The organism is Aliivibrio sp. A6, assembly GCF_028765505.1.
Classification (GTDB): domain Bacteria; phylum Pseudomonadota; class Gammaproteobacteria; order Enterobacterales; family Vibrionaceae; genus Aliivibrio; species Aliivibrio finisterrensis_A.
In genome coordinates this window covers 115,344-230,686 of sequence record NZ_JARACR010000003.1, presented here as the reverse complement: position 1 = coordinate 230,686, position 115,343 = coordinate 115,344, and the positions used below count along the sequence as shown (strand labels likewise).

The window sequence follows — 115,343 nt, the reverse complement described above, 5'->3', positions numbered from 1 at the left end:
GATCAATCATAACGGTCAGGCCTGCAATAAAAGAAGCAGTAAGATCTTTTAAAGCGAAACCAACTGAAACCGCAATTGTACCGCCTATTAATGCCAGTACTCTTTCATCAACACGAAAACTGAGCATGAATACCGCCATACCAGTCGACATATAAATAAAGAATTGAAAGAAGGATTGTAATTTTTGCATCAACATACGGCGTTGAGCAAATTGACTACTGATCCCATCAACAATCGATTGAGTAAAGCGCAATAATAGCCAAGCGACAAATACAATAACGAATGAAAAAGCGACACCGCTCCAGCGAATTAAACTGGCAAACTGGTGTAAGTTATCGATAGATTGAGCTTCTTCAGCAAAGGTTGCGCTACCAAAGGTGAGCGTAATGAAAAATATAAATAATCTAAGCATATTATTTCACCAATAAGTGTTGACGATGTAAAACGTTTGTAATGTGGCGGAACCAATGATCAGAAATACGAGCCTTATCATCACTCCATTCAATATAGCCGCGGCTTTGAAAGTATCTAAGTGTACTGATGACTTCAGCCATACTTAATCGACTGCATTCACACAGATCTTCTGGAGAAGCAATTTCAAGCTGAACAATAGAGCGAAGAACGGCAAGCATCGGCTTAGGCATAGCTTCTAAGTCGTCTGAGTGCGGGGCTCTGAATAATCGAACTAAAACGGCATCAGTATCCTTATCCCTATGTAACGATAAACGGAAAAAGCGCAATGCGACAGTTGGGTTACCATCAGAGTAATCCCACAAAATACGATAAAATCCGTTTTTAGCTCGTTCTTCTTCTGTTAAATTTTCTTCATCCCATTGTCTTGGTAGCACTAAGCCATCAAAAGAAATTGAAGGTGTTTTTTCATTCGTTTCTGCTGTTTGTGTGGTGGTAATACGAGATTCGAGCAACTGACCAATTTGTTTTTCATCCCATTTAGGCATAAAGGTAACAAGATCAAATAATAGACGTTCGCCACGAGCGCGATCAATGAAACGCCAACTTGATTTTTCGATAGCTAATACAACGCGATGGCTTTTTCGAGCACGACGAAGTAGGTTGGTTAATTTCATTAAATCGGCTAAACCATTTACTTTCGGTTTGACTAGGCGCTGCGTATTATCAAAAGCCAATAGATAGCAAGTATCACTGTTACGTAAATGCTGAAGAATATCTCTTTCTGTTGATCCTTCAGATAACCCTAACTGTTTTGCGAATTCTGGTAATAAAGCAGAGTATCCATCATATGGGCAATTTAAGTAGAGAGGGTGTGCATTTTTTACTTTATTAAGTAAGCGTTTTAGTAAGGTAGTTGTACCTACACCTCGTTCGCCAGAAAGCACACATACTGCTGGACTATCAGTTAATAGGTAACGTGACAGGGCTGTCATTTCTTCTTTAGCATAATCTTCAATTAATACGGAATCTTCAGAGCCTGGAGATATGTAATCAAAAGCAGCGGTACCCTTAATTCGAACAAGATTAGACTGTTCACGAGACACTTCGGTTTGTTTAGCCACTTCTATTCTAAATAAATACGCTAAAGCATGGCTAAATGCAGCGTATTGAGATAACACACTAATAACGCTGTGTTGAATCGCTCGCCATGAAAGCCAAGCCGCAGCACATGCTGTAGCAATAATTGAGATTAAAAATGTTTCTTGGTTACGAGCTGCCCACTGTATTGATACAGGTAATGGATCAATATGATTAATTCTATTAAAAACAATCGTCCGCCATTGCTTTAGAGTATAAACCGTTAAAAGAACAAAGAATAAATAGACTAAAGAATTAATCCAAGCATAAATAGTACCTTGTCCCAGTGTTCTTGACGATATTTGTAAAATGACACCAGCAACAATAATCCCCCAAACGTAATGACGAATAGACGCTAGACGTAAGGTAATGATTTCTTTTTTATTATGCTTACTATTACGATAAATAAATTCAAGGATAAAACTTACCGCTATTGAGCCACCCAATACCCACCATGTAAATATTTCCAAAAATATTAGGTGCTGTAAGCTTGGTAGTGTTGAAATAATACGTAGCGTAACCGTAATGAGAAGTAACCAAGCTATCGCTTTATGTGCTCGAGTTAGGTACCAAATGCCTCGGATGAGTAAATTGGGTTTATTGGTTCCTTCAAGTTTTGATTTTTTGAAGTCTTTAATTAGACGATCACTATTTCTAAGCCACCAACTAAAGATAAAAAAGACACAAAGCACTTTAAAAATAACGCTAATGATAGGCACTGGAGATATTCTCAAATCACGCAATAAATTTTTAAAACTGCGGATTTGGTAATGAATGTAATATTCGATATTTAATTGAGTAATGGTTAATTCAGAATAAAATTGAGTTACTCCGTATGGGCCAAACCCAGTTAATTGATCTCTTGTAATTTGGTCTGTTAATTTTAGTAATTGTTGTTTGCTTAAATTTAATGAATTTAACGATTGATGATTTTGTTCAACCGTTAACCAATGTGCCTCATCCGTATTTTGTCTATAGTTTTTTAGTGCTGTTTTAAGTTCCTCAGCGTGTTTTTTTTGCTGAGAAATCGTTGTTGATAGTAGCCGCTTTACTTGCGCGTAATCATTACTAGAAAAAAAATGTTGTTCTGGTAGAGCTCTAATATCATTTTCAATTGTTTGAACTTGAGAGCTAATTTTTATTGGTTGCTCATCAGAAAGCCCCCAGCTTGCAAAGCTAAGGTGTGAGAAGATAAAAAGAGACACAAACAAATAGTAATGAGACGTTTTTTTCATATAAGCCATAATAATGAATGATTTGTTTATAACCTTAGCTAACTTTTGCTAAAAGAACAGTAACAAAGCTAGGAATTCTAAATAAAAAATACTCAAACTGTGTTGTTTTGTATGTTTGTGTGCGTTTTCATAAGAAATAGCAAGATAAAGCTAGATTTCTAAAAGGTATTCATTCTAATTGAGTGCGAAAATCATTAGAATAGGTTTATAAAAACGTGTTCCATTTTTCGATGATATTGATATGTATTGGTTCTTATTTTTTTGCAGTGTATTTTGCTTAATTGTCATGATATGGCATTTTCACTCTGTTGATAAAAAAAGGTTAACAAGAGCTCGACGTAAACAGCATGACTTGCATGTATCTACGCCAGCTACTTTTGATGATGAAGCAGATAGACAGGATAAAATAAATAGAGCGAATAGCGGGAATATTACAGCACAGTTGGCACTAGGGGCTGATTTAGAGCTTGTTGATCAAAACGGGGCGATAAAGTGGTACCTCAAAGCGGCTGAGAAAAATAGCCAACAAGCTTTTTATGCGTTAGTTCGACTTTATGATGTTAATTATGATGATCCTGAAGCCTGTGAAAAGTCTAAATATTGGGCTGCACGACTCGGTGACTCTAAAGGAAAACAAAGCTCTACTTTTATTTTAGGTAAACTTTATTTAGAAGGGGTCGGGTGCGAGAAAGATATAGAGTTAGGGTTAAAAACGATTACGACCTTAGCATTAAATGATCATCTTAAAGCTCAATTATTTCTTGCTCAATGGTATCAGAAGCAACAAGAAGGACACCCGGAAGGCTTCTACTGGATGTTACGAGCAGCTTATCAAGATGATCCTAAAGCAATGGTTACCGTTAGCTCTTGTTATTATCATGGAATAGGAATAAAGAAAGATATCTATAAAGCGATTTATTGGACAGAACGTGGTGGAGAGCTTAAAAGCCCTGAGTCACAATACCGTTCTGCTCAATATAACCAAAAATTGTCTTCTTCTCATAATGCAGTTGCTTACATCTGGGCTTATCTTTCTGTTGCGAATGGACATGAAGAAGCTCATAGTTTAAAGAATGATTTAGAGGCAAGCTTACCTCTGGAAAACTTATTAACGATTCAAAATGTAGCTCGTAAGCTGCATGTGTTAATGGATGAGAAACCAGTAAAGAAACACTCGGTAATTCGTTTACTTAACAAGTTTTATGTTAGAGAAAATTACTTACCGACAGAAGACATTAGTGATGAATGTGCAATGTATACTAGTTAGTGTGTTTTTGGTGTATGAGCGAACTCTAGAACAATAGATACAAAAATGCCAGCCTGTGAGGGCTGGCATTTTTTATGTTTATCGAATACTTATCGATTAATCATCACGCATAATACCAAGAATGCTTAGTAGGCTGATGAAGATATTGTAGATAGAAACATACAGCGTAATCGTTGCTGAAATGTAGCTTGTTTCACCGCCACGGATGATTGATTGTGTTGTTAATAGAATTGCACCTGTAGAGAACAGAATGAACATGCCACTCATTGCAAGGTGTAATAAAGGCATTTGTAGGAAGATATTTGCTACCATGCCAATTAGAAGAACAACAAAACCAGCCATTAACACGCCATTAAGGAATGATAAATCACGCTTAGTTGTTAATGCGTAAGCCGATGCAGCCATGAAAGAAAGGGCTGTGCCACCAAGTGCTGTTAAGATCACATCACCCATACCTGCACCAATGTACATGTTAAGGATTGGACCGATCGTGTAGCCTAGGAAGCCTGTAAATAAGAAAGTAAATACAAGACCCATGCTGTTGTTACGGTTCTTTTCTGTTAAGAACAATAGACCGTAGAAACCAACAAGCATAATGATAATACCTGGGCGAGGTAAGTTCAGTGCCATTGATACACCAGCAACAAGTGCTGACCATAACAGTGTCATTGATAGTAAAAAGTAAGTATTACGTAATACTTTATTTGTTTGTAGAGCCGACTCTTGAGTATGAGTTTGGCCGAACATTTGATTATTCATCGTATTCCCCTTGGAATGGACAGACATAAATATATAGACAGTTATGGCGCTTATAGTTCAAAAAATCAAGTTTGTTCGCGTTTTTGAACTGAATTAATTGAGCTGGAAACCATTTTACATCAGTGTATTAACTTAGCTTGCGTACTTTGTAAGCATCTGTAACAAGTGATAAATTAACCTAGATAGTGGTTATAAGTACTTTCGTGGTCTTATGTTGTTGAAGTTAACAAGTTTGTGAATACATACCTTCTTTTATGAAAGCAAGGTATAGTGCTCTCAGAGAATAAAAATTAAGGATAAGAGCAGTAATGAGATATTTTCCCATTTTTATGGATATTCAAAAGCGACCAGTATTAGTCATTGGTGGTGGGGAAGTGGCGTGTCGAAAGATAGATATGCTATTGCAAGCAGATGCAGATATTACCGTGGTGGCCCCTTCAATTAAATCTTACCTAATGAATTACGTTGAAGAAGATAAGATTCATTATATAAAAGGTTTTTATCATAGCGATTTACTTGCTAAACAATCATATGTTCAAGTGTGGGCAACGACAGACAACTCAGAGTTGAATCATCAAGTTTATCGTGATGCACATGACGCTCGTATTTTAGTCAATGTTGTCGATGATACACCGCATTGCGATTTCATTACGCCATCAATGGTAAATCGAGGACGTGTTCAAGTTGCAATATCTAGTGGTGGTTCGTCACCAGTCTTAATAAGAATGATACGTGAGCAAATGGAAACGCAGCTGTCCTCTAAGATTGCCATGTTAGCTGATTTTGGTGCTGATAAGAGAAATGTGATTAAGCAACACTTTATGACGGTTGACGAGCGCCGTAAGTTTTGGGAAACATTTTTACGATCTCCTGAAGTCGAAAAGTTAACAACACGAAATGAATTAGAGCAGTTATTTTCACAGTACTTATCATCGAATATCGAAACAAAGGCTGAACGAAATTGGATCGAATATCATCAAGAGACAGAAATGTTAACGTTAAAATCGTTACGTTTAATGCAGCAAGCAGAATGGGTGATTTGTTTTAATGATTGCCCTTCAGAGTTTGTGGAATTATGTCGTCGTGATGCAGAGCGTCTTTATGTCGATACAGAGCAAGAGATTGCAGAGTACTTACATCAAGCGGAAGTGGAAAATATACGAGTTACGATCTTATTAAAAAAGGGACATTTACTGCGAAATGCAACGTTACAAGCTTACTTATCAAGTGACATTTATGTGCCAACGCTTTAAGGAGGGCTAAATGCAATACTTGATGATAAAAGACGCCATAGAAGAGCAAATAGAAAGTGGAATGCTAAAATCTGGACATAAGTTGCCATCAGAGAGAGTGCTTGCAGAATCTTTCTCAACCACACGTATAACTCTGCGTGAGGCGCTCAATCATTTAGCTCTATCAGGTAAAGTATATAAAGAAGAGCGTCGTGGTTGGTTCGTTTCTACAGATACATTGAGCTTTAATCCTGTAACCGACACTGATTTTGCTAAGGTATGCCAAAAACAAAAATGGCATTACGCTGTAAGCAGTATAAGCGCACAAAGGGTATTAGCACCGAAAGAGATTGCAGAAACGTTACAGTTGCCGCCATTTTCATACGTAATAATGCAGACTAAATTGTGGACCATTGAAGGAAGAAAGGCCGCAGTTCAATATCAGTATGCACCTGAAAAACAGTTTTCAAACATAGCAATGATAGACGAAGATGCGAATCTTACTGAGTATTTAAAAGTGCATTATTTGTGCGAAAGTCAAAAGAATAGAGTGAAAGTCGAAGTGGCACCAGCGACTGAATTAGAGTCAAGTACGTTAAATATCAGTAGTGGTAGTATGCTAATGTCTATTACTCAAACAGCAATAAATAACCAAAATATCAGCTATTTATTGCAAGTACTTCGAATTTCCCATGATCTAGTCACAATTGAAATAGAGTAATAGTTTATTCATTAAAAAGGTGATATTTGTTTGATTTGATTAATAAGCTCTCCCTCGGTCAGAGGTTCAGAGTTTAGATCAAATTCAGCAGAGGCTCCGCCTTTTAACATATAAACCCTAGTTCCGCAGTGGTCATAGTGGTACCACTTTCCATCAATACATACATCGGTATAGCATTTAGGGTTTCTTAATAAAGTCATAATATCGCTCCCTGATACATTTATTTAACAAAGTTAAAGTATCGTGCAATCAAGGGCAGTTGTTTGATTTAAATCAAAGTGCTTTGATTTTATACTCAATATGTGACTAAAGTATTATCTTAAAAGCTTTGGAGCCTGGGTTCCAGCAACAGGGCGGTTAACTGAAATTGTTCTTCCTTTTTTAAGGCCTTTCTCATAATCAGCAGTAATATTCGCCATCGCTTCTTTTAGTTGTTGCTTAAACGTTTCACGGTCAATATTTTTAAATTCTTTATCGATGTAATCATTGATCTTGTTTGCTGATTCGTCATCGGGTGCAATTACGGGTAATTTTTCAAGAGCGCCTTCAATCCAACCAGCTAAAAATGAATTCACTCGTTTAGTGACTTCGAGTTGTCCTTTGCCAGAGCCTGCAAAACTATTTTTAAACTGGCCGGTTTGCTCATTCATTTCACGGTAAACAATATCGAAGGCAAAAGCCGCGAAAATAGCACGATCAGCAGAACCAATAAATTCGACTTTTTTTAGCCCTTTATGGTTTAGCAATACCGCTTCAACACCAAATCGGGTATTGATACCACGAATGATTTTTAAAATATTGCTGCCAACGTTACTCGGAAGTAGATGAGTACTTTGTGTTTTCCCCATCTTAATAAATTCAATGTCATCTTTTTCAAGGCCATACTTAAGCATAAGGCGATGCGCCATCTTAATGGCTTGAGCTGCTTCATTCACATTAGCTGAATTACCAAGTTCAAGACATTTAGCGATCTTTTTTAGAGCCTTTTGCTTTGTAGACGACATGATCTTACCTTTCTTTTTTCGGGGCGGTTATTTTACCTGTCTCTACGTGGATTTGGAAGATAATGATTACGAGTATACCAATTGAGGTTTGAGGTGGGTAATGATGGGGTAATTAAAGGATAGTAAGAAGTGTTCCCCACCTTCTTTAAAGACTAAAGAAGGTGGGTGTATTTATTTATCTGTACATTACTTTATAGCTTTTGATTTTATCATTTTTATGTTTATCAAATAAATATGTATAGTAATACTTTCTTAGGTAATGTTTCCCTGAATCACCTTTATAAGATAAGATCTTATAATTAGGTGAGATAGTCATAGATGATGTTATATATTGGAAATATGATGGCAGTGTAATTCCTGCTTCAACAACATTTTTTGGTACACAGAAGTTTCTTCCTAAAAAGTAAGCGTGTTCCCAAAAGCAAACTGCAGTATCATCTTTTTCTAAGAGAATTGATGAATACCTGTCATTATGATGCTTTCCAACATAGTTAGTATTCCTGTTATACGTTTTAGCCCATGTTTTATGTGTAAATGGTGTAAAATCAGATGATAAAGTAACTCGATAGCCATTACTAATAAGTAGTGATGAAACTATATTGTCAAATTCAAGTGGGAGGTTAATTACTTTATTTAAATCTTTCTCTTTAAAGCATAGCTTTTCTCCTTTCATGTTAACATGTTCAAATAAACACAGCAGATCTTTATTTGAATCGTTTATATCATCGATAATGTAAGTGTCAGAGCACTCACTTATGTAGGTCGGTTCTGAATGAATGAAGCCACCTATAGCACAAGCTTTTATTTCTGTTGTATTTTTAGATAAAGGGACACCAATTAAAACGGATGATATGGTATCGTAAGATATTGAATTGCTAAGAACTCTACCATCTTGGTCTAAATGTTCTTGGTATATAAAAGAACTGAATCCTTCTTCTATATTAAATAATGCAAATGATATTGGTTTGTCACCGGTAACAATATCTTCTGGATTATTAAAGTTAACAATCAATTCTGATTTGTTTTCTGTAGATGTATTGGTAATATGACTTCTTGTTATGTATTCAAAGTTTGAACAATAAATATCATTTAAACTTTTAGCACAAAACTTTACTTTATCTGTATTATGGTTGTCTTCAAATAAATAGGCTTTTTTTGATAAGACTTCATTATTTTCTGAGATCCAATAAATATCTAGGTATTCTCCATTTTCATTGAAATTAGTTGCTAGATTATCGTTAATGTAACCAAATAGTATTCTACTTTCATTTGAGTTAATACTGTCACTTACGATTTTTACGTTAAGTGTCTTTTGAGAAGTATCTGCAAAGGATTTAAATGAAAAAAAGGTTATTAATATTATTGTTGTGAATATTTTTAAAGCTGGCATATGAATCTCTTTTTTAATTTAGCAGGACACATAGTGCCCCGCTAACATATTTAAATGATAAAGTTATGGTTGTACAGGTGATGCGGCTTCTATTTTACAAATATAAAATCCTTGGTAAAATGCATTAGAGGTGATGTATTCATCTTCACTCCCTGAAATAGCTATAGTCGTTCCCCAGCCATAAGGAATATCAAATAAACCATCACTGCGATCTTCGTTCGTCCAATAGTTAGTTGTGCCAGGCCAGTCTTTTGTAAATGTGGCATCATCTTTACCAAATGCTAATAGTTCGGCATTGGTAAGATGTTTTGCCTTAGGTGAAACTGCAGCACAATATTTTTCGAGCAAGTTATCACCACTGGCTGGTGATACTCTAGGGGCTAAAGCAAATTTAGTTGTACCAACAGTTTCTAAAGCATAGCTATCATCTGATGGGAATAAAGCTTTAAATTGTGCTTCTGTTGGAGGAAGGATGAACTTACCGGAGTTTGTATCTTTATCTTTTACTACTCGAGAGTCACAGTTTGTAGAGTTCATCGTTGGTGTTTGACCCTTTGTCGATAGGGCAAAAGAACAGTAACTTATATAATTAATATTAGTAAGATTTAAACCAGTAATTACTTCAGTATAAGTCGCATCTTCTAATTTATTTGATGGACCAGTGTAAGATGATAACTCTATTGGACTAGTAAGAGCTACGCCAGTTTCGTTTTTAAGGAAAATATACATATTCTTAATGAATGGTATAACTGATGCATCAGCTTGAGCTGAACCAATATACTTAGTCTCTGTATTTAATGTTAATGAAGTATCTTCATCAAATATAACTTCATCGGAGACAATTTTATCATTAAGAGACCAATAATCCACTATAGATAATGGTGTTACACTTGAACGAGTTGAGCGAGCTGCAGGGCGAGTTATTGGTGTTTTATTTTTGTGTATATTTAAACTGTTTGAACATTCCATTGACTCGTTATTAACTAGGCATAAACGAATATCTTTATTAATATCAGTTTTGCTTGGTATGTATAATAAACCATTAGCAAGAATATTCTCACCTTCATCTAGCCAAATGTAATTATTTATCTCTCCCTCCTCATTATAGATGAAAGTGGGTTTTCCATTATATTTAGAAAAGATTGGGACTAGTGTTGGTGCTGTAATCATGCTCCCATCGAATGAGTGAATTTCTATGTTTGATGCAAAGCTTAACGTTGGTATTGATGCTAATAACCCACACGAAATTAATGTAACTTTTCTTTTTATAGAATATAATTTATCCATTTCTGACGCTCCTTAATAGTTATACTAAAAATATACTCATAGGCATTTAGTGCTATACGAGTATTATTTTTATAACATGATAAATAACCGGTTTAAATTGCAAGTTTTACTTAATTTTACATTACAATCAAAAGTATGAGGTTAAGCTCAAACTTTATTACCTTTATAGGTAATTTCGTAGTAATTAATTTATAACGTTGCTAGTGTCGTTTGGATAATAAATATGAAGTTTTAATAATAATTTTTAAATAGTTGGTGCTTTAATGAATAATAGTTCTCTTTTAAGTAAGAAGTTAAGTAGGAAAGAGTTAGGTCGGTGCATAAGAAATATCCGACATGAGCGAAAATATACACAAGCAGATTTAGCCGATTTAGTCGGAACTTCGTGTAGTCACATTAATAAAATTGAATCAGGAAGTTTAGATTTAAGGTTATCGACATTAGTTTCGATATGTAATGCATTGAATATAGAGGTATCAGATGTTATCCCTAAGTTTTAAATGCATTTATTATGTTATATTTGCAGTGTATTTACTTTCAATTAGTAATGCACATTCAATGAATATTAATAATTTATATTTTGGTGCTAGTTTAGGTTATTCTTTATTAAATAAAAGCTGCAGTAATAATTATTTAAAGTGTGATAATGATGATGTTGGTTTTAGTGTTTTTTCTAGTTACAAACTGAACTCTTATTATTATGTCGATGGTTCATTTAATAATTACGGAAATTATAGTGCCTCATATACCGGTTATGATATAGGAGTTGTTTTAAGTAGTTATGAACTTTCATTAAGAGATGACTATATTTTAAGTTTTGATGATTCTGGGTTTTATCTAAAGTATGGGATTGGTCGTTTTGAAATAGATTCTAGTTCAACACTTAAAAATAAAAATCATAGTGAATATTCACCATTAATAGCATTTGGATATAATTATGATTTGACTTCAAAAGTAAGGTTACAAGGTGAATATAAATATTCACATTCAATTAACAATAGTGATCTGCATTTTTTCTCGTTAGGTTTTTCATTTAATTTTAATGATGTTGAGAGTAATAAAGTAGCCGTGCATGTTAATGAACTTGAAGATATTAATAAAGGTTATAATGATGAGTTAAATGTTGAAAGTGAACGGTATGTTTTAAAAATAAAAATAGTTATTGATAAGTATGGGATTGGATCTTTTGAAATACCCGATGAAGATGTTTCATATTTTGATGATATTATTAATAACAAGGGCATTATAAAGAATATTATCATAAATGGGCATTCTAGTAGTACAGGAACAGATTTATATAATTATAAATTATCCTATAAACGGGCTCATTATGTCGTAAACTATTTAAGTAATAAAGGTATTGATATAAATAAAATAAAAATAGTACCTTGGGGAGATAAACATCCTTCTGCTGATAACAGTGTTGAAGAAGGCCGAGCTTTAAATAGAAGAGTTGAAATAATATATGAACAAAATAAATAAGATGTTAAATGCGATTGTTATTGTATTTTTGTTTCAGGCTTTGCTAGGTTGTAAGTATAATGATGATGGTATTCTAAAGAATGATAAAGGTATTGTATCGGGCAGGAGTAACGATTTAATTAGTATTTCTATTTCCGCTGAGGAAAGCCAGTTTTATAAGAACGGAACCTATACTATACCAATAGATTACCCTGTAAAATTTAAAGCAATAGCTTCTTATATCGATGGTAGTACAGAAGATATATCTTCAACTGTTAGTTGGGAATACTCAGGGTCTAATACTATTTCTTCAAGCTTATTAATGTCAGGGATTGTTCAAGGAAATCAAGCAGGGGAAACTGTAGAGTTAAAGGCCGCTATGAGAGAGGTTGATAGCGACATAGCCTCTATTCAAATAGAACTTCCAACTATAGTCAAACTTGAGGTATCGCATTATGATTTAACAACATTAAAATCTATGTCTATTTTGGACTATAGACAATTATTTGCTATAGCATATTATAATAATAAAGAAAAAAAAGTTATTGAAAATGACATTACGTGGTCGGTAAGCAACAATAATGTCAGTATATCAGATACTGGCTTAATGCATGGAGTATCTCCAGGTGTAACTGATATTACCGTAGAGAATTTTGATGGTATTGTTAGTCAGCCTTTAACTTTTGACATTTTTGATCCAACAACTTTATTTGTTAAGACATATTGTGCGACGGAATTTATTACTATTAATCACAATGGAATAAATAAGACATTCATGTGTCCTCAGTATGATGCATTTCATGGTGATTATTTTTATGAATTCGGTTCTAAAGGTTCTTATTTATCTATTACAAGTCTATATGGGTATGATGATGCTGTTAATTACTGCAATGCATTTAATGATGGTTACCGTTTACCAACCCTTGAAGAGTTGCAAGCGCTATTAGGGACCGTTTCAATTGATTATTCTAGTATTAATAAAAAATATGGTTTTTATTTCTATTATGGCTGGTCTGTCAGTTTACCATATTGGACTTCATCTCGGCCGGGACCATCGAGTAATAATTATTTTCTTTATATGAGGGATACTAGGTCATATTCTGTAGCGGCTAATGCTGATGACCTTGTGTATGTTACTTGTGTTAAATAATTAAACACTTAAGAGTGCTAATGGCCGAGTAATAGGTAATTATTCGGTCATTAGCTAGAATATTGATTTATTATTAAATCAAATACCTAATTCATCAAATAATGAATCATCAAAATCTTGAGAACTATCCTTTTTACTCTCTGATTTTTGATTACTTCCTGATTTATGCTGCTCAAAAAGATCATCAGCATTAAATTCTTCTTCTTCTTCAAACTCTTCAAGTTGAATAAATTCAGTTTTATCCATTGCTAGCTCAAGATAGAAGATATGATTATTTTCTGTAGTAAAAGTAACGCGACGGGCTTGAGGGCGATCTAAATTAGTATCAACTGATAAGATCACTTGCTTGTTTAGTGAAAGCATCTTTGGTTGGTTTTGTGAGATCGTCGTTTGCAATGTTTTGCGGATCTGGCCTGTAAAGTCACCAACGATTTGGTTCATTAATTCACCAAGAACATCTCCAACTTCATCTGAAGTGTGCAAAATAGCAAGTTCTTCATCTGGCATGCCCATATTACGCATATACTTTGTATACAATTCTAGTGCGGCATCTTTAGTAAAGTTTGTTATTACTAACCCAGAGAAGCCCCCATCAAAGAGAACAAAACACCCAAAGTCTGGCTTTAAACTCGTTTTAGTGATTTTTTGAACCATTGCTGAATAGTTCACTGAACTTTGAGTTGCTTTACTCAGTACGCCTGACATTGAGCGACAAAGTGTTAATAAAATATCATCAGTAGTGATTGTTTTGCTTTTTCTTATTGCAGGTTTCATAACGTTCTCTATAAAAGTGTTACGGCGATATGAATTACACAAGCAATAAATATGCCACAGAATCAAACCAGAACGGAGTAGTGTTACTGGTTTGCGCGGTGTATCTGCCTACTTATTTTTAAATGAGAAACAAGACTGATAGGCAAAAAGACAAATATTTAGCCGATATAGCATAGGTTAGATGTTTTATCCATTCGAGATGTTGTAAAGTGTGTATAGAATAACATAATGACGCTGAGGATCAGCGATTAAAGGAGCATGGAGCAATGTTACCAGTATTACCATTCCAATCTACTATTGACCCCAAAGTAGTTGGTTATTTAGAAGCATTAAAGAAAACCGATTTTAGTGGTGATATCGAAACAACCTATTCGAGTCGTTTAGCCGTATCAACCGACAACAGTGTTTATCAACAATTGCCACAGGCGGTATTGTTGCCAAGAACCACTAAAGACGTTGAGTACCTAACCAAATTAGCAAACCAAGAACAGTATAAAAGCATCACATTTTCTCCTCGTGGCGGTGGAACAGGCACAAATGGACAGTCATTAACAAAAGGCATTGTGGTCGATTTATCACGCCATATGAATAACGTTCTTGAGATCAATATTGAACAAGGCTGGGCGAAAGTTCAAACCGGTTTAATTAAAGATCAATTAAATGATGTACTTCGACCTCATGGTTTTTTCTTTTCACCTGATTTATCAACCAGTAACCGTGCAACCATTGGTGGGATGATTAATACCGATGCATCGGGGCAAGGTTCACTTAAATATGGAAAAACCTCCGATCACGTATTAGGAATTACAGCCGTTCTTGTTAATGGATCGTATTTAAATACAGAGCTCACTTATGATGAACAGCCAGAACCTATACAGTCTGTTTTAGATGTTACTGCTGGAGTTTGTCGCCAAAATCGTCAAAAAATAGAAGATAAGTTCCCTCCATTGAATCGTTTTTTAACGGGATACGATTTAAAAAACGCATTAAATACAGAAACCGATCAATTCGATATAACGCGAGTGTTATGTGGGGCAGAAGGGTCATTAGCCTTTTTAACCGAAGCGAAAGTCAATATCACGCCTATTCCAAAAGCCAGAACCTTAATCAATGTAAAATATGATACGTTTGATGCAGCATTACGAAATGCCCCATTTATGGTTGAAGCTAATGCGCTTTCTGTAGAAACCATCGATTCAAGAGTACTGAATTTTGCAAAGCAAGACATTGTTTGGCATAGCGTTAGTGATTTAATTGCTGATGTTCCAAACAAAGAAATGCTTGGCTTAAATATGGTGGAGTTTGCAGGAACAGAGCCAGAAGTGGTTGAACGACAAGTTTCGGAGCTTATTGAAAAGTTAGAACAACTTATTGAATCAGAAGCTGCCGGTATTATTGGTTATCAAATAACGCAAGATGTAGCTAGCATTGGTCGTATTTATACGATGCGAAAAAAAGCCGTGGGATTATTAGGTGCAACGAAAGGGGCAGCAAAGCCTGTTGCTTTTGCTGAAGATACCTGTGTGCCACCAGAGAACTTGGCTGATTTTATTCAAGAGTTTAGAGAGTTATTAGATTCACATCAGCTCAACTACGGTATGTTTGGCCACGTTGATGCTGGGGTACTGCATGTTCGTCCTGCGTTAGATATGTGCGATCCAAAACAAGAAGCATTAATGCATACCATTTCAGATCAAGTGGTTGCTTTAGTGTCAAAATACGGTGGTTTAATGTGGGGGGAGCACGGTAAAGGCTTCCGTTCAGAGTATGGACCTGAGTTTTTTGGTGAAGAGCTATTTCTAGAGTTACGTCGCGTGAAAAGTGTTTTTGACCCTCACAATAAAATGAATCCGGGAAAAATCTGTACGCCGTTAGACAGTAATGATGAATTAGTTAAAGTAAGTGATACAAAGCGTGGATATTATGACCGCCAAATTCCAATTGAAGTAAGAGATAGCTTTAATCAAGCGATGGAATGTAATGGTAATGGTTTGTGCTTTAATTATGAAACAAGCTCACCAATGTGCCCATCAATGAAAGTAACAGCAGATCGTCGTCACTCTCCAAAAGGGCGAGCAGGGCTTGTTCGTGAATGGTTGCGTCAATTATCAGAACAAGGAATTGATCCTGTTGAATTAGAGCGAGAACTTCTAACAAAGCGTCCCTCGATTAAGCAAATTATAGATCGTATTCGAAATCGTATAAATAAAGATAAAGAATACGATTATTCGCATGAAGTGCATGACGCAATGATGGGCTGTTTAGCTTGTAAAGCCTGCGCAAGCCAATGTCCAATTAAAGTGGATGTACCAAGTTTTCGTTCGCGTTTTTTAAATATCTATCACAGCCGTTATCAGCGACCAATGAAAGATTACATGGTGGCGAATATTGAAACTATGTTGCCGCTCATGGCTAAAGTACCCAAAGTGATTAATGGCATATTAAAACAATCTGCAACGAAAACGTTAACGAAAAAAATAGTAGGCTATGTTGATATGCCTTTACTGTCTGTTCCCACGTTAGCTGAACACTGTCAGAAGAAAGATATTTCTCCATTTAACCTAGAAAAACTGAAAGGTATTTCTGAAAAGGAACGTAAGAAGCATGTACTGATTGTTCAAGATCCGTTCACTAGTTATTATGACGCTGGTGTCGTGAGTGATTTTGTTGAACTCATTCAACGCCTAGGATTAAAGCCCGTATTGTTGCCATTTAAACCCAATGGCAAAGCACAGCATGTAAAAGGTTTTTTAAAACAGTTTACAACCACAGCTCAAACAACAAGTGAGTTTTTAAATCAAGTTTCTGAATTAAAAATATCAATGGTTGGCGTAGATCCTGCATTAGTTCTTTGCTATCGGGATGAATACAATGAAATTTTGGCGGATAACCGTGGTGATTTTACAGTTTTGACAGTGCATGAGTGGTTGTATCCTAAACTATCTTCTTTTGATAAAGCGACGGTGTTTGATACAAGGCCTTGGCAATTATTTGCCCATTGTACTGAAAAAACTAAAATGCCAAATGCTGAAAAGGAATGGGGAGAGATATTTACTCATTTTGGATTAACATTAAATACGGTCCCGGTAGGTTGTTGTGGTATGGCTGGTACTTATGGACATGAAGCGGATAAATTAGAGAGCTCAAAAGCAATTTATGATTTAAGTTGGAAAGGTAACTTAGCTAATTTAGATAAAGAGCGCTGTCTGATCACTGGGTACTCATGCCGAAGTCAAGTAAAGCGCTTTGAAGGAGAGCAATTGCAGCATCCTTTACAAGCGATATTGACGAATATTTAAATAGCTTAATTCTGCGTTATTTTGTGATAAAGTAGCGCAGAATTTCCGTGAGTTAGTTCACGTTATTTTGCATATATGTTGATTTATATGTAATTTAGTGTTTCTTTATATTTACGGGTTGGTATGTTGTTGGTGTTACTTTTGTTAGAGTTATATGATAAATGAGCAGTGCTGAGTTAATTAGACGCATTCCACAAATGAATGTGTTGGTTTTTACTGAAAAAAGAGAGCGTAGTACTCAGATCCGTCAGTTTTTTCAGAAAGCAGGCTTTAAGAGTGCTGATTCTTTTAATGTCAGTATGAGAGCTTCAGAATTACCTGTTTATGACTATTATTTTATTGAATACCATTATGCTGATCATGAAGTAATTTGTGAGATAGTTAACCACGCTCGTGAAAAAGCTAAGTTTGGTAAACGTCCTATTTTTATTATCGACATTGATAATGATGACTCACTAGTTGATGATATTAATGCAAGAGAGCTTTTTCCTGATTTTGTTGTTAATAGTCCAATTAATTTTGGTTATATAGATGATTTAATTAAAAAATCCTTTAATTTAACCTTGCTTATAGAAAAGTTGGTGGGCGAAGTCAAAGGATCTCAATCCGCTTTTATTCAGCGCGCACAGACTTATCCAGGAACATATAAAAATCGAATGTTACTCAATATGACTTTAGAAGAGTTGTATAAAGCGAAAGATTTTTTAACTTTTAAAAAAGTGTATCAGCGTCACGACAAAAGTGAAATAATGCCTCAGAATTTAATGGCGTATTGTCATGTGGTAGAAAAACCAAAAGCAATCCCTGTTCTTGAGCTTTTACTTCGTTCGAAAAAGTACTTATTCAAAGCAAACTTAATGCTTGCTGATATTTATACTGAAGCAAAACAGCTATCTAAAGTCCAAGCTTCTTTAGCAAAAGCTTTTGAATATAATCCAAAAAATGACAATGCTTTCTATTCTTATTTAAAATTTATCATTGAAAATAATGAACCCGCATTAGTACATAATATGGTAATGAAACGTTTTTATCATATAGGTATTAATCCTACGACATTAAATCGTATGATCATGGATATTGCAGACATTGTTTACAAGTCAAATATGACCTTAAATAAAGATCAGTATCGTCGTTATTTTGGGCAACTTATCATTACGCTAAAAAAACGTATAGCGATGGATAAGCGTGATGAACTACAGGGTTATATTAATATTTTTATTGCTCGTCAATTGTACAAACAAGGCAAGCGTTATAAAGCCAAAGCAATAGCGACGACTTGTTATCACCGCTTTTTATCTGAGCGAAAAGTAGCATCAGATGAGTTTCGTGTTGCTGCTTTTGGTGTATTAGCAATGTCAGGCGAAGTAAAGCTGTGTGTTGGTCTATATAAAATATTTGATCAAGCGAACCTAAAAAAGAATGCGCCTCAGTTGTTACAGCAAGGTATGACGCATTTTCAAAAATTAAACAAAGTTTACCAATGGCTAAGAGGACAAACGTCTTCAGATGGTAATAAAGCACAGTTGATTAAAATTGGTCAAACGTACCCTTATTCATCAGACTTAAACTACATGCTGCTTACTCTAACGCTAAAAGGTAAAAATTTGATGAAAGATCCTGAAAACATTAAACAATGTTTGACGGTGATTCATAGAATGGAAAGAACAAATAACACAGCAGGGTATGAAAACGTAATGTCATCCGTTGAACAAAATAAGAAAATCTTAATTGATGTTTTGTTGGGTGGTTCATAGATTTAGGTAAGTTTTTGCTCAATAGGTTTCATCCATCACAGAGATAGGAAAGAGTGATTTAGCTTTTTTCTAAAAATAGTCCACACTTAAGTTATCAAAACTGATTGATAGCACGTTAGGGGGCTATGATGGAAAATAAAAAAGTAAAACAATACATGAGCGCACGACCTCTTTATTTGACAGCGGATATGTCATTATCAGCGGCTTTGGATCAATTTATTACTTCGCAGCATATTGGCGGCCCTGTTGTAAATGAACAACGTGAAGTGATTGGCTTCATTTCAGAGCAGGATTTGATTAAGTCGCTAATTGGTGTAAGTTACCATTGCCAAGACACGCACGTTGTTGCAGATGTAATGAAAACAGAAGTACTTACGGTTACACCTGAAGATACGATTATTGATTTGGCGCAGACCATGACTGCAAATAAACCTAAAATTTACCCAGTGGTAGAGGAAGGTAAGTTAGTTGGGATAATCACTCGTCGAAATGTACTTCAGGCATTGAGTGAGTCAATTGGACATTGTTTCAAACATCCAGTGTAGATATTATCTCTATAATATTTTGATATAATTAAAAATTAAGACACTTCGGTGTCTTTTTTTATATGTGAGCAAACTTATCCTTGACCTTGGAGTTAACTCTAAGGTCTATAGTTAGTGTAGATAAACAAATTACCTAACAGAAAGGATTTCCTCATGTGTACTACTCATAAAACCACTCATAGCCAAGATCATAAGCATAACCCATCAAGCTCATGCTGTGCTGCACCAAAACTCACTTCGATAAAAGCAGAAAGCGCGGTAGTTGATTGCTGTAGCAGCGTTGATAAAGCAACAGATACGGACTCATGTTGTGGAAGTGATCCTGGAGAGTCGGACCCCCTAGTTGTCACCGCTAAAACATCGAATAACGGTTCGTTATCTCGCAGCTGGCTTATTGCTGATATGGATTGTCCAAGCTGTGCTGCTAAATTGAAAAAGGCCATTCTTGCCATCCCAGAAGTTATTGATGCAAAGGTAATCTTTGCGACAGAGAAACTGACCGTAAGAACAAATAGTGAAGCTGTATTTGCTCAGGTTATTAGCGTTGCTAAGACTACGGGATTTCCCTTGTCCGATATGGGTTCGAAAAGTACATCTGAGATCGAATCTCAGCCATTTTGGAAAAAAAATTTACTGCTATTAATCTTGGTTGCCTTTTTAGTTATTGCAACGGGTATTAATTTAGTCAATAAAGAGCTAGGAACTATCGCATTCACTGTTGCTGGCTTGTTTGGTTTAATTCCTATTGGCCGTAAAGCCATTCGTTTAGCAAAAAATGGTTCCCCATTCTCAATTGAAACGTTAATGACAGTAGCAGCTATTGGTGCTGTGTATTTAGGTGAAACGGTTGAAGCAGCAATGGTTATCTTATTGTTTATGTTAGGTGAACAATTAGAAGGCTACGCATCGGCGAAAGCAAGAAGTGGCGTGAAAGCATTAATGGATTTAGTGCCAGATACTGCATTGCGAATCAATAACGATGGTACAAAAGAAGAAGTAGCAGCATCAGAATTAAACGTAGGAGATAAAGTTCAAGTTTCTCCAGGCGATCGTTTAGCCGCAGATGCGATTTTACTTTCTGAATTCGCTTCTTTTGATGAAAGTGCTTTAACAGGTGAATCTGTACCTGTTGATAAGAAGGCAAACGATCCATTGATGGCAGGTTCTATTGTTAATGATCGTGTCATTGAAATTCAGATAACATCAGCTCAAGGTGAGAATGCAATTGATCGTATTCTTCATCTAATAGAAGAAGCAGAATCACGCAAAGCCCCATTAGAGCGTTTCCTGGATAAGTTCAGCCGTTGGTACACGCCAGCAATGATGTTGATGTCATTATTGGTCATCATTATTCCACCACTGATGTTTGGTCAATCATGGGATACCTGGATTTATCGAGGTTTAGCAATGCTATTGATTGCTTGTCCTTGTGCGCTAGTGATTTCTACGCCAGCAGCGATTACTTCTGGTTTAGCTACAGCGGCAAAACGTGGTGCATTAATTAAAGGGGGCGCTGCATTAGAAGAGCTTGGTCATATTCAAAACATCGCATTTGATAAGACGGGGACGCTAACCCAAGGTAAGCCAGTATTAACTGATATTCGTGTTTTAGTTGAAGCTGAAACTGAAGAAAGTATTTTATTTCAATCAGCAGCGGTTGAAATGGGCTCATCTCATCCATTAGCAAGAGCCGTAGTAATAAAAGCGCAAGAACAAGGGTTAACTGTTATTGAAGCCGATGAGCGTGAGACCGTTGTTGGGAAAGGCATTAAAGGAACTGTTAATGATCAATATATTGAACTGTATGCCCCGCAGCAGTTTGATGGTGAGGTTACTCCTGAAATCGAAAGTCAAATATCGTTCTTAGAGCAACAGGGTAAAACGGTTGTACTTGTGCTGATTAATAAGCAGATCTCTGGATTATTAGCGTGGCGTGATGAACTTCGTCCTGATGCTAAAATGGCTGTAGAAAAGTTAGTTAAATTAGGTATAAAACCAATCATGCTTACTGGTGATAACGAACGTGCAGCAAAAGCGATTGCTGAAGAGTTGAATATTGACTATAAAGCGGGTTTATTGCCATCAGACAAAGTGAAATACGTTGAGTTGTTAACTGCACAGGCAAAAACAGCAATGGTCGGTGATGGTATTAATGATGCACCAGCAATGAAGACTGCTTCTATTGGTATTGCAATGGGTGGAGGAACAGATGTTGCCCTTGAAACCGCAGATGCAGCATTAACTCATAACCGATTAGAAGAACTAGGGCCAATGGTTGCACTATCAAAAGCAACACTGAGTAACATTCATCAGAACATTACTCTAGCGCTTGGTTTGAAAGCCGTATTCTTAGTGACTAGTTTATTTGGTATTACTGGTTTATGGGTTGCTGTACTAGCTGACAGTGGTGCAACAGCCTTAGTTACCTTAAATGCACTTCGTTTATTACGCTTTAAAGAAAAGTAAATCTTCTTGCTGAAAAATAAAGAGAGATACCTCTAATAAAAGCGCTCATAGATTGAGCGCCTTTCATTTTTATGTGATGCCAATCGGTTTTCCTTGCAAGAGTGTATATTATCAACATTCCTTTCGGGATCTTAATCACACTAATGCAAGAGGTGTTTGGGTAAAGTAACTTCATCGAATCAATTATAACTAATTAAATTAACGCGACCCTACAATCGCAAGGAGCTAACCATGACAGCAGCAGTATTCCATTTAGGCGTAACACAGGCAGATCTTCAAGGTGCAGAAATGGCGATCATTCCTGGTGACCCAGCGCGTGTTCAAAAAATTGCAGAGCAAATGGAAAACCCTAAATTTCTAGCAAGCCACCGTGAATATACAGTGTACCTAGCTGAGCTAGATGGCAAGAAAATTGTAGTATGTTCAACGGGTATTGGTGGCCCATCGACTTCAATTGCTGTTGAAGAGCTAGCGCAATTGGGTGTTCGTACTTTCCTACGTGTAGGTACAACAGGCGCAATTCAACCTCATGTAAATGTAGGTGATATGATTGTGACTACAGGTTCTGTTCGTTTAGATGGCGCTAGTCTTCACTTTGCTCCAATGGAATTTCCTGCAGTTGCTGACTTTGATGTTGCAACGGCAATGCGTAAAGCGGTTGTTGATCAAGGTGCAGCGGTTCACACAGGTGTGACAGCATCAAGTGATACTTTCTACCCAGGTCAAGAACGTTACGATACGTTCTCTGGTCGTGTTGTTAAGCGTTTCCAGGGTTCTATGCAAGAGTGGCAAGACATGGGCGTACTGAACTTTGAAATGGAATCAGCAACATTATTAACAATGTGTGCAAGCTCTGGTTTACGTGCTGGTTGTGTTGCGGGTGTAATTATTAACCGTACACAAAAAGAGATCCCAGATCACGCAACACTAAAAGAAACTGAAGCACGTTCAATTAAAGTTGTGATTGAAGCTGCTCGTAATCTTCTATAATAGAAGAACATAAAAAGCTACTAAGATGCCGTTGGTTCAAATGAATCAGCGGCATTTTTGTATCGAGAGTACACGTAGAAAATAAAAAAGACCAAATCATCGGTCTTTTTATAGTTAAATTAGTTTAGCTCAATAATCAATGACCACCAGCGGCTAAGAACCAATTGAGAAGATGCTTTTTAAGATCTCCTAACTCATCTGGACCAATAATCGCTAAGCCTAAATCTTGCGCTCGCATAATGTCGTTATTACGTAGAGGGCGGAAGCTCACCAACATAGCTCGTGCTTGTAAGCCACCTAGAAGGTCACGTAACGACTCTAATTTATAGAGAGTGTCATCGCCATCATCACGCATGCCTTTGGTCTTACATTCAATAATATGCAGCTTATTGTTCACGATACTAACCACATCTAGCTCGTTACGAACGTCTTTATCACCAATTTCACGGTGAACTTGAACATTCAAAGAGTGATCTTGAAGTGTTGGTAAATATTGCTGAATATCGACCACAGTATTATGAACTAATATCTCTAACCATTCACCGTTAGCTAAACGTCGAGCTTCTTCGCAATCAAACGTTAAGGTGCCGTTTTCATAGGTAGCTAAACCCGTTTCAACAAGATCAGTCAGTAGCATATTAAGTTCTTTATAACTCTGCTGCTTCTCTGTCACCTCAACATCAAGGCGTTGTTCTTTACGACAAGTCGTTGCTAAGTAGTTCAATGTAGCAAGACCAGGGCCTAATTCTAGTGCATTACTTGCCCAACGCTGACAAAGCTCACGCAGACGTTTATCAATGCTCTCTGGAAGTTCAGATTCAGAAAACTCACAGCGTGCGCCAAAGATAGCAAGGTAATCACTTAAACGGATATTATCAGCTACGTGTTTTTGTTTGCGACCATCAGGGTAAAGCCAGCATAATTTATCGCTGAATGGTTCGACAACAAAAATTGGCCAATGATAAGAGCGGAACACTTCATAGGCAGAAAGAAGACGATGTCGAAGGCCACAGCTTGCATTTAATTTAATGTCGCTAAAATGATGTTTCATTTCGGCGGCTAATGCTTGCAAAGATTCTTTAATTAAATGAGTGTCTACAATATTTGGGATTTCATAAAAATCAGAAGTAATTCCCTTATATTGAAGTATGGTTTCTAAGCGATGAAACATATCTTTCTGTGTCTCGTCGCCAATAAAAATCATATGCTCGCCTTTTACGGAGAGATCAAGGAGAGGGGTTACAAGACGGACGGGGTCTTGATCTAATATGCCAACATGCGTGATCATGAAATAATCCTTGTAATGGTGATTACACATAATGAAGCAGAAGGCATGCGTAACCGAATAATTATAATTTTAAGTACATACTAGTTTATAGAATTAGTATGGTTTTTCTATTCAATACTATTGTAATGAGGGGCTTAATGATAAAAATCAACCCATTGTTAAATATTCTTATTTGGGCTTAATAAAAAAAGACGATAGAATAGAGCCACATGCCTTAAATACAGAATGAACTATGAGCTATTTACCTTTAGATGAATACAATCGCAAATGGATTTTTACTCATCAATCAATGCCAGTTGATGATGAATTATTGTCATTAATTAAGCCATTCACTCAAGCAAAATCTGCTCAAGTTTGGAATGATTTTATTAGTGCGAACAGTCCAACGGCAGATCATTTTGGTTCGAAAGAATGGCCAATGAAACAAAGCTCATGGAGCAATGAGATTGATTGGCAGCATCGCTGGGATAGTGATAATGAAGCATTGCCAGATGAAGTATTAGAGTTTATTGATTGGGCTGACGATGTAACGGTTTATTTTTGTTATGAGAAATACAATCTGATTGAAACCTCTTGGGGCACATTTAAGAAAACATGGAAAAACTTTTTATTTTACGATGACTTACCAATACTTATCGGAAAGAAGAAAGCACAAGCATTGTGGTTTAATTCGAAAGGTAAAGTGAAGTTAGGCTCAAGAAGTTAATTACGATTAGCGATAAAATTAAAAAAGGCTCAGAGTCATTAACTTTGAGCCTTTTTGTTTAATATCGCTGATAGTTTAAGAAGGAGTTCTTGTAATCACGTACTCTGGCGCGTGTATTTCAAGATAATGTGAAAAACTATCTAGCTCTGCTTTTAAATCTTCAGTGCTTGCTCTATTTAAATGGATGATAAAACGTTGAAACTCATTGATATCCAATATCTGTTTATTATACATAATCCATTCAATAACTAGCTCTTGAGGGGCAGGAATTATTTCACTAAACCTCTTGGCTGCATTGCGTAATTCTCGAGTACCGAAGCGAAACCAACCAACAAAATAAAGTAACACCATACTCGCTAAAATAACGATATGGAACATTAAGGTTACCTAAAAATTGTGATGAATTCAGTATACTCAATCCATCACTTTTTTGAAGACAATTTTAGTTAGTTTGCGAAGCTTTGACAAAAAAGAAGCAAAAAGCGTCATTTGTTTTATTTCTGTCATGCCAACAGTTTAATTAATTAAACGTAACCCAGCTGGTAGAGCGTCACCGAAAAGTCGTTTAGAGTCCGCTTCGCTTAATGCTTGCTGACTAGAGACGAGATCTATCCAACTTTGTGGAGAGCGACTCTTCTTCAGTTTATCAATAATACTTTCACGTAGTTCATCTGAGACATCTAAGGTTCTATCACCAGTCAATCGTGCCATCATAACTGCGGCAAAACCTGCCATTGGTTGTATTTTCCAATCTTGAGCTAATAGTGTTGGTAACCATTGAGCCACTTGGGTTGCTGGTATTAAATTATGCTGACTACCATAGAATGGAGAGCGAGAACAAATACGTCCTAACGCCCACCAATGGACTTGCGGTTGGTTGTCATTTTTTGCATGGCCTAATACCCAAGAGGCAATCAGTGTCTTATCTTCAACATCCAGATGCTCAAGTGCAGCAGCTAGACGAACCATAGCTTCATAACTTTTGTTACTGGCCTCTTCTAATGTTTTTGGATTACGCAAAGAGCCCGGGTGTAGGTATTTTGCCATATCAGCCAAAATGGTTTCTTGCTGCTCTTGGCTTAAACCACCAGAGATACGACGCCAGAATGTCCACCAGTCGTTCCAAGATTGTTTCGACTCGAATTGAATGCCTTGTTGATAGGTTTCCCATGCTTGAGATATCTTCCATTCATCGGCAGGGTAGCCAAAACCAGGACGCAGAGCAAAACCTGTCATTTTTAACCAGTTTTGTTCATGTTTATCAGAACGGCGGCGACGTTTTTTACTGTCAAGTAATGCGGTTGCTAGTTCCCGTGAGGTAATTAAATCCCATGATTCACGTTTACCTATCAGCTTCTCTATGTTTTTAGAAAAGGCTTTAATGGCATTTGGGTTTTGTTTGCTGCCGCCATAAGCCTCTTTAATACTTGCTATAGCATTCGGTAGACGAGGAGGAAGGCTAATTTGATCCGCAAGGTTAGCACTTTTATTGGAGGCTTGATTACGTACTTCAAATTCGACTAACCAACGCTGTGAATCGTCCTCAACAGAAACACATTCAATCTTAATGGTGCCGACTTCTGTGAATTGACAGGCTAGGGTTACTTCAACGCGATCTTTTTGGTTTGCGTGTAGATCATCTTTTGATTTACTTGATTCAAGTGTTACGACATAAGGCGGTAAGCTAACAAAACTTGGATCGGCTAACTCAGTGATCATACCTGAGGTAGCAAGCTGATCTTTTGTTGTTGAAAGCAAATTAAAACGAACAGGTTCGCCCAATGTTAGTGAGAAACGGCGGCTTGTCATGCGAATTTCTTCACCTTCGTCGCTGCCTTTTGCCAATAAACATAAACCTTGTGGCTGTTTATTTTTCTCTTCTAACTGTAAATAGAATGAACGCGCAGAGCCACCACCGATTTTTAATTGTGCACCATGACGTGCTTTACCATAAGCAACGGCACCATAAGCAACGGCCAAGTCAGGGTGGGGGTTAGATAATTGAGTGACAGTGTCACCTTTCCAGTTGTTCATCAATTCAAGTGAACGTTCAGCAAGGAGAGGGCTATTAAATACGCCACCGTTTAATAATAGGCCAACAGGAATAGCACGATCTTGATGAGCAGCTAAATCATTATCATCCCAACCGAGTGCTTTTGCTGACACTTCTTTATGATTATCCAAGAACTGAGCTAAGTGCTTACTGATAGCAGGATCAGAAGCGTAAGGTAAGCCAAATTCAACAACAGCGGTTTGACGTTGATTTGGACGGTCATTAAAGTCAGTCAGTGGTAAGAATCCATCAAGCGCAATTTGATGAACTTCTTCTTTGGTTAACTCAACTTTACGACTGCCACCTAATAATTTAGAGCCAGACCCTAATAGAGTGATATGGCCAGATTCTGGTGCATTAGCTGACAGTAAACGTTCTTTGGTTTTACGCGTTTGTTGAATAAGTTTAGTTAACGCGGCTGCCGTCATTTTCTTACCGCTGTCTAAGCGTTGCTCAGCTAAATGCGCTAAGGCTAAATCAATGTTGTCACCACCTAACATTAGGTGATCACCCACGCCAATACGATCAAGTGCCAATTCGTCTTTATTAAAACGCGCTTGGATTAAACTTAAATCGGTAGTGCCGCCGCCTACATCGCACACCACCATTAACGGAATGTTCTTTAGAATGTCTTTTGCAGTGTCTTGATGATGGTGATACCAGTCATAACAAACGGCTTGTGGTTCTTCCAATAGAATGATCTTATCAAGACCTGCCAGTTTTGCGGCTTGTATAGTAAATGAACGAGCACTCTCATCAAACGAAGCAGGAACAGTAACAACCACTTCTTGAAGTTCCATTGGCGCATCAGGGTGGTGGTAATTCCAAGATTGACGAACGTGGTTTAAATAACTCGCACTGGCAACAATAGGAGAGACTTTCTCAACATCTTCTGCGCCTGCCCAAGGCAGAATATCTGAGGTACGATCGACTTTAGTGTGGGATAACCAACTCTTAGCACTGACTACTTGGCGACCTTCTACTTTTGACCCTAATTCACGGGCCCATTCACCAATGATTGCGTTTTTTATTTCACCATCAATCGCTTTTACATTCCAAGGCAGTGTTAGGTCATTTTCAGTGATTTGGCTTTGTGAAGCATGGTAACGAAATGATGGAAGTAGGGGTTTACGAGCAACTTCACCTGGTCCAATTAATTGGTCGATATTGAAGATTTCAATTGGGCTAGTTTCAATACCAAGAGAAATATCAGTATAAGCCACAACAGTGTGAGTAGTACCAAGATCAATACCAATTAAATAACGATTAGAAGAACTCATAGAAACTCCATTGAAGCTGCAATAAAAGAGAAAGCGGCAGCGATAAAATATAGGGGCATATAGTAAAAGAGTTCAGCCTCCATAACGGTGACTGAACTCTTAAGATGCGCAACTAGCGAAGAATAATATCCAGATTACGCTTCACGAACATCAAACTCAACGTGCCATTTCTCACCGCTATCAGCAGCAATGGCTTCAAGATAAAGAGTACCAAGTTCTGTCACTTTAGACGCTAAACGAACAGGAACAACCTCACCTGCTGTGCGGCCTTCAGTAACTGGAAGCGTGACTTGAATAGCTGGAAGTTCTTCTAGCTCTTCTGGCATCCAGAAATCTAAATGAGTACCGGCTTGATCATCGCGACGAGTCGTTGAACCGTAGAATTTAAACTGTACTGGCTGACCAATTACCAAACCAAATTGTTGGCTAGGAACATCAGCATGAGAGCCTTCTTCCATGCCAAATGGAGCAACACACAGCGCTTCCATTGGTGGTTCCATTCCTGGAATCGCAGGCATAGAGCTTTCGATACCAACATAGTAGCTTGATGCGATACCACCACGGATACGAACACCGTTACCGGTACGAACAGAGCCGTAGTAAGAAGCACCAGCCGCAACAGCTAAATCAAGGTCAAGACCTTCAAGCAGTTTTGCGTCTTCCGCTTCGCCATCGATTAACCACTGATTAATAATGCTAAGTAGACGCTCTGCAAGTAGGTTTGATTTTAGAACACCACCATTTAAAAGAATGGCCGTTGGTTTAATAAAATCGGATTCGTTTTGCTGACCAAATACTTCATCAGTTGCTGCTTGTTGACGAGTTAGGAAGCTAGCAAGGTGACGAGTTACCGCTGCATCTTGTGCATAAGGAAGACCCATTTGAGTTAATGCACCACGTGCAGATTGAACTGGGTGCTCAGTCACAGGAACAACAGGGAAGAAGCCTTCAACCAAAGTTTGTTGTACTTCTTCTTGAGTTAATTCCGTTTGCAGCGTGCCGCCTAACAATTTAGACCCACGGCTAGGAACCACAATTGGAACTGCACGTAACTCTGAATCATTAAGAAGGGCTTCTTTAGCATCACGACAAGCGTGAGTCATTACTTGAATTTGCCAAGGTTGCAGTTGTTTACCTTCTTGCGCTAGCTTCATTTTTAAACGATAAGCTAGGGCTAAATCCATGTTGTCGCCACCAAGAAGAATATGATCACCTACCGCAACACGGTTTAGGCTTAAATTACCTTCTTCTTCAGTAACAGCAACTAATGATAAATCCGTTGTACCGCCACCGATATCAACCACTAAAATAACATCGCCAACCGATACTTGGTCACGCCATGAATCATCGTTATTTTTGATCCAGCTGTATACTGCCGCCTGTGGTTCTTCTAATAACGTAAGATTACGAAAGCCAAGATTATTTGCAGCTTCTGCTGTTAAATCACGCGCAGCAGGGTCAAATGATGCAGGAACGGTAATCGTAATGTCTTGTTCATTTAGAGGATGTTCAGGGTTTTGAAAATCCCATGCGTTTTGTAAATGCTCTAAATAACGCTTAGTCACTTCAAGAGGTGACGCTTTGATCACTTCTTCTGGACTATTTAGCGGTAAGAATGCTTCACGACGGTTTACGCCACCATGACACAACCAACTTTTTGCACTTGCAATTAAGCGAATTGGCGTTTTGCTGCCAAGGTTACGAGCAATGCTACCAACAATTGCGTTTGGTTTGGTTGTCCAAGGAAGGCTTGTATCACCTTCTAATAGTTCAGCTTCATGTGCTTGATACATGAAAGAAGGCAGCTGCGATTTTTCTTCAACTTGACCTGGTGCGGTTAGTTGAGGGATTGGCATTACTTGAACGCTTGCGTCTTCATCATGTAAATCTACATAAGAAAGAACACAGTGAGTTGTACCTAAATCGATACCAATGCTGTATTTAGCTTGTTCCATTACAGTTCAACCTCTGCTGGAGCAACGATTGTTGCGTCATAACCTTCAGCCAGCTTTGGTAGCTTCACTTCCGCAACTTTCCAACCACGGTGAATTAATGTGCCATTAAATGGAGCTTCACCTACTACATTACCCGTTAGACGAATTTCCGATGGGTTAAAACCAGCAGGAATAGATAAACGAGATTCTTCTTCTTCAGTACGAACTGGAGTAAGAGTGAAGTAGTCTGATAATACTTTTTGGCCGCCTTCATGAATAACACGAGCTGCTGCACCAACTTCGGCATCAGCAAAACCTTTAAGATCTTCTTGCATAAAGTCGATAAAACGTGCTTCTTTTTGTAATAAAGCCAATAGTTGTAAAGCAGATTCAGGCGTTGATGCTTTTACTTTTGGCTCAACTTCGATGATTTTCTCAATGATCTTTTCAACTTCAACGACTTTTTCGATTTCGACGATTTTTTCTACAGGTTTCTCAACTTCGACGATTTTTTCGACTTCAACTGTTTTTTCGATCTCTAGCGCTTTACCTTTCTTCGTTATGTACAATAATGCAAATAGAGCAGATGTACCGAACAGGACAATGTGTCCTAAATCAAAGGTAGAAGGAATAGCATTCAAGTCAAAATTCATAATTCATTCTCTATATTCTAGGGTGCTTAGCACCAAACGTTTCTAACTAAATTGTGGCTAATAGTAGCATATTCAAGGGATAAGAGATAAAAAGAAGGGCAATCAAAGCGACTAATATATGCTGAATGATGTAATTTTGAACAGAATGAATCAAATCTGAGTAATAAAAATTAAATATGGGCTTTTGGTTTCGAAAAATTCAAAATTTTATTAGAATTAAAGGGTTATCAACCGTTGGAGAGCAGAGTGTTTAAGAGTAATTACTTTTATGTAATGACCAGTTTTTTGTTAGCTCTATCTCTAGGTCTATTAAGTATGAGGTTCGTTTATCTATCTGATTTGGATAATAATCAAAAGAATTTCTATAAAGAAGCAGATAGACAGTCAGCGCTGCTTTCGATGTTAATAGATAAAGATATTGATTTTATAGGTGCAGGGGCAAACTTCTATCAAGTGGGCAGTAAAAAGGATTGGTCTCAGTTTCCTTTGTTTGCGGATTCATTATTGCATCGTTCTAATAGTCTGATTTCACTTCAATGGATGGAGAAAGTGGAAGAAAAAGATATTGATGATCATTTTAAACAAATACATAAAAATTATCCCTTAGCTCGATTATATACCGTCCCAAAAGATCAACCTAAAATCTATGGCTATGTGATGAAAAATCATGAGCCCATTTATATCGCAACCGATATTTACCCAAGAGATGAGAAAAACACACCTTTAATTGGATTTTATTCATCAAGAGAGCGTTTTAATCTCGTCGTTGAAGAGTTTTTAACAACGGGTCGACCAAGTGTTTCAGATAAAATTCGCTTACTGCAAGATAGTCTTGATCAGAGCGCTCAAAAAACAGGCATGCTAGTTTATCACCCAGTATTTACTTCAGATAAAACATCGTTAAAAGGGGTAATGGTTGGTGTCGTAAGAATTACCAGTTATTTTGACCGCTTGGTTAATTCTACCTCATTAGGTGAGGAATTGGTTGTACGTATTATTGATACAGGGTTTGATGCTGGCGATGACCCAATTATGTACCAAAGCAGTACATGGAATAGTTTCAAAGGGTTGGATTATACAACCAGTGTTAAAATTGAAAATCGACTCTGGAAAATTGAATATAAAATAGATAATAAATTAACTGAATATCAAAGACTCACGTTGATCTGGTTGTTTTTTGGTATCTTAACGATTTCAATGCTTATTGCGACACTAACCTCTGTGGTTACTCGAGATAAACAAAGAATTGAAAATTTACTTGAGATTAGAACCAAAGAATTACGCTATATGGCAATGCATGATGACCTTACTGGTCTATTAAATCGTCGAGCCATACGTGATGTGATTAGTCGTTATATTGAAACAGAAAAACCGTTTGCTTTATTGTGTTTTGATATCGATAAATTTAAACAAATCAATGATACCTATGGTCATCCTGAAGGTGATCAAGTTTTACGACATATTGGTCATTTAATGTCTGAAACGTTAGGAAATAATGCTTACGTCTCACGCCTTGGCGGGGATGAGTTTTCTATTGTGCTGAAGTTGAACAGCCTCGATGAATTAACGTTAATGTCAGAACAAATTCACAAGCTTGTCGCTACGTCTCCAACTGTGTTTAATGATTTAGAAATTGACCAGACAATTAGTCTTGGCGCGGTTCTTTGGCAAGGTGAAACTCTTGAAGAGTTATTGAAAGCTGCTGATCAAGCGTTATATCAAAGTAAAGCTATGGGGCGTAATCAAGTGACTATTCGCGGCTGAATTTTCAGCAATCGATTTTTATAGTATCGCGCTTATCATTTTGTTTAGGTAGAATAGCGCCTCCGTTTTATTTGAGTACCAAGGATCTCCATGAACTTTAATCGTATCGTCTGTTTTGACTTAGAAATGTGCTGTTGGAATGTTGATGGCAAAGGAACAACAGGGGAGATCATTGAAGTAGGATTAGCGGAGATCGACTTAATTAAAGGTGAAGTTGTTAAACGTGCTCAATATTATGTGAAGCCAGAAAAAGACGAAATATCTAAGTTTTGTGTTGAGTTAACAGGGATCTCTCCTCGAAAAATAGAAAAACAGGGTAGACCATTAGCTGACGTATTGAAGTCTATGATTAAGAATTTCGGTGGAACCAATAAAATTTATGCAGCATGGGGACACGATGAGCAAATTCTTGATGCTGAATGTAGAGCAAAAGGCATAGAAGTTCCATTCAGTGAATTCTTAAATCTGGCAACCATTTATCGTATTAAATCACGTAAGAAAAATGAGCGAATGGGCCAAAGAAAGGCGATGGAAGAGTTAGATATTGAATGGGAAGGCAGACAGCATTCTGGTTATGTTGATGCATATAACCTTGCGCAATTAGCATTGAAAATATTATAGATTGTAATAGGTTATTTAATAGATACATTAAAAAAGGAGCTGATTAGCTCCTTTTTTTGTTCGATTCAATCGAACTTATTTATTATCACGTTTGTATAACTCAACAAATGAACGCTGATAAGCAGTTGCGATTTTAGTTATGATTTTCTTAGCCATAGCAGCGTCACCTTTTAACTTGATTATTAGAACGAGGTATTTCGTCTCTGTATGGCGCGCATTATAGATAAATTTTTTATTATTTCTAGCAAGTAAAATTGTTTTTTAAGATTAGTTTTTCTAATGTAATCTTCGTCATATTTAACATGAATACAAATGGAATATTCATTAGGTTTAAACCATAAAAAAGGAAGCCATTTTGGCTTCCTTTATTGTCGCTAGAGTATATGTTTTTGTTTACGCTTGCGCACTTTCTACTTGTTCATCAGTACTTTTTTCACCAAGAACTCGACTTGTAATTGTACCCGCTGTCATTGCGCCACTTACATTAAGAGCAGTACGTGCCATATCAATTAACGGTTCGATAGAAATAAGTAGGGCAGCAATCGTAACAGGTAAGCCCATTGCAGGAAGAACGATTAATGCTGCAAATGTAGCCCCCCCGCCAACACCAGCAATACCAAACGAGCTTACCGTGATAATGGCAACTAAAGACAGAATAAAGTGAGCATCAATTGGGATCCCCATTGTTGGAGCAACCATTACCGCTAGCATTGCAGGGTAGATACCCGCACACCCATTTTGACCAATAGTAGCACCAAATGTGGCAGATAAATTCGCAATTGCAGGTGGAACGCGCAGTTTTGTGATTTGAGCTTCAACATTTAGTGGGATTGTTGCTGCTGAGCTACGAGAGCTGAATGCAAACGTCAATACCGGCCAAATTTTCTTGAAGTAATCAACAGGGTTTACACCAACAAACGAAACCAATAAACCGTGAACAACAAACATCAATAAAATAGCAATGTAAGAGGCAACAATGAAACCAAGTAGATTTAAGATATCGGCAGCATTGGATGTAGCAACAACTTTAGTTAGTAGCGCCAAGATGCCATAAGGGGTTAGTGCCATTATCATTTTAACTAAACGCATAACAATTGATTGAGCTACGTCTACAAAAGTATTAATTGGACCTGCTAGTTCTCCTTTCTCTTGACTCACTTTACGTGCAGCGATGCCTGCAAGAATTGCAAAGATAACCACAGCAATAATAGAGGTTGAGCGAGTACCCGTTAAATCAGCAAATGGATTTGTAGGGATAAAGCTAATTAGCATTTGAGGAATTGTCAGGTCACTAACACTACCAATGCGAGACTCTAATACCGCAACTCGAGCCGTTTCACGAGCGCCTTCAGTTAAGCCTTCCGCAGTTAAACCAAAAGTGTGAGTTACTGCAATACCAATTAAGGCAGAGATCATTGTTGTGACTAAAAGTACACTAATAGTAACGCCGCTAATTTTTCCTAAAGAGCCTGATTTATCGAGTTTAACAACCGCAGAGAACATAGAGACTAATACTAATGGCATGATAACCATTTTTAGTAATCCAACATAACCGCTACCAACAATATTCACCCAATCAAGAGTAGTCTTGATTACGGTACTGCCTTCTCCATGAATGACATGAAGACCTAAACCATAAAGGCTACCAGCAATTAAGCCGATAAGAACAAGGCGAGACAGCGTATATTCTTTACGTTGTTGGATATTAAGAAAGAAAATGAGCCCGATAAATACGGCTAAATTAATAATGACGGCTAATGACATACTGCTTTTCCTTGTTATTTACGCGCTCGTTATTTTTTCATTTTGAAACAAGCCCTTTGTATTTTTAACCATAATAACGGTAAGGCTTTCGGTAAGGTAATTGATAAAAGTTATCTTATATAACCAAATGGAATATGCTTTGTATTTTCGGTTATAGATAAAGCAATAAGCTGATAAAATGAGTATTTGTAGAACAGAATAGGGGGATGAGGTACCATTTCTGAATAATAAAAAGTGAGTGGAAGGAAAAGTAAATGGAACATGAATTCTGGGAAAGTAAGTGGGCTAGTAATGTAATTGGTTTTCACCTATCAGATACAAACCCAATTTTGACTCAATATTGGTCAGCGTTAAAGCCGCAACGTAGTGATACGGTATTTGTTCCTTTATGTGGTAAATCGATGGATCTCGATTGGCTTGCTGAAAAACATAATTCAGTCACGGGTGTTGAGCTAAGTAAAATAGCCGTACGTGCTTTTTTTGCTGAGCGCTTGTATACACCAACCGTTACCGCATTAACTAGCACTCTTGAGTTATATGAATTTGATGAGCTAACCATTTATTCTGGTGATTATTTTACCGCGCCAATTGACGCTACAGATCTGATTTATGATCGCGCAGCATTAGTCGCACTCCCTAAAGAGATGCGTGAAGAATATGTACAAGTATTACGTTCTCGCTTAAAAGAAGGCGGACGCATCTTATTGGTAACGTTAGATTATGACCAAACTGAAATGGCAGGGCCTCCATTCTCTGTGCCAGAGGATGAAGTACGTTCACTATTTTCAGGTATGACAGTGACTCGATTGCAGCGTGATGAAGCTGATGCAAACCATCCTAAAATCAAAAAAGGATTATCACGCTTTGCGGAAGAAGTGTGGTTGATTGAGAGTGAATAAATAGTCAGAATACGAAAGGTGGCTATATAAAATTGGTCACCTTTTGTTTATTTATAATATAGAAAGTAAATGAAATTAACGTTGCTCTAAAGGATAAGAGCGGTAACTCCACATTCCATAAACACGTAATGCATCACGATAAATACCTAATAACTCACCATCCGTTGGGATTTTTAATTCTTCGAGTGGGCGATCGTTAGCGGCATACGTATCAAATGTGATCCCTTTAGGACCAGTCTGCCAACTAGCGACTTCAAATAATGCTTGTCCACGGCGAACATGGCTTGCTGAACTAATAATGGTAGCGTGGTCAATATCATGGCGAGCTAATGCATAGCTGCTATATAGTGCGTTTTCTACCGTACTTCTTGCGTAGTTATCTTCAATAATACGCGATTTATTAATCCCATTTTTCACTAACCAATCGGCCATTAACTTACCTTCGGTTTTATGGTTTTTAGGTACGCCGCCAGTTACGACGATGTAAGTGTTAGGGTTCTGTTTCGCCATCGTCAATGTTGCATTAAGTCGATCAATTAAGATGTCGTTCATGCTGCCATCTGGGTTTAAAGCATAACCTAGGGTGATGATTGCGTTATTACCTTTGGTTGGTTTTTTGATTGTATTGCTTAATGGAGTATCAACGATTCTATCAATGGCCGACATGATTTTTTTCAAATCTGCAACGCGACCTTTGTTTAATTGCTCTAGGGCATTTAAATGTTTGGTTACTTCGCTTTTGTTGCCTTTAAAGTTTTGCCAAATAACAAGATATGAATGGGCGTCTACATCATCAGGAGCAACATCTAAAATTTGAGTAAATAGTTCAATCGCTCGGTCTACATTGCTGTTATAAATTTGAGCATTCGCGGCAGAAAACAATAAATCGACACGATACGGTTCAAGTTTATAAGCATCAAGTAAATTGTTAGTGATTATCTCCATGTTGCTTGGCATTATAGCCGTAAACCCAGCATGAGAGATACGAGCCGGATTTTTAAAGATTTGGTAAGCATCATTAAGTAATTGGTCAACAACCTGACGTTGAGAGGTCATCTCTGTGTAATTAATCTGTGGTTGAACCGTATCTAATGCAGCAACGCTTGGTGCCGAGTAGAAAGAACTAGAAAGGATAGCCGCCAAAGAAAGGGTTAAGAGTGTGCGTTTCATAATGATTCCAAAGTTAGCAACAAGAAGAAGTCATCCTACGACTTGATAAAATGGTGTGCTGTGAGCGCAATCGTATTTATTTTTATTTATCAGACTCAAATGTTAATTGTATGAACTAGCGTCACAAGCAATAAGAAATCCAGCCAAAATTAAATCAATTACTCTCTAACTTTTACTTAATTAATTTTGATAATTCCTCAACTTGTAAGGTTAGTCACAGAAACAATTCTCCTTGGGCATCACAATGCGCTTGCTTTCGAACGAGTGTTTAATTTGTTCGTTCAAGCTTTTATCTCCCATCGCAAATATCATAATGGAGTTAACTATGTTTGGTATATTTAAACCCCAAGCACATATAAAACGCCGAGCTCCGGCCGGTATTTTATTTATGGCTCTTGTAACTATTGCGGTGTTGGTCTACTGGTTTAACCCTGCAGGTAATCCAACGATTGATATGATTGCTTTGGTTGGGATGGTGGCTTCATGATTTTAGTGGCTTCTTGTATTTTGTCTATTATATGTTTGCTTTATGCTCTCATAGGTGAAAAGGCACATCATAAAGTAAAAGAGAAAATTGCAATGTAATTAGAAAATATAAAAAGGGCTGTAATAATTACAGCCCTTTAGTCTTTTCGTTTAAGAGGTAAACGTTATAGATAAAGCTTCACAAGGTCACTTGCTTCTACTTCTTTACCTTCAAGTTGTTGGTTCCAGTTTGTACCAACTAAAACACCATCTTCAGATAATGTTACTAGCCAATCTTCAGCGAAGATATCTAGTGGAATTTCTGTTACTTCAAAATCAGCCCACTCTTCAACGTTATGAAATTCAGCGTCTGCTTTGTTAGACCAGAATGGCATTACTTCAGAGTTTTCGAATTCAGTAGACTCAACAGAGATCCAACCTTCTTCGTTATAAAGACTCCAAACTAGCTGTGTTTCTTTCGTTTCTGCAATGAAAAGATCTAGGTTTGCTTGAATATCTGACGTTAATTTGCTCATGATGATGTCTCGATTAAAATAAACACTGTAAATAATAAAGGAATATGAGATTTTTGATACTTAAATTTGACAAAAACTATGCTATAAAACGGGCAGGTAATAAATTTATAACAACAAATTAACTCTAGTGATTTTGTCTTTCTAAGAAATAGTATCCTATGATTAAGGTACTAAAGTGAAATTAATTTGTTGATGCGGTTAAATGGATTTTAGGTGGTTACATGAAAGAGACGCTTATACCTTCTCAAGTAGAGATTAAAACAATTGAAGGCGATGCTTATTCGTTAAATAAATCAGGGGTTCCAACAAAAGTTAATGTTGGACAAAATCTTGAGAAAGACTCGGTCTTGTTTACTGACTATGAGGCGAAAGTTACTGTGCAAATACATGGTAAACTGGTCACGATTGACAAAAATTGCATGAGCTGTCTCGATGAAACGAAACCTGAAGACCCCCTTCAAATACAACCCATTGATGGAAAGGTTGAACTCGATCCTACACAACCTACAGATGGTTTAGATATTGCCGCAATTCAGGCGGCAATTTTAGCAGGGGAAGATCCGACTGAAATCTTAGAAGCGACGGCGGCTGGTGAAGGTGGTGGTTCTGCAAACAATGGTTTTGTTGTTATTGAGTATGGCTATTATTCAGATATCGCAACAACCAATTTCACTACTTCAAATGCCTTTTCTTATGATAATCAAGAATACATTGATAATTTAAGTGGTGGCGATGCGAGCAATCCACCTGCAACTCCAATCATTAGTCCTAATAATTCGGGCCTTACTAAAGAAGATGAAGTTTTAGACTCTTCTGGTCAACTTGCAGTAACGAATCCTCAAAGTAATCTTTCTTATACTTGGTCAATTACAGGCAGCCCAACAAGTGAGTTTGGTACGCTTTCTCTAAATCCAACCACTGGTCAGTGGGAATACACGCTCAATAATAGTGCTTTATCAGTTCAGTCATTAGCTAACGGTCAAATTATTACTGATGTGTTTGAAGTATCCGTTTCTGCTGGTGGAAACCTAACATCAACCCAACAAGTTACAGTAACCATTGTTGGTACCAATGACGATCCTATTATTTCTGGCATTGCGATTGGAGAGTTAACTGAAGGTGATGTTGATGATGCAGATCCAACAGTGAGTGAAACATTGACCGTTGCTGATGTAGATACACTTGATACTCATACTTGGACTATTTTAGAAGGTGGTAATGCAACGTATGGTGTATTAACTATCAATAATGGCGTTTGGGAATATACACTAGATAATTCTCGTGATCAGACTCAAGCGCTTGGTGTGGGCGACTCGGTAACTGAAACATTTACCATTCAAGTTGATGATGGTAATGGTGGTATTACTCAACAAGAAGTTATTATTACAATTAATGGTACTAATGATGAGCCTGTGATTAGCGGCACGAGTACAGGTCGCGTTGTTGAAGACTTAATCGCTTCTGCTGATGGACAATTAACAGCAATCGATGCTGATGCTGGTGATTCGGTATCATGGTCGGTAGCTGACGGTGCTGGCCTTTATGGTGCATTAACTGTCGATGCAACGGGTAAGTGGACTTACACCTTAGATAATAGCTTGGATGTGACTCAAGCTATTTCTAATGGCGAAGTGAAAACCGAAACGTTTGAGATCGTTGCCGATGATGGCAACGGCGGTACCGTAACACATACCGTTACTGTTGAAGTGACTGGCACCAATGACATTCCAGAAATTACAGACACATCCGTGATTGTGGGGGCGGTAGAGCACCGAGCAACAGAAAGTGCGACCGGCGATTTAGCTCTAGAAGATGTCGATACATTAGACACGCACACGTGGACTGTGGAAGCGAACAGTAATGACGAGTTGGGTACGTTCAGCGTTGATGCGAATGGTAAGTGGACATTTGATTTAAACACCGCGTCAGCGAGTGTGATTGCGTTGGGCGTTGGCGAGACGATGGACATCGTCTATGTGGTTCAAGTTGAAGACAACCACGGTGGCATCGATACACAAGAAGTCACTATTACGGTCACAGGCTCAAACGATGGCCAAACCATCAGCGGCACCGATACAGGTGCGGTTGTTGAAGACAGCGTAGGGGTTGCAGAAGGTCAATTAGAAGCAACCGATGCAGATACCACCGATACGCATGCGTGGTCAGTGACTGATGGTGTAGGCACATATGGCGCATTAACCGTTGATGCAACAGGTAAGTGGACTTACACCTTAGATAATGGCTTAGATGTGACTCAAGCTATTTCTAATGGCGAAGTGAAAACAGAAACGTTTGAGATCGTTGCCGATGATGGCAACGGCGGTACCGTAACACATACCGTTACTGTTGAAGTGACTGGCACCAATGACATTCCAGAAATTACAGACACATCCGTGATTGTGGGGGCGGTAGAGCACCGAGCAACAGAAAGTGCGACCGGCGATTTAGCTCTAGAAGATGTCGATACATTAGACACGCACACGTGGACTGTGGAAGCGAACAGTAATGATGAATTGGGTACGTTCAGCGTTGATGCGAATGGTAAGTGGACATTTGATTTAAACACCGCGTCAGCGAGTGTGATTGCGTTGGGCGTTGGCGAGACGATGGATATCGTCTATGTGGTTCAAGTTGAAGACAACCACGGTGGCATCGATACACAAGAAGTCACTATTACGGTTACAGGCTCAAACGATGGCCCAACCATCAGTGGTACGGATACTGGTGCGGTTGTTGAAGACAGCGTAGGGGTTGCAGAAGGTCAATTAGAAGCAACCGATGCAGATACCACCGATACGCATGCGTGGTCAGTGACTGATGGTGCAGGCACATATGGCGCATTAACCGTTGATGCAACAGGTAAGTGGACTTACACCTTAGATAATGGCTTAGATGTGACTCAAGCTATTTCTAATGGCGAAGTGAAAACCGAAACCTTTGAGATCGTTGCCGATGATGGCAATGGCGGTACCGTAACACATACCGTTACTGTTGAAGTGACTGGCACCAATGATCTTCCGAGTGTTGCAGGATCATCAGTAACCTCTGGATATATAACCGAAGAGACTGTTCTGAGTGCAAGCGGCGATCTGTTTGTTGATGATGTCGATACACTAGATTCACACACTTGGACACTGCTTTCTTCAAATACAGATCCTTATGGTTCTATTGTTGTTTCGACTAATGCTGACGGTTCAGGCAAATGGGAATACACCCTGAATAATACCGCTTCACAAGTTCAAGCGTTGGCTAATGGTGAGACTCATACTGTTGAATATCAAATTCAAGTCGATGATGGCCAAGGTGGTTTAACCACCGAAACAGTTTCTATTGAAATAACAGGCACTAATGATGACCCCGTGGTATCTGGTCAAGCCACAGGCTTAGTAAAAGAAGATACGGCAACCCAAACTGAAGCAGAAGGTCAATTGACCGTTGAAGATGTCGACTTAATCGATGTTCACGCTTGGAGTGTAGACAGTAATAGCGGTACTTATGGTTCGATTGCGATTGATCCTGTCACCGGTAAATGGGTTTACACCATAGACAACACATTATCTGCTACTCAAGAATTGATTGAAGGCCAAAGTGTAGAAGATAAGTTCACGGTAACGGTTAATGATAACCAAGGTGGAACCGACACAATTGAAATCGTCATTACTGTGGTTGGTACAAATGGTGTTCCTGTAATTGGTGGCGATACGGTTGGAGAAGTGACAGAGGACATCACACTTACAACAACAGGTACGTTAACTGCAACAGATGAAGACGCTACAAGTTCATTTAATTGGAATATCGTTGGTTCAGATACGGGTACTTACGGTAAGTTTACGCTTGATGCAGCTACTGGAGTTTGGTTATACACCTTAGATAATGATGCAGCTCAATCGCTTGGTGCTGGTGATGATCCGATAAAGGAATACTATACTGTAGAATTAAGTGATGGTGCTGGTGGTGTCATTACAGAAACGATTGAAATTACTATTAACGGAACCAATGATTTACCTGAATTATCGGGTCAAGCTACAGGAGCAGTAAAAGAAGATTCAATTGAAACCACAGAAGGCCAATTAATTGTTGATGATGTTGATTTAAGTGACACTCATACATGGGATGTTCAACCAGCCAGTGGAACCTATGGCTCTATTACTGTTGATGCAAACGGTAAATGGGTTTACACCATAAATAATGCATTAGATGCTACGCAAAAATTGGCTGAGGGAGAGGCGGGTGAAGATAAGTTCATTGTCACGGTTGATGATGGGCAAGGTGGAACGGCTCAAAAAGAAATCGTTATTTCGCTAGAAGGAACTAACGATTTACCTACCGTTGTAGATAGTAATGATACCGGTACTGTCATAGAGGACGGAGTTCAAACGATTTCAGATACCTTAATAGTTAATGATGTAGATGATTCAGATATTCATAATTGGTTTGTTATCGGTGCAGATGAGTCTAAATTAGGTAATTTCTCTATTGATGCAACTACTGGTAAATGGACTTATGTTCTTAAAAATGATGAAGCTCAGCTACTGGCAAAAGATGAAACGGTTGTTGAAAGTTTTGTTGTAGTCGTTGGTGATGGAAATAACGGTTATGCTCAGCATACTGTTGAAGTTACCATCATAGGCACTAATGATAGACCCGAGATTACAGGTAGAACAACAGGTACGGCAGTCGAAGACATTATACCGACAGCAACGGGCGCATTAACTGCAGTTGATGTTGATTTTACAGATACCCATACTTGGCTTGTCGAGGGGGGTGGTGTCGGTAAATACGGAACCATGACGGTAGACGCTGATGGGAACTGGATTTATGCATTAGACCCATCAAATCCTGATACTCAAGCATTAGCTGAGAACCAACAAGAATTTGAAACATTTACCATAGCGGTTGATGATGGCAATGGTGGAACTAACGCCATCATGATCACTGTTGAAGTTTTAGGTACCAACGATGCTCCCGTTATTGGCGGTAAAACAACAAAAACGATTACTGAAGATGGTAATAAAGAGTCAGTTTCTGGGCAATTAACTGATGGTGATGTTGATACGACAGATACCCATGAATGGACATTATTAACCGATTCACAAGGTTTATATGGTTCATTGTCATTAGATACTAATGGTAAGTGGACATACACTATAGATAATTCTCTTGCAGCAACTCAAGGCTTGCTTTCTGGTCAAACCGAAAAAGAAAAATTTATTATTCAAGTCGAAGATCAATATGGTGCAATTGATACCGTTGAAGTGACAGTAAAAGTAAAAGGGACAAATGACACCCCTGAGCTATCTGGTGAGTTAACTGGAATTATAGAAGAAGATTCTGTGATTACTGAGATTGATGGGCAACTGTATCCAGATGATCAAGATATTGGTGATACTCATACATGGTCGTTAGATTCAAGTACAGGTTCGTACGGAACATTGACATTAGATGCTAATGGTAAATGGGTTTATGTTCTTGATAATGATAAAAGTTCAGTGCAGTCATTATCTGAAGGGGAAAGAGTTCAGGATACCTTTACGGTAACCGTTACTGATGGGTTTGGTTCTTCAACCTCAAAAGAAATTATTATCGATGTTATTGGTGATAATGATAAACCATCGATCGCGGGTGCAACAACGGGCAGTACAATTGAGGGCACAGCTGGAAAAGATGTTGCAACCGGTGAGTTAACCGCTGTGGATATCGATAGTTTAGATGATCATACATGGTCAATCCTTACACCTGAGGGTGTTTACGGTGCGTTAAGTATTGATCCGAACACTGGAATGTGGACATACCAACTAGATAATTCAAGACCTGCAACAATCGGGATCTCTTCAGGACAAATCGTTCAAGATAAGTTTGTCGTTGAAGTGGACGATGGAAATGGCGGCACCAATCAAATTGAAGTGATTATTGATATAGCAGGAACAAACAGTTCTCCAGGCATTATCGGTGATCTTACCGGTGAAATAAAAGAAGATGCAACGCCAAATGAAATATCAGGTGATTTACAGTCTGGCGATCTAGATTCTATGGATACATTAGATTGGGAGATAATTGGTTCTGCTGGACAATATGGAACGTTTACTCTTGATGATAATGGGCATTGGACCTACGTTCTTAATAATAATAACAGCACGGTTAATGGCTTAAAAGAAGGTGCGGAACTTGTTGACACCATTACCGTAAAAGTAACGGATTCATTTGGGGAAGTATCTGAGAAAGAAGTTGAAATAACGATTGAAGGGACAAATGATGCTCCATCACTGAGTGGCGCATTAACAGGAACAGTAATAGAAGATCAAACGACAACAATTGAAGGTCAATTAAATAGCTCTGATCCGGATGTAGGCGATATCCATGCGTGGAATTTGCTAAATGGTGTTGGTCAATATGGTTCGCTAACGATGAACTCTAGTGGACGTTGGACATACACCTTGATGAATTCTCTTGCTGCGATTCAAGCTCTTGGTCCAAATGATACTTTTACCGAAACATTTACTGTCACGGTAACTGACTCAATGGGATTAGAATCTACGGACGATATTGTTATCACCATTCAAGGCACTAATGATCTACCGGAGATCACCGGAGGCTTAGCGGGTGAATACATAGAAGATGTTTCCTCGGATATTGTTTCTGGTCAATTAATCGCCACAGATGTTGATGCTGGAGATACAACTAACTTTGAAGACCGAACTTATGTTGGTAACTACGGAACGTTTTATTTAGAAGCTGATGGTTCGTGGCGCTATGAGATCAATAAAGACTCAGCCGCTATTCAATCATTAAATGAAGGTGAAAAGATTTCTGAGACGTTCACTGCTGTTGTCCATGATTCTAACGGTGGATTTACGAGTGAACAGATAGATTTCACCATTATAGGTACTAATGATTTACCTGTTGTGTCAGGTGATAATTCAGCAACCGTGATTGAAGATGCTCAAGACTTTCTTCCTGATGGTGAGACGTTTAATGGTCAATTTACTAAAGTTACAGGTAATGTGATTGCTGATGATATTGATTTAGGTGACGACGTTGTCAGTTGGCAAGTAAGTAATGGCAGCGGTGTTTATGGGATCTTTACCATTGATGCCAACGGTCAATGGACTTACTTATTAGATAACACTGATCCAGATACGAATGCATTGAATTTTGGTGATATAAAAACGGAAACATTCCAGGTTACGGCAACAGATAAACATGGTGGCGTCTCTGAACCGTTCGACGTAACAATTACGATCGAAGGCAACACAGATCCAGGCGGCGGCGGTGGTGGCTCTTATGATGAAACGATTAATATTGATTCAATAGAAGAAGGTGTTGATGGCGATGGAGATGTAATCGGCGGTGGTAGTTCCGGCACGATAGATCTTCCTAGTGGCTGTGAAATTATCAGTGTCGATGGAACCTCCTCGGTTGATGGTGGATTATTTGGTTCATTAACCGTAGATAACAATGGTGATTGGGTTTATAACGTTGCTGATGATAAATCGTATGTAGATTCATTATGTGAAGGCCAAGAAGTTACAGAGAAGTGGGTTGTTACTGTTCAAGTTAGTTGTGTTGAACCTGATGGAACTATTGTAACTAAAACAGAAAAGGTCTTAGTTAATGTCACAATTACAGGTTCTAATGATATCCCTGTGATTATTGCTGACACACCAACAGGTGAGTTAGGAGAGGTGGTTGAAGATAGTATCCTTGAAGTTTCTGGTCAGTTAGAAGTCGTTGATCCTGATACATGTGATAGTCATACATGGTATTTAGTTGATGTCGACGGAAATAAGATTGGAGCTTTAGACTCAAGTGGTGAAAACATAGTAATCCAAGGTACTTATGGAGAGCTAACACTGAATCAAGCAACAGGCGACTGGACGTATGTACTTGATAATGATAACCCACTAGTACAAGCCTTAACGCCAGATCAAATTGAAAAAGAGTATGTACGTGTTGTAGTTGAAGACGATAAAGGTGCAGTTAGTGCAGATTCAACAATAAATATTAATGTAATTGGTGTAGCGGATGACGTTCCTGCGGTTGCTATTATTGAAGATATTGATTTCAAAGAAGATGGAAGCCCATTAACTCAAACTGGGGTGTTAGATGATGTTGCAGGTTTAACACCAGATCTCACTTGGAACCTTGTTACAGGTGATGGTTCATATGGACATTTAACGTTAGATAGCAACGGTAATTGGACCTATGTTTTAGACAATGATTCGTTAGCTGTTCAACAGCTAAATGAAGGCGAAAAGGTTACTGATACCTTTAGCGTTACCGTTGTCGATAAGTTTGGTAAAACGGTTGTTGATGAAAATGGCGACCCGGTAGAAATGATCTTCAAAGTGGAGGTTACAGGCACAAATGATGCGCCAGAGATATCAGGCCAGTTGAATGGAACTATCTCTAATATAGATTCCGATAGCAAAATATCAGGAAACCTTAATGATGGTGATGTAGATACCGGTGATACTCACACTTGGAGTGTAACTGATAACCAAGGTGATTATGGGCGTCTTGTATTAATTAATGGGAAATGGACATATACCTTAGACACCAGTTTAGATGCTGTCAAAGTGTTAGGTGTCGGAGAAACATTAACGGATACTTTTGAAGTGACAGTTAAGGATGCCGCTGGTGAAATGTCTACAGAAACCGTGACAGTAACCATTGACGGGTCGAATTTACCGCCAGAAATAGCTCAAGATGATCAAATTATCATGGAGCTAAAAGAAGATGGAACAATAACCGATTCTAAAACCTTAATCGTAACTGATCCAAATGGTGACGATGTTACTTTTGATGCGAAAACATTAACGGGTACTTACGGTACTTTTACCGTTGATGCTAATGGTGTTTGGACTTACACCTTAGACAATGATGCTGCACATATTCAGGGGCTTAATGAAGGAGAGGTTGTTTCTGAAGTATTTACCGTATTCGCAGTAGATGTTCATGGCGCAAAAACATCTCAACAAGTGACGGTTAATATTACCGGCACAAACGATATCCCTAAAATTTCGGGCATGGACACAGGTTCAGTTGAAGAGGCTGACGGCAGTTCTACTTCTGGAAACTTCGTAACATCAGATGTTGATGTGGGTGATATTGTTACGGCATCTGCTGGAACTCAAGGTTCTTATGGTAGTGTTTCTGTTGATAACGCAACAGGTAAATGGACTTATACGGTTGATGGCACAAATCCAACGGTAGACAGCTTATCAAAAGGTGAGACCCTTACTGACACCATCACTATAATTGCCACCGATAAACTTGGTGCTAGCTCTGAAATGACCATTACCATTACCATTAATGGTGAAAATGATGCGCCAAATCTAGTCGTAACGACACCACCTGAATTAACTGAAGATGTTGGAGCAACAACGCCAGCAACTATTGAAGTAACAGGTAATTGGGATAATGGTGATCCAGACACACTAGATACACACTCATGGCAAGTGTTGAGCGGTGATGCTTTAGGTACATTAACCTTTGAACCAAATGGTGATTATAAATTCGTTGTTGATAATACCGCGTTAGAGATCCAGCAGTTAGGTGTCGGTGAAAAACTAGAATTAACTTATACGGTTAAAGTTACTGATGAACATGGCTTAAGCAGTACGCAAGATATTACCTTTACTGTTAATGGGACAAATGACGATCCTGAAGTGATTAATACTAGTGTTCTCTCTGTTGATATTGAAGAAGATGGTACTTTGACTCAATCTGGACAATTAGATATTACGGATATTGATATTTCAGATACAACGTTTGAGTTTGATGTCATTACTTCTCCAGCAAATGCTTATGGGGCGGTGACTGTTGATGCAAATGGTAAATGGACTTACGTATTAGATAACGATAAAGCACAAGATATCGGTGATGAAACCATAACAGAAACGTACACTATTCAAATCGATGATGGGAATGGCGGTGTAATTACACAAGACGTTACCGTGAATATTACTGGTACAGATGATGATCCGATTATCAATACAGACATAACTCAAGTAACGGAAGGCACTGTTGTGGAAGATGGAACCTTGACTGCAACAGGTCAAGTTTCTTATGTGGATCCTGAAGGGGATCTAATCAATTACAATGTGATTAATCCACCGACTTCACCTTATGGAACCTTTGCTGTAGATGAAAATGGCGTATGGACGTATGAGTTAGATAATACGTTAGCTCAAGAGATTGGCGCTGCAGGGACTCAAGAAACGTATACTATTGAAGTAACCGATCAAACTGGTGGAACAATACAGCAAGTCATCACTATCAATATAACAGGTGAAAATGATGCACCAACGATTAATGCATCGAGCGTAATCATTGGAAGTGTTGAAGAAGATGGTACCGCAACGGCTATTGGTCAATTAGATGTGTCAGATATTGATTTAACTGATACCAGTTTTTCTTACACGGTTATATCGGGTCCAAATACAGCGACAACACCAGGTAATATTGTAGGTCTATATGGTGCTTTAACCGTTGATGGTAATGGTGAGTGGACCTATTTACTTGATAACGATAAAGCACAAGTGCTAGGTGATACGATTGCAAAAGAAATATTCACAATCGAAATTTCAGATGGTAATGGTGGAACGGTAACTCAAGATATTACCGTTAGTGTGACTGGTCATGATGATCAACCTATTGTTGATGCCGGAGCAACGCAAGAAACGACAGGAACGGTTGTCGAGGATGGCGAATTGCATGTTGAAGGTACAATTAAATATCTAGACCCTGAGGGGACGGATGTTGGTTATAGTGTTTCAACTTCATCTGTACCTACCTATGGAACATTTAGTGTTAATCCAACATCAGGAAAATGGGAATACGACTTAGACAATACATTAGCACAAGCCATTGGTGCTGATGGGGCACAAGAGTCTTTAATTATTGATGTAACTGATGCAACAGGTCAGGTAACCCAGCAAGTAATAACCATTAATATTACCGGTGAAAATGACTTACCAGTAATTACTGGAACCAGTACTGCAGATGTAAAAGAAGGCGTTGTTGAAACGGTTACAGGCCAATTAAATGCAACCGACATAGAGAGTGATCCAATCACATGGCAAATTGCCTCTACCTCATCAGCAACAGGTACTTATGGAACGTTAAATATAAATGCTGCTGGGCTATGGACATATGTATTGCTTGAAGACAGCACATTGGCACTAGCTGCTGATACGACAGATGAGTTTATCGTAGAAGCATCGGATGGAAAAGGTGGGATTACCCAACAAGTCATCACTGTTGCCGTCGCTGTTCCTAATGTGATTCAAGGTGTATCGGGCTCAGATATTTTAACAGGGACTACCAATGATGAATTCTTATTTGGTAATCCATTAGACTTATCTGATGTAGGCACCGCAGATACATTTGCTTGGACTAATGCATCTATTGGTGGTGATTTAGCAAGAGATGTAATTAAAGATTTTGACCTTAATAGTGACAAAATTGATTTAAGTGATATTGCTGATATTACAACGGTATGGGATCTCTCTTTATTAGCCTCTCAAATTCAGATTACAGAAGTTGATGGTAATACAGAGATATACATAAATGAAAGTGGCAATACGGTTCAAACGATTGTAGTGGATGGTATTACTTTAGATGAATTAGCAGGAGAGCCAACAGGCTCAATGACAGATGAAGAAAAACTTAACGCTCTGACAAATTCAGGTCATCTAGTCGTCTCTGATAACTATGGTAACGATGCAGACAATGTATTATACGCTTCAGGTCAAAATGATATTTTAACTGGTGGTGGCGGTAACGATATATTCTATTTCGCAGATGAAATTGCAGGCAGTTCGGTTTCGCCTGCTCAAACATCGATTGCTGATTTTGCCGTTGAAGGAGTAGCTGCTAATAATGAAGCTGATATTCTCGATTTAGCAGAGTTACTTCCTGATTCAATTCAAGCAAACTCAACAATGGATGATATGTTGCAGCACATTAATGTAAATATTGATGATGGTAATTCGCAAACCGTATTATCGGTGACTGATGATCTAGGAAATCAAACCGACATAACCTTACAAGGTGTTGATAGCACAACACTTGGAATTTCTGATTTAGGCTCAATGAGTGATCAAGATATTTTGAGTACGATCTATAATGATTTCAACATGTTTAAAGTAGATTGATAGCGTTTAGTTGATGTAAATAAAAAGGCGAGAAGGGGTTACCTATCTCGCCTTTTTTAATCAATAATGTTCTTAGTTGCTTGAATTATACCAATCACAGTAAGTAAGTGATCAGAAATAACGCAGGAAAAATGCTTGAGAACAAGGCGAAATTTTATGATAAGTAGTTATTCTACAATCAAAAATTTTAACGTAGTTATCGAGCATTTTAACCAGTTAGGATGATCAGTTATTTACTACGATTGGTATTATATGTCGTTACAGAGCAATTACACCACGCGACAAGCAAAACCTTTAAGGTAGAAACCTTCAGGGTAAGCTGAATCAAGAGGGTGATCCGCTGCTTGCTCAAAACGTTCAACAAATTGTACCGTGCGGTGTGCATCTAGTGCCGCATCGGCAATGATTTTTTGGAATAAGCCAGCATCCATTAAACCAGAACAAGAATATGTTAGTAACGTGCCACCTGGATTAAGAATTTGCATTGCAAGCATATTGATGTCTTTATAGCCACGACATGCACCAGTTAGCTGGTTTTTAGATTCAGCGAATTTTGGTGGGTCCATGATAACAACATCAAATTTAGTGCCGTTATCACGGTATTCACGTAATAGCTTAAATACGTCAGCGTTTAAGAATTCAGCTTTAGATAAATCAAAACCATTAATTTCAGTGTTGTTCTTCGCATTATCAAGCGCTAGTTGAGAAACATCCGCATTAATAACGTGTTTAGCGCCACCTTTAAGCGAATACAAACCAAAACCACCCGTGTAAGAGAAACAGTTAAGTACTGTTTTGTCTTTTACGTATTTGCATGAACGCTCACGGCTATCACGTTGATCAAGATAGAAGCCTGTTTTGTGGCCATTGACGATATCAACGCTAATTTTAACGCCATTCTCTTCAATGATTACAGACTCTGGTGGCTCTTCACCGTGTAGAACGCCAGTACGTTGTTTTAGACCTTCTTTTTTACGAACAGAAACATCAGAACGCTCATAAATATTGCAATCAGGGTAGCTCTCGATTAACGCTTCAACTAATAAATCTTTAGTCGCTTCAGCACCAGCACTCAAAAGCTGACACACAAAGTAATTTTGGTAACGATCAATTGTAATGCCTGGTAAACCATCAGATTCAGCAGCGATTAGACGATAGCCAGTCAGACCTTCACGCTCAGCAAGAACATCACGTAAGCCTTGTGCTTGATTTAAACGACGAACAAAGAAATCTTTATCAATCGCTTCATTTTTATCAAATGTCCAAACACGAGCACGAATTTGAGATTGTGGAGAAAATGCACCACGAGCCAGCCATTCACCGCTGTTTGAATAGATCTCAACTGTTTCACCTAGCTCTGCTTTCCCATCAATGCGGTCAATACCGCGAGAGAAGATCCAAGGGTGACGACGACGTAATGATTTATCACGTCCTTTTGCTAAATAAATTGAAACAGTCATGTTTGATGCTCGATTACGAAAAATAGAAGGCTATTCTCTGTGAACTATCTCATAAAAGCAATGAATAATAAGAGAGGGTATGGAAAGTATACTGAAAAGAAGAGATTGAATTGGCAGAAAAATGGAGAGGGGGTTAACCTCTCCATGCTAAGTAAATTATTTGTGATTAATTAACTGTAAAAAGCTCAAGCTGAGAGCGTTGCTTCTCAGCCAACTCAGATAAGAAGTTCGACGCTTTACTCGACTCCTCAATTCCCGTTACATTTTGATTAATAATATCTTTGATACCAACAACAGTACCGCTGATCTCTTCAACCGCATTAGATTGTTGTAATGCTGCCGATGCCATTTCAGTCGAGTTACTATAAATAGACTGAATTGCAGTATTAATATCAGTTAAGTGTTCATAAGATTGAATTGAAGTTTCACGAGTTACCGTAATGGTATCCAAGCATAGGTCTACTTTTTCACTCGCATCGACGGAATGCGCTTGCAGTTCCGAAATGATTTTCTGAATATGAACGGTAGATTGCTGTGTTTTACCTGCTAGGTTTCTTACTTCATCAGCAACAACAGCAAAGCCACGGCCCATCTCGCCAGCACGTGCCGCTTCGATTGCCGCATTTAATGCTAATAAATTGGTTTGCTCTGAAATATTATTAATTACAGTAGCAACTTCTTCAATGCTTACACAGTGAGTTCGTAAATTCTCAACAACCAGAGCAGTCTCTGTTAATTGCTCGGTTAAATCATCCGCACGGCTCTTGTTTTGCTCTGCAATTTCTTGGCCTAATTGACATAGTGACGCCGCGTCAGTTGCTCGCACTTCAGTGTTTTTAGCAGAACTTGCCACTAAGTTTGAAGAGGCAGACAGCTCTGTTACTGCAGCCGCAATCTGTTCAATTTGAGCGCTTTGCTCTTCAGCATTACTCGAACTTTGTGTCATAACACAAGCCAGCTCAGTGGAAGAGGAAGCAACATCGTTACTTTGCTCTCTTACCGCGCTGACCATTTTAGCCATATTACTAATTGATGAATCTAAATTCATAGCAAGCACAGCTAATTCATTACTACCAGATAAATGGGTTGGAGTGGCTAAATGCTGCTGAGCCATCGCTGAAATGGTTGCTGATATACGACTAAGTACACTATTAAGGCTACGAGCTAGCAAGAAGGCAATAATTGATGAGAGTAAAGCCGCACCAAACCATGACCAAATCTGAGTATGTTGCACGTTTTGGCTTGCATTTAATGATTGTTGGTTTAAGTTTTGAGTATGCTTAATTTGTCGTAAACCAGTGGCAGAGATGATCTTAGTCGCATCACCTACAATAGCGCTGCGCAGTTTTGATTCATTCTTTGTTTTGGTAATTGTATCAATAGCTAGATAATATAAATTTTCATATTGACTAAAAGTTTGAGTTTTAAAATTATTGATTGCTTCAATATGATTATATTTGGTTAAAAAAGCATTAATACTTGCTAAATGTTTATCTGCTACCGTTTGCTCTGCTAAGTTTCGACCACCTACAATTCTACTTAAAGCATCATAGAATTTTTCGATATCGGTAGAAAACGAAAGGCTTAGAGTATCCCATTCTGGTTCAGCGTTTCCGTAAATACGGCTTGTTGAAGTAAGTGTGTTAATTAATGGTTGCCAGAATTCTGGTGTGTCTAGGTAGGCTTGATGTAGTGTAATTAATAGATCAATGGATATATTTAAACTACTTTCATAATCGGAAAATAATGTTTGAAGTCGTTGAAGATCGGCTCTTCCATCTTGAGATAACATCTTTGATGTAAGAATTGAGGTTTCAATATGCTGTTCTGCAGTTACGAAAGCATCATGCAAGCCTATCTGGGCTTTAAGCATTTCATCACCCGCTTCAGACATAGTATCTCGGTTATGTACGCGGATTTCTTGCCAGTAAAATCGTAATTGCTCTATTTCGGAACTTAATGTTGCTCGTTGTCCTGTTTGTATAATGTTATTTTCTACTATCGTATTGCGTGAGTTAATGAGAAAAGCAACAATAGCGAAAAGTACTAACGATACGATAACAGGAATTGATAATAAGGTAAGTAATGGTTTGTTGAGCGATGTTTTTATTAAAAATGATTGGTTCACGTGGTCTCTCCTGATTATATGCTGATCTTTATTTGTTTTTCACATAATCAAAAATATTGTCTATATAGCCATCGGATTGTACAGATAGCAAGCATTTCACTCTGAAATAACTTGGCTGTGAATTTATAGTAAATAAAAAAATTAAATGTGATCTATATCTGATTTTTTTTGCGAGTTTTCCTTGTATTTGTAACGAAATGTACAATATCGTCAAAAAAAAGTTGACACTTTTGTTTTGGTTAGTTGATGTGCTTATGAAGTTTTTTTACTATCTATAAAAAATGCAGTAATAAAATCAATTATTACTGCATTAAATTATTAAGATGTCGGATTTTTAGCGATTTAAGCTTTCAATCCATTAAGAAGTAATTCTAGATCTTGGCCTTTTAAGCGTAATTGCTCAATGTTAGATTCAGAATCTTTAATCATTTGGTGAACTTGATTCGATTGAGTACGAACGTCTTCAACGGTGGAAGCAATACTCATTGCTACTTCGCCTTGTTGGCTTGCCGCGGTTGCAATCTCATTATTACTTTGAGCTATTGTATTATTACGATCGGCAATATTTGAAATATCGTTATTTACCTGCTGCATTAACTCTTGGCCAGTTTCAGCATTACTCACCGTATTCGATGTTAGTGTTAATAATGATTTACTGTTTGTTTGCAGTGCTTCTATCATTGCTTGGATCTCAACCGTTGCTTGTTGAGTTCGGCTTGCTAATGTACGAACTTCATCTGCAACGACAGCAAATCCACGACCTTGTTCACCTGCTCGGGCTGCTTCAATCGCAGCATTTAAGGCTAATAAGTTTGTCTGTTGTGAAATACCGTTGATGGTTGCAACGGCATCATCAATTTTGGCTGCATTGCTGTCTAGCTCTTGTACCGCATGTGCAGCTTGATTGATTTCTTCCGATAAATGACGAATTGCTTGTACTGCAGAATCGACCTGAGATTGGCCAAAGCGAGCCGAATCCATTGCATCTGTAGATTGAGAAGAAGCTTCGTGAGTGTAATTAGCCACTTCTTGAATTGATGTCGCCATCTCTTCTGTTGCACTAGATAGAAGGTCAAGTTGCGCTAACTGTTTGTCAGAGGCATCTGAGCTTTTATGGCTGTTTTGACTTAATTCCGAGCTCATTTGCTGAATAAGAGCCACTGACTCTTGCATAGCCAATACTAATTGTTGTTCACGGTCTGCTAATTTATCAATGGTAATCGCAATAGTACTGAACTCATCTCGTACAGGAAAATAGTTCATACGCTGTGTTAAATCACCAGACTCCAGTGTTTCTAATGCTTTATTCATAGCAAACATCGCACCGCCAATGAAGGTCATAATGTAATAAACACTAATAGCCATGACTAATAAAACCACGATGATTAAAGAGACTTGTAACGCAGATAATGCAGACCAAAGCGTCACATTAGAATTAGCACTGATGCTATAATTTCCAGAGTTAACAGCAGCACTGTGCTCGCCAGAGCCAACAGAAAACTCAGCTGATTGAGACAAAAGGGTGACGGCATCTTGACGAGAAACTTGTTGTTGCTCCAACATAGAAGCAATAAATTGAACTTCATGCTCTAATGTTTCAGCCATCATGCTATCAGCAGCAGAATCCATAATTGCTGTTAGACTTAAAAGGGCGATAATAGGAAGTAAGAAAAGTAAATAGAACTTTTCTTGAATTTTTAGATGGATAAGGTATTTGTCAATCCAACGAAACGCTGATTCTTTCATATGAGATCCGTATATATGAGGGGAAATTGATAATATCTCATAATTAAGAAAAATTTGGTATGAATTACACTTATAGGTGAAGTATGTCGCAAAAATCAGTTAAATTTACTGTAAAGGGAAAAGTACAGCGGGTTGGTTTTCGTTTTCATACCGCACATACTGCATTGAAACTAGGGTTAACTGGTTATGCTCGAAATCAAGCTGATGGATCGGTTGAAGTGCTGGCTTGTGGAGAAGAAGAAAAGATAAATGCGTTAGCTGAATGGCTAAGATCTGGGCCTCAATTGGCTCGTGTCAATTCACTTGAGCAAGTTGAAACCCAGTGGCAAGCGTTATCTGATTTTAAAATGTATTAAAACCATCGGACTCTTTTAAATAAACAATTATAGGCATTTTGCAGGTTTTGGTAAGCCAGCTAATTTAGTGGCTTGTTTTGCAGGGCCTAATTTGAATAACGTAAATAGATATTTGCTGTTGCCTTTTTCTGGCCCGTGTTCTTTTTCCATTGCTTTGACTAGCATGCGAACCGCTGGTGAAGTTTTAAACTCTTCATAAAAAGAGCGAACAAAACGAACCACTTCCCAATGCGCTTCTGTTAATTCAATGTTTTCTTCCGCAGCTAACATAGGCACTAAGTCCTCACACCAATCGGTATGATTCATTAAGTACCCTTGAGCATCGCGTTCAATATGCTTACCGTTAAATTCCATACAACTATCTTAATGGTTAGGATTAATCTATTGAGTTTAGCAAACAGATATCAGTTCGAGCAATCGAGAATTATTACATTTAAGTAAAACAGATTTTTATCTCTCAAAGGCAGATAACACAAAGAATGTGATAGAATTACCACAGTTAATGAATAATAAAAGATTCAGTAGGATATATTTTGAGTCAATCAAATCAAAATTCAGCAACCACACTTAGAAAAGCCTTAAGTGAATGTATGCTGCGTGACCGTTTTCGCCTAAGTAAACGCATTCAAGGCGCATCACGAATAAAAAAAGAAGAATCAAGAAATGCCGTGTTTGATGAAATAGCATTAGACATCGCACAATCTATGCAGGTTGCTAATAACCGTGAAGCCGATCGTCCAACGATTCAATACCCAGATCTGCCTGTTAGTCAAAAGAAAGACGAAATAGCAGAAGCAATTGCGAATAACCAAGTGGTTATCGTTGCAGGTGAAACGGGCTCAGGTAAAACCACACAGTTACCAAAAATTTGTTTGGAATTAGGCCGAGGTAAATTTGGTAATATTGGTCATACACAGCCACGTCGTCTAGCTGCTCGTTCTGTTGCTGATCGTATTGCCGAAGAGATGGAAACCGAGCTAGGTAGACATGTTGGTTATAAAGTTCGATTTAATGATCAAGTCTCTGAACGCACTCAAGTTAAATTGATGACGGATGGTATCTTACTTGCGGAGATCCAAAACGACAGATACTTAAATCAATACGACACCATTATTATCGATGAAGCGCACGAACGCAGTCTAAATATCGATTTTATCATGGGTTACTTGCGTGAGTTATTGCCAAAGCGTCCAGATTTAAAAATCATCATTACTTCGGCCACCATCGATCCTGAACGTTTTTCAAAGCACTTTAATAATGCACCTATTATTGAAGTATCAGGGCGAACTTACCCAGTTGAAACACGTTATCGTCCAATTGTTGAAGATGGCGATGATACTGATAGAGATCAGCTTGAAGCCATTTTTGATGCCGTCGATGAATTATGTGAAGAAGGGTTAGGGGATATTCTGTTGTTTATGACGGGTGAGCGAGAAATTCGTGATACCGCAGAAGCATTAGAAAAACGTAACTTACGAGACACTGAAATTGTGCCTTTATACGCACGTTTATCATCTCAAGAGCAAAATCGTGTTTTCCAACCTCACGCAGGTCGTCGAATTGTACTGGCAACCAACGTGGCTGAAACCTCGCTAACGGTTCCGGGAATAAAGTACGTCATCGACCCGGGTACGGCACGTATTAGTCGCTATAGTTACCGTACTAAAGTGCAGCGTCTACCAATTGAAGCGATCTCTCAAGCGAGTGCGAATCAGCGTAAAGGTCGTTGTGGTCGTGTGTCGGAAGGTGTGTGTATTCGTCTGTATTCAGAAGAAGACTTTATTGCCCGCCCAGAGTTTACCGATCCTGAAATTTTACGTACTAACTTAGCCTCTGTTATTTTACAAATGACAGCACTTGGTTTAGGTGACATTCAAGCCTTCCCGTTTGTAGAAGCGCCAGATAATCGTAACATTCAAGATGGTGTAAAGCTGCTTGAAGAGCTAGGTGCGATTAATGCTAATGCAAAAGATCCTAAAAAACGTCTAACAAAAGTAGGCCGAGAGTTAGCCCGCTTACCGATAGATCCACGTTTAGCTCGTATGGTATTAGAAGCACCAAAATACAATGCCCTACAAGAAGTCATGATCATTGCGGCTGCGTTATCAATTCAAGATCCACGCGAGCGCCCAAGTGATAAAAAACAACAATCTGATGATAAGCATAAACGCTTTAACCATGAAGATTCTGATTTCTTAACGTTTGTAAATGTATGGCAGCATGTAAAAGAGCAGCAAAAAGCCCTTTCAAGTAATCAGTTTAGAAAGCAATGCCGTAAAGACTTCTTAAACTATTTACGTGTACGTGAATGGCAAGATGTTCACTATCAATTAAGCCAAGTAATGAAAGAGCTTAACTATAAAGTGAATCAAGAAGCAGCAGGCTACCAAGGAGTTCATACGGCAATTTTAGCCGGTATGCTTTCTCATATTGGTCAAAAAGATCAAGAGAAGAATGAGTATCAAGGTGCTCGTAATGCGCGTTTCCATATATTCCCAGCGTCTGGTTTATTTAAGAAACAACCGAAATGGGTAATGGTCGCAGAGCTAGTAGAAACCTCGAAGCTTTGGGGCCGAATTGTTGCAAAAATTCAACCTGAGTGGATTGAACCATTAGCCGGTCATTTAATTAAGCGAAGCTACAGTGAACCGCATTGGTCGAAAAAATCAGCGGCAGTAATGGCTTACGAAAAAGTGACCATTTATGGCATTCCAATCGTACCTAAGCGCCAGATTAATTACGGTTCAATTGATGCGCCTGTGTGTCGTGAAATATTTATTCGTTCAGCGCTCGTTGAAGGGGATTGGAATACCAATCATAAATTCTTTAAAGACAACCGCAAGCTATTGCAAGAAGTTGAAGAGTTAGAGCATAAGTCTCGTCGTCGCGATATCTTGGTCGATGATGATCAATTGGCCGATTTTTACGATCAACGCGTAGGGACAGAGGTGGTTTCTGGCCGTCACTTTGATACGTGGTGGAAAAAAGCACAAAAAGAGACGCCTGAATTACTTAATTTTGAAAAAGAGATGTTGTTCCGTGGTGACGCAAGCCATGTAACGGATCTTGATTATCCAAATTTCTGGCATCAAGGTAATTTAAAGCTGAAACTTAGTTATCAGTTTGAGCCGGGGCAAGACAGCGATGGTGTCACTGTTCATGTACCATTGCCAATTTTAAACCAAGTAACCATGGATGGCTTTGATTGGCAGATCCCAGGGTTGCGTCATGAATTGGTTGTTGCGTTAATTAAGTCCTTACCAAAAACGATTCGTCGTAATTTTGTGCCAGCACCAAACTATGCAGATGCATTTTTATCTCGTTCAACGCCATTTGATGCACCGTTATTAGACAGCCTTGAAAAAGAGCTACGTCGTATGACAGGGGTAGAAGTGTTACGTGAAGATTGGAAGTTAGAACAAATTCCAGATCATTTAAAAGTAACTTACCGAGTGGTTGATCACCGTAATCGTAAATTAAAAGAAAGCCGCGATCTGTTTGAGCTGAAAGACGGTTTAAAAGACAAAGTTCAAGAAACCTTATCTCAAGTTGCAGATGATGATATTGAACAAAAAGGGCTTAAAACATGGAGCTTTGGTGAACTGCCAACGCTTTATAAGCAGAAACGTGGTGGCTTTGAAGTAAAAGCGTATCCAGCGATTGTTGATGGTAAAGACAGCGTTGAAATAAAACTGTTTGAAACAGAAGAAGAACAACATAATGCAATGAAGGCAGGCCAGCGTCGCTTAATTCTTCTTAATGTACCATCGCCAATTAAGTACCTGCATAGCAATTTACCAAATAAGTCAAAACTAGGGCTGTACTTTAACCAATATGGTCGAGTAATGGACCTGATTGATGACTGTATTGCTTGCGGTATTGATAAATTAATCGAAGAGAAGGGTGGCCTTGCGTGGGAGCCTGAAGCATTCGAGAAAATGAAAGAGTACATTCGCGCTGAGCTGGGCGATACGGTTGTTGAGATAGCAAAACAAGTTGAAACGATTTTGACCACAGCGTTCCAGATCCAGAAAAAGTTAAAAGGTCGTGTTGATTTAAGCATGGCATTTGCACTTTCTGACATCAAAGCACAAATCGAGAACCTTATCTTTAAAGGATTCGCGACAGAGTGTGGTTGGAAGCGATTAGCAGATATTCATCGTTATATGAAAGCGATTGAGCGTCGAATGGAAAAATTACCAATTGACCCTAATCGAGATCGAATGCATCTACTTAAAGTGGAAGGGATTAATAATGACTACAAAGAGTTATTAAATAAAATTCCTAAAGGGCAACCAATTCCAGATAAAGTCAAAGAGATTCGATGGATGATTGAAGAGCTGCGAGTGAGCTATTTTGCACAGCAACTTGGGACACCGTATCCAGTTTCTGATAAACGAGTCAAAAATGCCATTGCTGATTGCTAAGGTATCCCCTAGACTATAGGTAATTCCGGCATATTAATTGCTTTACTATAAATAAGATTAAAAAGAGCGGCAAAGATTGCCGCTCCCTTTTTGAAAAATAGGATTGAAAATGAAAAAGACACTTTTAGCGTTAGCTTTAGCAAGCGTATCAGTAACTGCTGCTGCGGATTCTCTAATTTACGGTGGCCTACAAGCTGGTTCTGCTGATTATGCTGGTGATAGCTCAACGGTATACGGTGCACATATTGGTACTGGTATTCTTCCTTTCATTGGTTTAGAAATGGGTGCTTGGAACCTAGGTTCTTACCACAACGTAGACGTAACTTCTGTAAACTTTGCAGTTAAACCAAGCATCGACTTTGGTCCATTACACGTTTATGGTAAAGCGGGTCTGCATAGCTGGGATATGTCTGGTGGCTATAACGATGACGGCGTTGATCCATTCTTTGGTTTAGGTATTGAATACAACATCTTACCAATGTTTACTGTTGGTGCAGGTTACAACAACTTTACGGTTGGCAATGAAAACATCGATTTCGCATCTGTTAACCTAACAGTGCACTTCCTATAATCATCTGATTATTAGAACAATAAATACAAAAATGGCGACCAATGCGGTCGCCATTTTTTATTCATAAGATAGAGAAACTAAAAGTTAATCAACTAATTGATACTCTTCTTTCAGTACCTTGATAATTTCGGCTTTTGGATTATCACTAAGCGAAATTGGAGCGCCAGTGATTTTAGCGGCTATATCCAAATACGTTTTTGATAGCTCCATCATTGCCTCTAGCGGAAGCGCATTATCTTGAGCTAATGCTGAGCGTTCATCCATACGATTCTTATTTAATAAGATATCAGGCTCATCAAAATGATTTAATAAAAACTGACGGAAGCCTTCTTTCGAGTTTTCGATAATGTGCCCTGAGCGATAGGCGTTTTTATCCCAAATACGAGAAGAATCAGGCGTACCTACTTCATCCATATAAATCAGTTTTTCATTACCTTCAGCATCGTTAACGTAACCAAATTCAAATTTAGTATCGACAAAGATTTGGTCGATTTTGTTTAATGCTTTTGAAATAACGGCAAAGCCTTCTTTTAATAATTTCTCATATAATGCGATGTCTTCTTCGCAAGAAAAATTAAACTTAGCGTAGTTATCTTCGATGTTTTTACGAGTGATATTTACATCATCAACTTCCGGTACGCCATCAATGCCTTTTAAAACACCTTTGGTTGATGGTGTTAGTAGCAATTCAGGTAATTGTTCGTCTTTTTCTAAACGCTCAGGAATTTGAATACCACAGAATTCACGCTCACCATTTGTATATGCACGCCACATTGACCCAGTAATATATTGGCGACAAATCGCTTCAATCATAACAGGCTTAGCTTTTTGCACTATCCACACAAATGGATGAGGAATATCAAGAATATGGCTATCAGCAAGCCCGTTATCTTTAAATAATTGGAACCAATGGTTAGAGATAGCATTTAATGCAGCGCCTTTACCAGGAATTCCTTTAAGTCCACCTTCGCCGTGCCAAATACAATCGAATGCTGAAATACGGTCACTGATAACCATGATGGCAAGAGGTGCATCTGCGGCAACGTTGTAGCCTTTTTCTTTAATAAGGCGACGACTGTCTTCTTCTGTTAACCAATATACAGAGCGTACTTTACCACTGTGTACTGGTTTATCAGTGCGGATCGGCAGATCATCATTAATAGCAAGTACTTGTTCGGAAAGACTCATTATAGAATTCCTATATAAACGATTTAAATACAGGGAGCATCATACCAGAACTATTTATGACTACCAGAATAAAAGCAAACGTTTGCTATTTTTTGTATTAAAAATCCGAGTTGAGCTAATGAGTGTCGATCAGTTACACTCAGCGAAAGGAAAAAATCAATCAATAGGGCGCTTATGCTAAGTAAAAAAATCATTGCTTTAGGTATGTTAGTTGTAACAAGTAATACTTGGGCGGCTATGTGTCCAGTGACAGTAGAAAATGATCTGCTACTAACGCCAACAGGTGAAGTAAAAGTAGATAAAGCTCAAGATAAATTGAGAATTGACCAAAACGGCCGTGTCTTTGTTAATGGTGACGAACTTGACTTAACACAAGAGCAGAAATTAGCCATTGAAAAATATCAACAACAAGTGGCTAGTTATATGCCTTCAGTGATTGATTTTGCTGATAAAGGTATCGCCGCTGCCAACGATTTTGTGAACGAAATAGAGAACTCATTTGATGCTGAAGGCTCTTTTGATTCAGTTAAGAACAAAATTGATGAATATGGTGTAACAGCAAAGCAAAAATTTTACAAAGGAAAAGACTTAGTGCTTGAGCATGACTTTTTTAAAGAAGTCGATACAACATGGAAAAGTGATTTCGAAGTGATGATTCAAAGCTTGGATAAAGAGCTATTTGCTAGCGTATTTAATTCACTGTCTGACAAAATGCAAAATGGTGAACTTAACTTTTCGGAGTTACAGCAGCAATTTTCTGAGGTTCAAACTTCAATTAAAGCCAAAATGAGTGAACATAGTAAAGAAATAAAAGAAGACGCTCAAGAACTCTGTGATTCAGCAAAAGAGATAGCGGAAGAAGAAAAAACGCTGCATCAATTGATCCCTGAACTGCAACCATACCCAGTTTTTACCATTTAATTTAAAAAAAGAGACAAAAAATGATCGATACAACTCAAACCATTATATTTTCTAAAACGGTATGTCCATTTTGCGTTAAAGCCAAAGCGATCTTTGACGATAAGAATATAGCTTATAAGGTATTAACCTTAGATGTTGATTTAAGCAAAGATGAAATGGTGTCATTAATTCAAGAGAAAGAAGGGATTGCGGTAAATACCGTCCCTCAAATTTACTTGGATGGGAAATACATCGGTGGACATGACGATTTAGTGGCGTTTTATGAGCGTCAAGAGACTGACATGGATCTCGATGCTTTTGAACTGTAGAATACAGTTAACTAATTAATATTTACGTCAAAATTATAAGCGTAATAAATACTATGAGTGATGGATATGTGGGATTCTCTTCTAACGTTAATACAGGATAATAATGCAGTTGTTTTGCGTTTTCCTGAAAATTTTCAGCCGGATGCTGAACCGACTCTAAAAGGGTTTAAAGATTCATTAGAAGAGATAGGTGCAACAGGCTTCTTTTTTGATGAGAAGAGCATTACCTCAATTATTCATGATATGAAAAGTGGAATGATCACTAATCATCAAAACCGTCAAGTTGCCGAGCGCCGTGATGCGGAAGTATTTCTTGCGTTAGAAGAGCGTGATATGAAAGCAACGATGGCAGTAATTGGTGCTTACGGTGGGCGTGATATTCAAAGTAGCGATATCATCTCAGCACTTACAAACATGGAAGTCACTCGTGGTATTAGTAAGAATGCACTAAAGAAAGTTATGTTTTTGAGCCGTAACCTAACAGCAGGTGAGAAAGTTTCTCTTGTTGTTGCTAAAGGTAAAGAGCCAATTGATGGTGTAAACGCAAGCTTTGTTCCTCTTGTTGAAGATTTTCGTGAGCAAGCATTAAAGCCTCAGGAAAAAGAAGGGGAAGAAGATAAAGTCGATATGCGAGATTTGGGTGAAACGATCACGGTCGTTGAAGGTGATGAGTTAATTCGTCGTATCCCTCCAACAACAGGCACTGATGGTTTTACTGTTACAGGTGAAGTGATCCCTGCTACGCCTGGTAAAAATACAAAGCTTCGTGCTGGTAAAGGCGCAACTATTTCTCCAGATGATCCTGAGTTAGTGATAGCAGAAACATCAGGCATGCCTTGGATTAACCAAGATGGGGCAGATGTTGATAATGTACTGTGTTTAAATAATGTCGATATCTCAACCGGCCATGTGAAATTTAAAGGCAGTGTTATTGTTAGTGGCGATATTGCCGCAGACATGATCGTAAAAGCAACTGGCAGCGTCACTGTCGGTGGCTTTATTGAATCAGCTGATGTACAAGCGCATGGTGATGTAATTGCCATGAAAGGCATCATTGGTCACCAAGTAGAAGATGGTGAAGAACATACCTGTTTTGTTAAAGCAGGTGGTAAAATTACCTCAAAATTTGTGCAGTCAGCTAACCTGCAAGCGTCAGGTGATATTGAGTTAGGTCTACATTCCATTCAGAGCTTTGTTAAGAGTAAAAGTTCCGTTACGGTTATGGACAAATCAGGTCGAAATGGTTCGATTGTTGGCGGGGAAGTATACGCAGGCTCAACCATTACAACGGTGAATTTAGGTGCAACAGCAGGTACAGAAACCTTAGTCAAAGCCTTTACACGCTTCGATAAGTATAAAGAAAACATTGCTGATCTGAATGCAAAATATAAAGCTGCTCAAGAGAACACAATGAAAGTGGTTCGAGCTGAAATGGACTTAGCAAAAATCCCAAAATCTGAACGAACGCCAGAACAAATTGAACGTGTTCAAACTATGAAAGAAGACTCGAATAAAGAGATTGCACTTTCAATGAATCGATTCCAATCTGCTGAAGAAGAGCTAAGAAAACAACTAACAGAAAACGTAGTTAAAGTGACTGAGAGAGTTTATCCAAAAGTCACGATTCAATACTCTGATGAGCAAGTAACAACAAAACGTGAACATAGCCCGTGTAAGATATACTTCAATGAATATGAAATAAAAATTGACCCAATCATCTCAAAAAATACCAATTTGATTGCAGATTAATACTTAGGTAACACACCTTAGTTAAGTCCACTTAAACCGCTCATTGTAGCGGTTTTTTGTTGCCAAAATGTATGAGTGTAAACAGTCTGTTAGTACGATGATAAGGTTAAGAGCTAAGAATTATTAAGTGTGATCTGCATCCATTTTAAAACTTGCGACGATTCTAATATTGAGGATACTTATAGCCATAAATGAAACATTTGTGCTGTTCAATAGGATGTTGAAAGTAGATGTGGGAATATCGAGGCAAATATGGCTAATATGATCGAGTTTGATTACAGTTCGTTTTTAATTAACTCAAGCAAACAAAAATGGACATTTTCACAAGCACTGAAAAGCATGATCCCAACCTTTGGAACCGTGTGGAATGCATCTGTTCATGATAAACCCCCAACACAAGAAAGACTACGCTTAGAAGCGCTGCAAGTCCTTTCGTCACATATTAATGATGAGTCAAATATTATTCGTCTTATCCGTTTAGCTCGCATTGAAGGTATTACTGATTTACAGGTAAAACTGCCTTATATACTCGATGATGAGCAAGTTCGATATATTCTAGATAATACTCATACTGAAATATCTCAATCAAATGCTGAATTTGATCTTCTTTATGTTCACTTGCTCAAGCAATCGTAAGTAAGAGTCGTACCATTCGTGCCCAAAAACAGCATGAATTGCATGACCTAATGACCTAATGACCTATATCCTTTAGTGGATAACCGTTAATTTACGATTTAGTGTTAACCATTGAGAGTCAGAAAAATAGTAGCAATTAGAGTTGCAGATAATCGCGCTTGCAGTACCAAACTGTTTTGCTTTTTCAATCGTTTCACTTTCAGATAAATGGTGAGATGGCTTTAATCTCACCAATCGATTTAACTCAACCCCATGAGCGAGCAAAACGTCAGTACTTGGTATAGAAGTATTGGCAGTAATAAAAATCCACTTATTTTGTTTCGATAAACTTTTTAAGATCTGTATGAAGTGAGATTCACACTGTGCGTTCACTAAGCTTGCAGCACTAGTAATATGCTGAGAGATTGCGTGATTAAATGAGTTTGAGTACGTAGTTAATGATATTGCTCTGTTCATAATAAAATACCTGTTCATTCATACAGTGTGTATTTATACAGTACTTTTATTTTAATTACCGATCAAGCTATTTTTTATTTTATATATAGTATAAAGCACTCTTTAATTTTAGATGCATCATTCTAACTATCTGAAATTAATGCTTATTAGATAAAATTGATTAAGAATAAACAGCTTTGCTGGAGGTTTGATATAATGGAAAACAGAATTTTCAAATCAAAAGCGATATGTACGATAAATCATTATTAGAGCCAATCTACTCATTTTTACAGTGCGAAACCCCTGATGAGTGGATTGAAGAAGCCAAAAAGCCAGAGAATCTATCAGTAATATTACGAGATCATTTGATGTGCGAATTGAAAGCAGCGCAAAGTGCGTTGTATTTGATTCGTAAATACGCAGTGGATGCAGAGAGTACCAATATCTTACTTGATTGGTTTAAGCCTTATGAAGATTTCGCGTATAAAAAAACCGGTAGTTTAGAGACATTAAAAGGGAAAAGTAATATCTCTAAAAAAATCACGGCTCGTAAAGATTCGCCATACAGCCAAGATTTGATTGATAAAATGGTGTTGCTGATCAAAGAAGAGCTGCATCACTTTTATCAAGTACTTGAGATAATGGATCAGCGTGATATTCCATATCAAAACATTAGGGCAGGTCGTTACGCAAAAGGCCTATTTACCAATATCATCACACATGAGCCATGCACATTAATTGATAAACTCATCATTGGTGCATTTATTGAAGCTCGTTCTTGTGAGCGATTTGCAAAGTTAGCACCATACTTAGATGAAGATTTAGCAAAGTTTTATATTTCTTTATTGCGTTCTGAATCGCGTCATTACCAAGATTACCTTACATTAGCAGAGCAAGTCGCTGGTGGTGAGGTAAGTGAGCGTGTGGCTCATTTTGCGAAGATAGAAGCAGATCTTATCCAGTCTCCAGATGCTGATTTTAAATTTCACAGCGGTGTACCGGTAAAAGACTAAAGCGTTTCATATTGTTGAAATATAAAAAAAGATCGCTTTGTGCGATCTTTTTTTATTTTAGGAAAGAGGAAAAATTAGATTACCATTTCTTCTTAGGTTGGAATAACACATCGATGTCATCATCTTTGTTTTTATCTAATTTATCTTGTAATTCTTGGTCTTGTTTCTTTTTGGTCTTATTGTTTAACTCATCAAGCATATCTTGCAGTTGAGTTCGTGCTTTGTTTGAGTAACCATCGTTTTTACTAGATAGGGCATCAATACCTTTTTTAAGTAATTGACGAGCAGTACCTGCTTGTCCGCGTTGCGTTGCTTCTTTAGCACGCTTCACTACGTTTTCAATATTAATGCGGATCTGCATTGATTCAAGACGTGCATTTTCAGCCACAAAAACTTGAGTGTTAACTCGACCTTTTTTATGTTCAGCGCGTAATGTATCACGTAGGCGTTTTACTAACTTAAGCATAACAAGTGCTTGTTTATCATTACTTGGTACTTTGAAGTTAGTACTATCACCACCAGTATAGTTTGTTTTTAATTGCTGAAGCTGTTGTTCCATATTTTCAATACGAGAACTGTATGAACGATCGTTTGGTTCGAGTTCATAGATAGAACGCAATGCATCAAGAATTCGTTGGTTCAAACATACTAGCAACTCTTTGCTGTAAGGAAGGTGATGAGCATTTCCAATCAATTCTTCTGTTGAATCAATGATAACCATATGTTTTGCCGATTCTTGCTTTTTGGCTGATTCAATCTTCGTTCTATATTGAACAATGACGTTATAGCCAATAATCAAGGTAAGTAAAATCGCAAAAAGTCCGATAATGAGAGCAATATTCATATTTTATATCATACGTCCAATAGTAATAATTTCTAGTGTAACACCTTGTAAACTAAATGAATAGCAAGGGCTTAAAGTGCTGCGTAAATTACCCGAAAGAAAGGGTATATTACTAGAACTTAATGATACTTATCGACAGTTGTTCACATTTCTTTAATTTATTCGGGTTAAAAATATACAATTCATTAAATATGGCGTTAAGGCTTTGAAAATGGAAAGGAATGAGTATATAACTGTAACTTATAAGTAAATTAAAATTTGATGTAAAGGATTACAGGTAAATAAAATGAAATTACAACAGTTAAGATATATTGTTGAAGTGGTAAACCACAGTTTGAATGTCTCCTCAACGGCAGAGTCGCTTTATACCTCTCAACCAGGGATCAGTAAACAAGTGCGTTTATTAGAAGATGAGCTAGGTGTTCAGATCTTTGAGCGAAGCGGTAAACATTTAACAAGAGTCACCCCATCAGGTGAAGAGATTATTAAAATCTCGCGTGAAATCCTTTCTCGTGTCGAAAGCATTAAATCGGTTGCAGGAGAGCATACTCATCCTGAAAAAGGCACGCTTAATATCACTACAACCCATACTCAAGCTCGTTACGCATTGCCTGATGTGATAAAAGGATTTAAAACGCGCTATCCTGATGTGTCTTTACATATGCATCAAGGCACGCCGGCACAAATGTCCGACGCTATTGCTAAAGGAACGGCAGATTTTGCTATTGCTACCGAAGCGCTTCATTTATACCAAGATGCGATTATGCTGCCTTGCTATCACTGGAACCGTTCGATTGTAGTCACCAAAGATCATCCATTAGCACAGAAATCGAATATCACCATTGAGGATTTAGCCGCGTATGATCTTGTGACTTACGTCTTTGGTTTTACTGGCCGCTCAGCATTAGACAGTGCCTTTAATAAAGCAGGCTTAAAGCCTAAAATAGTCTTTACTGCAACAGACGCCGATGTCATTAAAACTTACGTGCGTTTGGGTATTGGTGTTGGTGTGATTGCGAGTATGGCTATGGACCAAGAGAGAGACACGGATCTTGTTGCTTTAGATGCCAGTCATATCTTTGATGCAAGTACTACAACGATTGGCTTTAAACGAGGCTCATTCTTAAAAAGCTATATGTTTGATTTTATGGAGCGCTTTGCACCCCATTTAACTCGCCCAATAGTAGAGCAAGCGACCATGCTTAAAAATAATCATGAAATCGAAGAGATGTTTAAAGACATAAACCTTCCTGTCCGTTAAGATCGCCCTGATATTATTCTCAGGGGCATATAATGCATTCTCAGCAGTTTTTAAATATAGACCGTTTGTTATCGCAGACGGTCTTTTTTTGGCAATTTTCTGCTTTTCATAGTTCAGATTATCCATGGCGAACCACGCATGAAAGTTTAAGCCATTGGCTTGATGGATTAACTCTGGTTGAAGTGCAGGAATTAAAGCGAGTCCCTGAAAAACTAACGCAAGCACTCTCAGTTTTTATTCCAGAAGTTCATGATCTTTATGAATTAAGTCAGCTTGAGCAACTACAAGCGGCTAAGCTAGTTATGCCAAAGGGATTAGATTCAGGAATTAACGGCCGTAAGTGGCAACAAATTACCAATTTAAGTGCTTTAGGTATTCAATATTCACAGCCTCAAGATCAGTGGCTAGAGTGGTGTGGTGGTAAAGGATATTTAGGTCGGGTGCTTAATGTGGCATCAGGTAAACCAGTAACCACATTAGAGTGGCAAGATGCTTTGTGTCATAGTGGTCAAGAATATGCAGATAAACATCAATTAGACATGACGTTTATCCAAGGTGATGCGTTGGCAACTAGTGCATCTGAACTGATTAGAGCTAACCAACATGCGATAGCGTTGCATGCCTGTGGTGATCTTCACGTAAGTCTAATCCAAAAGGGCATAGATAAGTCGATAGATGCTATTACTTTATCTCCTTGCTGTTTTCATTTAACTCAGTCATCGGTTTATGAAGGGCTGTCTGCATTATCAAAACAAACACAGATCCGTTTATCTAAAGATGATTTACGATTACCACTGCAAGAGACAGTAACCGCAGGGAAACGCACACAACATCATCGAGAGCAAGAAATGCAATATCGATTAGGGTTTAATGCCTTGCAGCAGTTTGTTACTGGCAATGATAACTATGTCCCTGTTCCAAGCATAAAAAAATCATTATTAAGTGATGGTTTTGAAGCTTTTTGCCAATGGGCTAGCGAGCATAAAAATCTGCAATTGCCTGACGATATTGATTTTTTCTATTGGTTAAACAAAGGAAAAGAAGCGTTTGTGGTGATGGAAAAATGCGATTTAGTGCAGCAAGTATTTAAACGTCCATTGGAAGTATGGTTATGTTTGGATCGAGCCTTATTGCTAGAAGAGGCGGGGTATGAGGCACGTATCGGGGAGTTTTGTTTAAAAGAAGATACCCCAAGAAATATTGTCATTCAGGCTAAGAAAGCGTGAAACAAACATAAAAAAGGCGCTAACTAAAGCGCCTTTGCTATGTATTACGATTACTTTTGATTCTTAAAGAACCGCTGCAATACCTTTACATAAAGGCAGCATATTGTCTTTTGTCATACCAGCAACACTGATACGGCCAGAACCAACGATGTAAATGGCGAATTCATCTTTCAAGCGGTTTACTTGCTCTTTAGAAAGGCCAGAGAAAGAGAACATACCATTTTGACGTTCAATAAAGCTAAAGTCTGCATTCACACCTTGTTTTTTTAGTGTGGTAACAAACAAAGTACGCATCTCTTGAATACGGTCACGCATCTCGGCGACTTCTTGCTCCCATTCTGCACGTAGCGCATCGTCATTAAGAATATGCGTAACAACAGCAGCACCGTGAGCTGGTGGGTTAGAGTAGATGGAACGGATGATTGCTTTAACTTGAGAGAATGCGTCAGCTGCAACAGCCGCGTCTTTAGCAACAAGAGTAAATGCACCAACACGCTCGTTATATAAACCAAAGTTCTTAGAGAACGAACTTGCTACAAGCAGCTCTGGGCAGTATTGAGCAAAAGTACGTAAACCAGCTGCATCTTCTTCAACACCTTTTGCAAAACCTTGGTATGCGAAATCAAACAGTGGAAGTAGGCCTTTATTTGCACACAGTTTAGCTAGCTCTTCCCACTCATCAGCCGTTGGGTCGATACCTGTAGGGTTATGACAACAGCCGTGTAGAAGAACCACATCACCAGCTTCCGCTTGTTGTAAATCCGTTAGCATTGCAGCGAAGTCTTTAGATTTCGTTTCTGCGTTGTAGTAAGTGTATTGCGCTGTTTCAATACCTGCAGCAGTAAATACACCAATGTGGTTTGCCCATGTAGGGTTACTGATCCAAATTTTCACATCGCCAAGTTGACGTTTGATGAATTCACCAGCTACACGTAGTGCACCAGTACCACCAGGCGCTTGAGCTGTTTGTGCACGTTTTTCAGTGATCACTTGTGCATCAGAGCCAAACAGTAGTTTTTGTACTGCAAGGCCGTACTCTGCGGTACCTTGAATGGTTAGGTATGACTTTGTTTTTTCTGTATCAAGCAATACTGCTTCTGCTTTTTTAACCGTAGTTAAAACAGGAGTTTGACCCGCTTCGTTTTTGTAAATACCAACACCAAGGTTGATTTTTTCAGCGCGAGGGTCATTTTTAAATTCATCTGTTAAGCCAAGAATTGGGTCAGCAGGAGCGGCAGCGATTTTTTCAAACATAGTCATCATCCATGGTGTAAGTAAAATAAAAGAGTTAGCTTATTTATACCTGTTAATCCTGTAAGTTTGCAACGGTTAGGTAACGAAAAAAGCAAATTAAATGGATTTAACAGTAAAAAAAGAATAAGAAGGTTAAAAAAGTACAACAGAACGGTATTTGAAACCATTCTGTTATACATATTTTTAACTTAATAGATCACTTGTACTTTATTTGAAGCCGTTACTGCATCCTCAATAGCGGTTTCAAGATTGTTACGGCGAGTCATTGCTACACCTAAACGTCGACGTCCATCAATCTCTGGTTTACCAAATAACTTTATCTGAGTTTGAGGTTGAGAAAGTGCGTCAGTTAAACCATCAAAACGAATATTAGCCGAAGAGCCTTGGCCAAGAATTACAGATGATGCCGAAGGGCCATATTGAGTAATTTGATTAATTGGCATGCCAGTAAAGGCGTGAACATGAAGCGCAAATTCAGACATTTCTTGAGATATTAGCGTTACTAAACCTGTGTCGTGTGGGCGAGGAGAGACTTCATTGAAGTAAATTTGATCACCTTTAATAAATAACTCAACACCAAATAAGCCATAACCACCTAGGGCATTAACGACTTTTTCAGCAGCGCCTTGGGCCAGTTTAAGTGCAGCTTCTGTCATCACTTGTGGCTGCCATGATTCACGATAATCTCCATCTTCTTGTCGATGGCCAATTGGCGCACAGAAATGAACGCCATCAACAGCGCGAACGGTTAATAATGAAATCTCATAATCAAAATCCACAAACCCTTCAATAATCACGCGACCGGCACCAGATCGTCCGCCATCTTGAGCGTAATCCCAAGAGGCTTTAATGTCCGCTTCAGTTTTAATCACACTCTGACCTTTACCTGAAGAGCTCATCACTGGTTTAATAACGCAAGGCATACCGACAAATTTAACCGCTTCGACTAGCTCTTCGTAGGTATCTACAAAGCGATATGGAGAAGTAGGTAGCCCTAATTCTTCAGCGGCTAAGCGACGAATACCTTCACGGTTCATTGTAAGTTTTGTTGCATTCGCTGTAGGAACGACATTAAGTCCTTGTTTTTCTAATTCTACCAATTTATCGGTTGCGATTGCCTCAATTTCAGGAACGACGTAATCTGGCTGCTCTTTTTTAATAATAGCTTCAAGGGCGTCTGCATCTAACATATCAATAGCATAGCTACGATGAGCGACTTGCATCGCTGGCGCATTTAGGTAGCGATCAACAGCGATAACTTCTAAACCTAGGCGTTGACATTCAATAGCGACTTCTTTGCCAAGTTCACCAGAACCAAGTAATAATACTTTTGTTGCAGAAGAGGATAGAGCAGTACCAAACATAATTAATTCTCATGTAATAGTGGGGAGTGGTTATATGAGCATGATACTAAAATTAGACAAATACGCAAACGTTTGCTTTTATTTTTCATCACTTTCTATCTGTAGCTTCATGAGAGCTTAATCACACTATTAACTAAATGATAAGTTTGCTGAATATGATTATTTGTAATCACTATAATGATAGGTATGCTCCTTTGTTATTAAGTACTTGTATGAAATGATGGATAATTTGATGCCTTGCGTAACTCACTCTGGAGAGCAACAACAAAGTGCATTTTATGGCGCTTTAGAAAATAAAAAATTTGTCGTAAGTGATTGTATCAATATTAAAGATACGCCAAATGGATTAGGTAACCCTACTTGGTTATCCCAACAGAAAAAAGCAAAAGAAAATGCACCAGTAGTTGATCTGATATTACAAAAAGGAGCACTATTTGTTGGGAAAACCCAAGTCGATGAATTTGGGGTTGGGCTACATGGCAATAACCCGCATTACGATCCAATTTTAAATCCTAATAGCCCGAATCGATCCATAGGAGGAGCTTCTTGTGGTGCTGTTGCAGCTGTCGCTAATGGCTTTGCTGACTTTGGTTTAGGGACAGACTTAAATGGTGGAATCCGTATTCCAGCGCTATATGCTGGCTTATATGGCTTTAAAGCATCAGTCAACGCCATTAATATGGACGGCGTGTTTTCTATCGCTCAAGAAGAGACTGCATTAGGTTGGGTTGCTCGAAATTTATTAGATATTAGAAAAGTAGCAACCGTATTAACGCCCATGTCACCATTGGTAACCGTTGAGCGAATTGTGGTGCTAGACAGTCTATTCAGTGATGTTCCTGAAGAAGCAAAAAATAAATTAGAGAAATTATTGTCGTCATCACCATACGATGTGGTAAGAAGTAAAGCGATCAGTAAAATCATTACTAATAAAGCAGCAGAAAGCTTTAAGGTGATCTCAACCGTTCGAGGTTTACGTAATATTGAACCTTGGATTGAAAGTAATCATCCAGTGTTAAGTAATGAAATTAAAATGCAAATGAAGTGGCTCTCAACATTAAAATACAAAGATGAGAGAATTGCTGTGAGAGAGGAATAAAGTCCCATACTCAAAAACGATAGAAGCCATTATTATCTGTGGCTGCCTATTAGGATCATAAAATAGAGTTTCATACTAAACGACATAATTGAACAGCCAATGAGCAAACATTAGGTAATAAAGATTCATACTTTTATTCGCTGTTCAGAACGTAGTCAGTGCCTTTTTCTGATCGCTTATATTTATACTGTGGTCTGATCCATGTTGGCGTGCGTTCTTTGATGACGTAACCATGTTCAGCCAACCACATCAAATCGGGAGAGTGGTGAGATCCATCATACCCACCGATATCGAACGGTCTTTCAAACTTATCTAGCCGCAAGCTTTTCAAACCTCAAGGCAGCGGCTCTAAATCAGAGCTCCGAATGAACAAATCCAAGGGCTAGCAAAAGGTCATGTTGGAGCACATCATCACCAACCTTAGCAACAAGCATTACTTTCGAATTCCATTCACTTTACAGCTACAAAACTACAATTCCGATGCTAATGTATTTTCAGTATATGTGGCATCCAATAGTCTCATGGACCGGGTGTTACAAGCTTGACTGAATTTGATGGCACCGATCACTTTAGTCTGCAGCCATATACTAAACTTTACCGTACAGACGGGTATCCGATTCCAAAATTCTACACATATAATGCAAAGCCACTAAAACTACTTCCTAGGTTGGCTTTATCAGAAGAGCAAAGCCGCTATAAAAAGGGTTCAACAGCGATTCGTGATTCCGTAGCAAGAATGAATGTTTCTAGTAGTTCAATGCTTAGATTTAGTATGAACGAACCTAGAAACCCTAAATACACTGGAAACACGAAAATTCACATCAAAGCGTCTCCTGAGCAAGCTCAGAAGTGGGTTAATGAGAAAACACAGATGGTTGCATACGTTAAACCAGCTATCATAGTTCACGCGCCATACCTGCACGATTACTCCGTAGTTTATAACCCAAATGAAGATGTGTACGTTACCGAAAATGATGAACGCATTGTGAGCAAACGAGGTGGGACGTTAAAGTAAGTTAAGATAGCCTCTTTGCTCTAAACTAAGCCTAGTTAGTTTCACATAAGAGGCTTTCCTGCGAACGCATCAGCGATTTACGTTAGGCATATAATAGTAGACACACATTAAATCAAACCTCTTAATTGAGCCTTGTTAAGTTAACGGTGCTACAGATCCATCACTAGGATCGAGTCCTAACATTATTTCTAAGTTTTGAACCGCTGCTCCTGAGGCTCCTTTACCCAAATTGTCATATATCGCTGTTAAGACGACATGATCTGTATTTTTGGGGGCAAGTACATGAAGAGTCACTTTGTTAGAATTGTTATGAATATCTGGCTCAAGCCCATCAACATCGATGATGCTAGAATAAGACCCTACACTAATAAACTGAGAATCATGATAGTGTTCTCTGAGTTCTTGCCTCAAATGCTCAGCATTTGCACGAGAAGAGCATCTATTTAACTGGATTGGTATTTGAAGGATAATGCCTTGGCGATAATTCCCGTACATAGGAGTGAAAACAGGTTTATTAACCAAATTGCAATATTTATGTATTTCTTTGATATGCTTATGCTCATCGTGCAAGGCATAACGTCTGACCTGACTTGAAATATGACTCTTATGATTAGGGTCCTCAAACCTAGCAATAGCTTCCCGCCCCCCACCGGTATATCCTGAAACCGCGTTTACAGCATAAGGGTAGTTAGCATCTAGTAGTTTTGCTTCTATGAGAGGCTTTAGTAAAAGTATGGCACCAGTTGGATAGCAGCCTGGGTTTGATACTCTGCTTGCACTCTCAATGAGAGTACTTTGGTTTTGAGATAGTTCGGGTAAACCATAAGTCCATCCGTCAGTAACCCTGTGAGCTGAACTAGCATCAAGTACCCTAACATTAGGTGAAGAGATTAATGATACCGATTCACGTGCCGCCTGATCAGGCAAGCACAATATAACTACATCAGCGCTATTGATCATATCTTTACGCGCTGACAAGTTTTTGCGGTACTTAGCTTCAATTTCGATAATATTGACATCACGTCTATCTTTTAAACGAGAATGTATTTGTAGTCCAGTAGTACCAGCTAGTCCGTCAATGAATATGTTATTCACTATGTCTTCCTTTGTTATATTTTTGAGAATTAGTTACATTAGATAGCCAACTAAGTCATCTTTGATGATATTAATTAGTTTGTTTCGTTCTGCGGTGAAATAGAGGTGAAATGGAACTTCTATATGTTCACCCACTACACAAAGATTACTGTCATTCTCAATGCAATCTTTTGCGAAGTTTTCTTCTAATATGGCTGAATACCCTTTATTTTTTATGCAGAGTAACGAGCTCTGATAACAATCGTTATGAGAGAGGCGGTATTGAGTTTTGATCGGTAAGCCCTCAATAAGCTGAGGAATATTCGGTAGCAAAATTTTTGTAACCTTACCGTTGTTCTGATCCGATTTACTTTCTACTAATACAAAATTGATACAACCTAAATAGACGGACCTAATGCTATCGTCTTGTTGGGAGCAAAAGCCGATCCCAATATCTATTGGACTATGCTTCATTGCTACTAACATAGAATCATCTCCCATTCTTCGGATGTTGACCTTATGATTCTCTATTTCATTTGAAAGGGTTAGATTGCTCAGTTTTATGGGGTTAAATGCGTTGCTAACGGCTATGTTGACTCTTTCTTGATTGACGTCAACTTCAGATAGGGTAGCAACTAAATCTTTCATTCCTTGAGAAATACTATGAGCATGGTCATATATCTTTAGCCCCTGGGGTGATAATTGCATCCCTCGATTAGTCCGAACAAATACTTCCGTTCCTAGTCTGCTTTCTAATTGTTTTATTCTTTGACTTAAAGCCGCAGGTGTTGCATGGACGAGTTCTGACGCTCTTGCGAGAGTTCCCGTTTTCGCAATAGCCAGAAAAGCGTTAATTTGATTGATTTGCATTGTTCCAGTCTCGTTATAACTTGGAGTGCATATATAGCACCCAGTTTGATTTATTATGTATTAATGCATTTTAAAAGCCGGACCATGGTCAATATCACTGACGTTGAAGAGATATTTGTGTTTACAAGAGACCGACAACCTATATGAAGGTTGGATTAATGTGTTAGTTGTCCATTACTCCCACTCTCTGCGCTGGTGAATTTATATGTCCTTAATGTGAAAGCTTATTCTATAATAGAAACTGGTTGCATTATGTCAAATAAATGAGAAAAGTAATACGTTTTGTGAATATTTTTAGTGATTTTTTAATATTATGTTTATTTTTCCTTGTAGGCTTTTGATTTAAAAGGAGCTGTGTTAAATTGAGTTACCTTCAAAAATAGGAAAGTGGTAACATCGATCTAATCACGGCTCTATCGCACAAGAGGGAGGTGATGCATGTTTATGTATTTTGTGGTTATTCGTGCTCGGCAACGGCAGGTAGTGATTTGACGCCATGTTCTAAGTGAACTTCTTCGAACTTAAACGCGCGCAAGTCAAGCTGGTAACAATAAGGAGCAGACTTAAAACTTTGCTTTCCAAGTAATTGTAAGACACTCGATGATCCAGTTAGCGTACTTGCAAGTAAGCAAGAACAACTGAGAGATGCAACTTTGTGTGCTTCGAAATCGAGGTTAGCAGACTTTTGATAGTTGAGATAAAGTGACGATGGTGTTAAACCGTTCCCAAACTTAACTAGTTTCTCTTGTTCGGTATCGTTTTTCTGTAAATTAAAAAATGTTTCGAATGGCATAGCTTCTGGAGTGAATAAATGCAGCGATGCACCAAAACCAACTGGTCCGGACATTATAACTGGAATACCTCGCTCTCTAGCTCTGCGATACATGAGCATTCTTGGCTCTATAACAAAGTAGTCAAGAGCGTCACAGACTAAGTCGACACCGTCCAAGAACTCTTCTATTGTGTCTTCAGAGATAGCAGTCAAGATTTTTGTCTCAACGTTTGGGTTTATGTCATGTAATCGGCGACTAAGAACGTCAGCTTTTTCTTGCCCTAATGTACTAATAGTGCAACCGAATTGACGGTTCATGTTTTCTGGGCCAAATGTGTCAAAATCAGCTATGGTAACTGAACCTACCCCCATTCTGACTAACGTTTCGGCATGGGTAAATCCAACTCCTCCAGCACCAGGTACAGCAATTTTTTTACCTTCTAGTGTTTTAAGTTCCTCCTCACTTACGATCCCAAGCATACGGCTAAATAGTAGTGAGTGGTCATAATCATCTTTTCTGTTTTCGTCTTTCATCATTATTCCATTATGTATTAGTGTATTCTTCGTGACAGTAGCTATTTATTTTTGTTGTGTGTGGATAAATAATCACTCTTGGTTATACCCATTAAGTACGAATCAAAATAAATTCCTTCCCGAATGACCTGAGCCTTTCTAGCTCCCTCGTTTACAAGGCCAATCTTTTTGTAGATTGCTATTGCTGCCTCATTATCTTGGTAAACCACTAACTCTATACGCTCAAAATCGAGGTACATAAATCCCGTATGCAACGCTTTTTTCAAAAGATTAAAGCCAATTCCTTGTCCAGTTGCTTCATCTGAAACACCCATTGCAAGAGAAGCAACTCTTCGCCACCGCCCGCTCGGCCACGTTAAATAGATGAACCCCGTAACTTTGCCATTGAGTTCTGCAATAACCCAATGTTTATGCTCAGTATCGGCCATTAGGTCCTTTACCACCATTTCACTTGTATAAGGCATAGATGATAGGCCATGAAATACTTGCGGTTTAGACATTATATCTGCGATGGCTTCTGAGTCTTTTACTCTCAATCCCCTGTAATTTAAGGTCGCACGCGAAGATGTTTTCTGATCATTTGAGTTCATATCAATCACTCGCTAATAGAATTCGACTACAAGCAGATCTCTAATTCCCAACTTATTTGGGTCAACTTGAACTATTGGAGAAGCAAAATGATAAGTAGAGGTGTCCTGGAAGAATATGCACTCTCCCTCTTTTGTCAGCGTATGGTCAAAAATGGGCGTTTTATTCTGGTCGAAAATGGTATTTATACCACCCGATACGTTTTCACGGTTAATCATCAAAAGCGTGCTATATTTAACTCCATCATTGTGAATACCTTCCGGAGAAGGCTTTCCTTGTTGGTTCTGTTCCGCAATGATTCTGTTCTGGTAGATATTTATATTCCAAACATCCTGATTAGTTAGTTCGCTTAACTCATATCCGATTTTTTTCAAAAGCTGATTCAGTATAGAGTTGTGAAATACCTCCCCTTTTATGGGAGAAAACCATCGCTTTATACCACCATTTAGGGGATTCACCGCTGTTGGTTGGTAATAATGATCGTACTCCTTCATCCATAAAGTATCTTCTGACCTTAGGTATCGAGCTTTACAGAAATTTCTAAAGCGATATTTGCCATCATCATTCATATAATTATCTTGATCGAGTTCATTCCAGGAATCCTTGAAATTATCCCAATCTTCTGAATTAAAAGCGTCTTTACCCAAGAAGTCGTTGATATTTGAAACCATACAAATATTATCTATTACCTCGGACAATATTAGTTGATTTTCATTATTGGCTTTCTCCATACCTATACACTCTTTTATTTTAATGGTTTAGAATTTGATATTACTTATCGGTGATAAAAATCAATCATTTACTTACAAATAATACATTCAGATTAAATCGATAAATATTTTCCCAGACTTTATTGACTCACATGTGCAAGCTAACCTGTGGTTTTCTTTGTTCCTTCCAATCACACTTAAAATTATTTTTTCGTCTTCGGTCTTTGGTTTCAGAACGTTATGGTGGTCATTTAGTTCTACAACACACTGTCCACAAACTCCTTTTCGACATCCATAAGGAATATTGGATGACTCTTTTGTTTCTATTTCATGAAGAAATTGATTTTTTTCCATGTCTATCTCTAAATTTGCCATATACACCTCGATATCAATTTATAATAATAATCTGATGTATAGACTCTTCTATCTAATTATTATTAAGGAGTGTTTGGTTATTTTTGCATCAAGAAATATTATATGCTCATCAAGGTGTTTTTGATTAATATCATTATATTTTCACTCTATTATTAAGCATATTTAAAATGGAGTAAGCAAATGAAAGTCGAAAACAACAATGATTATTTAGTTTCAATATCTGGCTCGTGTAATACCTCTTTTACAATTAAGATGACTTTGTATACATCAATGATATTAGGTGGTGCCTGGATGTATTTTATGGGTGGCTACTTCTTTTATGCAGGGTTTATCTTATTGGGGGTTGCATTTGCTCATGGAGTCGAGCTTCAGCATCAAGTTCTTCATGGTGGAGCTTTTTCTAATAACATCGTAAATCGTATAGTTGGTTTTCTATTAGGTGCCCCAATGCTCGTTAGCTATTCGAATTACAAGGCGAGTCATCTGATACATCATGCAAAAGTAGGGACGAAAGACGATACTGAATTTTTCGAATTTAATACTCTAGATGGAAGTAGCAATATATTTACAAAGCTAATTTCATTTTTCTTGATAACTCATTACATCGAATTCTTCAAACGTGTATTTAAAGCACTCCTTGGTAAGGATATTAACGATCTTTGTGACCAGAAAACCAACAAGCAGATTAGAAATGAGTACATCATGATGCTAGTTATTATTATTGTTGCAATTGTAGGGCTTGCATATTTTGAAATGCTGACTTATTTGGGAGCTTGGTTGTTACCTCTCTTTTTAGTAGCCTCACCACTACATACCCTAATTGAGTTCCCAGAGCACTTTGGTTGTAATAATGAAAGTGAGAATGTGTTGGAAAATACGCGTTCAATCCGAGCTAGCAGCTTTATGGTCTGGTACACAAATGGGAATAACTACCATGTAGAGCATCATATGTATCCGCTTGTTAGACCTGAGAAATTATCAATTGTCCATAGAAGAATAAATCAGGATATTCAGCATACGAATCATTCATATTCGGAGTTTTTCTTTGAGTCTATCTAAGGTTTATGATGCGTAATTTTTACTCAGAAAATCAATTAAGAATTCAAAAACTGAATGGTTCAGAGCGTATAGCGAAGCAGCTTGAAGACACAAGGTTAATGATTGAGTTTAACGATGATGTAGCCCAAATAGTGAACTCATCGCTGTTCTTTTTCATTGCAACTTCGAGCGGTGACAGGAACTTGGAGTGCTCTTATAAAGGTGGGAATGAGGGTTTCGTACGTGTTATGTCAGATAATGAGCTTGCGTTTGCGAATTATGATGGAAACGGAATGTACAAAACACTTGGTAATATTGATGAGAACCCCGAAGTTGCGTTGCTCTTTATCCAATTCAATGGAGACAAGCGTCGCATCCGCATTAACGGAAGAGCACGAATTTCTACAGATAAAGAAATTACACAGCACTTTCCTAAGGCGGAGAGCGTGATCATTGTTGAGGCTGAATTTATTTTCCCTAACTGCCCACGCCATATCGACACGATGCGATTTGAAGAAAACTCAATATATAGCCCAACTGAAGGCTATACCCCCCCTGAGCCATATTGGAAATCTAAGCCCGATTTAGCTCCTTATGTAAAGAAGAGATAACAAAATGGACACACCGTATTTTAAACTTAATTCTACTCAGTATGTCTTACAAGATTATTATTCGTCAACGTTAGGCGACCCTGTGCGGTTTAACGTAATTCCAGACTCTATCGATAGTCTTAGGGAAATACGACGAATAGAAGATGAATGGATGTCGTTTGAAGAAAATGCAATTGTAAATGAAATTCTTCCATCTAATCCAACAGAGTTTAAAGGTTGGTATACAGATAAGCTATTAACACTTAATGAAAACATCAAAGAGTTCTTGGTGTATCTAAGAAACGAAGCGTCTCCTTCAGCAATTGCGTTTTACGTGTGTATGGAAGAGCTTGTCGATGGTAGTTTTGATGATGTGATGGCTTTGGCTCAATTAGGTGTCAATAATCGCTCAAAATTAACAATTGCTGAGAACTATTGGGATGAAATGGGAAATGGCAGTTATGATAAAATTCATACTGAAATGTTCACGGAGTCATCTAGGTATTGTAGAAATCTACTAGACGAAGTATCTCTTTCGTTACCAACTAATATCCCGACACCGTGCTTGATGAACGGGAACCTTGTAACGTTTTGGGCGCTTAGAAGAAAATACATTCCCCGGTTATTTGGAGCGATTGGTTTGATTGAAGGCTCAGCCCCCGTTAGATTCAAAGCAGTGACTAAAGGCATGGAAAGATGTGGCTTTCCAGAAGAAGCAATTGCTTATCACCGTGAGCATATTCATATTGACGCAATTCATGGTAAGGAATGGCTCAACAATATTCTATTACCATATGCGGAGCAAAGTGAACGTTGCTGTCAGGAGATGGCTCGCGGGGTTCTCATCCGCTTTCGAGTAGCAGAAGAGTATTATCGCTATATTGATAAAATCGTACGCGAAAATTGCTAATAGATAACCTGAGTGCCTTGTTGAGAAAATGAGGTACTTAAATTGCATTTCGATTATACATCATAATCCGACAAGTCAATCATATTGCGGTATATTCTTTGAAAGGGATTTTTTACTGCGGTTGTTGAATGAATCAATCTAAATTGGGGTATGTTCATACTTGAAAAGGCAGCATATGGATGCGAATGCTGCCCTTTTAGTGTGATACTTTATTTCTCAGTATGAATCTTCAATACTTAGTATGATTCTTTATTACTCTCCTACAATTGCATTAGAGCAGAGAGATCTTGTTCAATCTGTTTTAGAGTCACTGTTGGATGAGAAAACCTTGTTGTTAATGCCAACTACAACAAACATTGCACCACCAGTAACCGCGTCAGATGAGCAATTATATAAGCTCAATTCAGTCATTTTGAAATACACTTCATTAGCAAGCTTAGCTGATCTACCTCAACTACATTTACCTTGGTTTTCGGTGAACGATTCACCATGGGGGATCTCGTTACTGGGTAAAAAGGGTATGGATAGACAATTGATTGATGCTGCGATCCGATGGAAACAAAATCAATAGACTTATTTTCTGGATAAGTACTTTGAGAAAAGCTGGCCGTTGAGCTGTTGAGTTAAAAAAAAGAGGAGCAAATTAGCTCCTCTTTTTTTGATTGACTCTTAATCCACTTATATCGCAGCGTACTCTAAAGTCACTTCAGGGCTAAGCGCCTCTAATGTACTTTTAGTTATTGCTAAGTGGCTAATTGCGCCTTTATGGTTTTCAACCAAGGCTGCGGTTGTGATGTCTGATAAACACTCACGAGACATATTGGCATGAATAAGGGCCACTTGAAGTGGAGGTAAGCTTGGATTAAACGCCGCATTCTCAGCGTACATGCCGTGATAAATGTGACCGCTTTTCATTTCAAGCGCAATACCACTGATGTTATGTGAATAAGGTGCATGGCTATGATTCGCTGCTTCTACAGCACTAATCAATAAAGCAGAATCCGTCTTTAGTGTTAGATCATGCGATACAGACGCTAATAAACCGCCTTCAATACCCAGATCTTTAGGACCAAATGATTCTGGTAAATACTCTTGCAATGACTTCTCATCACGCTCAGGCAGTTGAACCATTAAACTATCAGCCGTTGTCAGTTCGTTCATGAATTGACGACAGTGGCCACAAGGACTGAAATTGATAGTAATGTCAGATATTCCGGTTTCACCGTTGATCCAAGCGTGACTAATCGCAGATTGCTCAGCATGAACCGTTTGGCCCAATTGAACACCACTAAACTCCATGTTTGCACCAAAATAAAGGTCACCTGAGTTACCACGAACAATCGCACCAACATAAAAATTAGAAATTGGGGCAACAGAGAAAGCCGCGGCAAGAGGAAGTAAGGCTAAACGTAATTCTTTGTCACTAAGTTTGCTGTCAGCAAGTAGGCCTTGAAACTGCGCTTTAGTAATGATGCCTTTAAATTGGGTGTTAATGAAAGAAGACAGCGCTGATTGTAAATCTGCAGGCAGATCAGAAAGGGCATTTTCTAAGCGTTGTTGTACTGTTGTAGAGTGTAGAGTGGTCATCAGTGTGATCCTTTTTAATTTCTTCTGGGCTCATTATTAGGGACTATAGCCATAGAAACATAGATCAATATCACACTCATTGATGTAAAGATACATTATTTACATCAATGAGAGAGATGTCACACTGATTTGAAGGGGTTTTAACCAATTAGCCTTTTATAAATACCAATAACGTATAAATAAGTGGCGCAACTAATGAAGTGATGATCCCACAAATAACCAAGGCAAGAGAGCTAAACGCCGCATCTTGAGAGTTAACTTCAGCAGCTTGTGCAGTACCAAGGGCGTGAGAGACATTACCCATGGTTAATCCTCTTGCCAGTGAGCTTTTAATTCCCAACATATTATAAATAGGATAAGCACAGATAGCGCCCATTAAGCCTGCTAATAACACTAAGATAGCCGCGATAGCCGCCTCACCTTGTAATTGACTTGAGATAGCCATCGCAATTGGTGTGGTCACTGATTTTGGTAAAATACTCGCAACCAATTGCATATCAGCACCCATCCATACCGCTAAGAAAGCACCTGACAGCATAGAGAACAGTGAGCCAACACTACAAGCAAGTAGGATGATTTTCCAGTTTGCACGAATATGCGGTAACTGCTCATACAGCGGGTACGCCAGAGCAACAACAGCAGGTTGCAGCAAGTAACTTAAAAATGCATTGTCGGCATAGTAAGTTTCATAAGGTACCTGTAATACCATCAAGATCGGGATAACGATAAAAACACTCAGCAATAATGGATTATTGATTGGGTGAGGAAAACGTTTAGCGAACCAACGCGCTGAATAAAAAACAATAACGGTTAAAATGACCCACATTATTTGTTTCCTCTATCAAGACGATCAATAAGTAATGAAAGACAAACTAAAACCAGTAATGAACCACCAGCGGTACTGACAATGATTGGAATCGCATTGTTGATTAATAAATCGAAATGCGTCATTAACCCAACAGAGATTGGAATAAATAAAATCAACATATTCCGCATGAAGAATTGGCAACCTGTCGCAGCCCAGTCCGGCCTGCATACACCAATAACCATTGCAGTGAATAAAATCAGCATTCCAATAATACTGCCCGGTACTGAAATATTTAACCACGATTGAATGCCGTTTCCAGCAAACAATGAAGCAAAAATCCATGCGAAAGAATAAAGGTATTTAATCATGATACTAACTGTTGTACGTAATTATAAACGGCCCGCAAAATAGCGGTTTTCTTGTCATTACCTTCAGATTCCAAATACAAAGTTTCAAAACTTGATTCGTAATCAGGTAAATGGGTTTGGAAATAATCTTGCAGATGAGCCTGCCACTTTAATTGTTCAGCTTCATTAAGCGTATGCGGGAAATTACGCGCACGGTAACGGAACAATAATGGTTTAATGCGAGGGTCAGTGACATTAGGTTCAAAATCGATAAGCTGTTCAGGCGTTGATTGACGGATCATATCAATCGTCGTTTTATCAGCATGAGAGAAGAAACCATCATATAGAAGCGTATCTACATTGGTCGATTTCTCGTAATTAGGTTCAATGCTGTAAAGCGCAATTAGCTTTTGTCTGATCTCTGGATTATCACGGATCACTTTAAGATTGCGTAGGCAGGCTTCTCTGTCCACATTGAGGTTCGCTGCATTCTCAGCAGTCAGTGTTTTAGCCGGCGCAAGAACAGGACATTTGTTTAAATGCACTAACTTAACCGGAACTGGCAATTCATCAGGCGCAAGATCAGCACGCTTGGTATACATGCGTTGATGCAATTGCTCTGCATCTAATTCTAGGAATACACTAGGGTCTAATGCTAAATCAATCGTAATTACAGCGTTATTATTAGTAGGATGCCAAGCAACAGGCACAATCCAGCTAATATTGCCTCTATCTACGCCAAACATGCCAGACACGTGCATTAATGGCGTCATTTCTACTATGTCGATTAATGTCGCTGCTTTTTTCTTGTTACGCATAGAAAGCAAGTAGTTAAACATTTTTGGTTGTGCTTTTTTAACGACTTTTGCTAACTCGATGGTGGCAATTACATCGGCCATCGCATCGTGGGCATTTTCATGCTCAATACCATTTGCTTGAGAGAGTTTTTCTAGTCTAAAGCTTGGTTTGCCTTCTTCGTCTTTTGGCCACTCGATGCCTTCAGGACGTAGGGCATAAACAGCACGCATCACATCAAGTAAATCCCAACGAGAGTTACCGTTCTGCCAGCTCCAACCATACGGTTCGAAGAAGTTACGATATAAGGTGTAGCGAGAGACTTCATCATCAAAACGAATGTTGTTATAGCCTAATGAACACGTATTTGGCTGTGATAACTCATGATGAATTTTGGCGATAAACTCAGGCTCAGATAAGCCCTTGCTTACTGCGGTTTGCGGAGTGATTCCCGTAATTAAACACGCTTCAGGAGAGGGCAGATAATCAATGGGAGGGCGGCAGTAAATAACTAATGGCTCACCAATGATATTGAAATCTTCATCGGTACGAACCCCAGCAAATTGGCATGGGCGATCGAGAGATGGGCTAGTTCCCCATGTTTCATAATCGAAAAAGAAGAAACTTGGTGCGTTATCCTGCGGCATAAGTGTGTCCAATTAAGAGCAATACATTAATTATCAGAGATCTATCACATAATCGCAAGGGATTAGGAAGGGAAGAGAGATAAAAATTAAAAGGATGTTGATAACGTGATTGCAGAGATATTATTGAACCATGCGAAACCAAGTTGAACTGCTTAAATTGAGCAAGACACAGTTAATTGTTCTGCAGTCGATTAAAGAGGGAGGGGAAATTATCACCTTAGTTACTTCATTCTGAGTTAGCGTGATGCGTAACGTTTATTGGATGTGGGAAAGTTTTCGGTAGATCTCCCGATTCTTAATTATTAGCCAAAAATGGCTAAATTCGCGTTATTAGCCAAAAATGGCTAAATTTGCATTATTAGCCAAAAACGGCTAAATTTACATTTTCATGCAAAAGAGGAATTTTAATGTGGAGCATACCTATCAACCTATCGCAGTGATCAGCGGCGATATTGTCAATTCAACTAAGTTAACCTCTGAGCAGTTTGAACAATTACTTAATCGAATCAAAGAGATCCAGAAATGGATTACTGAAGGGAATTCATCAAATGTACATAGTATTGAGCGTGGTGATGAGTTTCAGTCTGTAGTCCATGATATCGAAAGCGCTCTGAGATACACCATTATTTATCGGCTTGGTATTAAGTCTCTTGGTAATGAGTTTGATAGCCGCATTAGTTTTGCTATTGCCTCTAATGCCGATTTACGCGAGTCGGTGTCTGAATCAATGGGTGAAGCATTTGTTCTTTCTGGTCGAGGGTTAAAAGCCTTGAAAAACGCGAGGTTATTTTTTGATTCTGACAGCTCCGAGCTCACAGAGTACTTTGACTTACTCTTTAAATATCTTGATAGACAACTCACCGAATTAACTTCGCGCCAATGTGAAGTGATTCTTCCTATGCTTCAAACTAATGAAGGTTTGCTGGTTGGTGAGCTAGCAGAAAAGCTTAATGTTGCGACCTCAACTATCAGTAAGTCACTTAAAGCTTCTGGTTGGCCGTTAATTAGTGAGTTAAATCGAAAATTTATAAACAAAGTGGTGGGATTGAGGCATGTTTGATTTTTTTGGTATTCTAATACCGTTCTTGCTGATACATATTATCTGCGATTTCTATCTACAACCAAAGCAATGGGTAGAATCAAAGAAAGAATCCAATATTAGGTGGAGAGAGTAATTCTAGTATTAGTGGTCTTGTCGCTGGTGGTGAGTTGATTGGTTATTTAGAACGAGTTTTAATATTGACCTTTACCCTCGTAGGGAGTTATTCAGCGGTGGGTTTTGTATTAGCAGCTAAGTCAATATTTAGATTTGGTGAATTGAATAAATCAAACGATCGAAGCATGACTGAATATGTATTGATTGGTTCAATGTTATCTGTGGTTATCACTACATTGCTCGGAACCTTAGTATCACTTGGTTTAGATGTTAAAATTAAGTGATTAGAAAGAGAGGGTGTAATTGATTCTGTGTTACTGCAGTTTAGTTCATTTACATTGATTGAATTGTGGACTACATCTCATTGAAAAAATGCTTCAGTTCAATCGATTTAATTCTTTATTTGATTCATTTTATTAGGAGTATTATTCGATCGATTCAAAACAATAACTCAATATAAGGTTAACTATAATGAAAAAAATATTATCTTCTTTTGGTCTTGCTCTTGCTCTGATATCCACCCACTCTTTAGCTGCTGATAACTATCTTTTAGAATCTAAATTATCTTCAGTCAGCTTTACTACAATTAAAAACCAATTTGTTGTAGAACCAGCCACAATAAACACGTTATCTGGTGAATTAAGTGAAAGTGGGAAATTTTCTATCGATGTAAATCTAAAAGGGATCAGTACTGGGATCCCTATTAGAGATGCTAGATTGAATGATATATTCTTTGAGTCAGTGAAATACCCTGATGTTAAAGTAAGCGGTAAAGTGGACTTGGCTGCGCTATCTAATGGACCTAAAAAGCTAGTTATTCCTGTGCAAGTCACAATGTATGGTAAAACAAAATCAATTGGCTTTCCTGTTGTAATCTTAAAAAATGACAACTATGTAATGGTGAGCTCGTCTTCATCAGTAATTGTAGGCGCTTCAGATTTTGGACTTCCTAGTGAGAACTTAACGAAACTTGCTGCAACTGTTGGTGGAATAAAAATATCGGATAGAGTTCCAGTTTCTCTTGCATTAGTATTTAAAAAATAAGGATTTATTTCTTAAGTATAAAAAAGTCTGGATATTTCTAGGTTTTTTTATTATCTCGCGATTAAATTGATCTGTGTAATGCTTTCAAATATCTGTAATTACAGTATAAATTAGTGTTACAGTCTTTGGAATTGTGTCTTAAAAGTGAAAATAAGAGATAAATGAAAGCCTAAAAGTGTCTATTTTGTTAATCATCACCTATATTCTTTTTGAACAATAACTTGATTCGGGATAAAAAATTAAAGCGAAATCAAGAGATAAAAATTATATAGGAATTATTATGAATAAATACATGGCAGAGTTTATAGGTACGTTTTGGTTAGTGCTAGGCGGTTGTGGTAGTGCTGTATTAGCCGCTGGCTTCCCTGAGCTAGGTATAGGTTTTGTAGGCGTAGCACTTGCGTTTGGTCTAACAGTATTAACAATGGCGTTTGCTATTGGCCATATATCCGGTTGTCATTTAAACCCAGCAGTGTCGGTAGGTTTGTGGATTGGTGGACGTTTTGATGCGAAAGATGTAGTGCCATACATTATATCTCAAGTGCTGGGTGGTATTGCGGCAGGTGGTATTTTATATCTAATTGCAAGCGGTCAATCGGGTTTTGACTTGGCAGGTGGTTTTGCATCAAATGGATTTGGGGATCACTCTCCTGGTGGCTACACAATGACAGCGGCACTTATTACAGAAGTCGTACTAACTGCAATGTTCTTAATTGTAATCATGGGGGCAACAGATAGCCGAGCCCCAGCAGGTTTTGCTCCAATTGCGATAGGCTTATGTTTAACGCTTATTCACCTTATCAGTATTCCTGTTACCAATACATCAGTTAACCCGGCTCGTAGTACCGCGGTTGCCGTGTATGTTGGTGACTGGGCTACGTCACAATTATGGTTGTTTTGGATTGCGCCGATTGTTGGTGCGATAATGGGGGCACTTATCTATAAAGTGATGGCGAAAGAGTCATAATAGAGACAGTGTTATTAGAGATATAAAAATGCCGATGAGGTTGTCATCGGCATGTTTTACTTTTGAGCCATGTTTTCCATTTCGGCCAAATCATATAATCGGATATCGATTTTGGCGTAATCATTGCAGTGCTCACAGGCATAATATTTTGCACCATCACAATATTGATGCTGTAAAACCATTGCCGGTTTTTGGCACCAATCACAATATCCTTCTAAATTAAACATATCACTTACTCTTTAACCAATTAAATGTTGATGAATAATTGTTACTTTTTTGTAACACTTAATTGAGTGCGAAGTATACAGAACGACGCTTACATGTAAAGGTTAAGCTCAGTGTTCTGCGTCAGTTATCCTTTTATTGTGTGGTAGGCTTTATTTATTTCAGCAAACATCACACCATCAGCACCATGATCAGGGTGATGAAGTTGTGCTAATTTTCGATACTGTTTCTTAATGTCACTGCTGCTGCTTTCTAGTGTTACACCTAATAATTGATGAGGCGTAAATTGTGAAAGTAGTTTTTTTGTTTCTAATTCAAGAGTCAGTCTTTTTACTGTGCTTTCTTGTACATCAGAGCGTATTTTGAGTTTTTCATAACTCTCTTGCAGTTGCTTCATTTTTTCATTGTGCAATGAGTTAACAAAACTGTTTTTTAAAGCATCATCACTTTTTGTTTGTTTCATGGATTGCTTTAAACGTAACAGTAAAAAGATCAAGATAACCCCCATAATCGCAATTAATAGATAACTGCCGATGGTGATTAACAGCGTCGGTTTTTCCATCTGCTTAATAATAATGGTTTTGGGTTCAGGCTCAGATTCTATGACATTAGGCTCATTAACTTGTTGTGACGCTTTTTGCTGTTGTATCTTTATTTCTTCGATTACACGCTCGTAACCTAACATGGCTTCCCCATGGCCATTATTTGAAGCGATTTGGTACCATAATGAGGCATTATATAAATCCACCGCACCAGATAATCCATATTCGTAGATCTCGCCTAAATAGAATTGTGAAGGTGGGTGATTTTGTGTCGCGGCACGAGTAAACCAATAAATAGCTTGTTTAATGTCTTGAGCAACCCCGTAACCGTTTTTGTAGATTTGACCAAGATTAAATTGAGCGGTGGTATTGTCCTGCATTGCCGCTTGTTTATACCACTGTATAGCATGATCAATATTAATAGGGCGGTTAGTACCCGATTCGTACTCCATAGCGAGCTTTACTTGGGCGCGAGCATTACCAAGCTCTGCTTTTTCCTCCAAGGCGTCAGCGAAAACAGAAAAAGAAAAAAGCGTGAAAATGAGAAAGAAAAATCGACACATTGTAGGAAAAGTCGTTACTGATTAAAAGACCGCGCTAGTGTAGCGATTTGAAGGCAGAAAAACAAATAAGAAGTAGATGTTATAGGGAAAGTAATGCGGTACAAATAGAAGTCAATAAAGACAAATAATATAAATATCAGTTGCTAGCGAACACAGGAGAATGTATGGTTTGCCCGTTTTAATATTAAAGGCCTATTTTTACTATGAAAGTAAAACATATATTGTACACATTATGCCTAGTCGGTGTTATGGGGATGGTATTTACTCTTGGGTATGCATACAAAATTACTCAAGATTCGAATCGATTAAATCAAGCACAGTTGGATCTTGCTGAGCTAAGAGTTAATTTATTAAATATGCGCCGAAATGAAAAGGATTTCATGACTCGTCTAGACATGAAATATTTGAATAAGTTTGAAAAAAACGCGCAACTTTTTCATAGCAATAGTGAAGCTATTGATAAGACGTTGGATGTATTTGGTATTCATCTACAGCAGCAAGAAGCTATTCAACATGAATTAAAAGAGTATGTTCTTGTTTTTCAAAATTTAGTCAATGCATATAAAACCTTAGGGCTAACGGAGCAAGATGGTTTAGTCGGGGATTACCAACAAATCAGAAAGCCACTTTATCTTCAAGCATTTCAAAATCATGATGTTGAGTTATTAGAAGGTATTTTATTATTTGATGAGGCGATTCAAAAAGGCGATACCATACAAGAGACGAATCTTAATAGTAATTTGTCTGAGTTAGCTCTTTATGCGAATAAAGTTATCGACCAAAAGAAGATACTAGGGTTAGCGTATAACGAAGGTATTAAAGGTGATGCACGAGTGCAATCATCTGAAGTTGAGCGTAAGTTTTCTCTCTTAATTAACGAATTAGATGAGAAAGTGACTGATTATGTGAACTATTTGAGCTGGCAAAAATATTTGGTTTCAGGGGTGTTGATTATCTCATTGATTTCTTTGTCAATTATGCTGTCTTTAGTTATCGTTCGCCGTATATCGAGTCAAGCAAATGTGATTAATGAGATCATCGAAACCAATAATATTGCATTAAGAGCAAAAAATATTGGTGAAGATGAAATTAGCCAAATAGGCTCAAGCTTTAATAGCTTATTGGATAAAATACAGTTATTAGTGAGTGATTCGCAACAAAAATCAAGTGGGCTTGCTCATAGTGCGTCAGAGATGCAGGTTCAGCTTGAAAAGAGTTTGGATGATTTTAATAGCCAGTTGCAGCATACCATGCGAATGTCAGCAGCTATTCATGATATGAGTCTGAATGTTGCGGATATTGCCAATAATACCGAAGCTGCAGCAGAAAATGCCACCGTATCTCATCGCAATGCGACAGAAGGGCAGTTGACATTACAAGAAGCATCGAAAGGGATCACTCATTTATCTTCGGTGCTATCTCTAAGCCAGCAAGATATTACGCATTTAAGTGAGCTGGTTGATAAAGTAGGCAGCGTGGTAGCGATTATTCAAAGCATTGCTGAACAAACGAATTTGCTTGCGTTGAATGCTGCGATAGAAGCGGCTCGTGCAGGTGAGCAGGGGCGAGGTTTTGCTGTTGTAGCAGATGAAGTACGCTCATTAGCGACTCGTACACAAGAGTCAACCGAAGAGATCAGTGGCATTATTGATTCGATTCAAGCACAAACCAGTAAAGTGGTTAAGAATATCGATCAATGCAGTCAACAGGGTAAACGATCGGCAGATCAGGCGACCAAAGCGGAAGATATCCTTAATCAGATTATCATTGATATGTCGATGATCTCCAACTCATCAACTCAAATAGCGTCTGCGATTGAAGAACAAAATGTAACCACAACGGATGTTAGCCAAACGATCCGTGAGCTGGGTGAATTAACGAAAAATAATATTGATTCAGCTCAACGGTGTCTACTGGAAATTCAAGGTGTTGCAGCTCAATCTGAAGACATGAAATTGCAAGTATCTCAATTTAAAATAGATTAATTGCTTAATTAGAAAAGGCGCATTCTGGTAAAGGATGCGTTTTTTTTCGTCATAATAAAAAGTATATAGCCACAACGCTCCTGCCATTTCCCTCATTTTAATTGTCAATATTTTCAAACGATTGCGACTCATATCTCACTTCAATTATCTTCAATGCTTTAAAAAAGCTACATCATCACAAATTGGTAATGTTAAACATTCACATCAGTCGTTAAATATTTTACTGTACGCTGCTCTAAAATATGGATATTTTAATTACGGATAATAAAAAATGACAATAAAAAACTCATGACTGCATCACAATTGGTGTCACTGATTGAAATCGACATGCTTAATCTAAGAAAGGAAGAAAAAGATTTCCTATCACGAAAAGACATGAAATATGTTGATAGTTTTAATGAACGATTTTCTATATTTAACAATCACTTTACTGAACTTACACTTACTTTAGATAGCGCAGGTATTCCCTTTGAAGATTATGAACTATTAAGAAGTACTTTTGATCGTTACCAAGCACATTTTATTAATGTCGTGAATATGGAAGTTCAAATTGGTTTAACGGAAAAGCAAGGCGTGTATGGAGCATTACGAGAAGACGCGCATAACTTAGAAATGCTGATCAACAAAAGTGATGACATTATTTTAGAGACCGGCGTACTTCAACTGCGTCGTAATGAAAAAGATTTCATGTTGCGCAGCGATAAAAAATACGTTGAATCGCATCAAGCAAACAGCCGTAACCTTAAGGCCTACTTATCGCAATTAGCGGATGTAGATGCGCTGCGTGTATTGGAAGAGTATGAAGCAACGTTTAAAAAATTAGTTCAATTGTCTCACTAACAAGGGCTAACAGATTATCAGGGGAATATTGGTGAGTTAAGAAAAACGATCACCATAACCGAAGATGAATTACGCAGTAACTCTGAATATCTAGAGAGTACGATTCTTGTGGTGGCTGCGGATGCGAAACGTCTCCTTACGATTATGGGGATAGGTATTGTCATCTTACTGGGTGTATTGATTGTCTTTTTATCGAATAAGATCACTGGGCGTTTATCGCAAATTATGTCAGCAATGCATAATATCTCTAAAGGGGATGGTGATTTAAGTGTTCGTTTAGATGAAAAGGGTCAAGATGAAATTGCTCAAATTGGCCGCGCTTTTAACGTATTTGTGAGTAAAATTAATGACACAGTAAGTTTTGTTTCTTCTCAGGTGCTTGAATTAGTGACCATGTCGGAAAAAATGTCAAAAGCGGTCGATGATGCAAAAGTGAACTCTGTACGTCAGAAGGATGACCTATTACAAATGTCAGGGGCGATCAATCAAATGAATGTATCCATCTCCGATGTGGTGAGCAGCGTAGCTTTGGCTGAAGAGTTTTCAGTAAAAGCGTTAAATGAAGCGAATAATGGCGCTAACATTACGCAAAAAGCCAGTGATGATGTAAGAGAATTAACGAATGAAGTGAATGAAGCGGCGAAAGTCATTCAAATCTTGGTTAACCAAAGTAATGAAATTGGTGAAGTGGTTGATGTGATTGAAGGCATTGCAAGTCAAACCAATTTATTGGCTTTAAATGCAGCAATAGAAGCGGCAAGGGCGGGTGAGTCTGGGCGAGGTTTTGCTGTCGTGGCAGATGAGGTGAGAAGCTTAGCCATTAGAACTCAGTCTGCAATTCAGCAGATCATGAATTTAACATCAGGCATAACAGAACAAGCTCATGCGGCATCTAATTTAATGAAGTTAAGTGAAAATCAAGCTGCCAAAACTTTGAGTCAAACTCAGATAGCAAATAGCACATTACTAGGCATTAATGAGGCCATCAATCAGGTCAGTGATTTGAATAAACAGATTTCAATTGCGACTCAAGAACAAAATGAAGCAACAAATGAGATAAGTAAAAAAATGCATAATATCAATATTTTGTGTGAGAGTTCTAATGAGAATGTTACGATTTTGAATGATGAAAATGAAGCACTTATGAATATTGCGAATAACTTGGCATCATTGGTGAATCAATTTAAATTAAATGAGCTTGATAGCAAAGCAGCATAACGCAAATGCTATATTAACGAGCAAACATAAAAAAGGGCGTATTGAGTTTCCTCTATACGCCCGAAATCACCTTGTTAATACTTCATTCGTGTAAATGAGGTATTATTTTACCTCTTCAAACTCTGCATCAACCACATCATCTTCTTGCTTAGGTTGCGCTCCAGCTTCAGCACCTTGTTGTGCTTGAGCTTTCTGTTGAGCTATTTCCATTAGCTTTTGTGCTGCTTGCATTAGCTCTTGAGTTTTCGCATCGATTGCTTCCTTATCATTACCAGACTTAACGCCTTCTAGTGCTGTAATTGCTGCTTCGATTTTTGTTTTCTCGTCAGCTGGAAGTGCATCGCCTGCTTCTTCGATTTGTTTCTTCGTACCGTGGATCATTTGATCCGCTTGGTTACGTGCTGTTACTAACTCTTCGAACTTTTTGTCCGCGTCTTTGTTTGCTTCAGCTTCTTGTACCATTGCTTCGATTTCTTCGTCTGTTAGACCACCTGAAGCTTGGATTGTGATCTTCTGCTCTTTACCAGTCGATTTATCTTTTGCAGATACATTTAGGATACCATCAGCATCTAGGTCGAATGTTACTTCGATTTGTGGCATGCCACGTGGTGCTGCTTGGATACCTTCTAGGTTAAATTGACCTAGAGATTTGTTGTAACTTGCTTGCTTACGCTCACCTTGAAGTACGTGGATAGTTACCGCACTTTGGTTGTCTTCAGCAGTAGAAAACGTTTGATCCGCTTTTGTTGGGATTGTTGTGTTCTTCTCGATTAGCTTAGTCATTACGCCACCCATCGTTTCGATACCGAAAGACAGAGGAGTAACGTCTAGTAGTAGAACGTCTTTAACGTCACCTGCTAATACACCACCTTGAACTGCAGCACCCATTGCTACTGCTTCATCAGGGTTCACGTCACGACGCGCTTCTTTACCGAAGAATTCAGCTACTTTAGCTTGAACCATAGGCATACGTGTTTGACCACCAACTAGAATAACGTCAGTGATTTCGCTTACTGATAAATCCGCATCTGCTAGAGCTACTTTTAACGGTTCAAGCGTACGGATTACTAAGTCTTCAACTAGAGATTCTAGTTTTGCACGCGTCACTTTAACGTTCATGTGCTTAGGACCAGTCGCATCAGCAGTAACGTAAGGAAGGTTTACGTCAGTTTGTTGAGCTGAAGACAGTTCAATCTTCGCTTTTTCTGCTGCTTCTTTAACACGTTGCATAGCAAGAGGATCAGTTTTAAGATCGATACCTTGCTCTTTTTTGAACTCATCTACTAAGTAGTTGATCATACGGTTATCGAAATCTTCACCACCTAGGTGAGTGTCGCCGTTTGTCGCAAGAACTTCGAACGTTTGCTCGCCATCAACGTTGTCGATTTCAATGATAGAAATATCGAATGTACCACCACCAAGGTCGTATACTGCGATAGTGCGATCGCCGCCTTTTTTGTCTAGACCGTAAGCTAATGCTGCTGCTGTTGGTTCGTTGATGATACGTTTAACATCAAGACCTGCGATACGACCAGCATCTTTCGTTGCTTGACGTTGAGCATCGTTAAAGTAAGCAGGTACAGTAACTACTGCACCAGTCACTTCTTCACCTAGGAAGTCTTCCGCTGTTTTCTTCATTTTCTTAAGAATTTCAGCAGAAACTTGAGGAGCAGCCATTTTTTGGCCTTGCGCTTCAACCCAAGCATCACCGTTGTCAGCTTTAACGATTTTGTACGGCATGATTTCGATATCACGTTGAACTTCTTCGTCTTCAAAACGACGACCGATCAAACGCTTAATCGCAAATAATGTGTTTTGTGGGTTAGTAATCGCTTGACGCTTAGCTGGCTGACCTACAAGAGTTTCGCCATCTGTGTATGCAATTACCGATGCCGTTGTACGTTCACCCTCTGCATTCTCTAAAATACGTGGCGTATCGCCATCTAAAACAGCAACACAAGAGTTAGTTGTACCTAAGTCGATACCAATGATTTTACCCATAATAATTTTTCCTTTGAATTCGCATTAGTTATTTTAATGCAAACATTTTAAATTAGATGTTTTTTGTAAGCGTAAACCGAGTATGAAGATATAGGTTTACGCTATTCTCAATGAAATATATTGCTATTTGTTGATGGCAATCTTACGTGCTTGGACGGCTTCTGGTACTTCTCGAACAAGATCGATATGAAGTAATCCATTTTCCATGCTTGCTGCAGATACGGTTACATAATCAGCAAGTTGAAATTTTCTTTCAAAATTGCGCTCTGCAATGCCTTGATAAACGTAAGTTGGTTTTATTTCAGATGAAGTAATGTCACCTGACACAATCAGCATATGTTCGTCTTGAGAAATTGTTAACGAATCTTCAGAGAAACCAGCAACAGCCATGGTAATACGGTAGTTGTTCTCGTCTTTCTGTTCGATGTTATAGGGTGGGTAACCATTTTGAGATGGTTTGTTAGCGCTGTTTTCTACAAGATTAAACAGGCGATCAAAACCAATGGCATGACGGTATAGGGGAGAGAAATCGATATTACGCATAATACTATCCTTTAAAATAAGCAATAGTTCTCGACGCACTAAACGAGGAGAAAGAACTCATATTCAGAGCCAATATAGACTCATTAATGACATATGGTTCAAGATTAAATATTAGAAACAACGCTACTACTCTTTAGTAAGTAATCAGTAGAGCCGCTTCATTGTGATAACGTTTTGTTCCCTATAATAAGGCGAACCAGTTATCAATGAACTCCAAATGGCAATTCATGTAATCAATATATGCTTCCGAAACTTTGCTGTCAACACTTTGATTAGAAAATTTAATGATTATTTTTTGATTTGTATTTTTAATGCAGATATTCGCTTTCAATGATGATTGACCCTTTAAGTGTTATAATCGAGAAATACTTTATTCTTTTCCATTAGTTGGAATGATATGTTCGACCAAATCAAAGCATTCATAAATCCAAATAAAAACCCTGATTTAACTCAAGCTCACGAGTTTCAGCGCAAGCATTTACCTACATTGTGGCTATTGGGTAAAACAGGTGCGGGTAAATCTTCTTTCATTCAGACGTTAACAGGGCTTTCATCTGTGGAAGTGGGTAATGGCTTCGCTCCTTGCACCATGACTGCTGAGGCGTATGAGTTTCCGCAAGATAAGCCAATTATGCGCTTTTTAGATACCAGAGGGTTGGGTGAGGCAGATTACGATCCAAAGGACGATCTTGAAGAAATAGGTCAATCAGGTCATGCGCTTGTCGTTGTCATGAAGGCCGATGAACCAGAACAATCTTCAGTCATAGCGGCACTAAAACAGATCAAGAAGAAAAAGAAAATTAAGCATTTGTTGTTGATTCATACCGCGGTACTTCTTAGTGAAAAGGCAAATCGTGATCGCCAAACGACTTTTAACGAACAGCAGGTTAAAGAGGTATGGGGTAAAAATGTTGAGGCAATCTCGGTTGATTTTGAAACCAGCGACGGCACAGTATATAACTATGATGAGTTAATAGAAGAACTCACTAAGATATTACCTGTCATCGGCATGATGGTGGATGATAAAGATCACGCCACTGTTGAAGAAGCAAACTTTGATAAAGTTGAGAACGAAGTGCTTTGGTATTCAGGCAGTGCCGGCGCTAGTGATTTAATTCCAGGGGTAGGGTTAGTCTCTGTTCCTGCCATTCAAGCCAAAATGTTACATAGCTTAGCCAATCAATACGGCGTTGAATGGAACAAGAAAACCTTTAGTGAGTTGATAGGTACATTGGGCAGCAGTTTTGCTTTGCAATATGGAGTAAAGCTCGGTGCAAGACAATTGGTTAAATTTATCCCCGTTTATGGTCAAACCGTGGGTGCGGTTGCCGCTGCTGCAATGAGTTTTGGAACCACTTACGGATTAGGCAGAGCCGCTTGTTTCTACTTTTATCATAAGAGTAAAGGCGAAGAAGTATCAACTCAGGACATGCAAGATCTCTATAAAGACTCTTTGAAAAAAGGTAAGGAAGCGTCAGGTTATGCACAAGATTAAACGCCTATATCGTCTATTATCGGATCTCTCTGGTGGACGCTGGGGGATAGTCATTATCTCCTCAGTGCTTCCTGTCATCATTATGATGTGTTTCGCTCTGTTTCTTGCAGTTAAATATGGCCACCTATTAGAGCTGTCTATTACCATTGCTATCAGCACGTTGGCGGTCAGTATTCCTTTATTTATTCTAAGCCGCACCGCAGATAAACCAGTTAAAGCCGTAACAGAAGAAACCAAAATTGAGATTAAAGAGGGTCTGGTTAAAGCCTCTGAAGAGTGGTCTCATAATGAAGTCGCCATATGGAAGCAATCACAGCACTATTCACGAGAGTTACTCAAAGACAATGTTGAGTGGGGAAACCTTGATGAAATAGGGTTGGACGTTCTTGAATTTGTGGCAACTAAGTTTGATAAAAAAGCGTTAGATTTCTCAATTCCTGAAGGCTTAAAACTGTTTGAAGAGATCAGCCAGCGATACAAAGTTGTGGTGCAAGAACATATTCCCGGTATTGAGTATTTAAAGCTCTCGTACATTAAAGCGGGATATGACGCTTATGATAAATATGGCGATGTGGGTCAAAAGATAGTAAAAGCCGCGATCTGGGCGAATCATGCAAAAAATCTTTATTATAATCCGCTAAAAGTCGTGTCTGATCTCAGTCGAGAGCAAGCTACCTCATCAATGACCAGAGGGGTGGTGTCTGATATGCAGCAAACCGCCAAAGAAGCGTTACTAGACGAAGTCGCTGCGGTTGCCATTGACTTATACAGTGGTCGATTTAGTTTGGAAGAGGGTGACTTACAAGCATCAAAGATTTCAAAACAAGATGAAAAGAGAGTAGCGACAGAGTTAGAGCCGATCCGAATTGTGATGGTCGGTCAAACCAGCTCGGGTAAGTCATCGATTATAAATACATTAAAAGAAGAATTTGTCGCAGAGGTCGATGTACTGCCATCTACCGATAACGTGACGGTTTATAGCGCATTCGTCAATGAAGCTGAAGTGAATGTGGTTGATTTACAAGGACTAGACGGTAACGAAAAAACTGAAAAGCAGATGTTAAAAGAGATGACTCAAGCGGATTTAGTGTTGTGGGTATTAAAAGCCAATCAATCGGCTCGTGATCTTGATAAGCAATTGAATGAAAAATTCGAGCGCTATTATGCCGATCCAAAAAATATCTCTCGTAAAAAACCAACCGTTATTTCAGTGGTAAACCAAGTCGATAGATTAAATCCGGCTTGGGAGTGGGAGCCACCTTACGATCTAGAACAGCCAACAGCAGCAAAAGCAAAAGTGATTAAACAAGCGATGGAATACAACAAAAAGCTGTTGTGTTCCGATCTTGTTTTACCGTTATCAATCTCAATAGATAAGACGCATTTTGGTGTTGAAGAGTTAAAACAGACGCTAGTAGACAAAATCACCGAGGCTTATAACGTACAGCGCAATCGTCAGCGAAAAGAGGCGATGGAGAGAGGTGCATCATTGAAAAAACAACTGGGACGTGCAGTAAATGTCGGTAAGAAGGTAGCGCCAAGTGCCCTAAAAGCAGCAGCCCCAAAATTGGCTGAAATGGCAATAAAGAAAAAAAGTAAGCCGGTTTAAATGTCAAATAGTGCAGAGATAATAGGGCTAATAAAATAGCAGAGGCCTGCCTCTAATATGATCTCATTAGTTGCTACGTAAATATAAACTAACCACAAAATCAAACCAAAAAATAATAATTGAGCATTGCATCATGCTGTAATTTTTATTACAGATAGCTAAAGTGGCTACTATTTCGTGAACTCTGTTATGAGTGATTTGATAGTACCTAAGAAGTAGCAATATCAAAACTGGTTGAAATAGCGATATAAGAAAAGAATCAAATATCGCGTTATTTAAAATCGCCACCTTTAATAATAGAGGTAGCGATTTTATTAGTTAATTACTAATAGAATTAAAATAAAGGTTAAGAGAAGTCTTGAGAAATAATATTCTCAATATTTCTTTCAGCTAAGGCTGCGATTGTTAGTGCAGGGTTTGCACATCCATTATTACCAGGGATCAATGCACCATCAATAACATAGAGCCCATTGTAGCCATGGACGCGGCCGAAAAGGTCTGTCGCTTTCCCCATTTCCATTCCTCCAACAGGATGAGCACCAGTAAAAATAACATCTGAAAAACCCTGAGCACCGATACGTTGCCAGTTGGCTCGAGCAACTTTATTGTTTACGGCTCGGAGTGCATCAGTTGCATCTTTTTCTTTTTCTTTAGGGTAGTGCAGAACAGCGTCATCGATAGAGGCATCATAGCTAAAATATCCTCGATTTTTAAAATCTGCTGTAACAGATAGCATCATAGATATTCCTACATCTGCAATGCCAGCATTTGCCCAGTTCTCGGCAGCAACAGGACTTCTTCCTGCTTCATCAACATAGATGGCGGTAGGAGAAGGGGATGCTTGAGCAATACCAGCGGGCAATCCAAATAAAGATTGTCTAAATGACATGCGATTACCGTTATCTCCCCAGTTTTGACCTACATGTTCATTTAGATCTGGTAAATCTCCTCTTTCTTTTGCTCTGACTAGCATACGACTTGTATGGTAAGAACCTGCGGATAAAATAAGTTTGTCACAAGTAATCGATTTCTCTTGAACAATATTTCCATGGGCATCTAATTCGCGAATATCTAGTTCATAAATATCGCCATTCATTCGAATATTGGTGAGTTCATGTTTGTGATGGAAAGTTACATTGCCTGTTGCTTCTGCTAATGGAATGTAGTTTTGGCCAAGATCATTTTTACACCCATTGCTGTTACCAAAATTAGTTAGGCCAATAGTTGCAGATGGTAAGCCTTTTCCTTTTAGCTCTTGTTGAATGACATCCCAATTCCAGTTACCTTCAATAAGGTAGGGTGAGTAGCCTGCTTTTGAAACTTCTTTGTTCCAATCTCGACAGTGTTTGAATGGCGCGCTTGCAAAAACATTTTTTGGCATATTGCTGTATTTTAAGATTGATTTTACTCGTGGATAATAAACATCGACCATTTCTTTGTATGATAGCGCGCTTGGGTAGAGTTTATTAAAATGCTCTTCTTTTGGAATAACCATTACTCCGGTATAAATTACAGAACCACCACCTACAGCTGTCCCTAACAGAAGGTCTGAACCATCTTGATTGTTTTCTCCTGGTTTATCAATGACATCAAGGACACCACCGAATTTTTCAATAGAGCGAGGAGTGATACTTTGTAAGAAAGGAAGATCAAAAGTAAGGGCTGGAAAGGTAGTTTTTGTTCTTTGCCAGAACATACGTTTATCTGCAAGCATGTCATGAGCAAAAACTGCTCTTTTAGAATCGTTTGGCCATCTATTACCTCTTTCTATCACTGCTGTTTTAACACCAGCAAGCCCGAGTCGATAGGCACTTATTGCGCCACCAAAACCACTGCCGATAATGACGACTGGAAGGTGCCCGTTAATTTGAGGGGGGCGCTCAAAAAGTTCAGGCAGGTAATGTTCTAACTTAGGCAGTTTTTTAAATTGATCAATTGGCTTTTCTTTTTCTGGGCGAAAGAAAAATGCATGAGAACTTGTTGATGTAACACTCACCCCAGCAGCAACAGAAGTCGCTACGCAAGATTTTAAAAACACCCTTCTATTAGTATTTGTCATCAGTGACGCTCCTTTACTATGCAATAAGACTAATTTTATTAAGATACTTAATGATTAATTTAATTGGATGGTATCAGTTCAAAAATTATACAGCCAGAATGGAGTTCTTTGATTATGTTAACAATTTTACTTTTGTAATTAATGTCTATTTTCTTATTATATTAAAAGGTATATTTTTACTAACGACTAATTAAATTGATAGATTAAAATCTAGAAATATTATTTGGGACTAGTTAAAATTCGGGAAATGTAGCATAAATAAAGAGAGAGCAAGTATTCTTAAGTAATACAATGCAGTTTAATGGAGGACGGATTTAAACAATGTTTGTAGATAAGCATCTTCAGGATGATTTTCAAAGTTAGTCGGAGTAAATTAAAAAGATAGAGTATAAGAATAATAGTTTTGTATTCTTATATCGCCTCATACTTTGATTTATCTCGGACTAATAATCATGATTTATATATATGGTGCTGATGATAGAGTACTCCTAACACGTTGGTGTTTTAAACTGAATTTGAGCCAAGTTTAGATTAAAGGGCGATGTTTGTTTATTCGTAATGAGAAAGCCAACTTGCTTGATGTCTTCCGCCACAAGATCGGGAGCGTGATTAAGTAATTGCCCTCTAAAAACAGCTTGAAAATTGTGTAAGTGAAATGTCTTTTTCTGCTGCTTTCCTTTAGTGGTAGCAAAATCGTGTTTGTATTGAATACGCTCACTATTTTTCCATGTAGTAAGTCTTAATTGATAGGTATGCCCATCGCCCGTGAACATAAATTCTATTGTGTTTACTTCTTTAGATAGAGACTCAATATAGCGCTTTATAGAGCTAAAGCCTCCATTGTTTTCTAGTGATAATGCACCTAGAAATCGACATGTTTTCCCATCGTAGTAAAGCTGGCCAATTGAAATGCCACCCATTACGTTGTCATTTACCGCAGACCACCGTTGATACTCGTCGGGGTTTGTAAAATCAATAATTTCAAATTGTTGTTCACTCATCCTAACTTTCCTTAACACTATGATTTTCCGAGATCACTGCCAAACACTGTGTCGTGAAATCAGAATAGTTTGATGCGCGGTCAAATTCGATTTTGAGAGAGCCATGAAACATCAGCGTGACGGTCACATCTTTATAGCCTAGCCAACAGGTATATCCATCGTAATCGTGCCATGCACAAAGCTCGCCCAATACATATTTGTCATTGAGAATATGTCCTGATGAGCGAACGCACTCAAATACTCTAAGAAACTCTTTAATGGTAAGTCTGTTATCCATGTGAAACTCCTGACTTGTCTACGGGAGAGTAGTTTTTATTATCTAGCTAACTACGACTGAGTGCCGTACCTAGATCACTCTGATAAACGGATTTGAACTAGTTGATCTTTTTTGTGAACCACAAAGTGCTTTGCCGCGTAATGTCTCTGTAAGTCGGTAATGATTCGGTTCTTAGTATCTGGCTATCTTTAATGACGTTATGGAGAGCGACATGAAAAAATCACAGTTGCCAGAAAAGATATGCATCGTTTGCCAGAGACCATTTAGTTGGAGAAAGAAATGGGAGCGAGATTGGCCTATGGTTAAATATTGCTCTAGGCGTTGTCGGTCTTTACGGCATCAAAGTGAATAATGAATTTACAAACAATGGCTTAAGATAAGGGATGATTATGAACGACACCGCTGACCGATTACGACTCATTTTAGGTGACCAATTAAATGCCAGTCATTCATGGTTTCAACACCGTGATCCACAAACGATTTACGTGATAGCAGAAATGCATCAAGAAACGGCCTATGTAAAACACCATGTGCAAAAAGTGTGTGCTTTTTTTGCTGCGATGACCCAGTTTGCAACCGCATTAGAAAGTGCAGGGCATCGAGTGATGCATTTAACCTTGGACGATACAGAGCCATTTGAAAAAATAGACGATCTATTAAATCACCTTATTGCTAAACACCAAATTACCCATTTTGAGTATCAACTCCCTGACGAATACCGTTTACGTAACATACTCGATAAATACTGTTTGTCGTTAGCAATATCTTCTCAAGCTTATGAAAGTGAACACTTCTTTCTCTCTGAAGCGCACATTGAAAAAGAGTTTAAGCCGAACCATCATCATCGTATGGAACCCTTTTATCGTAAAATGAGAAAGCGCTTTAATATTCTGATGGAAGAGGGGGAGCCCGTTGCAGGCAAGTGGAACTTTGATAGTGCAAATCAAAACAAATTAAAGCCGAGCGAGTTTGATAGTGTGCCCACGCCTTTATTATTCGCGAACGATGTCACTGATATTCTTGAGCGCTTAGAACGTCATAATGTGACGATGATAGGCCAAGCGGATAATCACCTACTATGGCCTGTAAATCGGCAGCAGGCGAGTGAGTTATTAGTGTTTTTCTGTCGCTATTGCTTACCGTTGTTTGGGAAGTTTCAAGATGCAATGACATGTAAACTTGATGATTTACTCACACAAAAACAATGGAGTTTGTTTCATAGCCGTTTATCCTTTGCTCTTAATGCAAAAATACTCAGTCCTATGCAAGTGATTGATGCTGCTATTACGGAATTTAATCAACGCCCAGATGCCATAGATATTGCTCAGATAGAAGGTTTTGTACGTCAAATTCTAGGGTGGAGAGAGTTTGTACGTGGGATCTATTGGCGCAATATGCCTGATTACCAAAACTTAAATACACTTGAAGCGTCATTATCATTACCAAGTTGGTTTTGGACAGGAAAAACAAAAATGAACTGTATGCATCATGCAATACAGCAATCTCTTGATTTTGCCTATGCACACCATATTCAACGTTTGATGATCACGGGTAATTTTTGTCTATTAACAGGTATTAAACCTGATGAAGTAGATGAGTGGTATTTAGGGATTTATATCGACGCAATCGAGTGGGTTGAAATGCCAAATACTCGTGGCATGAGCCAGTTTGCAGATGGTGGCATTGTTGCTTCTAAGGCTTACGCTGCCAGTGGTAACTACGTGAATAAAATGAGTGATTATTGCTCTGATTGTCACTATAACGTGAAACAAATAACTGAACCCAAAGCATGCCCACTAAATGCGCTGTATTGGCACTTTATGCATACACACATTGAGCAGTTTAATAACAATCCACGTACCAGAATGGTCTATGCAAATTGGAAGAAAAAATCAGCAGAACAGCAGCAAGTTATCTTAGATAGAGCGGAGCAGTTGTTGTTGAATATTGAGGAGTTGTAGGTTGTTTTGATAAATATATAGTTATGTATATCGTTTCTCCTTAAAAAGATCGTTAGCATCAATCTTAATAATATTATTTTCAAATCTCGATTGGATATTATTTTTATATCATTGTACTGTTTTTATAAACAGTGCTATTTTATCCCTTGTTTTTAGTTTTTAAATACTAAACAAGTTACTAATGCGATATGTACAGTGACTCTAGTCACATATATGGTTATAAACTGTAACCCTCTATTATATAAGGATTAACTGATACTCACAGAGCGCGTATGATGCGGATTATTTATACGTGATAGGTGCTCAAGATATGATTCATACTGATATTGGCCTGTTAGATGGTGACAGATGGGAAAGGTTAATCCAGTCGGTTTTTAAAAAAAGATATGACACTTATCAAGACATGGTTGCTTCTCCCGGTGATTTAGGAATTGAAGGTTTCGTTCTTGACGAAGGAATAATGATTCAATGTTACTGCCCTGATGAAGAGTATAATGCTGGCATTTTGCATGAAAAACAACGGGATAAGATAACGACTGATATAGGTAAGCTTGCTAAAAACGAAGACGACCTAATAAAGCATATCGGAGACTGCAAAATATCTAAGTGGTTATTTATTACACCTCGTATTGGGAAGCATGATATTCATGCGCATGCGAGAAAGAAAGAAGCAGAAGTTAAGGCTCAAGGATTAGCATTTATTGCTGATGATTTCCAAATACTAGTTAAAGATTTGGATTACTTCATTCAAGACATCAGACAGCAGCAGATTGTAAATGGTACGCAATTATGTTTCACGAGTGCTAATGGTCAAGTGATTTCAGAGCCAGAATTAACAACTGAATATGATGACAATATTAATGAAAAAAACCAAATTCGTAGCATTGTAAAAGATATTTATAAGCCCAATGTTCATGAGCGTTTTAACGAAAATACGAAAAAGCAATATCTTGAAGGGTATGACATTTTAAGGCGTATTTTTAATCAATCTCCAGAACTATATGAACGTATAGCTAAGCTTTTAAACAATTTTGAGGATGAGGTAGAGGAAGTGTCGATGACATGGGAGGGGAACCCTCAAAAATTGATCTCGTTAGTTGAAGGAAAACTAATTGATCGATTCGAAAAGGAGCCATATATCTCAACAATCGAGCATGAAGATTTAGTATCGATAACTAAACATATGATAGCTAGATGGATAGCGGAATGTCCCATGAGGATTGAGTCGTGAGTAAACTAATATTTAACCGTAAAAAAGCTTCGGTTATCCCTGAATTGAGGCCAATGTTTAAAATTGGCAAGTTGCTCCTTATTTTGAAACTTTGTTGTAGTGGAGGTAAAGCTAGCTTATTAAAATTACATTTGTTTAATTGGGCGATGCTTGAACCTCAGCGAATGAAGGCATTGCAGCTTTCTGCTGAAAAGAAAGAGTTGGTATTAGGTGTATGGGGAATCGACCCCTCGTTAAATATGGCTTTGAGTTATGCGACGTCTGAAGGTTTGCTTGCGAGAACAAGTAATGGAGCATATCAGTTAACTACAAAGTCTGAAAACTTTATATCAGGAACTAAGCTAATTGAACTCTTTGATTCAGAAGCTAATGAATTGAAAATAATTGCAAAAAAAATTACTGAAGCAATGGTAACTAAAGCAGCGAAAAGGTGGGTAGATGAAGTTTAATCAATTATTTGTAAAGTTATCCGCAACAGACAACAAGGATTATGGATATATAATTCCATTTAGCTCCGGATTAAATATTATTCGAGGTGATAACTCCTCAGGAAAAAGTACTTTCGTAAACTCTTTAATTTACGCTCTTGGTATGGAAGAAATTATAGGTTCTAAGGGAAGTGCTGCATTACCATATGCATTAAAAGATAGATTTGATTTAGATGGTGTAGAGAAACGAGTTGTGAGTTCTACGGTTTATTTAGAATTAGAGAATAAATATGGACAGACGATAACTCTGAAGCGTGCTATAAAATCGGAAACTATCGACAGCAAGCTAATTCAAATTATTGAAGGTGCATACTTGACCAATCAATCATTATCGAGCTTGCGAAGTCAGTATACTTTTTTACATGACCCTGGCTCAGCTCAAGATGAGAATCGAGGTTTCTTCGCATATTTAGAGAGGTTTTTGGGTATAGAACTTCCTAGTTTGTCGGATAATAAAGGCAAAGAAACAAAGTTGTATTTACAGTCTGTTTTTTCTGCTTTGCTTATTGAGCAGAAAAGAGGTTGGACTGATTATATTGCCAATATTCCATATTATGGTGTGAGTGGTATGAGAGAGAAAGTTGCTAGTTTTTTACTCGATCTTGATAGCTTCAGGAATACCAAAAAACTCAATGAACTACAATCTCAAAGGGCGAAAGTGATCAGTGAGTGGTCTGAATCAGCCACAGAAATTAAAGTATCGGTAGAGAATGAATATTTATCTGTATCGGGAGTAAGTAAAACACCATCAGTTGATTTTGACCCGAAATTAGTAACAATAGGTGAACGAATAGGTTTAGAGGTGAGATCTTTTGAACAGATTAAATCTGAACTCAATAAAGAAATGTATGAAGTAGTTCAAAATGAAAAGGCACAGCTTTCAGGTGATTCACCAGACTTAGTAATTAAAATTGAATCAGTTCAAAATAGGATTGATGAACTCTTACTCATGCAGAGTATGTGTGGGAGCCAAATAAAGATTAATGAGTCTCAACTTGGTCAATATGTAGAAAGCTTAGAGAGTATTGAAAAAGATTTGAAGGGCAATAAACTCACTAGGAAGCTAATCAAGTTTGGTGTTGACGAAGCAGATCTGGATTTGGCTAAGGGTAAGTGTCATACCTGTCTAAATCCTATTGATGATATTTTAATTTCTCCAAATAGTGTTGCAATGCCTATGTCACTTGAAGAAAATATCATTCACTTAGATAATCAGAAGAAGATGACCAAATCGCTAATTGATGGCCTTCAAAAAACAATTGAGCGCGATAAAGGTCAACTTTTGATAATAAATCGTGAGATTATTGAGTTTAGGAAAGAACTTATTTCATTGAAACGAGATATTAAATCAACAAACAGCATCAAAGAAGCAGATATTAGAAAGAAAATTGTTATAGAAAACCGTCAAGTAAGTCTGAAAAATCTTGAAGAAAAAGTGGAAGAATATATCACAACATTAGTTATTTTAGCTAGACGGTATAAGACATTAAATGGTGATATTGCACGCTTGTCTAAACATAGTTTTACAGGGCATGATTGGGAGAAGATAAGCACTTTTTCTGCAGAGTTTAAGTTATTAGCTTCGAAATTTGGTTACCGTAGTGCTGAAGTTGATGAGATAGAGGTGAAGGCTGGAACGCTTCTTCCTTACCTTAGTGATATAGAACTCAGAGAGCAGGTGGATACACCCACAGAGCTTCAGCAAAAACAAAGTTCAAGTATAACAGATATTAAGTCAGATTCATCAGCTAGTGATTTTGTAAGGCTTATTTGGTCTTATTTAATTGCATTATATAAAGTATCTGCATCTCAAGGGGGAAATCACCTAGGGTTAATACTGTTCGATGAGCCAGCTCAGCACTCAATGAGTACAAAGAGTGTGAATCAAATGCTCGATACTTTAGCAAATAGTCGTGGTTTACAAAGTATTGTTGCAGCATCATTTGATGAAAATGAAGATACCTTCAATTCTTCAGTAGCAGGATTAAACGAAAATAGCTTTAATCTGATTCGTCTCCCTAGAAAAGTAATCAGAAGGCTGGAAACCAGAGTAGCGGGTGACTAATTCTTTATTAGATAAAGTAAGAAAGGAATTGATATAGTGCTTTTTCTATAATTCAAACCCATGGAAAGAGCCGAGGATATTAAGTTATTTGTAGATACTAAATTAACGAAATCTTTGACTCGAATTTGTCCAAAAAAGTCACCTAACTAGAAAAATGGATGTAGCCAATATATGCATCCATTTTTTAATCATTCAAAGTTATATATCTTTATTGAAGTAGATTTTATTTACCATTCTCAAGGTATTACTGAAGATGCTGCCAGAGATATCCTTTGGAAAATCGCTTGGTAATTCTGTTTCTAATTTCTTAATGGCCTTAGGCATATTTATCGCAAATTCCTTCATTATCTCTTCCATTCTCGCAGTATCAAATCCAACTGCTTTAGCTGTATCAATAAAATGACGTGTGTATATTTTATCAATAGGGTATTTCTTTCCTTTCGATGCTGTTAGTCCCATTGCCGGTTTTAATGAGCGAATATTCATCCCTTTACCACATAAGATTGGGTAGGCGGATAAAATGTCATAAAAGGGCGTAAGGTGATAACTGCCTTGTGCATTAATAAAAATGGAGAAGTTTTTTGCGTGTCCATCTGTTGCACCAATTAACCATTGAAATACCTGAAATCGCATGAAGTAAATCGAACGTTTGACGAGATTTAGCTTGGTATCTGGCAACGATGCGATCTCCTACTTCTGATAAATCAGGTAATAGGTTGTCGAAGTAATTAATAACGCAATCACTGGTTATCTTTGGATATTGTAGGGGAAGGGATAATGAAAGAGGTCTTCCTACCGTGCTTTCAATCTATGATTTATCGTATTGAAATTGGTGTGCACCGTTACTGAGTTTAGTAAATTCTCCAACGCGCTCATCATTCATGTATGCAATTAATACAGCCATTACCACGCCTCATCGTCTAGATTGTCTTCGTGACTTGCTGGGACTTGCTCTTGAATAATGCAATGAACTTCTAATGCATGAAGGATCTTAAAGAGTGTCTGTAACTGAGTGGTTTCAGGATGATTCTCAAAGCTAGATAGGGTGGATTGTTTTATACCAACTTTTTTAGCAAGCTCTGTTTGAGTCAAATTGTGTTTGGTTCTAATAAGCTTTAAGTGGTTAGCTAATTGCTTTGGATTATAAATCATCATACACCCCATCATATTATGTGATATCCCCGATCGAGGATAAAGTAGATGTTATCCCTTATCGGGGATAAAGTGATGGTCAAAAACGAATTATAAAAAATGGATGCAGCCAAAACCACATCCATTTTCTTAATTACTCAAAGTAAAGTGACGAATTAACGTCTAGCTCTTACCCCAAATAACGCTTCTCTAGATGCGCTTTAAAGAAACTCGCATTTAGCACATCACCCGTTGCTTGCTTGACTAAATCATCGGTTGAGAATAGTGATGCCTTGCTCCAGATATTATCTGATAACCAAGTGAAAATAGGGCTTAAATCACCGCTTAGTGTGGCTTTCTCTACATCTACGGTTTGTTTCATTGCTGCCATAAACTGTGCTGCGTACATTGCGCCTAATGTGTAACTTGGGAAGTAACCAAAGCTGCCGTCTGTCCAGTGAATGTCTTGCATACAACCGTTTTTGTAATTGCCTTTAGTGGTTAAACCTAGGTACTGCTGCATTTTTGCATCCCATAATTCAGGGATATCTTTGTAACTAATTTTACCGTTCATTAAATCACGCTCGATTTCATAACGTAAAATAACGTGGGCAGGGTACGTCGCTTCATCGGCATCTACACGGATAAAATCAGGGTTTACGCGTGTGTAGATCTTTTGCAGGTTATCTGTCTCAAAGATCTTCTGATCTGCGTTTATAAAGTTCTTTTGCACTAATGGCGAGAGCTGAGAGATAAACTCAGCACTGCGACCTAATTGCATCTCAAAAAACAGGCTTTGAGATTCATGAATACCCATTGAACGAGCTTGTCCTACTGGCAGACCTGCAAATTCTTTTGGTAATCCTTGCTCGTAACGTGCGTGACCTGTTTCGTGCACGGTTCCCATTAATGATTGCACAAAATCGTTTTCATCATAACGCGTAGTGATACGAACATCTGTCGGTACGCCGCCACAGAAAGGGTGCATACTTACATCAAGACGACCGTGATTAAAATCGAAGTTCAAAAACTTCATCACATCCAAACTCAGCTGGCGTTGTTGCTCTGTTGGGTAATTGCCATCAGGTAAATAGATTGATTCTGTTGCTTGTTTCTCTTGAATGTTTTGAATGAGCGTTGGTAGCCATGATTTTACGTCGTTAAATACTACATCCAGTTTTTCAGTGGTGGTTCCTGGTTCGTATAGATCAAGCATGGCATCGTAAGGGGTTAGGCCTGTGATCTCTGCGCGAATTTGTGCTTCTTCTTGAGATAGGGCAACCACTTCTGCAAAGTTTTTGCTGAAACCTTCCCAGTCATTTTCGCTACGTTGTGAGCGCCATGCATGCTCACACTTAGAGCCAGCAAGAGATTGCGCTTCTACTAAGGTTTCAGGCAGGGCCGTGGTTTGTTGCCATTGTGATTACATTTCACGAAGGCTTGCTTGTTCATTAGTAGATAAAGATTCTGATTCTGCTTTATCAAACCATTCTGCTAGCTGCGGGGCATTACCAAGTTGATGCAAATGAACAGACAGTTCAGCCATGGCTTCAGATCTTGCTTCATTACCGCCAGATGGCATTACGGCAGCTTGATCCCAACCACAAATAGCGGAAAGATGCTCAAAACGAGAGATTTTTAAATGGTGTTGAACGAGTTTTTGGTAATGGCTCATAGATATTCCTTCATTTTAATTATTCTGACTTTTAATGATTGTAACTCTATGTTTATCGCAAGGTAAAATATTTATAGTAATCAATGACATTAAACAGATAAAAAAATACCCCGCATTTAGCGAGGTATCAATTATCACAAACAGCGACAATAGGTTAACTGATTTTTACTAGCCAACCGTAAGATATGTATTCTTCAGCCAATTTCTCGGCAATATCGCGAGAAACGGTTGCTGAAATCCAGTTACCAAACCCCATTACTCGATATTCAAATTTTACGTGATTCATTTCTCATCTCCCCCTGAATTAATGCGTGTACTTTATCGGGCTTCGTACTAAATAACTTTCGAATTAAGGTCAAATAGATCTCTATATGGCCTAATGTATATATCCCTATTAAGTTTATTGAATGCAGGGGGATATATAGAGTTATTACTCAAATTTATAAATGCAACAATTAATGATAGTAAATTCGTGTTTAATCGTTATATTAACAATAATCTCAATCAAATATGGATATAGGCATGATAACGGATTTTTGGGCATTCTTTATTGCTATATTGTTACTAACAATGACTCCCGGGTTAGATACTGCACTGGTTATTCGTAATACTACTCGTGGTGGTTGGAAAGATGGAATAACGTGCAGTTTTGGTATCTGTTGCGGTTTGTTTGTGCATGCCACTATGTCTGCGGTTGGTTTATCCGTACTCCTTGTAAGTTCTGCTGAATTGTTTACTGCGGTAAAAACCATAGGTGCTATTTACTTGATTTATTTAGGAATACAATCAATAAGAAGTACATTTAACCCGTATCAATCGCAGAACGTTAATAATGTGATAAGCCGAGAGGGTCAGCCTTTATTGCTTTCATTTAAAGAAGGATTTTTATCCAATATATTAAACCCAAAAACAGCGGTTTTTTATTTGGCTTTATTGCCACAATTTATTAACCCTGAATACAGTGCGTTTGCTCAATCGTTACTGATGGCGAGTATTCACTTTATTATTGCTATGCTTTGGCAGGGTGGAATTGCGCTACTGGTTGAAAAGGCGAAAGAGTTAATGTCTAGCGAGAAGGTAACGAAACGCATAGAAAGAGTGACTGGAGCCGTATTAGTTTTATTAGGTGCGAACTTATTGGTTTCAAAATAAAACTCGTATTAAATAAGAATGCTATACATGGATGCTGTTGATGTCATGAATAGCATTCTTTTTTTGCTAACTCTCTTTTGAACGAGCAGGATCTATCACGCTACCAATCTCTTCAGCTATTGTATTTTCTTCGTTTGGTTTTTTATCTTTCTTGGCAAAGTGTACGTGTATATCTTGCTGTGCAAAAGGGATCGAAATTCCTTCTTTATCAAAACGAAGTTTTACCTCGCGGGTAATATCCCAATACACATCCCAATAATCATCGGTTTTCACCCATGGGCGTACAATAAAATCGACGGATGAAGCCCCAAGTGTATGAACACGAATGTTCGGCTCTGGTTTTTTTAATGCGGCAGGGTGGGCATCTACTATTTCAGCAAGAATTTTCTCTGCGTGTTCGATGCTGTCGTCATAACCAATGCCAAATACCATATCGACACGGCGCAATCGTTCATGTGTGACGTTCTTAATTACATCGCCCCAAATCTTACTGTTGGGTAAGATAATGATTTGGTTATCGAAAGTTTTGATCGTGGTGTTAACAAGGCTCATGGAGCTTACCTTGCCAGATACACCGCCAGCCTCAACAAAATCCCCCACATCGAATGGACGGTAGATAAGCAACATCATGCCTGACGCAAAGTTGGATAGGGTGTCTTGCAATGCAAAACCAATAATAATACCGGCAACACCAAAACCGGTGAGAACAGGTGCAAGATCTAACCCAATTTTAGAGAAAGCGATCAAGATACCAATGAAATAGATGAGTTTACTTGACATAGATACAAAGAAATCTTGCATCAATTTACTCATTCGTAAATGCGGTTGTACAACGGCTTTTAGAACAACACGACGAGTGAGTTGAGCTACCATGCGAGTCGCAAATAATATCAATACAAAGACTAAAAATTTTAATAGCTGATCTGGAGCGTGTTTCAGGAGCCAATTACTGCCTGATGAAATCCAATTACTTAAGATTGCAGCAATAACAGGAAAATTGAGTATGTCTTCGGTTAAATTCCCGGTGGTAGAAAATACCTGACGTTTGTAATCGGTGGTATTGATATTTAGCTGATCGGCAATTGAAATTAGCTTGGTTAGGCCGTATGTTGAGTTTGTAACCTTACGTTCAAAAAAGAGATGATCTAAGGTAAGGGACGATTTTTCTGAATCAGAAGAGTGTTGGAGTTGGTCTGAAAGCAATTGTTCTCGACTGTTATCAAAACTTAAAGAGGCTGAAAGGAATTTGATTTTTTGATCGATGAACAGCGTAAACTCAACCAAGTTTTTCTC

Annotated in this window: 92 protein-coding genes and 3 pseudogenes (2 of these 95 cut by a window edge); 48 read left to right on the top strand and 47 right to left on the bottom strand. The window is 38.2% G+C overall.

Features of this window, described 5'->3' with window-relative positions:
• On the bottom strand, positions 1-412 hold the 5' end (the start) of the coding sequence (locus tag PVK70_RS03325; RefSeq protein WP_130045598.1) for a mechanosensitive ion channel family protein. Its footprint begins 464 nt before the window's first position; only the first 412 of its 876 coding nucleotides appear in the window; its start codon is at positions 410-412; its stop codon lies off the left edge, out of view.
• 1 nt (position 413) lies between these two features.
• Positions 414-2,795 carry an ATP-binding protein gene (locus PVK70_RS03320; protein WP_443111803.1) on the bottom strand — a complete coding sequence of 794 codons (2,382 nt, stop codon included), beginning with the start codon at positions 2,793-2,795 and terminating at the stop codon, positions 414-416.
• Positions 2,796-3,072: 277 nt separating this feature from the next.
• On the opposite strand from PVK70_RS03320, the gene PVK70_RS03315 reads away from it, so the two are divergent.
• Entirely contained in the window at positions 3,073-4,053 is a 981-nt protein-coding gene (locus PVK70_RS03315) for a tetratricopeptide repeat protein (protein WP_242504771.1), read from the top strand.
• 96 nt (positions 4,054-4,149) lie between these two features.
• Here the strand turns inward: PVK70_RS03315 and PVK70_RS03310 are convergent, their stop codons facing one another.
• Complete coding sequence (locus PVK70_RS03310) at positions 4,150-4,812, bottom strand: Bax inhibitor-1/YccA family protein (RefSeq protein ID WP_045102312.1); 663 nt, start codon at positions 4,810-4,812, stop codon at positions 4,150-4,152.
• Positions 4,813-5,120: 308 nt separating this feature from the next.
• On the opposite strand from PVK70_RS03310, the gene PVK70_RS03305 reads away from it, so the two are divergent.
• Positions 5,121-6,065, top strand: a complete 945-nt coding sequence (locus PVK70_RS03305; protein ID WP_130047899.1) for a precorrin-2 dehydrogenase/sirohydrochlorin ferrochelatase family protein — start codon at positions 5,121-5,123, stop codon at positions 6,063-6,065.
• A 10-nt stretch (positions 6,066-6,075) separates the two neighbouring features.
• Complete coding sequence (locus tag PVK70_RS03300) at positions 6,076-6,765, top strand: GntR family transcriptional regulator (RefSeq protein WP_130047900.1); 690 nt, start codon at positions 6,076-6,078, stop codon at positions 6,763-6,765.
• 11 nt (positions 6,766-6,776) lie between these two features.
• On the opposite strand, the gene PVK70_RS03295 is transcribed toward PVK70_RS03300, so the two are convergent.
• The 4 genes from PVK70_RS03295 to PVK70_RS03280 all read right to left on the bottom strand — a co-directional run bounded on the left by PVK70_RS03295 (position 6,777) and on the right by PVK70_RS03280 (position 10,446).
• Complete coding sequence (locus tag PVK70_RS03295) at positions 6,777-6,965, bottom strand: hypothetical protein (RefSeq protein WP_130045603.1); 189 nt, start codon at positions 6,963-6,965, stop codon at positions 6,777-6,779.
• Positions 6,966-7,079: 114 nt separating this feature from the next.
• Positions 7,080-7,769, bottom strand: a complete 690-nt coding sequence (locus PVK70_RS03290; protein WP_130045604.1) for a DUF2786 domain-containing protein — start codon at positions 7,767-7,769, stop codon at positions 7,080-7,082.
• Positions 7,770-7,944: 175 nt separating this feature from the next.
• Positions 7,945-9,159, bottom strand: coding sequence for a hypothetical protein (locus PVK70_RS03285; RefSeq protein WP_130047901.1), 1,215 nt, complete (start codon positions 9,157-9,159; stop codon positions 7,945-7,947).
• A 63-nt stretch (positions 9,160-9,222) separates the two neighbouring features.
• Positions 9,223-10,446, bottom strand: coding sequence for a hypothetical protein (locus tag PVK70_RS03280; protein ID WP_130047902.1), 1,224 nt, complete (start codon positions 10,444-10,446; stop codon positions 9,223-9,225).
• Between the two features lie 263 nt (positions 10,447-10,709).
• On the opposite strand from PVK70_RS03280, the gene PVK70_RS19090 reads away from it, so the two are divergent.
• The 3 genes from PVK70_RS19090 to PVK70_RS03270 are packed head-to-tail and all read left to right on the top strand — an operon-like array spanning position 10,710 to position 13,057.
• Positions 10,710-10,946, top strand: a complete 237-nt coding sequence (locus PVK70_RS19090; protein ID WP_130047903.1) for a helix-turn-helix domain-containing protein — start codon at positions 10,710-10,712, stop codon at positions 10,944-10,946.
• Positions 10,927-11,928: an OmpA family protein gene (locus PVK70_RS03275; protein ID WP_130047904.1), complete on the top strand. Its 1,002-nt coding sequence runs from the start codon at positions 10,927-10,929 to the stop codon at positions 11,926-11,928. Before PVK70_RS19090 ends, PVK70_RS03275 begins: the two co-directional genes overlap by 20 nt.
• Positions 11,912-13,057 carry a hypothetical protein gene (locus PVK70_RS03270; protein WP_130047905.1) on the top strand — a complete coding sequence of 382 codons (1,146 nt, stop codon included), beginning with the start codon at positions 11,912-11,914 and terminating at the stop codon, positions 13,055-13,057. The genes PVK70_RS03275 and PVK70_RS03270 overlap by 17 nt, the downstream gene beginning before the upstream one ends.
• A 78-nt stretch (positions 13,058-13,135) precedes the next feature.
• Here the strand turns inward: PVK70_RS03270 and PVK70_RS03265 are convergent, their stop codons facing one another.
• The gene (locus PVK70_RS03265) at positions 13,136-13,831 is read right to left on the bottom strand and encodes a DUF3334 family protein (protein WP_274441266.1); all 696 of its coding nucleotides are present in this window, start codon (positions 13,829-13,831) and stop codon (positions 13,136-13,138) included.
• 266 nt (positions 13,832-14,097) lie between these two features.
• Here PVK70_RS03265 and ydiJ point away from each other — a divergent pair, with 266 nt between their 5' ends.
• The 5 genes from ydiJ to udp all read left to right on the top strand — a co-directional run bounded on the left by ydiJ (position 14,098) and on the right by udp (position 22,885).
• The gene (gene ydiJ / locus PVK70_RS03260) at positions 14,098-17,130 is read left to right on the top strand and encodes a D-2-hydroxyglutarate dehydrogenase YdiJ (RefSeq protein WP_130047907.1); all 3,033 of its coding nucleotides are present in this window, start codon (positions 14,098-14,100) and stop codon (positions 17,128-17,130) included.
• Positions 17,131-17,291: 161 nt separating this feature from the next.
• Complete coding sequence (locus PVK70_RS03255; protein WP_130047908.1) at positions 17,292-18,884, top strand: hypothetical protein; 1,593 nt, start codon at positions 17,292-17,294, stop codon at positions 18,882-18,884.
• Positions 18,885-19,012: 128 nt separating this feature from the next.
• A complete protein-coding gene (locus tag PVK70_RS03250; RefSeq protein WP_130045608.1) occupies positions 19,013-19,429 on the top strand; it encodes a CBS domain-containing protein in 417 nt (138 codons plus the stop codon).
• A 153-nt stretch (positions 19,430-19,582) separates the two neighbouring features.
• The gene (locus PVK70_RS03245; protein ID WP_130047909.1) at positions 19,583-21,895 is read left to right on the top strand and encodes a zinc/cadmium/mercury/lead-transporting ATPase; all 2,313 of its coding nucleotides are present in this window, start codon (positions 19,583-19,585) and stop codon (positions 21,893-21,895) included.
• 231 nt (positions 21,896-22,126) lie between these two features.
• On the top strand, positions 22,127-22,885 hold the full coding sequence (udp, locus tag PVK70_RS03240) for a uridine phosphorylase (protein WP_130045612.1): 759 nt from the start codon (positions 22,127-22,129) through the stop codon (positions 22,883-22,885).
• 136 nt (positions 22,886-23,021) lie between these two features.
• Here the strand turns inward: udp and PVK70_RS03235 are convergent, their stop codons facing one another.
• Positions 23,022-24,173 (bottom strand): DUF1887 family protein, encoded by a 1,152-nt coding sequence (locus tag PVK70_RS03235; RefSeq protein ID WP_130045620.1) that lies wholly within the window; start codon positions 24,171-24,173, stop codon positions 23,022-23,024.
• A gap of 232 nt (positions 24,174-24,405) precedes the next feature.
• Here PVK70_RS03235 and PVK70_RS03230 point away from each other — a divergent pair, with 232 nt between their 5' ends.
• Complete coding sequence (locus tag PVK70_RS03230; protein WP_130045621.1) at positions 24,406-24,879, top strand: DUF2947 domain-containing protein; 474 nt, start codon at positions 24,406-24,408, stop codon at positions 24,877-24,879.
• A gap of 75 nt (positions 24,880-24,954) precedes the next feature.
• Here the strand turns inward: PVK70_RS03230 and PVK70_RS03225 are convergent, their stop codons facing one another.
• From PVK70_RS03225 to PVK70_RS03210, 4 genes are all read right to left on the bottom strand, one after another.
• Positions 24,955-25,257, bottom strand: a complete 303-nt coding sequence (locus tag PVK70_RS03225; RefSeq protein ID WP_130045622.1) for a hypothetical protein — start codon at positions 25,255-25,257, stop codon at positions 24,955-24,957.
• A 138-nt stretch (positions 25,258-25,395) separates the two neighbouring features.
• Complete coding sequence (locus tag PVK70_RS03220; RefSeq protein ID WP_130047910.1) at positions 25,396-28,212, bottom strand: Hsp70 family protein; 2,817 nt, start codon at positions 28,210-28,212, stop codon at positions 25,396-25,398.
• Positions 28,213-28,346: 134 nt separating this feature from the next.
• Complete coding sequence (locus PVK70_RS03215) at positions 28,347-30,167, bottom strand: Hsp70 family protein (protein WP_130047911.1); 1,821 nt, start codon at positions 30,165-30,167, stop codon at positions 28,347-28,349.
• Complete coding sequence (locus tag PVK70_RS03210) at positions 30,167-30,799, bottom strand: DUF2760 domain-containing protein (protein WP_130047912.1); 633 nt, start codon at positions 30,797-30,799, stop codon at positions 30,167-30,169. Before PVK70_RS03210 ends, PVK70_RS03215 begins: the two co-directional genes overlap by 1 nt.
• Positions 30,800-31,045: 246 nt before the next feature.
• Between PVK70_RS03210 and PVK70_RS03205 the strand changes: the two genes are divergently transcribed.
• The gene (locus PVK70_RS03205) at positions 31,046-32,563 is read left to right on the top strand and encodes a sensor domain-containing diguanylate cyclase (protein ID WP_165367222.1); all 1,518 of its coding nucleotides are present in this window, start codon (positions 31,046-31,048) and stop codon (positions 32,561-32,563) included.
• Between the two features lie 90 nt (positions 32,564-32,653).
• The gene (locus PVK70_RS03200) at positions 32,654-33,184 is read left to right on the top strand and encodes a 3'-5' exonuclease (protein WP_130045626.1); all 531 of its coding nucleotides are present in this window, start codon (positions 32,654-32,656) and stop codon (positions 33,182-33,184) included.
• A 393-nt stretch (positions 33,185-33,577) separates the two neighbouring features.
• Here PVK70_RS03200 and PVK70_RS03195 read toward each other — a convergent pair whose 3' ends face one another.
• Positions 33,578-34,948 carry an L-cystine transporter gene (locus tag PVK70_RS03195; protein ID WP_130047913.1) on the bottom strand — a complete coding sequence of 457 codons (1,371 nt, stop codon included), beginning with the start codon at positions 34,946-34,948 and terminating at the stop codon, positions 33,578-33,580.
• Between the two features lie 254 nt (positions 34,949-35,202).
• On the opposite strand from PVK70_RS03195, the gene PVK70_RS03190 reads away from it, so the two are divergent.
• Positions 35,203-35,847 carry a thiopurine S-methyltransferase gene (locus PVK70_RS03190; RefSeq protein WP_130047914.1) on the top strand — a complete coding sequence of 215 codons (645 nt, stop codon included), beginning with the start codon at positions 35,203-35,205 and terminating at the stop codon, positions 35,845-35,847.
• Positions 35,848-35,922: 75 nt separating this feature from the next.
• On the opposite strand, the gene PVK70_RS03185 is transcribed toward PVK70_RS03190, so the two are convergent.
• Complete coding sequence (locus PVK70_RS03185) at positions 35,923-37,017, bottom strand: YdcF family protein (RefSeq protein ID WP_130047915.1); 1,095 nt, start codon at positions 37,015-37,017, stop codon at positions 35,923-35,925.
• 361 nt (positions 37,018-37,378) lie between these two features.
• Between PVK70_RS03185 and glpT the strand changes: the two are divergent.
• Positions 37,379-37,602: pseudogene (gene glpT, locus PVK70_RS03180) on the top strand (glycerol-3-phosphate transporter); the annotation flags it as partial.
• 65 nt (positions 37,603-37,667) lie between these two features.
• On the opposite strand, the gene PVK70_RS03175 reads toward glpT, so the two are convergent.
• Complete coding sequence (locus PVK70_RS03175) at positions 37,668-38,018, bottom strand: DUF2750 domain-containing protein (protein WP_130047916.1); 351 nt, start codon at positions 38,016-38,018, stop codon at positions 37,668-37,670.
• Positions 38,019-38,239: 221 nt separating this feature from the next.
• Here PVK70_RS03175 and PVK70_RS03170 point away from each other — a divergent pair, with 221 nt between their 5' ends.
• A complete protein-coding gene (locus tag PVK70_RS03170; protein ID WP_130047917.1) occupies positions 38,240-50,176 on the top strand; it encodes a retention module-containing protein in 11,937 nt (3,978 codons plus the stop codon).
• 269 nt (positions 50,177-50,445) lie between these two features.
• On the opposite strand, the gene PVK70_RS03165 is transcribed toward PVK70_RS03170, so the two are convergent.
• From PVK70_RS03165 to PVK70_RS03155, 3 genes are all read right to left on the bottom strand, one after another.
• Entirely contained in the window at positions 50,446-51,636 is a 1,191-nt protein-coding gene (locus tag PVK70_RS03165) for a class I SAM-dependent methyltransferase (protein ID WP_130047918.1), read from the bottom strand.
• Positions 51,637-51,802: 166 nt separating this feature from the next.
• Positions 51,803-53,764, bottom strand: a complete 1,962-nt coding sequence (locus PVK70_RS03160) for a methyl-accepting chemotaxis protein (protein WP_130047919.1) — start codon at positions 53,762-53,764, stop codon at positions 51,803-51,805.
• A gap of 342 nt (positions 53,765-54,106) precedes the next feature.
• A complete protein-coding gene (locus PVK70_RS03155; RefSeq protein ID WP_130047920.1) occupies positions 54,107-55,510 on the bottom strand; it encodes a methyl-accepting chemotaxis protein in 1,404 nt (467 codons plus the stop codon).
• Between the two features lie 83 nt (positions 55,511-55,593).
• Here PVK70_RS03155 and yccX point away from each other — a divergent pair, with 83 nt between their 5' ends.
• On the top strand, positions 55,594-55,866 hold the full coding sequence (gene yccX, locus PVK70_RS03150; protein WP_130047921.1) for an acylphosphatase: 273 nt from the start codon (positions 55,594-55,596) through the stop codon (positions 55,864-55,866).
• Between the two features lie 27 nt (positions 55,867-55,893).
• On the opposite strand, the gene PVK70_RS03145 is transcribed toward yccX, so the two are convergent.
• Positions 55,894-56,220, bottom strand: coding sequence for a TusE/DsrC/DsvC family sulfur relay protein (locus tag PVK70_RS03145; RefSeq protein WP_130047922.1), 327 nt, complete (start codon positions 56,218-56,220; stop codon positions 55,894-55,896).
• Positions 56,221-56,456: 236 nt separating this feature from the next.
• On the opposite strand from PVK70_RS03145, the gene hrpA reads away from it, so the two are divergent.
• Both hrpA and PVK70_RS03135 read left to right on the top strand, forming a co-directional pair.
• Positions 56,457-60,293, top strand: coding sequence for an ATP-dependent RNA helicase HrpA (hrpA, locus tag PVK70_RS03140; RefSeq protein ID WP_242504776.1), 3,837 nt, complete (start codon positions 56,457-56,459; stop codon positions 60,291-60,293).
• A gap of 109 nt (positions 60,294-60,402) precedes the next feature.
• Positions 60,403-60,864 carry an outer membrane beta-barrel protein gene (locus PVK70_RS03135; protein ID WP_130046235.1) on the top strand — a complete coding sequence of 154 codons (462 nt, stop codon included), beginning with the start codon at positions 60,403-60,405 and terminating at the stop codon, positions 60,862-60,864.
• Positions 60,865-60,948: 84 nt separating this feature from the next.
• Here PVK70_RS03135 and PVK70_RS03130 read toward each other — a convergent pair whose 3' ends face one another.
• Positions 60,949-62,052, bottom strand: coding sequence for a phosphoribosylaminoimidazolesuccinocarboxamide synthase (locus PVK70_RS03130; RefSeq protein WP_130047924.1), 1,104 nt, complete (start codon positions 62,050-62,052; stop codon positions 60,949-60,951).
• Positions 62,053-62,226: 174 nt separating this feature from the next.
• On the opposite strand from PVK70_RS03130, the gene PVK70_RS03125 reads away from it, so the two are divergent.
• From PVK70_RS03125 to PVK70_RS03110, 4 genes are all read left to right on the top strand, one after another.
• Positions 62,227-62,973, top strand: coding sequence for a YggN family protein (locus PVK70_RS03125; RefSeq protein ID WP_130047925.1), 747 nt, complete (start codon positions 62,227-62,229; stop codon positions 62,971-62,973).
• 20 nt (positions 62,974-62,993) lie between these two features.
• Complete coding sequence (locus tag PVK70_RS03120) at positions 62,994-63,281, top strand: glutaredoxin domain-containing protein (RefSeq protein WP_130047926.1); 288 nt, start codon at positions 62,994-62,996, stop codon at positions 63,279-63,281.
• 66 nt (positions 63,282-63,347) lie between these two features.
• Positions 63,348-65,030, top strand: a complete 1,683-nt coding sequence (locus PVK70_RS03115; protein WP_130047927.1) for a DUF342 domain-containing protein — start codon at positions 63,348-63,350, stop codon at positions 65,028-65,030.
• 252 nt (positions 65,031-65,282) lie between these two features.
• Positions 65,283-65,666: a transporter gene (locus tag PVK70_RS03110; protein ID WP_130047928.1), complete on the top strand. Its 384-nt coding sequence runs from the start codon at positions 65,283-65,285 to the stop codon at positions 65,664-65,666.
• Positions 65,667-65,738: 72 nt separating this feature from the next.
• Here PVK70_RS03110 and PVK70_RS03105 read toward each other — a convergent pair whose 3' ends face one another.
• Positions 65,739-66,122: a hypothetical protein gene (locus tag PVK70_RS03105; protein ID WP_130046241.1), complete on the bottom strand. Its 384-nt coding sequence runs from the start codon at positions 66,120-66,122 to the stop codon at positions 65,739-65,741.
• A 227-nt stretch (positions 66,123-66,349) separates the two neighbouring features.
• Here PVK70_RS03105 and miaE point away from each other — a divergent pair, with 227 nt between their 5' ends.
• The gene (gene miaE, locus PVK70_RS03100) at positions 66,350-67,114 is read left to right on the top strand and encodes a tRNA isopentenyl-2-thiomethyl-A-37 hydroxylase MiaE (RefSeq protein WP_130047929.1); all 765 of its coding nucleotides are present in this window, start codon (positions 66,350-66,352) and stop codon (positions 67,112-67,114) included.
• 79 nt (positions 67,115-67,193) lie between these two features.
• On the opposite strand, the gene PVK70_RS03095 is transcribed toward miaE, so the two are convergent.
• Positions 67,194-67,958, bottom strand: coding sequence for a DNA repair protein (locus PVK70_RS03095; RefSeq protein WP_130047930.1), 765 nt, complete (start codon positions 67,956-67,958; stop codon positions 67,194-67,196).
• 286 nt (positions 67,959-68,244) lie between these two features.
• Here PVK70_RS03095 and cysB point away from each other — a divergent pair, with 286 nt between their 5' ends.
• Both cysB and PVK70_RS03085 read left to right on the top strand, forming a co-directional pair.
• Positions 68,245-69,219 carry an HTH-type transcriptional regulator CysB gene (cysB, locus tag PVK70_RS03090; RefSeq protein ID WP_130047931.1) on the top strand — a complete coding sequence of 325 codons (975 nt, stop codon included), beginning with the start codon at positions 68,245-68,247 and terminating at the stop codon, positions 69,217-69,219.
• A 32-nt stretch (positions 69,220-69,251) separates the two neighbouring features.
• Positions 69,252-70,445, top strand: a complete 1,194-nt coding sequence (locus PVK70_RS03085; protein WP_130047932.1) for a methyltransferase — start codon at positions 69,252-69,254, stop codon at positions 70,443-70,445.
• 63 nt (positions 70,446-70,508) lie between these two features.
• Here the strand turns inward: PVK70_RS03085 and PVK70_RS03080 are convergent, their stop codons facing one another.
• Entirely contained in the window at positions 70,509-71,699 is a 1,191-nt protein-coding gene (locus tag PVK70_RS03080) for an amino acid aminotransferase (protein WP_130047933.1), read from the bottom strand.
• A 188-nt stretch (positions 71,700-71,887) separates the two neighbouring features.
• Positions 71,888-73,063 (bottom strand): formate-dependent phosphoribosylglycinamide formyltransferase, encoded by a 1,176-nt coding sequence (purT, locus tag PVK70_RS03075; protein ID WP_130047934.1) that lies wholly within the window; start codon positions 73,061-73,063, stop codon positions 71,888-71,890.
• 232 nt (positions 73,064-73,295) lie between these two features.
• On the opposite strand from purT, the gene PVK70_RS03070 reads away from it, so the two are divergent.
• Positions 73,296-74,162, top strand: coding sequence for an amidase family protein (locus PVK70_RS03070; protein ID WP_242504772.1), 867 nt, complete (start codon positions 73,296-73,298; stop codon positions 74,160-74,162).
• Between the two features lie 541 nt (positions 74,163-74,703).
• On the top strand, positions 74,704-75,177 hold the full coding sequence (locus PVK70_RS03065) for a hypothetical protein (RefSeq protein ID WP_130047935.1): 474 nt from the start codon (positions 74,704-74,706) through the stop codon (positions 75,175-75,177).
• A 135-nt stretch (positions 75,178-75,312) separates the two neighbouring features.
• On the opposite strand, the gene argC is transcribed toward PVK70_RS03065, so the two are convergent.
• From argC to PVK70_RS19085, 6 genes are all read right to left on the bottom strand, one after another.
• Complete coding sequence (argC, locus tag PVK70_RS03060) at positions 75,313-76,272, bottom strand: N-acetyl-gamma-glutamyl-phosphate reductase (protein WP_105063245.1); 960 nt, start codon at positions 76,270-76,272, stop codon at positions 75,313-75,315.
• 33 nt (positions 76,273-76,305) lie between these two features.
• Positions 76,306-77,121 carry a LysR family transcriptional regulator gene (locus tag PVK70_RS03055; protein WP_130047936.1) on the bottom strand — a complete coding sequence of 272 codons (816 nt, stop codon included), beginning with the start codon at positions 77,119-77,121 and terminating at the stop codon, positions 76,306-76,308.
• 457 nt (positions 77,122-77,578) lie between these two features.
• Positions 77,579-78,430, bottom strand: a complete 852-nt coding sequence (locus PVK70_RS03050; RefSeq protein ID WP_207216795.1) for a ThiF family adenylyltransferase — start codon at positions 78,428-78,430, stop codon at positions 77,579-77,581.
• 38 nt (positions 78,431-78,468) lie between these two features.
• Positions 78,469-79,017, bottom strand: a complete 549-nt coding sequence (locus PVK70_RS03045; protein ID WP_105063247.1) for a GNAT family N-acetyltransferase — start codon at positions 79,015-79,017, stop codon at positions 78,469-78,471.
• A gap of 12 nt (positions 79,018-79,029) precedes the next feature.
• Positions 79,030-79,746 carry a 2OG-Fe dioxygenase family protein gene (locus PVK70_RS03040; protein WP_105063248.1) on the bottom strand — a complete coding sequence of 239 codons (717 nt, stop codon included), beginning with the start codon at positions 79,744-79,746 and terminating at the stop codon, positions 79,030-79,032.
• Positions 79,747-79,833: 87 nt separating this feature from the next.
• Positions 79,834-80,079, bottom strand: a complete 246-nt coding sequence (locus tag PVK70_RS19085) for a 2Fe-2S iron-sulfur cluster-binding protein (RefSeq protein WP_165370320.1) — start codon at positions 80,077-80,079, stop codon at positions 79,834-79,836.
• A gap of 201 nt (positions 80,080-80,280) precedes the next feature.
• Between PVK70_RS19085 and PVK70_RS03035 the strand changes: the two genes are divergently transcribed.
• From PVK70_RS03035 to PVK70_RS03020, 4 genes are all read left to right on the top strand, one after another.
• Positions 80,281-81,159 carry a fatty acid desaturase family protein gene (locus PVK70_RS03035; protein WP_105063250.1) on the top strand — a complete coding sequence of 293 codons (879 nt, stop codon included), beginning with the start codon at positions 80,281-80,283 and terminating at the stop codon, positions 81,157-81,159.
• 5 nt (positions 81,160-81,164) lie between these two features.
• Positions 81,165-81,749 (top strand): pyridoxamine 5'-phosphate oxidase family protein, encoded by a 585-nt coding sequence (locus PVK70_RS03030; protein WP_130047937.1) that lies wholly within the window; start codon positions 81,165-81,167, stop codon positions 81,747-81,749.
• Between the two features lie 151 nt (positions 81,750-81,900).
• Entirely contained in the window at positions 81,901-82,638 is a 738-nt protein-coding gene (locus PVK70_RS03025) for an iron-containing redox enzyme family protein (protein WP_165367212.1), read from the top strand.
• Between the two features lie 241 nt (positions 82,639-82,879).
• Positions 82,880-83,209 carry an amidase family protein gene (locus PVK70_RS03020; protein ID WP_242504773.1) on the top strand — a complete coding sequence of 110 codons (330 nt, stop codon included), beginning with the start codon at positions 82,880-82,882 and terminating at the stop codon, positions 83,207-83,209.
• A gap of 107 nt (positions 83,210-83,316) precedes the next feature.
• Here the strand turns inward: PVK70_RS03020 and cdd are convergent, their stop codons facing one another.
• From cdd to sbcB, 4 genes are all read right to left on the bottom strand, one after another.
• On the bottom strand, positions 83,317-84,225 hold the full coding sequence (gene cdd, locus PVK70_RS03015; protein WP_130047938.1) for a cytidine deaminase: 909 nt from the start codon (positions 84,223-84,225) through the stop codon (positions 83,317-83,319).
• A 148-nt stretch (positions 84,226-84,373) separates the two neighbouring features.
• The gene (locus PVK70_RS03010) at positions 84,374-85,051 is read right to left on the bottom strand and encodes a CidB/LrgB family autolysis modulator (RefSeq protein WP_130047939.1); all 678 of its coding nucleotides are present in this window, start codon (positions 85,049-85,051) and stop codon (positions 84,374-84,376) included.
• Complete coding sequence (locus PVK70_RS03005; protein WP_130046250.1) at positions 85,051-85,401, bottom strand: CidA/LrgA family protein; 351 nt, start codon at positions 85,399-85,401, stop codon at positions 85,051-85,053. The genes PVK70_RS03010 and PVK70_RS03005 overlap by 1 nt, the downstream gene beginning before the upstream one ends.
• Positions 85,398-86,822: an exodeoxyribonuclease I gene (sbcB, locus tag PVK70_RS03000; RefSeq protein ID WP_130047940.1), complete on the bottom strand. Its 1,425-nt coding sequence runs from the start codon at positions 86,820-86,822 to the stop codon at positions 85,398-85,400. Before sbcB ends, PVK70_RS03005 begins: the two co-directional genes overlap by 4 nt.
• Positions 86,823-87,231: 409 nt before the next feature.
• Here sbcB and PVK70_RS02995 point away from each other — a divergent pair, with 409 nt between their 5' ends.
• The 4 genes from PVK70_RS02995 to aqpZ all read left to right on the top strand — a co-directional run bounded on the left by PVK70_RS02995 (position 87,232) and on the right by aqpZ (position 89,989).
• On the top strand, positions 87,232-87,882 hold the full coding sequence (locus tag PVK70_RS02995) for a hypothetical protein (protein WP_130047941.1): 651 nt from the start codon (positions 87,232-87,234) through the stop codon (positions 87,880-87,882).
• A complete protein-coding gene (locus tag PVK70_RS19080) occupies positions 87,875-87,997 on the top strand; it encodes a DUF3307 domain-containing protein (protein WP_242504774.1) in 123 nt (40 codons plus the stop codon). The genes PVK70_RS02995 and PVK70_RS19080 overlap by 8 nt, the downstream gene beginning before the upstream one ends.
• Before the next feature lie 452 nt (positions 87,998-88,449).
• Positions 88,450-89,022 carry a YceI family protein gene (locus PVK70_RS02990; RefSeq protein WP_130047942.1) on the top strand — a complete coding sequence of 191 codons (573 nt, stop codon included), beginning with the start codon at positions 88,450-88,452 and terminating at the stop codon, positions 89,020-89,022.
• 280 nt (positions 89,023-89,302) lie between these two features.
• Complete coding sequence (gene aqpZ, locus PVK70_RS02985; RefSeq protein ID WP_130047943.1) at positions 89,303-89,989, top strand: aquaporin Z; 687 nt, start codon at positions 89,303-89,305, stop codon at positions 89,987-89,989.
• 56 nt (positions 89,990-90,045) lie between these two features.
• Here aqpZ and PVK70_RS02980 read toward each other — a convergent pair whose 3' ends face one another.
• Both PVK70_RS02980 and PVK70_RS02975 read right to left on the bottom strand, forming a co-directional pair.
• Positions 90,046-90,216, bottom strand: coding sequence for a hypothetical protein (locus PVK70_RS02980; protein ID WP_130047944.1), 171 nt, complete (start codon positions 90,214-90,216; stop codon positions 90,046-90,048).
• Between the two features lie 125 nt (positions 90,217-90,341).
• A complete protein-coding gene (locus PVK70_RS02975) occupies positions 90,342-91,319 on the bottom strand; it encodes a J domain-containing protein (protein ID WP_130047945.1) in 978 nt (325 codons plus the stop codon).
• Positions 91,320-91,522: 203 nt separating this feature from the next.
• Here PVK70_RS02975 and PVK70_RS02970 point away from each other — a divergent pair, with 203 nt between their 5' ends.
• From PVK70_RS02970 to PVK70_RS02960, 3 genes are all read left to right on the top strand, one after another.
• Positions 91,523-93,304 carry a methyl-accepting chemotaxis protein gene (locus PVK70_RS02970; RefSeq protein WP_130047946.1) on the top strand — a complete coding sequence of 594 codons (1,782 nt, stop codon included), beginning with the start codon at positions 91,523-91,525 and terminating at the stop codon, positions 93,302-93,304.
• Positions 93,305-93,592: 288 nt separating this feature from the next.
• Entirely contained in the window at positions 93,593-94,144 is a 552-nt protein-coding gene (locus tag PVK70_RS02965; protein WP_130047947.1) for a hypothetical protein, read from the top strand.
• Positions 94,145-94,252: 108 nt separating this feature from the next.
• A complete protein-coding gene (locus PVK70_RS02960; RefSeq protein ID WP_130060010.1) occupies positions 94,253-95,362 on the top strand; it encodes a methyl-accepting chemotaxis protein in 1,110 nt (369 codons plus the stop codon).
• 102 nt (positions 95,363-95,464) lie between these two features.
• Here PVK70_RS02960 and dnaK read toward each other — a convergent pair whose 3' ends face one another.
• Complete coding sequence (gene dnaK / locus PVK70_RS02955) at positions 95,465-97,363, bottom strand: molecular chaperone DnaK (protein ID WP_274441263.1); 1,899 nt, start codon at positions 97,361-97,363, stop codon at positions 95,465-95,467.
• Positions 97,364-97,486: 123 nt separating this feature from the next.
• On the bottom strand, positions 97,487-97,906 hold the full coding sequence (locus tag PVK70_RS02950) for an Hsp20 family protein (RefSeq protein ID WP_130049326.1): 420 nt from the start codon (positions 97,904-97,906) through the stop codon (positions 97,487-97,489).
• Between the two features lie 397 nt (positions 97,907-98,303).
• Here PVK70_RS02950 and PVK70_RS02945 point away from each other — a divergent pair, with 397 nt between their 5' ends.
• Entirely contained in the window at positions 98,304-99,401 is a 1,098-nt protein-coding gene (locus PVK70_RS02945; protein WP_130049325.1) for a YcjF family protein, read from the top strand.
• Positions 99,388-101,010, top strand: coding sequence for a GTPase family protein (locus tag PVK70_RS02940; RefSeq protein ID WP_130049324.1), 1,623 nt, complete (start codon positions 99,388-99,390; stop codon positions 101,008-101,010). The genes PVK70_RS02945 and PVK70_RS02940 overlap by 14 nt, the downstream gene beginning before the upstream one ends.
• Positions 101,011-101,356: 346 nt before the next feature.
• Here the strand turns inward: PVK70_RS02940 and PVK70_RS02935 are convergent, their stop codons facing one another.
• The 3 genes from PVK70_RS02935 to PVK70_RS02925 form a co-directional block, all read right to left on the bottom strand.
• Positions 101,357-103,069, bottom strand: coding sequence for a GMC oxidoreductase (locus PVK70_RS02935; RefSeq protein ID WP_130049323.1), 1,713 nt, complete (start codon positions 103,067-103,069; stop codon positions 101,357-101,359).
• Positions 103,070-103,557: 488 nt separating this feature from the next.
• The gene (locus PVK70_RS02930) at positions 103,558-104,070 is read right to left on the bottom strand and encodes a CIA30 family protein (protein WP_130049322.1); all 513 of its coding nucleotides are present in this window, start codon (positions 104,068-104,070) and stop codon (positions 103,558-103,560) included.
• Between the two features lies 1 nt (position 104,071).
• A complete protein-coding gene (locus PVK70_RS02925; protein ID WP_130049321.1) occupies positions 104,072-104,347 on the bottom strand; it encodes a DUF3081 domain-containing protein in 276 nt (91 codons plus the stop codon).
• A gap of 199 nt (positions 104,348-104,546) precedes the next feature.
• Here PVK70_RS02925 and PVK70_RS02920 point away from each other — a divergent pair, with 199 nt between their 5' ends.
• The 5 genes from PVK70_RS02920 to PVK70_RS02900 all read left to right on the top strand — a co-directional run bounded on the left by PVK70_RS02920 (position 104,547) and on the right by PVK70_RS02900 (position 110,092).
• The gene (locus PVK70_RS02920; RefSeq protein WP_130049320.1) at positions 104,547-104,699 is read left to right on the top strand and encodes a DUF2256 domain-containing protein; all 153 of its coding nucleotides are present in this window, start codon (positions 104,547-104,549) and stop codon (positions 104,697-104,699) included.
• Positions 104,700-104,736: 37 nt separating this feature from the next.
• Positions 104,737-106,308 carry a cryptochrome/photolyase family protein gene (locus PVK70_RS02915; protein ID WP_130049319.1) on the top strand — a complete coding sequence of 524 codons (1,572 nt, stop codon included), beginning with the start codon at positions 104,737-104,739 and terminating at the stop codon, positions 106,306-106,308.
• A 310-nt stretch (positions 106,309-106,618) separates the two neighbouring features.
• Complete coding sequence (locus PVK70_RS02910; protein WP_130049318.1) at positions 106,619-107,539, top strand: hypothetical protein; 921 nt, start codon at positions 106,619-106,621, stop codon at positions 107,537-107,539.
• Positions 107,536-107,988 (top strand): hypothetical protein, encoded by a 453-nt coding sequence (locus PVK70_RS02905; protein ID WP_130049317.1) that lies wholly within the window; start codon positions 107,536-107,538, stop codon positions 107,986-107,988. Before PVK70_RS02910 ends, PVK70_RS02905 begins: the two co-directional genes overlap by 4 nt.
• Entirely contained in the window at positions 107,978-110,092 is a 2,115-nt protein-coding gene (locus tag PVK70_RS02900; protein WP_130049316.1) for a hypothetical protein, read from the top strand. Before PVK70_RS02905 ends, PVK70_RS02900 begins: the two co-directional genes overlap by 11 nt.
• A gap of 198 nt (positions 110,093-110,290) precedes the next feature.
• Here PVK70_RS02900 and PVK70_RS02895 read toward each other — a convergent pair.
• The 4 genes and pseudogenes from PVK70_RS02895 to PVK70_RS02880 all read right to left on the bottom strand — a co-directional run bounded on the left by PVK70_RS02895 (position 110,291) and on the right by PVK70_RS02880 (position 113,184).
• Positions 110,291-110,996, bottom strand: a pseudogene (locus PVK70_RS02895) (HipA domain-containing protein).
• Entirely contained in the window at positions 110,996-111,259 is a 264-nt protein-coding gene (gene hipB, locus PVK70_RS02890) for a type II toxin-antitoxin system antitoxin HipB (RefSeq protein WP_130049315.1), read from the bottom strand. Before hipB ends, PVK70_RS02895 begins: the two are co-directional and overlap by 1 nt.
• 154 nt (positions 111,260-111,413) lie before the next feature.
• Positions 111,414-112,898 (bottom strand): annotated as a pseudogene (locus tag PVK70_RS02885) (carboxypeptidase M32).
• A 154-nt stretch (positions 112,899-113,052) separates the two neighbouring features.
• Positions 113,053-113,184: a hypothetical protein gene (locus PVK70_RS02880; protein WP_130047560.1), complete on the bottom strand. Its 132-nt coding sequence runs from the start codon at positions 113,182-113,184 to the stop codon at positions 113,053-113,055.
• Between the two features lie 236 nt (positions 113,185-113,420).
• Between PVK70_RS02880 and PVK70_RS02875 the strand changes: the two genes are divergently transcribed.
• Positions 113,421-114,050, top strand: a complete 630-nt coding sequence (locus PVK70_RS02875; protein WP_130047559.1) for a LysE family translocator — start codon at positions 113,421-113,423, stop codon at positions 114,048-114,050.
• A 66-nt stretch (positions 114,051-114,116) separates the two neighbouring features.
• On the opposite strand, the gene PVK70_RS02870 is transcribed toward PVK70_RS02875, so the two are convergent.
• Positions 114,117-115,343, bottom strand: partial view of a mechanosensitive ion channel family protein gene (locus PVK70_RS02870; protein WP_130047558.1) — the 3' portion only. 459 nt of this gene lie beyond the right edge of the window; the window shows 1,227 of its 1,686 coding nt (coding positions 460-1,686); the start codon falls outside the window, past its right edge — the gene reads right to left on this strand; its stop codon occupies positions 114,117-114,119.

Excerpts from the sequence above, each read along its gene's own strand:
- PVK70_RS02935 (WP_130049323.1), bottom strand. The coding sequence starts at position 103,069 with ATGACAAATACTAATAGAAGGGTGTTTTTAAAATCTTGCGTAGCGACT.
- PVK70_RS19085 (WP_165370320.1), bottom strand. The coding sequence starts at position 80,079 with ATGGAAAAAAATCAATTTCTTCATGAAATAGAAACAAAAGAGTCATCC.
- PVK70_RS03315 (WP_242504771.1), top strand. The coding sequence starts at position 3,073 with ATGATATGGCATTTTCACTCTGTTGATAAAAAAAGGTTAACAAGAGCT.
- PVK70_RS02990 (WP_130047942.1), top strand. The coding sequence starts at position 88,450 with ATGAAAAAAATATTATCTTCTTTTGGTCTTGCTCTTGCTCTGATATCC.
- PVK70_RS03225 (WP_130045622.1), bottom strand. The coding sequence starts at position 25,257 with ATGTTCCATATCGTTATTTTAGCGAGTATGGTGTTACTTTATTTTGTT.
- PVK70_RS02940 (WP_130049324.1), top strand. The coding sequence starts at position 99,388 with ATGCACAAGATTAAACGCCTATATCGTCTATTATCGGATCTCTCTGGT.
- PVK70_RS02970 (WP_130047946.1), top strand. The coding sequence starts at position 91,523 with ATGAAAGTAAAACATATATTGTACACATTATGCCTAGTCGGTGTTATG.
- PVK70_RS03050 (WP_207216795.1), bottom strand. The coding sequence starts at position 78,430 with ATGATGAAAGACGAAAACAGAAAAGATGATTATGACCACTCACTACTA.
- cdd (WP_130047938.1), bottom strand. The coding sequence starts at position 84,225 with ATGACCACTCTACACTCTACAACAGTACAACAACGCTTAGAAAATGCC.
- PVK70_RS03115 (WP_130047927.1), top strand. The coding sequence starts at position 63,348 with ATGTGGGATTCTCTTCTAACGTTAATACAGGATAATAATGCAGTTGTT.
- PVK70_RS03250 (WP_130045608.1), top strand. The coding sequence starts at position 19,013 with ATGGAAAATAAAAAAGTAAAACAATACATGAGCGCACGACCTCTTTAT.
- PVK70_RS03245 (WP_130047909.1), top strand. The coding sequence starts at position 19,583 with ATGTGTACTACTCATAAAACCACTCATAGCCAAGATCATAAGCATAAC.
- miaE (WP_130047929.1), top strand. The coding sequence starts at position 66,350 with ATGTACGATAAATCATTATTAGAGCCAATCTACTCATTTTTACAGTGC.
- PVK70_RS03155 (WP_130047920.1), bottom strand. The coding sequence starts at position 55,510 with ATGAAAGAATCAGCGTTTCGTTGGATTGACAAATACCTTATCCATCTA.
- PVK70_RS02980 (WP_130047944.1), bottom strand. The coding sequence starts at position 90,216 with ATGTTTAATTTAGAAGGATATTGTGATTGGTGCCAAAAACCGGCAATG.
- PVK70_RS02920 (WP_130049320.1), top strand. The coding sequence starts at position 104,547 with ATGGAGAGCGACATGAAAAAATCACAGTTGCCAGAAAAGATATGCATC.
- PVK70_RS02950 (WP_130049326.1), bottom strand. The coding sequence starts at position 97,906 with ATGCGTAATATCGATTTCTCTCCCCTATACCGTCATGCCATTGGTTTT.
- PVK70_RS03280 (WP_130047902.1), bottom strand. The coding sequence starts at position 10,446 with ATGGATAAATTATATTCTATAAAAAGAAAAGTTACATTAATTTCGTGT.
- PVK70_RS03120 (WP_130047926.1), top strand. The coding sequence starts at position 62,994 with ATGATCGATACAACTCAAACCATTATATTTTCTAAAACGGTATGTCCA.
- PVK70_RS03215 (WP_130047911.1), bottom strand. The coding sequence starts at position 30,167 with ATGGAACAAGCTAAATACAGCATTGGTATCGATTTAGGTACAACTCAC.
- PVK70_RS03285 (WP_130047901.1), bottom strand. The coding sequence starts at position 9,159 with ATGCCAGCTTTAAAAATATTCACAACAATAATATTAATAACCTTTTTT.
- PVK70_RS03230 (WP_130045621.1), top strand. The coding sequence starts at position 24,406 with ATGAGCTATTTACCTTTAGATGAATACAATCGCAAATGGATTTTTACT.
- PVK70_RS03300 (WP_130047900.1), top strand. The coding sequence starts at position 6,076 with ATGCAATACTTGATGATAAAAGACGCCATAGAAGAGCAAATAGAAAGT.
- PVK70_RS02930 (WP_130049322.1), bottom strand. The coding sequence starts at position 104,070 with ATGAGTGAACAACAATTTGAAATTATTGATTTTACAAACCCCGACGAG.
- PVK70_RS03305 (WP_130047899.1), top strand. The coding sequence starts at position 5,121 with ATGAGATATTTTCCCATTTTTATGGATATTCAAAAGCGACCAGTATTA.
- PVK70_RS03080 (WP_130047933.1), bottom strand. The coding sequence starts at position 71,699 with ATGTTTGAAAAAATCGCTGCCGCTCCTGCTGACCCAATTCTTGGCTTA.
- PVK70_RS03220 (WP_130047910.1), bottom strand. The coding sequence starts at position 28,212 with ATGAGTTCTTCTAATCGTTATTTAATTGGTATTGATCTTGGTACTACT.
- PVK70_RS03170 (WP_130047917.1), top strand. The coding sequence starts at position 38,240 with ATGAAAGAGACGCTTATACCTTCTCAAGTAGAGATTAAAACAATTGAA.
- PVK70_RS03125 (WP_130047925.1), top strand. The coding sequence starts at position 62,227 with ATGCTAAGTAAAAAAATCATTGCTTTAGGTATGTTAGTTGTAACAAGT.
- PVK70_RS03020 (WP_242504773.1), top strand. The coding sequence starts at position 82,880 with ATGATTCTTTATTACTCTCCTACAATTGCATTAGAGCAGAGAGATCTT.
- PVK70_RS02965 (WP_130047947.1), top strand. The coding sequence starts at position 93,593 with ATGACTGCATCACAATTGGTGTCACTGATTGAAATCGACATGCTTAAT.
- hipB (WP_130049315.1), bottom strand. The coding sequence starts at position 111,259 with ATGATGGGGTGTATGATGATTTATAATCCAAAGCAATTAGCTAACCAC.
- PVK70_RS03270 (WP_130047905.1), top strand. The coding sequence starts at position 11,912 with ATGAACAAAATAAATAAGATGTTAAATGCGATTGTTATTGTATTTTTG.
- hrpA (WP_242504776.1), top strand. The coding sequence starts at position 56,457 with ATGCTGCGTGACCGTTTTCGCCTAAGTAAACGCATTCAAGGCGCATCA.
- purT (WP_130047934.1), bottom strand. The coding sequence starts at position 73,063 with ATGTTTGGTACTGCTCTATCCTCTTCTGCAACAAAAGTATTATTACTT.
- PVK70_RS02915 (WP_130049319.1), top strand. The coding sequence starts at position 104,737 with ATGAACGACACCGCTGACCGATTACGACTCATTTTAGGTGACCAATTA.
- PVK70_RS03175 (WP_130047916.1), bottom strand. The coding sequence starts at position 38,018 with ATGAGCAAATTAACGTCAGATATTCAAGCAAACCTAGATCTTTTCATT.
- PVK70_RS03070 (WP_242504772.1), top strand. The coding sequence starts at position 73,296 with ATGCCTTGCGTAACTCACTCTGGAGAGCAACAACAAAGTGCATTTTAT.
- PVK70_RS02975 (WP_130047945.1), bottom strand. The coding sequence starts at position 91,319 with ATGTGTCGATTTTTCTTTCTCATTTTCACGCTTTTTTCTTTTTCTGTT.
- yccX (WP_130047921.1), top strand. The coding sequence starts at position 55,594 with ATGTCGCAAAAATCAGTTAAATTTACTGTAAAGGGAAAAGTACAGCGG.
- PVK70_RS03105 (WP_130046241.1), bottom strand. The coding sequence starts at position 66,122 with ATGAACAGAGCAATATCATTAACTACGTACTCAAACTCATTTAATCAC.
- PVK70_RS03195 (WP_130047913.1), bottom strand. The coding sequence starts at position 34,948 with ATGTCATTAGCCGTCATTATTAATTTAGCCGTATTTATCGGGCTCATT.
- PVK70_RS03035 (WP_105063250.1), top strand. The coding sequence starts at position 80,281 with ATGAAAGTCGAAAACAACAATGATTATTTAGTTTCAATATCTGGCTCG.
- PVK70_RS03265 (WP_274441266.1), bottom strand. The coding sequence starts at position 13,831 with ATGAAACCTGCAATAAGAAAAAGCAAAACAATCACTACTGATGATATT.
- PVK70_RS03025 (WP_165367212.1), top strand. The coding sequence starts at position 81,901 with ATGTCGTTTGAAGAAAATGCAATTGTAAATGAAATTCTTCCATCTAAT.
- PVK70_RS02900 (WP_130049316.1), top strand. The coding sequence starts at position 107,978 with ATGAAGTTTAATCAATTATTTGTAAAGTTATCCGCAACAGACAACAAG.
- PVK70_RS03235 (WP_130045620.1), bottom strand. The coding sequence starts at position 24,173 with ATGATCACGCATGTTGGCATATTAGATCAAGACCCCGTCCGTCTTGTA.
- PVK70_RS03130 (WP_130047924.1), bottom strand. The coding sequence starts at position 62,052 with ATGAGTCTTTCCGAACAAGTACTTGCTATTAATGATGATCTGCCGATC.
- PVK70_RS03190 (WP_130047914.1), top strand. The coding sequence starts at position 35,203 with ATGGAACATGAATTCTGGGAAAGTAAGTGGGCTAGTAATGTAATTGGT.
- PVK70_RS03185 (WP_130047915.1), bottom strand. The coding sequence starts at position 37,017 with ATGAAACGCACACTCTTAACCCTTTCTTTGGCGGCTATCCTTTCTAGT.
- PVK70_RS03275 (WP_130047904.1), top strand. The coding sequence starts at position 10,927 with ATGTTATCCCTAAGTTTTAAATGCATTTATTATGTTATATTTGCAGTG.
- PVK70_RS02875 (WP_130047559.1), top strand. The coding sequence starts at position 113,421 with ATGATAACGGATTTTTGGGCATTCTTTATTGCTATATTGTTACTAACA.
- PVK70_RS02880 (WP_130047560.1), bottom strand. The coding sequence starts at position 113,184 with ATGAATCACGTAAAATTTGAATATCGAGTAATGGGGTTTGGTAACTGG.
- PVK70_RS03085 (WP_130047932.1), top strand. The coding sequence starts at position 69,252 with ATGCATTCTCAGCAGTTTTTAAATATAGACCGTTTGTTATCGCAGACG.
- ydiJ (WP_130047907.1), top strand. The coding sequence starts at position 14,098 with ATGTTACCAGTATTACCATTCCAATCTACTATTGACCCCAAAGTAGTT.
- PVK70_RS03200 (WP_130045626.1), top strand. The coding sequence starts at position 32,654 with ATGAACTTTAATCGTATCGTCTGTTTTGACTTAGAAATGTGCTGTTGG.
- PVK70_RS02945 (WP_130049325.1), top strand. The coding sequence starts at position 98,304 with ATGTTCGACCAAATCAAAGCATTCATAAATCCAAATAAAAACCCTGAT.
- PVK70_RS03165 (WP_130047918.1), bottom strand. The coding sequence starts at position 51,636 with ATGACTGTTTCAATTTATTTAGCAAAAGGACGTGATAAATCATTACGT.
- PVK70_RS19080 (WP_242504774.1), top strand. The coding sequence starts at position 87,875 with ATGTTTGATTTTTTTGGTATTCTAATACCGTTCTTGCTGATACATATT.
- PVK70_RS03135 (WP_130046235.1), top strand. The coding sequence starts at position 60,403 with ATGAAAAAGACACTTTTAGCGTTAGCTTTAGCAAGCGTATCAGTAACT.
- PVK70_RS03095 (WP_130047930.1), bottom strand. The coding sequence starts at position 67,958 with ATGAATATTGCTCTCATTATCGGACTTTTTGCGATTTTACTTACCTTG.
- PVK70_RS19090 (WP_130047903.1), top strand. The coding sequence starts at position 10,710 with ATGAATAATAGTTCTCTTTTAAGTAAGAAGTTAAGTAGGAAAGAGTTA.
- udp (WP_130045612.1), top strand. The coding sequence starts at position 22,127 with ATGACAGCAGCAGTATTCCATTTAGGCGTAACACAGGCAGATCTTCAA.
- PVK70_RS03110 (WP_130047928.1), top strand. The coding sequence starts at position 65,283 with ATGGCTAATATGATCGAGTTTGATTACAGTTCGTTTTTAATTAACTCA.
- PVK70_RS03030 (WP_130047937.1), top strand. The coding sequence starts at position 81,165 with ATGATGCGTAATTTTTACTCAGAAAATCAATTAAGAATTCAAAAACTG.
- PVK70_RS03210 (WP_130047912.1), bottom strand. The coding sequence starts at position 30,799 with ATGAATTTTGACTTGAATGCTATTCCTTCTACCTTTGATTTAGGACAC.
- PVK70_RS03290 (WP_130045604.1), bottom strand. The coding sequence starts at position 7,769 with ATGTCGTCTACAAAGCAAAAGGCTCTAAAAAAGATCGCTAAATGTCTT.
- PVK70_RS02925 (WP_130049321.1), bottom strand. The coding sequence starts at position 104,347 with ATGGATAACAGACTTACCATTAAAGAGTTTCTTAGAGTATTTGAGTGC.
- PVK70_RS02910 (WP_130049318.1), top strand. The coding sequence starts at position 106,619 with ATGATTCATACTGATATTGGCCTGTTAGATGGTGACAGATGGGAAAGG.
- cysB (WP_130047931.1), top strand. The coding sequence starts at position 68,245 with ATGAAATTACAACAGTTAAGATATATTGTTGAAGTGGTAAACCACAGT.
- PVK70_RS03010 (WP_130047939.1), bottom strand. The coding sequence starts at position 85,051 with ATGTGGGTCATTTTAACCGTTATTGTTTTTTATTCAGCGCGTTGGTTC.
- PVK70_RS03320 (WP_443111803.1), bottom strand. The coding sequence starts at position 2,795 with ATGGCTTATATGAAAAAAACGTCTCATTACTATTTGTTTGTGTCTCTT.
- sbcB (WP_130047940.1), bottom strand. The coding sequence starts at position 86,822 with ATGCCGCAGGATAACGCACCAAGTTTCTTCTTTTTCGATTATGAAACA.
- aqpZ (WP_130047943.1), top strand. The coding sequence starts at position 89,303 with ATGAATAAATACATGGCAGAGTTTATAGGTACGTTTTGGTTAGTGCTA.
- PVK70_RS03005 (WP_130046250.1), bottom strand. The coding sequence starts at position 85,401 with ATGATTAAATACCTTTATTCTTTCGCATGGATTTTTGCTTCATTGTTT.
- dnaK (WP_274441263.1), bottom strand. The coding sequence starts at position 97,363 with ATGGGTAAAATCATTGGTATCGACTTAGGTACAACTAACTCTTGTGTT.
- PVK70_RS03055 (WP_130047936.1), bottom strand. The coding sequence starts at position 77,121 with ATGCAAATCAATCAAATTAACGCTTTTCTGGCTATTGCGAAAACGGGA.
- PVK70_RS03145 (WP_130047922.1), bottom strand. The coding sequence starts at position 56,220 with ATGGAATTTAACGGTAAGCATATTGAACGCGATGCTCAAGGGTACTTA.
- PVK70_RS03045 (WP_105063247.1), bottom strand. The coding sequence starts at position 79,017 with ATGAACTCAAATGATCAGAAAACATCTTCGCGTGCGACCTTAAATTAC.
- PVK70_RS03040 (WP_105063248.1), bottom strand. The coding sequence starts at position 79,746 with ATGGAGAAAGCCAATAATGAAAATCAACTAATATTGTCCGAGGTAATA.
- PVK70_RS03255 (WP_130047908.1), top strand. The coding sequence starts at position 17,292 with ATGAGCAGTGCTGAGTTAATTAGACGCATTCCACAAATGAATGTGTTG.
- PVK70_RS03295 (WP_130045603.1), bottom strand. The coding sequence starts at position 6,965 with ATGACTTTATTAAGAAACCCTAAATGCTATACCGATGTATGTATTGAT.
- PVK70_RS03310 (WP_045102312.1), bottom strand. The coding sequence starts at position 4,812 with ATGAATAATCAAATGTTCGGCCAAACTCATACTCAAGAGTCGGCTCTA.